Source organism: Shewanella sp. HN-41, assembly GCF_000217915.1.
Lineage (GTDB): Bacteria > Pseudomonadota > Gammaproteobacteria > Enterobacterales > Shewanellaceae > Shewanella.
The window spans coordinates 57,672-173,014 of sequence record NZ_AFOZ01000037.1 but is presented as its reverse complement, the minus strand read 5'-3'; the positions used below and the strand labels follow the sequence as shown (position 1 = coordinate 173,014).

The 115,343-nt window shown below is 45.8% G+C and carries 87 protein-coding genes, 1 tRNA gene and 4 pseudogenes (2 of these 92 cut by a window edge); 54 read left to right on the top strand and 38 right to left on the bottom strand.

The window, feature by feature from the left end; genetic code table 11:
* The 6 genes in view from pilV to SOHN41_RS14025 are tightly spaced (at most 12 nt apart) and all read left to right on the top strand, a layout consistent with a single transcriptional unit that may run on beyond the window.
* A protein-coding gene (gene pilV, locus SOHN41_RS14050) for a type IV pilus modification protein PilV (protein ID WP_083820789.1) crosses the window boundary here: on the top strand, positions 1 to 363 show its 3' portion. Its footprint begins 189 nt before the window's first position; the window shows 363 of its 552 coding nt (coding positions 190–552); the start codon falls outside the window, past its left edge; it ends in the stop codon at positions 361 to 363.
* Positions 364 to 1,359 carry a PilW family protein gene (locus tag SOHN41_RS14045; RefSeq protein ID WP_007650157.1) on the top strand — a complete coding sequence of 332 codons (996 nt, stop codon included), beginning with the start codon at positions 364 to 366 and terminating at the stop codon, positions 1,357 to 1,359. It abuts the gene before it with no gap.
* A 12-nt stretch (positions 1,360 to 1,371) separates the two neighbouring features.
* Complete coding sequence (locus tag SOHN41_RS14040; protein WP_007650156.1) at positions 1,372 to 1,806, top strand: pilus assembly PilX family protein; 435 nt, start codon at positions 1,372 to 1,374, stop codon at positions 1,804 to 1,806.
* Positions 1,807 to 1,810: 4 nt separating this feature from the next.
* Positions 1,811 to 5,362 carry a pilus assembly protein gene (locus SOHN41_RS14035; RefSeq protein WP_007650154.1) on the top strand — a complete coding sequence of 1,184 codons (3,552 nt, stop codon included), beginning with the start codon at positions 1,811 to 1,813 and terminating at the stop codon, positions 5,360 to 5,362.
* An 8-nt stretch (positions 5,363 to 5,370) separates the two neighbouring features.
* Positions 5,371 to 5,766 carry a type IV pilin protein gene (locus SOHN41_RS14030; RefSeq protein ID WP_037459224.1) on the top strand — a complete coding sequence of 132 codons (396 nt, stop codon included), beginning with the start codon at positions 5,371 to 5,373 and terminating at the stop codon, positions 5,764 to 5,766.
* Entirely contained in the window at positions 5,763 to 6,062 is a 300-nt protein-coding gene (locus SOHN41_RS14025) for a TapY2 family type IVa secretion system protein (RefSeq protein WP_007650150.1), read from the top strand. Before SOHN41_RS14030 ends, SOHN41_RS14025 begins: the two co-directional genes overlap by 4 nt.
* 332 nt (positions 6,063 to 6,394) lie before the next feature.
* On the opposite strand, the gene SOHN41_RS14020 is transcribed toward SOHN41_RS14025, so the two are convergent.
* Together SOHN41_RS14020 and SOHN41_RS14015 are read right to left on the bottom strand one after the other, a co-directional pair.
* A complete protein-coding gene (locus SOHN41_RS14020) occupies positions 6,395 to 6,877 on the bottom strand; it encodes a GspH/FimT family pseudopilin (protein ID WP_007650149.1) in 483 nt (160 codons plus the stop codon).
* Positions 6,878 to 7,054: 177 nt separating this feature from the next.
* Positions 7,055 to 7,567 carry a GspH/FimT family pseudopilin gene (locus SOHN41_RS14015; protein ID WP_007650146.1) on the bottom strand — a complete coding sequence of 171 codons (513 nt, stop codon included), beginning with the start codon at positions 7,565 to 7,567 and terminating at the stop codon, positions 7,055 to 7,057.
* A 246-nt stretch (positions 7,568 to 7,813) separates the two neighbouring features.
* Here SOHN41_RS14015 and glnB point away from each other — a divergent pair, with 246 nt between their 5' ends.
* Both glnB and SOHN41_RS14005 read left to right on the top strand, forming a co-directional pair.
* Positions 7,814 to 8,152: a nitrogen regulatory protein P-II gene (gene glnB / locus SOHN41_RS14010; RefSeq protein ID WP_007650144.1), complete on the top strand. Its 339-nt coding sequence runs from the start codon at positions 7,814 to 7,816 to the stop codon at positions 8,150 to 8,152.
* A 195-nt stretch (positions 8,153 to 8,347) separates the two neighbouring features.
* A complete protein-coding gene (locus SOHN41_RS14005) occupies positions 8,348 to 9,637 on the top strand; it encodes an NAD(P)/FAD-dependent oxidoreductase (protein ID WP_037459220.1) in 1,290 nt (429 codons plus the stop codon).
* A 67-nt stretch (positions 9,638 to 9,704) separates the two neighbouring features.
* Here SOHN41_RS14005 and SOHN41_RS14000 read toward each other — a convergent pair whose 3' ends face one another.
* On the bottom strand, positions 9,705 to 10,721 hold the full coding sequence (locus tag SOHN41_RS14000; protein WP_007650142.1) for a LacI family DNA-binding transcriptional regulator: 1,017 nt from the start codon (positions 10,719 to 10,721) through the stop codon (positions 9,705 to 9,707).
* Positions 10,722 to 11,149: 428 nt separating this feature from the next.
* Here SOHN41_RS14000 and SOHN41_RS13995 point away from each other — a divergent pair, with 428 nt between their 5' ends.
* From SOHN41_RS13995 to SOHN41_RS13980, 4 genes are all read left to right on the top strand, one after another.
* Entirely contained in the window at positions 11,150 to 13,717 is a 2,568-nt protein-coding gene (locus SOHN41_RS13995; protein ID WP_007650141.1) for a TonB-dependent receptor, read from the top strand.
* 109 nt (positions 13,718 to 13,826) lie between these two features.
* Positions 13,827 to 15,374, top strand: coding sequence for a tryptophan halogenase family protein (locus tag SOHN41_RS13990; protein WP_007650140.1), 1,548 nt, complete (start codon positions 13,827 to 13,829; stop codon positions 15,372 to 15,374).
* Positions 15,375 to 15,400: 26 nt separating this feature from the next.
* Positions 15,401 to 16,102 (top strand): SapC family protein, encoded by a 702-nt coding sequence (locus SOHN41_RS13985; protein ID WP_007650139.1) that lies wholly within the window; start codon positions 15,401 to 15,403, stop codon positions 16,100 to 16,102.
* 15 nt (positions 16,103 to 16,117) lie between these two features.
* Positions 16,118 to 17,677: a tryptophan halogenase family protein gene (locus tag SOHN41_RS13980; protein WP_007650137.1), complete on the top strand. Its 1,560-nt coding sequence runs from the start codon at positions 16,118 to 16,120 to the stop codon at positions 17,675 to 17,677.
* A 163-nt stretch (positions 17,678 to 17,840) separates the two neighbouring features.
* Here SOHN41_RS13980 and SOHN41_RS13975 read toward each other — a convergent pair.
* Positions 17,841 to 18,765: pseudogene (locus SOHN41_RS13975) on the bottom strand (sulfite exporter TauE/SafE family protein).
* Positions 18,766 to 19,259: 494 nt separating this feature from the next.
* Between SOHN41_RS13975 and SOHN41_RS13970 the strand changes: the two are divergent.
* The 8 genes from SOHN41_RS13970 (at position 19,260) to nagP (ending at position 30,813) form a co-directional block, all read left to right on the top strand.
* Positions 19,260 to 20,336: a substrate-binding periplasmic protein gene (locus tag SOHN41_RS13970; RefSeq protein WP_007650130.1), complete on the top strand. Its 1,077-nt coding sequence runs from the start codon at positions 19,260 to 19,262 to the stop codon at positions 20,334 to 20,336.
* Positions 20,336 to 21,823 (top strand): methyl-accepting chemotaxis protein, encoded by a 1,488-nt coding sequence (locus SOHN41_RS13965; protein ID WP_007650129.1) that lies wholly within the window; start codon positions 20,336 to 20,338, stop codon positions 21,821 to 21,823. The genes SOHN41_RS13970 and SOHN41_RS13965 overlap by 1 nt, the downstream gene beginning before the upstream one ends.
* Before the next feature lie 28 nt (positions 21,824 to 21,851).
* Complete coding sequence (locus SOHN41_RS13960) at positions 21,852 to 24,533, top strand: family 20 glycosylhydrolase (RefSeq protein WP_007650122.1); 2,682 nt, start codon at positions 21,852 to 21,854, stop codon at positions 24,531 to 24,533.
* A 222-nt stretch (positions 24,534 to 24,755) separates the two neighbouring features.
* On the top strand, positions 24,756 to 25,691 hold the full coding sequence (nagK, locus tag SOHN41_RS13955) for an N-acetylglucosamine kinase (RefSeq protein WP_007650120.1): 936 nt from the start codon (positions 24,756 to 24,758) through the stop codon (positions 25,689 to 25,691).
* A gap of 17 nt (positions 25,692 to 25,708) precedes the next feature.
* Positions 25,709 to 26,707: a glucosamine-6-phosphate deaminase NagB-II gene (gene nagB-II, locus SOHN41_RS13950; RefSeq protein ID WP_007650119.1), complete on the top strand. Its 999-nt coding sequence runs from the start codon at positions 25,709 to 25,711 to the stop codon at positions 26,705 to 26,707.
* 55 nt (positions 26,708 to 26,762) lie between these two features.
* A complete protein-coding gene (gene nagA / locus SOHN41_RS13945; protein ID WP_007650118.1) occupies positions 26,763 to 27,899 on the top strand; it encodes an N-acetylglucosamine-6-phosphate deacetylase in 1,137 nt (378 codons plus the stop codon).
* Positions 27,900 to 28,038: 139 nt separating this feature from the next.
* The gene (nagX, locus tag SOHN41_RS13940; RefSeq protein ID WP_007650117.1) at positions 28,039 to 29,193 is read left to right on the top strand and encodes a transmembrane glucosamine N-acetyltransferase NagX; all 1,155 of its coding nucleotides are present in this window, start codon (positions 28,039 to 28,041) and stop codon (positions 29,191 to 29,193) included.
* A gap of 321 nt (positions 29,194 to 29,514) precedes the next feature.
* Entirely contained in the window at positions 29,515 to 30,813 is a 1,299-nt protein-coding gene (gene nagP / locus SOHN41_RS13935; protein ID WP_037459218.1) for an N-acetylglucosamine MFS transporter NagP, read from the top strand.
* Positions 30,814 to 30,885: 72 nt separating this feature from the next.
* On the opposite strand, the gene SOHN41_RS13930 is transcribed toward nagP, so the two are convergent.
* The 4 genes from SOHN41_RS13930 to SOHN41_RS13915 form a co-directional block, all read right to left on the bottom strand.
* Positions 30,886 to 31,608, bottom strand: a complete 723-nt coding sequence (locus SOHN41_RS13930) for a TorF family putative porin (RefSeq protein WP_007650110.1) — start codon at positions 31,606 to 31,608, stop codon at positions 30,886 to 30,888.
* A gap of 179 nt (positions 31,609 to 31,787) precedes the next feature.
* Positions 31,788 to 32,159 (bottom strand): cupin domain-containing protein, encoded by a 372-nt coding sequence (locus SOHN41_RS13925; protein ID WP_007650106.1) that lies wholly within the window; start codon positions 32,157 to 32,159, stop codon positions 31,788 to 31,790.
* 30 nt (positions 32,160 to 32,189) lie between these two features.
* Complete coding sequence (locus SOHN41_RS13920; RefSeq protein WP_007650104.1) at positions 32,190 to 33,680, bottom strand: CoA-acylating methylmalonate-semialdehyde dehydrogenase; 1,491 nt, start codon at positions 33,678 to 33,680, stop codon at positions 32,190 to 32,192.
* A gap of 66 nt (positions 33,681 to 33,746) precedes the next feature.
* A complete protein-coding gene (locus SOHN41_RS13915; protein WP_007650103.1) occupies positions 33,747 to 35,087 on the bottom strand; it encodes an aspartate aminotransferase family protein in 1,341 nt (446 codons plus the stop codon).
* Positions 35,088 to 35,366: 279 nt separating this feature from the next.
* Here SOHN41_RS13915 and SOHN41_RS13910 point away from each other — a divergent pair, with 279 nt between their 5' ends.
* On the top strand, positions 35,367 to 36,863 hold the full coding sequence (locus SOHN41_RS13910; RefSeq protein WP_007650098.1) for an aldehyde dehydrogenase: 1,497 nt from the start codon (positions 35,367 to 35,369) through the stop codon (positions 36,861 to 36,863).
* 135 nt (positions 36,864 to 36,998) lie between these two features.
* Here the strand turns inward: SOHN41_RS13910 and SOHN41_RS20210 are convergent, their stop codons facing one another.
* The gene (locus SOHN41_RS20210; RefSeq protein ID WP_007650096.1) at positions 36,999 to 37,136 is read right to left on the bottom strand and encodes a hypothetical protein; all 138 of its coding nucleotides are present in this window, start codon (positions 37,134 to 37,136) and stop codon (positions 36,999 to 37,001) included.
* Between the two features lie 398 nt (positions 37,137 to 37,534).
* Between SOHN41_RS20210 and SOHN41_RS13900 the strand changes: the two genes are divergently transcribed.
* The 5 genes from SOHN41_RS13900 to SOHN41_RS13880 all read left to right on the top strand — a co-directional run bounded on the left by SOHN41_RS13900 (position 37,535) and on the right by SOHN41_RS13880 (position 41,776).
* Positions 37,535 to 38,404, top strand: coding sequence for a haloacid dehalogenase-like hydrolase (locus tag SOHN41_RS13900; RefSeq protein WP_007650095.1), 870 nt, complete (start codon positions 37,535 to 37,537; stop codon positions 38,402 to 38,404).
* Between the two features lie 142 nt (positions 38,405 to 38,546).
* Positions 38,547 to 39,089, top strand: a complete 543-nt coding sequence (locus SOHN41_RS13895; protein ID WP_037459192.1) for a hypothetical protein — start codon at positions 38,547 to 38,549, stop codon at positions 39,087 to 39,089.
* Between the two features lie 602 nt (positions 39,090 to 39,691).
* The gene (locus tag SOHN41_RS13890; protein ID WP_037459190.1) at positions 39,692 to 40,105 is read left to right on the top strand and encodes a septal ring lytic transglycosylase RlpA family protein; all 414 of its coding nucleotides are present in this window, start codon (positions 39,692 to 39,694) and stop codon (positions 40,103 to 40,105) included.
* A gap of 213 nt (positions 40,106 to 40,318) precedes the next feature.
* Positions 40,319 to 41,176, top strand: coding sequence for a sulfurtransferase (locus SOHN41_RS13885; RefSeq protein WP_007650091.1), 858 nt, complete (start codon positions 40,319 to 40,321; stop codon positions 41,174 to 41,176).
* A gap of 87 nt (positions 41,177 to 41,263) precedes the next feature.
* Positions 41,264 to 41,776 carry a DUF2937 family protein gene (locus SOHN41_RS13880; protein ID WP_007650089.1) on the top strand — a complete coding sequence of 171 codons (513 nt, stop codon included), beginning with the start codon at positions 41,264 to 41,266 and terminating at the stop codon, positions 41,774 to 41,776.
* A gap of 197 nt (positions 41,777 to 41,973) precedes the next feature.
* Here SOHN41_RS13880 and SOHN41_RS13875 read toward each other — a convergent pair whose 3' ends face one another.
* Positions 41,974 to 43,281, bottom strand: coding sequence for an NAD(P)/FAD-dependent oxidoreductase (locus SOHN41_RS13875; RefSeq protein ID WP_007650088.1), 1,308 nt, complete (start codon positions 43,279 to 43,281; stop codon positions 41,974 to 41,976).
* Between the two features lie 233 nt (positions 43,282 to 43,514).
* Between SOHN41_RS13875 and SOHN41_RS13870 the strand changes: the two genes are divergently transcribed.
* From SOHN41_RS13870 to gabT, 10 genes are all read left to right on the top strand, one after another.
* The gene (locus SOHN41_RS13870; protein WP_007650076.1) at positions 43,515 to 44,063 is read left to right on the top strand and encodes a cupin domain-containing protein; all 549 of its coding nucleotides are present in this window, start codon (positions 43,515 to 43,517) and stop codon (positions 44,061 to 44,063) included.
* A 574-nt stretch (positions 44,064 to 44,637) separates the two neighbouring features.
* Positions 44,638 to 45,399 carry a gamma-glutamyl-gamma-aminobutyrate hydrolase family protein gene (locus SOHN41_RS13865; RefSeq protein WP_007650074.1) on the top strand — a complete coding sequence of 254 codons (762 nt, stop codon included), beginning with the start codon at positions 44,638 to 44,640 and terminating at the stop codon, positions 45,397 to 45,399.
* Positions 45,400 to 45,401: 2 nt separating this feature from the next.
* Entirely contained in the window at positions 45,402 to 46,757 is a 1,356-nt protein-coding gene (locus SOHN41_RS13860) for a glutamine synthetase family protein (RefSeq protein ID WP_007650072.1), read from the top strand.
* A 621-nt stretch (positions 46,758 to 47,378) separates the two neighbouring features.
* Positions 47,379 to 48,479, top strand: coding sequence for a polyamine ABC transporter substrate-binding protein (locus SOHN41_RS13855; RefSeq protein WP_007650064.1), 1,101 nt, complete (start codon positions 47,379 to 47,381; stop codon positions 48,477 to 48,479).
* Positions 48,480 to 48,649: 170 nt separating this feature from the next.
* A complete protein-coding gene (potA, locus tag SOHN41_RS13850; RefSeq protein ID WP_007650060.1) occupies positions 48,650 to 49,786 on the top strand; it encodes a polyamine ABC transporter ATP-binding protein in 1,137 nt (378 codons plus the stop codon).
* Positions 49,783 to 50,688, top strand: coding sequence for an ABC transporter permease subunit (locus SOHN41_RS13845; RefSeq protein ID WP_007650058.1), 906 nt, complete (start codon positions 49,783 to 49,785; stop codon positions 50,686 to 50,688). Before potA ends, SOHN41_RS13845 begins: the two co-directional genes overlap by 4 nt.
* The gene (locus SOHN41_RS13840) at positions 50,685 to 51,500 is read left to right on the top strand and encodes an ABC transporter permease subunit (RefSeq protein WP_007650051.1); all 816 of its coding nucleotides are present in this window, start codon (positions 50,685 to 50,687) and stop codon (positions 51,498 to 51,500) included. The genes SOHN41_RS13845 and SOHN41_RS13840 overlap by 4 nt, the downstream gene beginning before the upstream one ends.
* 234 nt (positions 51,501 to 51,734) lie before the next feature.
* Positions 51,735 to 53,021 (top strand): NAD(P)/FAD-dependent oxidoreductase, encoded by a 1,287-nt coding sequence (locus tag SOHN41_RS13835; RefSeq protein WP_007650049.1) that lies wholly within the window; start codon positions 51,735 to 51,737, stop codon positions 53,019 to 53,021.
* Positions 53,022 to 53,081: 60 nt separating this feature from the next.
* The gene (gene gabD / locus SOHN41_RS13830; protein WP_007650047.1) at positions 53,082 to 54,530 is read left to right on the top strand and encodes an NADP-dependent succinate-semialdehyde dehydrogenase; all 1,449 of its coding nucleotides are present in this window, start codon (positions 53,082 to 53,084) and stop codon (positions 54,528 to 54,530) included.
* Positions 54,531 to 54,562: 32 nt separating this feature from the next.
* Entirely contained in the window at positions 54,563 to 55,840 is a 1,278-nt protein-coding gene (gene gabT / locus SOHN41_RS13825) for a 4-aminobutyrate--2-oxoglutarate transaminase (protein WP_007650044.1), read from the top strand.
* 141 nt (positions 55,841 to 55,981) lie between these two features.
* On the opposite strand, the gene SOHN41_RS13820 is transcribed toward gabT, so the two are convergent.
* From SOHN41_RS13820 to SOHN41_RS13770, 11 genes and pseudogenes are all read right to left on the bottom strand, one after another.
* A complete protein-coding gene (locus SOHN41_RS13820; protein WP_007650039.1) occupies positions 55,982 to 56,989 on the bottom strand; it encodes an LLM class flavin-dependent oxidoreductase in 1,008 nt (335 codons plus the stop codon).
* A 452-nt stretch (positions 56,990 to 57,441) separates the two neighbouring features.
* On the bottom strand, positions 57,442 to 58,995 hold the full coding sequence (locus SOHN41_RS13815) for a peptide MFS transporter (RefSeq protein WP_037459187.1): 1,554 nt from the start codon (positions 58,993 to 58,995) through the stop codon (positions 57,442 to 57,444).
* Positions 58,996 to 59,235: 240 nt separating this feature from the next.
* The gene (locus tag SOHN41_RS13810; RefSeq protein ID WP_007650036.1) at positions 59,236 to 60,024 is read right to left on the bottom strand and encodes a DUF6445 family protein; all 789 of its coding nucleotides are present in this window, start codon (positions 60,022 to 60,024) and stop codon (positions 59,236 to 59,238) included.
* 9 nt (positions 60,025 to 60,033) lie between these two features.
* A complete protein-coding gene (locus SOHN41_RS13805) occupies positions 60,034 to 61,545 on the bottom strand; it encodes a tryptophan halogenase family protein (protein WP_007650034.1) in 1,512 nt (503 codons plus the stop codon).
* Positions 61,546 to 61,565: 20 nt separating this feature from the next.
* Positions 61,566 to 62,585, bottom strand: coding sequence for a cupin-like domain-containing protein (locus SOHN41_RS13800; protein WP_007650033.1), 1,020 nt, complete (start codon positions 62,583 to 62,585; stop codon positions 61,566 to 61,568).
* Positions 62,586 to 62,598: 13 nt separating this feature from the next.
* Positions 62,599 to 63,321 (bottom strand): SapC family protein, encoded by a 723-nt coding sequence (locus SOHN41_RS13795; protein WP_007650032.1) that lies wholly within the window; start codon positions 63,319 to 63,321, stop codon positions 62,599 to 62,601.
* 58 nt (positions 63,322 to 63,379) lie between these two features.
* Positions 63,380 to 65,011, bottom strand: coding sequence for a tryptophan halogenase family protein (locus SOHN41_RS13790; protein ID WP_007650031.1), 1,632 nt, complete (start codon positions 65,009 to 65,011; stop codon positions 63,380 to 63,382).
* A 247-nt stretch (positions 65,012 to 65,258) separates the two neighbouring features.
* Positions 65,259 to 68,254 (bottom strand): annotated as a pseudogene (locus SOHN41_RS13785) (TonB-dependent receptor).
* 692 nt (positions 68,255 to 68,946) lie between these two features.
* Positions 68,947 to 69,951, bottom strand: coding sequence for a LacI family DNA-binding transcriptional regulator (locus SOHN41_RS13780; protein WP_007650027.1), 1,005 nt, complete (start codon positions 69,949 to 69,951; stop codon positions 68,947 to 68,949).
* A gap of 55 nt (positions 69,952 to 70,006) precedes the next feature.
* Positions 70,007 to 71,335, bottom strand: coding sequence for a glycoside-pentoside-hexuronide (GPH):cation symporter (locus SOHN41_RS13775; protein ID WP_007650026.1), 1,329 nt, complete (start codon positions 71,333 to 71,335; stop codon positions 70,007 to 70,009).
* A 10-nt stretch (positions 71,336 to 71,345) separates the two neighbouring features.
* Positions 71,346 to 72,701: a GH1 family beta-glucosidase gene (locus SOHN41_RS13770; RefSeq protein WP_037459185.1), complete on the bottom strand. Its 1,356-nt coding sequence runs from the start codon at positions 72,699 to 72,701 to the stop codon at positions 71,346 to 71,348.
* A 268-nt stretch (positions 72,702 to 72,969) separates the two neighbouring features.
* Between SOHN41_RS13770 and SOHN41_RS13765 the strand changes: the two genes are divergently transcribed.
* The 4 genes and pseudogenes from SOHN41_RS13765 to SOHN41_RS13750 all read left to right on the top strand — a co-directional run bounded on the left by SOHN41_RS13765 (position 72,970) and on the right by SOHN41_RS13750 (position 80,455).
* Positions 72,970 to 74,265, top strand: a complete 1,296-nt coding sequence (locus SOHN41_RS13765) for a sugar MFS transporter (RefSeq protein WP_037459182.1) — start codon at positions 72,970 to 72,972, stop codon at positions 74,263 to 74,265.
* 83 nt (positions 74,266 to 74,348) lie between these two features.
* Positions 74,349 to 77,005: pseudogene (locus tag SOHN41_RS13760) on the top strand (glycoside hydrolase family 3 protein).
* 201 nt (positions 77,006 to 77,206) lie between these two features.
* Positions 77,207 to 78,103 (top strand): fructokinase, encoded by an 897-nt coding sequence (gene mak / locus SOHN41_RS13755; protein ID WP_007650011.1) that lies wholly within the window; start codon positions 77,207 to 77,209, stop codon positions 78,101 to 78,103.
* 231 nt (positions 78,104 to 78,334) lie between these two features.
* Complete coding sequence (locus tag SOHN41_RS13750) at positions 78,335 to 80,455, top strand: methyl-accepting chemotaxis protein (RefSeq protein WP_007650010.1); 2,121 nt, start codon at positions 78,335 to 78,337, stop codon at positions 80,453 to 80,455.
* Between the two features lie 239 nt (positions 80,456 to 80,694).
* Here the strand turns inward: SOHN41_RS13750 and SOHN41_RS13745 are convergent.
* The 5 genes from SOHN41_RS13745 to rpsU form a co-directional block, all read right to left on the bottom strand.
* Positions 80,695 to 80,771, bottom strand: a tRNA-Ile gene (locus SOHN41_RS13745).
* Positions 80,772 to 81,026: 255 nt separating this feature from the next.
* Positions 81,027 to 82,871, bottom strand: coding sequence for an RNA polymerase sigma factor RpoD (gene rpoD / locus SOHN41_RS13740; RefSeq protein ID WP_007650009.1), 1,845 nt, complete (start codon positions 82,869 to 82,871; stop codon positions 81,027 to 81,029).
* Positions 82,872 to 83,008: 137 nt separating this feature from the next.
* On the bottom strand, positions 83,009 to 84,733 hold the full coding sequence (gene dnaG / locus SOHN41_RS13735) for a DNA primase (protein WP_007650008.1): 1,725 nt from the start codon (positions 84,731 to 84,733) through the stop codon (positions 83,009 to 83,011).
* An 83-nt stretch (positions 84,734 to 84,816) separates the two neighbouring features.
* On the bottom strand, positions 84,817 to 85,260 hold the full coding sequence (locus tag SOHN41_RS13730) for a GatB/YqeY domain-containing protein (protein WP_007650007.1): 444 nt from the start codon (positions 85,258 to 85,260) through the stop codon (positions 84,817 to 84,819).
* Between the two features lie 6 nt (positions 85,261 to 85,266).
* Entirely contained in the window at positions 85,267 to 85,482 is a 216-nt protein-coding gene (gene rpsU / locus SOHN41_RS13725; protein ID WP_006080725.1) for a 30S ribosomal protein S21, read from the bottom strand.
* A 215-nt stretch (positions 85,483 to 85,697) separates the two neighbouring features.
* Here rpsU and tsaD point away from each other — a divergent pair, with 215 nt between their 5' ends.
* Positions 85,698 to 86,714 carry a tRNA (adenosine(37)-N6)-threonylcarbamoyltransferase complex transferase subunit TsaD gene (gene tsaD, locus SOHN41_RS13720; RefSeq protein WP_007650006.1) on the top strand — a complete coding sequence of 339 codons (1,017 nt, stop codon included), beginning with the start codon at positions 85,698 to 85,700 and terminating at the stop codon, positions 86,712 to 86,714.
* 97 nt (positions 86,715 to 86,811) lie between these two features.
* Here the strand turns inward: tsaD and plsY are convergent, their stop codons facing one another.
* Positions 86,812 to 87,423, bottom strand: a complete 612-nt coding sequence (plsY, locus tag SOHN41_RS13715) for a glycerol-3-phosphate 1-O-acyltransferase PlsY (RefSeq protein WP_007650005.1) — start codon at positions 87,421 to 87,423, stop codon at positions 86,812 to 86,814.
* A 269-nt stretch (positions 87,424 to 87,692) separates the two neighbouring features.
* On the opposite strand from plsY, the gene folB reads away from it, so the two are divergent.
* The 4 genes from folB to SOHN41_RS13695 all read left to right on the top strand — a co-directional run bounded on the left by folB (position 87,693) and on the right by SOHN41_RS13695 (position 90,366).
* On the top strand, positions 87,693 to 88,049 hold the full coding sequence (gene folB, locus SOHN41_RS13710; RefSeq protein ID WP_007650004.1) for a dihydroneopterin aldolase: 357 nt from the start codon (positions 87,693 to 87,695) through the stop codon (positions 88,047 to 88,049).
* 50 nt (positions 88,050 to 88,099) lie between these two features.
* A complete protein-coding gene (gene folK, locus SOHN41_RS13705; protein ID WP_007650003.1) occupies positions 88,100 to 88,603 on the top strand; it encodes a 2-amino-4-hydroxy-6-hydroxymethyldihydropteridine diphosphokinase in 504 nt (167 codons plus the stop codon).
* 18 nt (positions 88,604 to 88,621) lie between these two features.
* Positions 88,622 to 89,422 carry an undecaprenyl-diphosphate phosphatase gene (locus tag SOHN41_RS13700; RefSeq protein WP_037459177.1) on the top strand — a complete coding sequence of 267 codons (801 nt, stop codon included), beginning with the start codon at positions 88,622 to 88,624 and terminating at the stop codon, positions 89,420 to 89,422.
* Positions 89,423 to 89,505: 83 nt separating this feature from the next.
* Complete coding sequence (locus SOHN41_RS13695) at positions 89,506 to 90,366, top strand: putative RNA methyltransferase (protein WP_037459175.1); 861 nt, start codon at positions 89,506 to 89,508, stop codon at positions 90,364 to 90,366.
* 612 nt (positions 90,367 to 90,978) lie between these two features.
* Here the strand turns inward: SOHN41_RS13695 and SOHN41_RS13690 are convergent.
* Together SOHN41_RS13690 and SOHN41_RS13685 are read right to left on the bottom strand one after the other, a co-directional pair.
* On the bottom strand, positions 90,979 to 91,245 hold the full coding sequence (locus tag SOHN41_RS13690; RefSeq protein WP_007650000.1) for an Lpp/OprI family alanine-zipper lipoprotein: 267 nt from the start codon (positions 91,243 to 91,245) through the stop codon (positions 90,979 to 90,981).
* A 234-nt stretch (positions 91,246 to 91,479) separates the two neighbouring features.
* Positions 91,480 to 92,730: a multifunctional CCA addition/repair protein gene (locus SOHN41_RS13685; RefSeq protein ID WP_007649999.1), complete on the bottom strand. Its 1,251-nt coding sequence runs from the start codon at positions 92,728 to 92,730 to the stop codon at positions 91,480 to 91,482.
* 172 nt (positions 92,731 to 92,902) lie between these two features.
* Here SOHN41_RS13685 and SOHN41_RS13680 point away from each other — a divergent pair, with 172 nt between their 5' ends.
* Both SOHN41_RS13680 and SOHN41_RS13675 read left to right on the top strand, forming a co-directional pair.
* Complete coding sequence (locus SOHN41_RS13680; RefSeq protein ID WP_007649998.1) at positions 92,903 to 94,585, top strand: ExeA family protein; 1,683 nt, start codon at positions 92,903 to 92,905, stop codon at positions 94,583 to 94,585.
* A complete protein-coding gene (locus SOHN41_RS13675) occupies positions 94,585 to 95,649 on the top strand; it encodes a general secretion pathway protein GspB (protein ID WP_007649996.1) in 1,065 nt (354 codons plus the stop codon). The genes SOHN41_RS13680 and SOHN41_RS13675 overlap by 1 nt, the downstream gene beginning before the upstream one ends.
* Before the next feature lie 78 nt (positions 95,650 to 95,727).
* Here the strand turns inward: SOHN41_RS13675 and nhaD are convergent, their stop codons facing one another.
* From nhaD to SOHN41_RS13650, 4 genes are all read right to left on the bottom strand, one after another.
* Entirely contained in the window at positions 95,728 to 96,975 is a 1,248-nt protein-coding gene (gene nhaD, locus SOHN41_RS13670) for a sodium:proton antiporter NhaD (RefSeq protein ID WP_007649994.1), read from the bottom strand.
* 809 nt (positions 96,976 to 97,784) lie between these two features.
* Positions 97,785 to 99,080: a glutamate-1-semialdehyde 2,1-aminomutase gene (gene hemL, locus SOHN41_RS13660; protein ID WP_007649977.1), complete on the bottom strand. Its 1,296-nt coding sequence runs from the start codon at positions 99,078 to 99,080 to the stop codon at positions 97,785 to 97,787.
* A 26-nt stretch (positions 99,081 to 99,106) separates the two neighbouring features.
* Positions 99,107 to 100,126 carry an aspartate carbamoyltransferase gene (locus SOHN41_RS13655; RefSeq protein WP_007649976.1) on the bottom strand — a complete coding sequence of 340 codons (1,020 nt, stop codon included), beginning with the start codon at positions 100,124 to 100,126 and terminating at the stop codon, positions 99,107 to 99,109.
* A gap of 190 nt (positions 100,127 to 100,316) precedes the next feature.
* Positions 100,317 to 102,041, bottom strand: coding sequence for a chloride channel protein (locus SOHN41_RS13650; protein ID WP_007649975.1), 1,725 nt, complete (start codon positions 102,039 to 102,041; stop codon positions 100,317 to 100,319).
* 73 nt (positions 102,042 to 102,114) lie between these two features.
* On the opposite strand from SOHN41_RS13650, the gene SOHN41_RS13645 reads away from it, so the two are divergent.
* On the top strand, positions 102,115 to 102,918 hold the full coding sequence (locus SOHN41_RS13645) for a DUF6776 family protein (protein ID WP_007649974.1): 804 nt from the start codon (positions 102,115 to 102,117) through the stop codon (positions 102,916 to 102,918).
* Positions 102,911 to 103,261 (top strand): iron-sulfur cluster insertion protein ErpA, encoded by a 351-nt coding sequence (erpA, locus tag SOHN41_RS13640; RefSeq protein ID WP_007649973.1) that lies wholly within the window; start codon positions 102,911 to 102,913, stop codon positions 103,259 to 103,261. Before SOHN41_RS13645 ends, erpA begins: the two co-directional genes overlap by 8 nt.
* Before the next feature lie 74 nt (positions 103,262 to 103,335).
* Here erpA and SOHN41_RS13635 read toward each other — a convergent pair whose 3' ends face one another.
* The 3 genes from SOHN41_RS13635 to aqpZ all read right to left on the bottom strand — a co-directional run bounded on the left by SOHN41_RS13635 (position 103,336) and on the right by aqpZ (position 105,050).
* Positions 103,336 to 103,785 carry a hypothetical protein gene (locus tag SOHN41_RS13635; RefSeq protein WP_007649969.1) on the bottom strand — a complete coding sequence of 150 codons (450 nt, stop codon included), beginning with the start codon at positions 103,783 to 103,785 and terminating at the stop codon, positions 103,336 to 103,338.
* Between the two features lie 25 nt (positions 103,786 to 103,810).
* On the bottom strand, positions 103,811 to 104,191 hold the full coding sequence (locus tag SOHN41_RS13630) for a DUF2750 domain-containing protein (RefSeq protein ID WP_007649967.1): 381 nt from the start codon (positions 104,189 to 104,191) through the stop codon (positions 103,811 to 103,813).
* Between the two features lie 163 nt (positions 104,192 to 104,354).
* Positions 104,355 to 105,050 (bottom strand): aquaporin Z, encoded by a 696-nt coding sequence (gene aqpZ, locus SOHN41_RS13625; protein ID WP_007649965.1) that lies wholly within the window; start codon positions 105,048 to 105,050, stop codon positions 104,355 to 104,357.
* 691 nt (positions 105,051 to 105,741) lie between these two features.
* On the opposite strand from aqpZ, the gene SOHN41_RS13620 reads away from it, so the two are divergent.
* From SOHN41_RS13620 to SOHN41_RS20415, 4 genes are all read left to right on the top strand, one after another.
* A complete protein-coding gene (locus SOHN41_RS13620) occupies positions 105,742 to 108,768 on the top strand; it encodes a TonB-dependent receptor domain-containing protein (RefSeq protein ID WP_007649964.1) in 3,027 nt (1,008 codons plus the stop codon).
* Between the two features lie 602 nt (positions 108,769 to 109,370).
* The gene (locus SOHN41_RS13615; RefSeq protein ID WP_086017355.1) at positions 109,371 to 110,459 is read left to right on the top strand and encodes a metallophosphoesterase; all 1,089 of its coding nucleotides are present in this window, start codon (positions 109,371 to 109,373) and stop codon (positions 110,457 to 110,459) included.
* A 53-nt stretch (positions 110,460 to 110,512) separates the two neighbouring features.
* A complete protein-coding gene (locus SOHN41_RS20420; RefSeq protein WP_007649961.1) occupies positions 110,513 to 111,499 on the top strand; it encodes a winged helix-turn-helix domain-containing protein in 987 nt (328 codons plus the stop codon).
* Between the two features lie 44 nt (positions 111,500 to 111,543).
* Positions 111,544 to 112,665 carry a TolB family protein gene (locus SOHN41_RS20415; protein ID WP_007649959.1) on the top strand — a complete coding sequence of 374 codons (1,122 nt, stop codon included), beginning with the start codon at positions 111,544 to 111,546 and terminating at the stop codon, positions 112,663 to 112,665.
* Between the two features lie 17 nt (positions 112,666 to 112,682).
* Here the strand turns inward: SOHN41_RS20415 and SOHN41_RS13605 are convergent, their stop codons facing one another.
* Positions 112,683 to 113,792: an anhydro-N-acetylmuramic acid kinase gene (locus SOHN41_RS13605; RefSeq protein WP_007649957.1), complete on the bottom strand. Its 1,110-nt coding sequence runs from the start codon at positions 113,790 to 113,792 to the stop codon at positions 112,683 to 112,685.
* A 21-nt stretch (positions 113,793 to 113,813) separates the two neighbouring features.
* A pseudogene (locus tag SOHN41_RS13600) lies at positions 113,814 to 115,211 on the bottom strand (peptidoglycan DD-metalloendopeptidase family protein).
* Between the two features lie 126 nt (positions 115,212 to 115,337).
* On the opposite strand from SOHN41_RS13600, the gene tyrS reads away from it, so the two are divergent.
* Positions 115,338 to 115,343 carry the start of a tyrosine--tRNA ligase gene (gene tyrS / locus SOHN41_RS13595; protein ID WP_007649952.1) on the top strand. 1,188 nt of this gene lie beyond the right edge of the window, so 6 of the gene's 1,194 nt are visible here — the first part of the coding sequence; it begins with the start codon at positions 115,338 to 115,340; its stop codon lies off the right edge, out of view.

Sequence of the window (115,343 nt, the reverse complement as noted above, 5' to 3'; positions counted from 1 at the left end):
AACCGGATGAAGCTTAATCGAACGCAGCTCGCTAGTTATGCTGGGGACTATATAGGCGCTAAAACGACTATCACACCTGCATCGCCAGCCTGTGAGGGCGGGACTCTCTGCTCTCCTGCTCAATTGGTTGCTTGGGATTTATACGAATGGCGCTCAGCCTTTTCTGGTGAAGATGAAGTCGTGGGTACTCAAAATGTGGGTGGATTGGATACACCTACAGCATGCATAAAAGTTAATGGCAATTCAGTTTCAGTTACAATGACATGGCGTGGAATTAGTGAAACGAGTGATGGTATTGGAAGCATCGAATGTGGTACATCGAATAATAGACGACGTGTTTTTACGATTCAAACGGTGATTTAGATGACCTTTAGTTTAACAAAATTTGTCGTTATGAATAGACAAACGGGGATGTCACTCGTTGAATTGATGGTTGCTATGGTTATAGGTCTATTTTTAACGACTGGCGTATTCACTATGTTTAGTATGTCGTCATCCAATGTCACTACAACCAGTCAATTTAACCAATTACAGGAAAATGGTCGTATCGCATTAGCCATTATGGAACGGGATATCAGTCAGTTAGGTTTTATGGGGGACTTAACTGGGACCGATTTTGTTGTTGGAATTAATACAAATGTTGAGGTTGCTGCCTTAACTTCTGATTGTGTTGGGGCTGGCTTAAATAACGCAACTTTACCTAACGATAAACCTGCACATTTTAGACGGCTCTGGGGGTACGAAAACACCTCCACGAGTGAGCATCTTAGTTGTTTGGATAATGGTGATGTGAAAGTTGATACTGATATTTTGCAGTTAAAACGCTTTCTTGGTCCAAGTGTATTAAAGGGCGATAACAATGCAATTTATGCCGCATCAAATTCATCACAAGTGGCATTTTTTGTTGGTGAGAACCCTGCCGCAACGATAGAAAACTCGAGGATTTGGGAGTATCAGCATCATGTGTACTTCATTGCTGATGATGCAAGTGGAATACCTATTTTGCGGCGTAAAACTTTAACCAGCACAGGTATGAGTAACGATGAGCAATTAGTTGAAGGCATAGAAAATATTCGGTTTTTGTATGGATTTGATAATGATGGTGATAGTACACCTGATAGTTTTATGCCTGCAGAAAATGTGACTGAGTTGATGTGGGATAATGAAGGTTTTCAAAGGCTTGTGGCCATTAAGGTTTTTATATTGGTTCGTTCTATTAATCAAGATAGAAGTTATACCAATGAAACTAAATATCAGCTTGGTGATAAGCAAATAACTATCCCTGTAAATGATCATTATCGTCGTAAAATTATGTCCACAACAATAGTACTGGAAAATCCAGTACTGATACGTAGTTGATTGGAGTTGTGCATGAAGAAGCAAAAAGGTGTAGTGCTGTTTTTCGCATTAATTGTTTTGATCATTATGACGGTCATTGGTGTTGCTTTAGCTGTTAATTCGACTCAATCGCTGCGGATGTCTGGTGCTGGTGCAGAAAGAATTGAAGCAAAGGCCATTGCTGATGGTGGTTTAGAGCAAGTTATTTCTGATTATTCTGGCGAACAGTTTGCCAACCTAAGTGCCGAAACCGATACGGCAGTTTTTAATAGCAGTCAAAAATTAAAACCATTACCTGATACAGGTGTACGTGATGTCGGCTGTCAAAGAACTTCAAATGCAACGGGCGCTAATTTGGTCAGTTGTAGAAGAATTGAAATTAGTAGTTCTGTGACTTTCGGCAGGGATAACCTTGGCTCGCTAACTGTTGTTTCTGGTGTCGAGCAGCAAGTGCTAACAGGAAATTAAAGCTATGTTGAAACAAATTTTTTGTGCTCTGATTGTTGCGATGGTGATTATTGCGGGGCAAATACATGCAGATGATACAGAGCTTTATCTTGTTGACTCCACCGTAAAAACTGGCAAGCGTCCACAAGTGTTATTTATATTTGATAATTCAGGGAGTATGTCCACTGAAGATCAGAATGCTGTCAGCTCTTATTGTTCAGCAGAAAATGTAGGTAAAACATGCTCATATGCGCTCGGTTTTGAGAATTATTTAGCTGATTATTCTGGCTATATTAATGAAAAAGGGATCTATTGGAATGCAGGAGGGATTGATAATACCAGTAATATGCCTACACCCGATGTGCCAAGTGATTCTCGTCGATTTTATGCAGATAATAATAATTGTCAAAAGGCTGCGGAAGCATTAGTGAGCAGGGGGCGTTACACAGGGTTACTACGCGAGTTTAAAGCCAGTGGTAATTCTGGTAGATGGACCCCTTTAGCTGAAAATGAAGGATTTAACCAAGGTCAAATTGTTGATTGTTATCAAGATATAATGGAAAGTGAACCGAAAAATCCAGGGGCTAATAAACAAGGAAACTCAACAACGTCTTATGCTCCGGGATATCCTGTGGACCAAAAAGCTATGTATACCACAGGTTCTGATAGTGCTGCGCGGGACGCAAGCCTAGCAGGTACAGATTTCGGAAAAGGCTCTCCTGTCACACTTTACACTGCTCACTATTTAGTTTGGTACAAATGGATCACCCAAACAGAAGAAGGACAAAATAGTGGTGGGACTGGCACTCGACTAGATGTTGCTAAAGATGCAATATCAACGGCATTAACGGATTTAAGTATAGATATTGACGCTGGATTGGCTATATTTAATTTAAATTATGCTGCAGAAGGAGATGCGGATGGTGGAAGAATCGTTTCGGATATCAAGGAGTTAACAAGTGCGAATCAGACAGCACTCCTGTCATTAATTAATGGGATGCCTGCACAGACAAATACCCCCCTCTGTGAAACGCTTTATGAAGCTTATCAGTATTTTAGTGGAGGACCTGTAACTTTTGGTAATAAAGATAGTAATGCCAAGGGGAAGTATACTATTAGTGGTTATGTTCCCAATAGTCCACCGAGTATTCTTAGCTCCGGTAATTACACCACACCATTTAAAAAGTGCCCTGATACTGCTTATATTATTTACATTACTGATGGTGCGCCGACCTTAGATCATTCTGCCGATCTTGCGATTCAATCATTAACCGGCTCCGCTAAAATTCAAGCTGATTACAGTGGCTTCGAATTTACTAATGATAAAGGTGTGAAGGAGACCAGTTATTTACCCGCTTTAGCCGCATACATGGCCAATAATGATTTGGTTGCTGGCGTTACTGATGCTAATGGTATTGATAACAAACAAAATGTGAGGACCTTTACTATTGGTTTTTCTGATGGTGCCGATGTTGCTGCGGCATTGTTGGAGGAAACAGCCTTTAGAGGCGGCAATTCCAGAAATGCTCAAGGAATTTCTAAGGGCTATTATGTCGCCAAAAATGGCTTAGATTTAGTACAGGCAATGGATGATGTATTAAAATCAATTTTATCAATTGACTCATCTTTTACTTCCCCCAGTATTGCAAGTAATAATTTCGATAAAACGCAGACATATAATTCGGCTTATTTTGCAATGTTTTTACCTGGAGAGGGTCCTCGGTGGAGTGGTAATCTGAAAAAGTTAAAGGTTAATTCTGCGGGTGAAATTGTGGGGCCTGGTGGTGTTACAAATGCAATCGATACTAATGGGAATATAGCTTCGAGCACTTGTACCTACTGGAATACTTGTCCTGCCAACGCCCCCGATGGCAATAAAGTCAATTCGGGAGGTGTGTTGCCAATTTTGAGAAGTACCCTTAAAAATAGACAACTCAAATCCCTTAGTGGCTCTAGCTTGACAGATATTAGTTCTACAGACTTTGTAATTAATTACTCCCAAGCTGATTTGGATTGGCTCTATGGTGTTGATGTAGATGATGATAATAATAATGAGAGTACCACAGATGCTAGGGAAGATATTATGGGGGATCCACTCCATTCAAAACCCTTGGCAATCAATTTTGGTAAAAAAGCAACTAAAGATTCAGATGGAAATGTCACTTCCGAGAACCTTGATGTTCGAGTTTTAGTCGGTACAAATCAGGGATTAGTCCATATGTTTATGGACTCTGATACAGGTAGTAGTGATTTTTCTGTTGGAAATGTGAAAGAGTCTTGGGCATTTATCCCTCCAGAGTTATGGGGAAATGTTTCTCGGTTGCGTGAAAACTCCCCAACGAGAGTGCATAGTGTGTACGGTATGGATTTATCTCCTGTTGCATATACTGAAACTAATTCTTATGGTGAGGTTAATAAAGCTTGGGTATTTTTGGGGATGCGTCGAGGGGGGGCTTCCTACTATGCTTTAGATATTACATCACCAGATTCTCCTAAATTCATGTGGAAAATTGACTCTACTGATAGTTTTCAAGAGCTAGGCCAATCGTGGTCTGAACCAGTAGTGACTTTTATTCCAGGATATGCCAAACCTGTATTAGTTTTTGGGGGAGGTATGGCCTCATCAGATGGTTCAGGATCCACAATTTATATAGTTGATGCAGAGACTGGTACATATAAATATAGTTTTACAGCCGCGGGAATGGGGAGTATTCCTAATAAGGTTGCTATATTAGATAGTAATAACGATGGATTAACTGATCGTATCTATGCAACGGATGTTGATGGCAATGTGTGGCGTATGGATTTACCTTCGGCAGTTAATTCTACTTGGTCTATTTTTAAGTTTGCATCAATTAGTTCAGATAGTTCGCCAGATAATAGAATGTTTTTCGCTGAACCAACGGTCGCGCAAACCCAATTTAATAATCTTCATTCAGAAAATGGTGTTTTATCATATCAAAGTATTCCATATGATGCTGTTACCGTTGGAACAGGAAACAGAACACATCCGCTAGACACTGCAACTAACGATATGTTCTATGTTTTTCAGGATAGGAATGTTGTGACAAAACAATATTCTGGAACAGATGTACCTGCACCACTAACCATTTCAAATTTATATGATGTCACCTCATCAGCCCCTGCATCGCAGAGCGAAAATATTGCTTTTGGTGAAAAAAGAGGCTGGTACTATGATTTTCCTACAATAGGTGAGAAGAGCCTTTCTTCATCGTTAATATTTGACGGAAAAGTTTATTTTACCTCATTTGTGCCACCAACTAATCAATTAGTGGATTTAGATGCTGGAGTTTGTGGCTTTTCAGGACAGGGTCGGCTTTATGTATTTGATTTACATAAAGGAACAAGAACATCTAACACTCTCTATTATGAAGTAGGGGAGCGAGTCCCTGATACACCTCAAATTGTGATCCCTAGACCTGAGCCGGGTGAAGAGCCGAAAGCTTATGTTATCGGAGTGGGTAAAGGAGAGTGTGATAATGGCGAATGTAAAGGTACGATCGAATTAGGCAGTGGTTTAAAGACCAATAAAATTTATTACCATATTGATGAGTGACGATGTTAATGAAAAATAATAGTTTACAGGGATTTACTTTGATTGAAGTGATGATCGCCGTTGTTATAGTTGGTATTTTAGCTGCGATTGCCTATCCATCGTATATTGACTATGTCATCAAGAGTGGACGCTCGGAAGGTGTTGCTGCGGTAATGAATGTGGCAAATTTGCAGGAGCAATATTACTTGGATAATCGTGCTTATGCGACAGATATGACAAAGCTTGGATTGGCAAACCCCTTTGTTACTGAGCATGGATATTATAGTGTTGCTTCTGCTGGTACGAGCTCGTTTACGATTACGGCAACAGCGAAAGGGAACCAAGCAAGTCGAGATTCCACTTGTGCAACTATTACTATGACATCAGCGGGTGTAAAAGGCCCGTCAGCGGAGTGTTGGAAATGAGCAGATTTCTTATTGGTTTAGTGTTAGGTCTTTTTTCTTGTGTGTCCGTTGCTGCGACGAGTGAGTCAGCACAGGACTATAAATGTCACATTACGGCATCTAAAGGGGATAAAGTGGTTTTTTATCGTTGGAAGGTAAAAGACGTTAACCTGAATATTGCCAGTTTACCAGGCAAGCAGCTAACCGCCTCTGATGGTAAAAAGTATTTTATTAAAGATGTTGTTGAGTGTGTTCCTCTAAGCCAAGAATTTACCAGTGACGAGAGCAAGCAATTAGATAAAATTACGCTTAGATAAGTATTCGTTCGCGCTGTGTTAATAAAAATCCTTTTTTAAAGGTTTATTTATTGATGGTTCATAAAATTTAATTCCACATAATGATATAGTTTTCTAAGTGTTCTGGTTTTGTATTACTAATAGTTTATTAAATTGGTTTTTGTGCTTGCATTAGCATTATATGCCAATGCAAGGCGGATGGTGACAATGAAATTAAGAGGGAAAACCTTTATCCGTGTTCTTAGACATAGCCTCATAGTTGTTTATTTTTTAGGAAAAAAGCCAAGTGTTTTTTGGATTTGAGAGCTGCGGTGATGTCAAATGCAAGTTTTAAATGCGTCTAGCGTCAATACTTAGGCACAGCTACTGCCATTAGAACCGTACGAAATGATGCCACCAGCATTTACTATAACGCCCTTCGATTCCGCCGTCTTTCCTCCAGGGCAATAAATTAATGTTCCTCCAGAAGAAAGGCCGTCAGCTGAGAATGTTAGCGAATTAATAGAACCTTTAATTTTGTCGCTCGAATGGAAGCCATCAATAACCCGCAATTCTTTATCAGTTCCGATATATACACGAATTCCTTTGCTCCAGTCTGTTGACGTCCCACAGGAGGTTGCTGTAGCAAAGGGACATACATTGACTGTGGTTCCATAACTCACTGCCTGATTGCGAGCAAAGACCATAATGTCGTGGATTTTTGTAATGTTGTTATTGACTCGCATACCTTCGTAGAGAGTGACCAGTGACGGTACTCCAACGGTTAATAAAATTGCTGCAACTGCAATAGTGACCATCAATTCAACTAAGGTAAAACCTACCATTTTGTTTTGCATACGAGCAATCCTCACTTATCTTCCATAGAGTATAAGCGAGAATGCTGTTGATTTCAGTATCTAACTAGTGCCTTTTTAATCTTATGTTTTTGATATGAAATAGCTTCCTTACGATGATATTGAGTGCGGTGCATTTTCAAGATATAAACCCTTACCCGTTTCTTAGCGCAGCTTAAGCTAAGTACAATTTATGTTGCTATCTGTTGAAATACGAGCTCTACCTGCTTGATTAATAACGATTGCTTGTGAATATGGGCTTGTCGGACTGGATGGGCAATATTTAAGCGTTCCATTGGTGCCAGAAGCTAATCCATCTGGTAAAAAACGAATTACCGCACGATTGTATGTAACAGTATCTTTTGAGTGAAACGCATTAGTGGTATAGAGCTTTCTATCACTGCTATCCAGTTGATTGTTATTATTAGTGTCAATAAAAACAGTGAGGCCAGCTTGCCAGTTTGAATCGCATTTTCCGTCGATAAGAGCGCAGACTGTTACCCTCATATTGAAGGAAATTGCTTGATTACGTGCAAACTGCAATGTTTGTTGGATCAGCCGTATGCTGCTATCGGCCCGATATCGGGTATAAAAATCTGTTAAGGGTGATACACCTATAGCCAATAGGATGGTTGATACTGATAGAGTGGTAATAAGTTCGAGAAGGCTAAAGCCTTTTGGATAAATGCTCATAACACTTCCTTGTCTGTATTGCGCTTGCATCCTGCGAGCGAATGGATCGAGAACGATGAGATTGTAAGTATAAAATCTCTGAGCCTCAGCAGGGGACTTTTCTTAGACTTTTATGTGCTAACCGCGGTTTTGTAGAAACTGTGTTTTATGAGCAAAGCAGCGTATGTGCTTCAATATTGACGTAAGCCCGTGTAAGCTAGTGTTATTCAGTTTGATTATGTTAATGCAAGTGCCGAGGAATTTTTGATGAAAAAAGTTGAAGCCATTATTAAACCTTTTAAATTAGATGATGTGCGCGAGTCACTTGCTGAGATTGGTATTACAGGGATGACAGTGCTAGAGGTAAAAGGTTTTGGACGCCAGAAGGGGCACACGGAATTATATCGTGGCGCTGAATATATGGTGGATTTTTTGCCTAAAGTAAAGATTGAGCTAGTTATCCAAGATGATCTTGTTGATCAAGCGATCGATGTTATTATCGAAACTGCTCGGACTGGTAAAATTGGTGATGGTAAGATTTTTGTGACTGATGTTGAACGTGTTATTCGCATTAGAACGGGTGAAGAAAACGAAGAAGCGGTATAAGCTATCAATGTGATTTTAAAGGGCCTTAAGGCCCTTTTTTATTGGGGCTGCCAGCGTTATTGGAATGTACTCAATATGCCTATTCTGAAATATCTTTAATGGAAAACCGCTAGCTTTACTTGACTAAAGTAGTTATCTCTTATCAGTAACATGGTATAACTTAGCCACTTAAACGTGGTTGTTGAGGTTGTTATTTTGGTTACAAAAAGAATAGTGATTGTGGGGGGCGGCGCCGCGGGTTTAGCGCTTGCATCTAAGTTGGGCCGAAAATGGGGCGGTAGTGATGTCGTCGATGTGTGCTTAATTGACAAAAGTCCTATTCATATATGGAAGCCTAAATTACACGAAGTCGCTGTTGGTGTGATTGATCAATCAATTGAGGGACTACTCTATCGTGATCATGGACTTAAAAATGGTTACCGCTATATTCGAGGTGAAATAGAACAATGCGAGCCCGATGCTAAAATTATCCAATTAGCTGCAGTTTATAGTGATGGAGGAGAACTGCTATTAGAGCCACGCCAAATAGAGTATGACTATCTTGTGCTTGCATTGGGTGGTGTCTCTAATAGTTTCAACACATTAGGTGCTGAAGAGCATTGTATATTTCTCGATAGCTTAGAGAATGCGAATCTGTTCCATCATAAATTGCTCGATGCTTTGCTACAGTTAAATGAAACTCAGGAAAGAGTGAGTATCGGTATTGTGGGTGCAGGGGCTACAGGAGTCGAATTAGCAGCAGAACTTCATCATGTGATTGAGTCAGTTAAAGAATATGGTTATCTGAACATTTCGAAGCATCATCTCGATGTGCACTTGATTGAAGCCTCTCCTAAAATACTTCCGCAGTTACCAGAACGAGTGAGTGCTCGAGCCCAAGCTGTACTAGATAAAATCGGTATACGCTTACATATTGGTGTGCAAGTAAAGGAAGTGACGCGTGATGGTTTTATCACCCAAGATGGCGATGTGATTGAGGCCGGATTAAAAGTATGGGCTGCAGGGGTTAAAGGACCTAAAGCTTTTCAAAATTTCACAAAACTCCCCATCACATCGCGCAATCAAGTTGAAGTAGATGCTTGTATGCGAGTAAAGGGCCATCAGGACATTTATGCACTAGGTGACTGCGCTTTATTAATCCTTGAATCGGGCCAAGCGGTTCCTCCAAGAGCTCAAGCCGCGGCACAAATGGCGGACACGCTATTTAGCAATATTGTTAATCGGTTACAAGGAAAATCAGAAAAGGCCTTTGAATACAAAGATTATGGTTCGCTGGTATCATTGAGCCGCTTTTCTGCAGTGGGAAATTTGATGGGGAACTTACGCTCTGGCACTTTCTTTGTCGAGGGCCATATTGCTCGAATTATGTATATTTCTTTATATCAAAGGCACTTAGCAAGTCTTTATGGTTGGTTTTCAGCGATCGTTTATCGCATTGCACAAAAACTATTAAAGTGGCAACGGCCTAAACTTAAATTACATTAAATTTAGTGGGTTGCTAAATAAAACAGAGAGCCAATGCTCTCTGTTTTATTTAGAGCATTGGCTAATATTAGTGCTTTGGTGCTGCAGATGAATCTCGGATCACAGGTTCAGGTGTAAAGGTCTTCGCATATTTTGCATCTTGCTCTCGACGCTTCGCGATAAGTAGCTCTGTTGCGACCTGTGCAATTTCTGAGTTGGGTTGATGCACCGTTGTCAATTTAGGCCAAGTTTGACGGGAGAAAGGACTATCTTCAAACCCGACAATAGAAAGATCTAAGGGGATATCTAAACCCGCTAAACGCGCTGCAAAAAGTGCCCCTGCGGCGATTTCATCGTTACATGCGACTATGGCTGTTGGGCGGTTTTTAAGCTTGATAAGATTGTTAGCACCTTCAACACCAGACTCAAATGAATACTTTCCTTCAATTATGTAATCTTCATTCAGAGCTAAATGGTTTTTTGTTAATGCTTGTTTATAACCGAGTAATCGTTCCTTGGTCGATTCATGATGCAAATCACCACTTAAAAATGCGATTTCTTTATGCCCTAAATCGATTAAATGCTGGGTGATTTCGATAGCGCCGGATTTATCGTTGACAAGGATTGTGAGCCCATCCTGATCTTTTACATTCTCGCCAGCGATGATTCGAACATAATTCGCGTCAATATCATTGAGCGCTTTAAGCACGGTTGGATCTTCAGAAAGGGGCGGGGTTAGCACTAAACCTGCAAGTCTAGAATACTTGACGAGAGCCGTTAGCTCTTCACATATTGACTCTGATTTTGCATTGCAGGGATGAATAACCAGCTCATATCCTTTGTCTTTACAAGCCGACAAAATCCCATTTTGCATATCAATGATGTAATAGGCATTGGGATTATCATAAATAAAACCAATAGCATAAGATTTTGTCCCCGCGAGATTTCTGGCCGCTAGATTAGGTTGATAATTCAGTGCTTTGATAGCCTCAGTAACTTTATCAACAGTGGCCTGCTTCACCGATGGTTCGTTATTAGTAACACGGGATACTGTCTTAATTGACACTCCAGCATATTTAGCTACGTCGTTGATAGTGACTTTCATTGATGTAAAAACTCTTTATCTAAGGTCGCGAAGGGCTGGCTGTTCCATGAACGTAAATGCTTTAACAACGATTTACAAGCTTACAATTTTGTAGCCATTTTTATATTTGTGGGACTTATAGTGCGAGCATTTAAGGTGCTTAGCAATGGCAGATTGTTACAAACTGGCATTATTTTTATTCTGTTACGGGAGCGTTGATGGTTGTAATTTTACAGCAATTTTTATAACTATATGTTTTGCAATTGAAATTTAAATTAACATTGTTTAATAATTGCGCTTTATGACATTTTTTTTCGTCTTACGTTATTTTGTTGTGGCAAGGCTGTTAATTATTGTGTAATGTTTGCTCTAGACATGACAGCGTTGTCATTCCTTGGGGAATGGTTATGAATACTAAAACGATAATAAAGTTATGGAAGGGAAACGAGATGCGACCATCAACCTTTAAGAAAAGTGTACTAGCTACAAATATTGCAATCCTACTCGGCAGTGCTGTATCTATCAGCGCTGTCGCTGCAGATGCTGCGGCAACCACCGCAGCAACAGAAAATATTGAAAAAATTGAAGTTCGCGGTATGCGGGCTTCTAACAAAGCCGCGATGAACGAGAAGCGCTTTTCAAATGCTGTGGTTGATGCAATTTCAGCAGAAGATATCGGTAAATTCCCAGATAAAAACGTTGCTGAGTCATTACAACGCGTTGCTGGTGTATCGATTAACCGCGGTTTCGTGGGTGAAGGTGCCGAAGTATCAATTCGTGGCGTCGATCCTAACTTGACTCAAGTATTGATGAATGGTCAATACGTTGCATCAACAGCTTGGTTCTCTCAAGGTTCAAATGACCGTGGTTTTAACATGGACCTCATGCCATCAGAAATGATCGCTGGCCTTGAAGTGTTTAAGTCGCCAGTTGCCTCTTTAGACGAGGGTGGGGTGGGTGGTACGGTTATTCTGCATACTCGTAAGCCTTTGGCTTTAGATTCTAATACCGTGTTTTTATCAGCTGAAGCTAACACTAACTCACTTGCAGACAGTGATTATGGTCTAGGCGGAAGTGGTTTATTTAGCTGGAAAAACGACAACGAGACCTTTGGTATCTTAGGTATGGTTTCTACCTTAGAACAAATTGGTCGTGGTCGTAAGTCTGAAAACTATTGGGAAGAGGGTTGGTCAGCATCAGGTATTGCTGGTTTCGATCAAGATCGTACTCGCGATGCATTTGATATCACAGCTCAATTCCAACCTAGTGACGACCTTGGTTTCTCGTTGCATGCATTTCGCACTCAAATTGACGCTACTAACACTAACCAAAACTTCTTAGTCATTGGTGCTGACGGCAGCACTATGACCAATACAGCAGGCGCTCGTGTTGCACCTAACGGTTTACCGTTAACAGGTACTGTCAATAATGCCGCTTGGTTGGCACAAGACACCAACACTCGTCGTGCAGAAATGACCAGTACCGTTATCGATTTAACGACTGAGTACACCGGCAACGGTTACGTGTTAAGTGGTGCTATCGGTACAACGTTTGCTGACGGTGGCAACGGTGGTAACGCTAACGGTTTATGGGGTCAGCCTATTAATGGTACCAATGGTATCACAGTAGACGTTGATATGGATTTACCTGATTCAATGAAGCTGGTACCTAACGGTGTGAGCTTGACTGATGCTAGCTGGCAGGACTTCCAAGGCGGTTCACTGACTGAAACTAAACTTGAAGATGAAGAAGTTTATGCTCAAGTTGATCTGAAACTTGATGTTGATTTTGGTGCGATTACCAGTGTTGAAACGGGTTTAAAATTCCGCTCACACGATAACACTTATAAGAGCTACGGCGCGACATTAGGTGATATCAGCGGTATTACTAATATCGATCAGTTCTCCGATGGCTTACTTGAAGATTTCGACGAAGTTGTTACTGGTGGTTCACCAACATCTTACGTAAAAATTGATGGTCTAGCGTATTGGAATGCTCTGAATGATTCTGTGACGGCATGGACAGAAGAATTAGGGAACTACAGCAAAATTGAAGAAGATATTTTCGCAGCGTATGCACAAGGTAACTTCGACGGTGAAAACTACCGTGGTAACGTGGGCATTCGTTATGTCAACACCAAAACTGATGGTAGCGCTTATAACGGTAATTTGACTGCAATCAATACCTTCTCTGGTGAATACAGCGATTTCTTGCCTAGCTTCAACTTAGCCATCGATCTCGCGGATGACGTCATTTTACGTATGTCAGCAGCGAAAGTCATGACGCGTGCTGGTTACAGCCAATTGGCACCAGGTTACAGCGGCTTACCAACAACTCCACCAGAAAGTGGTCGTTTGCAAACTCGCCGTGGTGATCCAGGTTTAGATCCATTCCGTGCGACACAAATGGATATCGGTGTTGAATGGTACTACGACGAATCATCCATGCTGTCTGCAGCGCTATTTAGCAAAGATATTGCATCTTTCATTAGCAGCAAGACCATCTCTGAAGATCTCGTAAACGTACCAGTACCAGGTACCTATGAAGTGGTTGTTCCAGATCAAGGTCGTGGCGGTAAGATTGAAGGCTTTGAAATGCAATGGCAAACCAGTTTCGACAATGGTTTAGGTGCACTAGTTAACTACACTTATGTTGATGCAAAAGGTCAAACTGACGACGGCTCAACAATTATACTTCCTGGTTCATCACGTAACTCTTACAACGTAACAGGTTACTATGAAGGCGATTACATCACTGCACGTATCGCGTATACCGCGCGTAGTGAGTTCTTCGCGGAAGGTACGGCGATTGGTGCTGGTGCTGACAGCTTTGATTCTCAGGACTTCTTAGATGCGTCAATCACTTACCATGTAACTGATTATTTAGATATTTCGTTAGAAGGTGTGAATTTAACCAATGAAATCACTTTCCAACGTCATAGTACAGGCGCTGAAACTCTGCGTGTAACAACCGACAACGGTTCTCGTTACTCACTGAAAGCGGCACTGCGTTTCTAACTAAGTGTTGATAAAAAAGGAAGGCATCTGCCTTCCTTTTTTGCATTAAAGTGATCTGTTCGCTGTTGTAGGATAAGGTAGTAATCCAGCGTACCCCGAGGTAGATGTGATGCATTCAGAGTCGATAAAATCAGTAGTCGTAGTCGGTGGCGGGACGGCCGGATGGTTAACTGCAGCGAACTTAGCGCGCGCCTTTAACAGTGCCAACCCTAATAATATTCAAGTGTGTGTCATTGAATCCCCTGATATCCCAACAATAGGCGTTGGTGAAGGAACTTGGCCGACAATGCGCGCAACCTTAGCCAAGCTGGGAATCGATGAGGCAGATTTTTTAACGCAATGTAATGCCACATTTAAACAAGGGACTAAGTTTATCAACTGGCAAACTGACGTTGAGCCTAATCAGTATCATCACCTTTTTACCTCCATTTTTGATCCCACTCAGTTCAACCTCGCGCCTTATTGGTTAAAAGGCTGCGCTGGTAATTCGTTAAGTTACGCCCAAGCTGTCAGCGCTCAAATAAAAACTGCTGAACTCGGGTTAGCGCCGAAAAAAATCACCTCCAAACCCTACGAAGGGTTGCAAAACTATGCGTATCATTTAGATGCTGGAAAGTTTGCCGATTTATTAAAACGTCACGCCATCAATAAGCTTGGCGTCAAGTTTATTGCTGCCAATGTCACAGATGTTCGTCTCGAAAGTGACGGTTATATTGCTGAAGTACAAACCGATAATAGTGGCGCAATTGCTGGCGACTTTTTTGTCGATTGCACCGGGTTTAAGAGCTTGCTTATCGGAGAAACGCTTGGCATTGGATTTACCTCAGTTGCCGACACTTTGTTAACCGATCATGCGGTTACCATTCAAGTGCCATACGATTCAGATGATGCGCCTATCAATGCCTGTACTCATTCAACAGCCCAAGATGCGGGCTGGATATGGGATATTGCTCTTACAAACCGCCGTGGCGTGGGGTATGTCTACTCGAGTAAACACGTGAGCCATGAAGAGGCTGAGGCGACATTAAGACGCTATATTGGTGATGCTGCGACAGGGCTTAGTGCACGCAAAATTAAGATTGATTTGGGCTATCGTAATAAGTTTTGGCATAAAAACTGTGTGGCGGTGGGTCTTTCTGCCGCGTTTATTGAGCCATTAGAAGCATCAGCTATTTTCTTGATTGAAGCAGCAGGCAACATGATAGCCGATCAGTTGCCATCACGGCGCCAAGGTCTTTTATTTGCCGAGCAAAAATTCAATGAATCATTTATGTTCCGCTGGCAAAAAACCATTGATTTCATCAAAATGCATTATTTGTTATCGCAGCGTTCGACGCCGTTTTGGCAGGCTAATAAATGTAAGTCAACGATCCCTGAGTCGTTGACAACCCTGCTCGGTAATTGGCAAGAGCACTGTATTAGTGCCTACGATTTTGCCCATGTCTATGAGCCGTTTCCGATGGAAAGTTATCAATATGTCCTATACGGAATGGGCTTTAAACCCCAGAGCGTTGCAGAGTATCGTTACACTGAAGACGTTAAAGCTGCGGAGCATTTTAACAAAGTGCAACAAGTGACCGAATATTTAGCAAAAGAGTTACCCGGACAACGAGCGTTGTTACAAAAAGTCGCCCAGTTTGGATTTTCATCTATTTAAATCACAACAATAACGAGAATAAAAATATGACAGCATTAGTTGCCTTAGATAGCCAAAAACATCATCAGTTAAAACTGGTTACCGATACCAGTTATCCACATGCTAAAGCGCGACATTTACTGCCAATAGCGGTACATGAGTTTGCCTTAGCGGCGACCAACTTTCCGATTGTATTTGTGAAAGACAGTGAAACTGGTCAGTTTAGAAGTTGTGTATTGACGGGCTTAAAACCTCAGCAAAATCTATTTTGCAAAAATGACACGTGGCTAGGTTCATACGTACCTGAATGTTTGCGTCATTATCCATTAGCTGCGGTAAAAGTGAATGATGCCAACGACAGTGATCGTTTCGTTATTTGTATTGATGAGTCAAGCCCGTTGGTGAGCACTCAGGATGGCGATGCGCTTTTTAATGATGCTAAAGCCAGTGAGTTTTTAAATCGTCGTGGAGAGGCTGCCGTAAATTGGGCTCAAAAAAACACAGTTACTCAATCGTTTATAAATCGAATTGTTGAATTAAAACTTATCCAACCACAAAGCCTTACCATCAACAATAAAGACGGAAAACCGTATGAGCTAACAGGATGTTACATCATGAATGAAGCCTTGTTAAACCAGCTCAGCGATGCTGAATTTATTGGCCTGAAGCAGGCTGCGTTTTTAGGTCCGATTTATGCTGCGTTAATTTCGCTGAACCAAGTAAACAACTTATTAAAGTTAGCTGATTAACTTAAGCGAGGTTTTATGGGCACCCACAGCATAGACCAAGTTGTCATTATCGGTGGTGGAACTGCGGGCTGGTTATCGGCAGCTATTCTGGCAAAAAAGCTGAACAGTCGCGATTCTGCCAGTGTGCAAATTACGCTTATTGAATCACCAACAATCCCTATTCTAGGTGTGGGTGAGGGCACATGGCCGACTATCCGCAACACACTGCAGATGATCGGGGTGGACGAAAGTGAGTTTATGCGTGAGTGCGATGCAACCTTTAAACAAGGTGCTGAGTTCGTCAATTGGCGGGAAACGCCGGCGCCAGGTACCTCTCATAGTTACTTCCATCCCCTAAGCGCGGTGTTTCACTCTGCGTATAATTTTAGTTTGGCGCCGTACTGGCTACTAGGACAGTCGAATTTACCTTATGATTTGGCTACCACAACTCAGAGCCGGATCAGTATGTTAGGTTTGGCACCCAAAAAAATTACCACCCCAAGTTATGGTGCGATTCAAAACTATTCTTATCATCTCAATGCCAATAAATTCGCTGAATTTTTAAAACGCCATTGCATCGAAAAGCTAGGCGTCAAATTTATCAGTGCAAACGTTGTCGATGTGCATTTAGGTGAGCAAGGCCATATTACTGCGGTGAGTACGGATACCGCAGGCGAAATTGTGGGAGACTTTTTTGTCGATTGCTCTGGCTTTCGAGCCTTGCTGTTGGGGCAAGCTCTGGGTGTTGGCTGGCATAAAATTGATGACATCATCTTCAATGACACTGCACTGGCGATGCAGGTGCCTTACGCTGATGCCGATGCGCCTATTGCGAGTCACACAATTGCGACGGCTCACGAAGCTGGCTGGACATGGGATATCGGTCTGCATAATCGTCGCGGGGTGGGATACGTTTATTCGAGTCGTCATACCACAGATGAACGCGCTGAGCAGGTGCTGCGTGATTATGTTGGCGAGCAAGCCAAGGGGTTAGAGGTTCGTAAAATCCCTTTAAATTTGGGTTATCGTGAGCAATTCTGGAAAGGCAACTGTGTGGCCATCGGCATGTCAGCCGCTTTTATTGAACCCCTTGAGGCGTCAGCAATCTTTTTAGTTGAAGCGGCTGCCAATATGCTTGCGGATGCCTTTCCACGAGCTAGAGCTTCGCTTGAATATACAGAACGTAAATTCAATGCGACGTTCAAGTTACGTTGGGATAAAAGTATCGACTTTATCAAGCTTCATTACTGTATTTCGGGTCGACGTGATACCCAATATTGGCGTGACAATGTCGATCCTGCATCGATTCCAGCAACGCTTAAAGAAAAGCTCGCTCAATGGCAATATCAAGCGCCGACTAAGTACGACTTTGATTATGCATTTGAGCCGTTTGTGTTAGATAGCTATTTATTTGTCTTATATGGATTAGGCTTTAATACCAGCTTAAAGGGCAATGAAAGTGCTTATGCGGAGGGAGATGTTGCTCAAGCCAAATTTGATGAAATTAATCAGCTAACTGAGCGATTAAAGCTTGAATTACCAACACATAGGCAATTGATTGATAAAGTTTATCAATATGGTTTTCAAGCGATATAGTCTAGCGTAACTCAGCTCTATTTTAACAAAGCAGCCAGTGTTTACTGGCTATTTTTTCAGCTGAGATTTGCAACCTCGTGCATAGAGATGAGTGTCACCCACATTGAAAATTCGATATGCCACTACAGCAAGATGGTATCGTTGCAAGCTGGTATCGTTTGTCTTACCACACCTTTATCAACATCGCTGCGCCGGTTAATATAATCCAGCTTGAAAAAAATAGTTTGAGCTTGATAACGGGAAGGTAAAGCGCCAGTTTACGCGCCAGCAGTCCGCCGATAATTGCGCCAGGGCCCGCAAACAAGACTAAGTAAAAGTTAGCATCGCTGCTGCTGGCTAAATGCACCGGGCTTGCCGACCAGACGGTAACAGCCGATACCACTACGCCAGTGGCTATGGCCATCTTGGCACATAAACCGCGTAGCATTAGATAGATAACGATTAACTCACCCACGCCCACCGATAACCAGGTGGTGATTATGCCGCCAAAAAAAGCTAATGGCGATAATGCTGAGGTAATCGAGCCAGTTAAGAGTAATAGTGTTAGCGGATGCCTTTTTAAGACTGCTGTAAATGATGGCCACGCCGAGCACAATCGAAAACACACTAAAGCTTTGATGCAAAGAGGTAGGGGACGGTAACGCCAGTAAATAACTGCTCCATAGCCCGCTTACCGAGCACAGGCTGGCAAGTAACACTAAGGGGGTAAAATATTGCCACTGATGGTTGTGCTTATGGTGGTTAGCGTAATACCAAGACCAAGATAGTGCGCCCGCCGTCATGCCAAAACATTGAATGGCAAAAGAAGTCGAGATGCTTTGTGATTCACTAAAGCCTAAGTGACTAAACACAGGGATAAAAATCACCCCTCCACCAGCGCCTGTGGCGTTGGCAAATATCGCTCCTGTAATACCCAGAAAAACAAAGCGTCCATATTCTTGGATAAGATCAAATGGCGAATGAAAATGGCTCGCCCAAAATAACCAAGCTCCACAAAGTAGCAATATCAAACTGAGGTTTCGGTAGTGCCGAGTTAAGCGCGGTGCCGGTTGGGTATTGCTGGGCACTAATGTGTTAAGGGGACTCATCGATAGCTACCGTGATCTTTGTCATGTTATCGCCATGTTACCAATGAAGGACAACGTTGTCACATAAGCTTGAATAAATTAATTAAATATTTTAAGCGTATGAATAATATGAATTAAGTATATATTTTCATTAAAATAGTAATAATTGTCAAAAAATGTAGAAATCCTGTTCTTTCTTGTGTACTTTAATAATGACAACGCTGTCATCTGCTTGTGTGATACGTTGTTTGTAAGGTCTGCATGAGAGGATGAGGTCTCCTTATCATGTGTTTGGCAGGAGTATTGCTGTCGGGCGGCGATACGTTTGTCTTTGATATTTTGATAGTCTCTCCCCAGAAACTAGCGTGGGCTGGGTACTGTAAGCAGTGCCCAGCCATTTTTTTAGGATGTTTTTACGGGATTACTCAACTGCCTACCTCAGCATTTGAACGTTAGCGGCATAGATAAATAAAACTCACTGGTAAAAACCAGATAATAAAAAGAGGCTGCAATTTATGGCGATTCATTTAACGGCTGCGATGCGCGTCATTGCGACGGATATGGCGAGTGTCATTCGTCATGTTTTTACACTAACGACCATACTCGTCATCACTCAACGAGCTGTTTGCTGGTCACTGTTTATCATGGCTCTGACGGGGATTTCGACGGCCTCATCCTTCAAAGTGTTTGCCGCCGATATCGCCTCAAGTCATATCGCCGCTAACTCTAATTCAAATTCAAACTCTAATTCTGGCTTCTCTGGCTCCATTAAGTCTGACGCTTCTCACACTCAGGCACCGATTTCAAAAACAATCGTCACCACCATACAGCAGACTTGGCAGCTAAATTTGCTTAAGGAAGCGCTGCGCCGCTCGGATAGCGACTATCAAGTGCAGCAAATGTCGACTCAGATGAATCAAAAGCGCAAGGTGGAAGAAGCTCTGGCAGGTACGGTCGATGTGTTTTGGAGCATGACCTCAAAAGAATTAGAAGAAACTGTGCTACCCGTGCGCATTCCATTGTTTAAAGGGCTACTCGGTAATCGACTGCTGATTATCCGCAAAGCGGATGAAACGCGATTTGCCAATGTGAGAACCGTGGCGGATTTTAGGCAGTTAAAGGCGGGGCAAAATCGTTATTGGCCCGATGCCACGATTCTAGAGACCAATGGATTACCCGTCGTCACGAGTTATCAATACACCAATTTATACCCCATGTTAGAAGGCGGGCGTTTCGATTATCTTGCCCTCGGCGCCCAGGAAATTGGCGACGAACTCGCAAGTCACCCCGATCCCGCTCTTAAGGTCGATAGCCATATTCTGTTGCAATATCGCTCGCCGGCTTATTTCTTTGTGTCCCCTAAGCGCCCCGAACTCGCGGCGGCCATTTTGGCTGGGCTGGAAAGTATGATCCGCGATGGCTCCTTCGATGAGATGTTCAATCGAGAGCTCAAAATTGAGCAACTGTACCGCGAGGCTAAGTTTGAACAACGGGTCATTATCCGTCTCGATACGCCAGATTTAAGTCCGTTAACACCAATAGAACGCAAAGAACTATGGTTAGATCTTTTTAGTATGCAAGGTGCAAAATAATGAAAACATTAGCCTTAAAAGTACAGATTGGATTAGCAGCAGCGATTTTCATGATTGTCAGCGTTTTGTTCGGCGCATCTTACTGGTTGGCGAGCGATAAGCTTACTGCCAGTGAAACTGAGTTTGAAGACAATACCGTCGCCAATTTGCAAGTCACCATGGCGCAGCCCATCTTCACCTACGATTACGAACAAATCCAAGCCGTGTTATCTGTGATGCTTAAATCTGCGCAGATTTATCATATCGTCGTGAGCGACCATCGCGGTAAAGTGTTAGCCGAGAGTCAACAGGCTCAAACGGTAGCCGATGAGCATCTGGTGAAACGTGACATTCACTTTGCTGACCAAGGTAATTCGACGGGCCAATTGGCCATTCAGTTTTCTATGTTACCAATTCGCGCTCAGTTGTCTGATTTACTCTTAGGTTATTTCTTGCAGGCGCTGTTAATTCTCGGTGGCAGTTTAATTGTTATCTTCATTATTCTTAAACGTTTAGTGATTAATCCACTGGAGAATGTGGTCCACGCCATGGAAGAAATTGCCAGTGGTGACGGCGATTTATGCCACAGATTACCCGTTGAGAGTCAGGATGAGATTGGTCAGCTTGCTAAGGCATTTAATGGTTTTGTAGAGCAAATCCATGGCACGATTTCCAGAGTGCACGAAACCTCAGGACAATTACTGGGCGATGCCAAAGCGCTGGGGTCGCTGTCGCAAACCAACAATGATCGCGTGCAAACCCAACTAAAAGAAACCGAGGCCGCAGTGACTGCGGTGACTCAGCTGAGCGCCAGTGCTAACGAAGTTGCGATTAATGCCAAACGCACCGCGGATGCGGCGAGTCAGGCCGATAAAGCGGTCGATGACAGTCAGCGGCAGTTCGATTCTGGACTAGACATTACCCGCAAGCTGGCATCTGAACTAGCCCGTTCGGCACTGTCCGTTTCACAGCTACAGCAAGAAACGCAAAAGATTGATGAAGTGGTCGTGGTGATCAACAGCATTGCCGAACAGACCAACTTACTGGCGCTTAATGCTGCTATCGAAGCGGCAAGGGCGGGTGAACAAGGGCGCGGTTTTGCCGTGGTCGCCGACGAAGTGCGCACTCTGGCGAGCCGAACCCAACAAGCCACAGGTGAGATCCAGAAAATGATCCAGCAGGTTCAGAGCCGAGTGGCCGAAACGGTCACTGTGATGCAAGCGAGCCAAGCCCTCTCGACTCAGGGCGTAAGCCGCTCGGAAGAAATTAAGTTAGTGCTCACTAAAGTGACTGATTTAGTCTCAAATATCAGTAATATGAATATCGAAGTTTCCCATGCGGCGCAGGAGCAAACCTGCGTCACCGAAGCGATTTCTCGTACGTTAAATGATCTTGCCAATGTCTCAGGTTCAGCCTCACTCGATAGCGAGCACTTAGCGCACTCGAGCGAGCGACTGTTTCACCAAGGGGAAAGACTGCGGACGTTAGTAACTTCCTTCAGATTGTAGCCATTTCTGGAGCTAGATAAGGATAATCATGAAAAAAACACTTTCAGCAAGCGCCATTTTACTGGCTTTAGGATTAACGGCCTGTTCCGAGGCGCCTGTGACGCCTTCCGCAGCGTCAGCCGATAAGGCTGTGGCTCAAACACAGCAAGTTCAGGACGCATTAACTCAAGTGCAGTTACAACAACTCGGGGATTCGTTAGTCGTAACTTACCGTGTTGTGACCAATGTGCCAGATGATAAGTGCCTAAAAGATAAAGCCGATGGTCGCTGTTTTGTCGCTCAAATTGATTTCGTGCCCGGTATGGATTTAGCCAGCCAGGATTGGGAAATTTATTTAAGCCAAATGCGCCCAGTGCAATCGGTTGAAAGCGGTGAATTGACGATAACGCACGTTAAAGGCGATTTACATCGTATTACGCCAACGGCCGCTTTTAAGGGATTTGTTAAGGGCGAGAAAAAGCAACTGACGTTCCGTGGTGAGCCGTGGCAATTGGCTGAAACCGACGCTATGCCAAACTATTACCTCACTGCAAACGGATTAGAACCCGTCATTATCGCCAGCACTCAAGTGGGTAAAGATGCTGAAACGGGTTTAGAGACGCGTCCGTATGTTGAAGGGTTTACGAATTTTAAAACCCAATATCAACGCACTGAAACGGATAAACTCGCGCCAGCCGATGCCGCACAGTTATTTATCAATAATCAAGCAGTGAGCGAAGATGCCGCCTTGGCTGTGGATACCATTATCCCAACGCCACAAAAGGTGAAGCTCCATTCAACCGATACACCAGTATCCCTTGCTGGTGGTATTAAGCTCGAATATCAGCAAGATAACCCAGAGCAAAAGAGTCAAGTTGCGGCGGCGGTGGCACGTTTAGCTCGCCTGGGTGTAGCTGAATCTGCGAGTGGCATTACGGTGAAATTTGCCAGCCAAAAAGGGGATGAGGGCAGTTATCGCTTAGATATTCAGCCAACTGAAATTGTGATCGCTGCCAACGATGCGGCGGGCCTCTCTTACGGTTTGTCATCATTAGCAAGCCTTGTGGATGTGAATTCGCTGAAAGTCAATGCCATGACCATTGAAGACAGCCCACGCTATCCGTTCCGTGGTATGCACATCGATGTAGCACGCAATTTCCACAGCAAACAATTGTTGCTGGATTTGCTCGACCAAATGGCGGCTTATAAGCTCAATAAGCTGCATTTGCACATGGCTGACGATGAAGGTTGGCGTTTAGAAATCGATGGTCTGCCTGAATTAACCGACATTGGCAGTAAACGTTGCCATGATTTAGATGAAAATACCTGCTTATTACCGCAGTTAGGCAGTGGGCCGTTTGGCGATACTAGCGTCAATGGCTATTACACCAAACAAGATTATATCGATATTCTCCAATATGCATCTGCGCGGCAAATTCAGGTGATCCCATCGATGGATATGCCGGGTCATAGCCGCGCGGCGATTAAAGCGATGGATGCGCGCTACCGTAAATTACTCACCGAAGGAAAAACCGCAGAGGCTAAGACTTATCTGCTCTCGGATGCCGACGATAAAACCGTTTATTCCTCGGTGCAGTATTACGACGACAACACGCTAAACGTCTGCATGGAATCGACCTATCAGTTTGTCGATAAAGTGATTGATGAGATTGCCAAGTTACACCAAGCCGCGGGTCAACCATTGACGCGTTACCACATTGGTGCCGATGAAACGGCGGGAGCTTGGAAACAATCACCCCAATGTTTAGCATTTGTCGCCAATAACGATAAAGGCGTTAAGTCGATAGATGACTTAGGCGCTTATTTTATTGAGCGGATTTCAAATCAGTTGGCGAATAAAGGTATTGAAGCTGCGGGGTGGAGCGATGGCATGAGCCATGTTCGCCCTGAGAATATGCCTGCTAAGGTGCAGTCCAATATTTGGGATGTGATTGCCCATAAAGGTCATGAGCGCGCTAATCAGCAGGCGAATCTTGGTTGGGAAACCGTGCTCTCTAATCCTGAGGTGTTGTACTTTGACTTCCCCTATGAGGCCGATCCTAAGGAGCATGGCTATTACTGGGCGAGTCGCGCGACCAACAGCCATAAAGTCTTTAGCTTTATGCCAGACAACTTGGCCGCCAATGCCGAGCAATGGACCGATATTCAACATCAGCCGTTCGAAGCAGATGACAGAATAAAACTCGATGGGGCGGGTAACAAAGTCTCGGGTCCAAGGGAGAAAGGTAAACCTTTTACTGGCTTGCAAGGGCAGGTTTGGAGCGAGTCGATCCGCAGTGACGATACGCTTGAATACATGGTGTTCCCGCGTTTGTTGATGTTAGCCGAGCGTGCTTGGCATCAAGCCGCGTGGGAAGTGCCCTATCAATATCAAGGCGCTGTGTATAACCAAAGTTCGGGCGCTTTTACCTTAGCCATGCGTGATGCACAGGCAAAAGATTGGCAACAACTCGCGAATACTTTAGGCCATAAAGAGTTTATCAAGCTAGATAAAGCGGGGATTGATTATCGCGTACCGACGGTCGGCGCCGAGATCCGTGACGGTAAACTGTTTGCTAATATCGCCTATCCCGGCCTTAAACTCGAATACCGTAGCCTCAATGGCCAATGGCAAGCTTATCAAGCGGGGCAGGCGGTTACTGCACCGATTGAGATCCGCGCCATTGCTGCCGATGGTATTCGTAAAGGCCGAAGTTTAATCGTTGACTAAATCGGTTTTGTATCTGGCTGTATTTTAATAATAAAATGCAGCCTTTTTGTTTTTCTGTGTCAGTGATTTCCTAAATTTGAGTTTAGATCATAAATCATTTAAAAAAGTAAATGACAACGCTGTCATTTTTGCTGTAACATTGAGTTAACTAAAATTGAGCGCTGTATTAACGGCAAATAATAAGCAACGGTAGCGCTGCATTGATAGGTGAAGAGGGGTGTCATGGGGTTAGTCCAGACAAAAGAGCAACAACTGTTTATAGGTGTCGATGGCGGCGGCAGCAAATGTCGCGCCACCATCTACTGCGCAGACGGTACCGTTTTAGGGACAGGTGTTGCTGGACGCGCAAATCCACTGCATGGTCTTGCACAAACATTTGAATCCATTGAAGCATCGACTCGCCTGGCGTTGCTGGATGCGGGCATGAACGAGAGCGATAGTCACTTGCTGGTGGCGGGTCTTGGTCTTGCTGGCGTCAATGTCCCTAGGTTATATCAAGACGTGATCAACTGGCAGCATCCTTTTGCGGCCATGTATGTCACCACAGATCTGCATACGGCTTGTATTGGTGCCCACCGCGGTGCCGATGGCGCCGTGATCATCACGGGCACTGGCTCTTGCGGTTATGCCCATGTTGGTGATACCAGCTTGAGTATTGGCGGCTATGGTTTTGCATTAGGCGATAAGGGCAGCGGTGCTTGGCTTGGATTAAAAGCCGCCGAACACGTGTTGTTAGCACTCGATGGTTTTGCCGCGCCGACCCGATTAACCGATATACTGCTTAATTACTTTAACGTCACCGATGCACTCGGGATTGTCGAAAATCTAGCAGGTAAATCATCAAGTTGCTACGCCGCATTAGCCAGAAGTGTGCTCGATTGCGCCAATGATGGTGATGCCGTTGCGACTGCCATAGTGCAAGAGGGCGCAGATTATATTAGCGACATGGCGCGTAAGTTATTTAGCCTAAATCCGGTGCGTTTTTCGATGATCGGTGGCCTTGCTGAGCCTTTACAAGCTTGGCTCGGTGCCGATGTGGTTGCCAGGATTTCAGAAACCTTAGCACCACCCGAACTCGGTGCTATGTATTTCGCCCAGCAAGAATTTAATAAGTCGTTGTCAGTGCAAATAGGCACTGAAGCCAAATCCTGTATTTGAACCTGAAGGTAAAAGACATGACAAACACTATTATGGAGCAAGAAGCTCGCACCGCACCGCAAAAAATCGCTGGTCAGTTAGAAGCTAACGTTGAAATCATGCAGCAGTTAGGTGAAAAACTGCGTGCCTTCGATCCCCGTTTCGTGATGATCGTTGGTCGAGGCTCATCGGATCATGCGGGTGTTTTCGCTAAGTACTTATTTGAAATCGAAGCGGGCATACCGACCTTTGCCGCCGCCCCTTCAGTGGCGAGTGTGTATGGTAAGACCTTGAAACTCGAAGGCGCATTAGTGATTGTGATTTCACAATCTGGCCGTAGCCCTGATATTTTGGCCCAGGCGCGGATGGCAAAAAATGCTGGCGCTTTCTGTGTTGCCTTAGTCAATGATGAAACCGCACCGATTAAAGATATCGTTGATGTTGTTGTGCCTTTACGTGCTGGCGAAGAAAAAGCGGTTGCCGCAACTAAGAGTTACCTCGCGACCTTGTCGGCGATTTTACAACTTGCCGCCGCTTGGACTCAAAGCGCATCGCTTGCTAGCGCCGTTGCTTCTTTACCCCAAGCGCTGCAAACGGCGGTGGACGCTGAGCCACAACTCACGCCTGAATCCGTTGCCGACGTGAAGAACTTAGTCGTACTCGGCCGTGGTTTAGGTTATGCGGTATCTAAGGAAATCGCGCTTAAGTTGAAAGAAGTGTGTTCAATCCATGCCGAAGCATTCAGCAGCGCCGAGTTCCTCCACGGCCCTGTGACCTTAGTTGAGAAAAAACTCACTATCGTCGATGTATGTATTGGCGATGAATCCTACGCTAGCCACATCGAACAGATTGAAAACGTGAGCCAACGCGGTGCCGATTTAGTGCATCTGAATCAAACCTCCACCGATATTCACCCCCGTGTGGCGCCGTTAGCCTTATTACAACGTTTCTATATCGACGTGGCTGCGGTTGCGATCGCCCGTGGTATCGATCCCGATCAACCGGCTGGACTTAAAAAAGTGACCCAAACGCTCTAAGCTGCCTAAATTTAAGCCTTAAGCTACCCGTGTTATTTATTGAAAGAGGTTTGCGATGAAAATCACCTTGATCGCCGAGCGTATTTTCGATGGTGAGTATTTCCATCAAGATGTGCCTGTGACTGTCGAAGACGGGCACATTCTGGCGTTTGATACCGTCTCAGGCGCGAAGGAAATCCGCCAAGTTGGAACGCTGGTGCCTGGTTTTATCGATGTGCAAGTGAACGGCGGCGGCGGGGCATTATTCAATGCCGATCCGAGTGTTAGTTGCATTGAAACTATCGGCCGTGCCCATGCGCGTTTTGGCACGACGGGATTTTTACCTACGCTTATTACCGATGATGTCAGTGTGATGGTCAATGCGGCCGATGCGGTGGCCGAGGCTTTAGTCAAAGGCAGCGCTGGCGTTTTAGGGGTACATTTTGAAGGGCCACATTTATCTGTGCCTAAAAAAGGTGTACATCCGCAGGGGTTTATTCGCGAAATCACCGAGGCTGAACTCGCGGTATTTTGTCGTCAAGATCTGGGGATTAAAGTCGTCACGCTTGCGCCTGAGAATGTGTCGCCAGAGGTGATCCGCACGCTTGTCGCCTCGGGCGTTAAGGTGTGTTTGGGTCATTCTAATGCCGATTATGACACAGTTGTTGCAGCATTAGCGGCAGGCGCGACGGGCTTTACGCACCTTTATAATGCGATGTCACCACTGGGTTCCCGTGAGCCGGGCATGGTTGGCGCGGCGATTGAGAGTGAAACCGCTTGGTGTGGTTTGATTGTCGATGGTCACCACGTGCATCCCGCTGCGGCAAAGGTTGCACTACGGGCAAAACCTAGGGGCAAGATAATGTTAGTCACGGATGCAATGCCGCCAGTTGGTATGGACGATGAGACTAGCTTCGAGCTCTTTGGTACTCGAGTGTTGAGAGTCGGTGACAGATTAAATGCCGTGACAGGTGAGCTGGCGGGCTGTGTGCTCGATATGGTGACTGCGGTCAATAATACCGTGAGCTTGTTAGGTTTACCTTTGGCGGAAGCCTTAAGAATGGCGGCACTATATCCCGCGCAGTTCCTCGGAATAGATCAGCAGGCTGGCCGTTTAGCACTGGGACATAGGGCCGATTTTGTCTTGCTCGATGCGCAAAACAAAGTGCAGGCAAACTATATTGCTGGAAATGCAGTTTATGTTCGCCCTTAGTGTGCGTTGAGTCAGTAAAGCGTTAACCTTGGCCCTTGTCGTATTTTGATGACAGGGGCTAAGTTTTTTTATTGTACAGCCTGTATTTTTACAACGAGTTTGCAAAAATCGTTGAATAACAATAATAAAGGATAATGGCATGGCTACGACAGCCCCCAATGAGACTGCAACAATTAAAGTGACTAAGCCTAGGTTGATGTCGCTGGATGCACTGCGCGGCTTCGATATGTTTTGGATCTTGGGCGGTGAGGCCCTGTTTGGTGGCTTGCTTATTTTAACGGGCTGGGCCGGTTGGCAATGGGGTGATGAACAGATGCACCATAGCCAATGGCACGGCTTTCGATTTTACGATTTGATCTTTCCGCTGTTTATTTTCCTCTCAGGTGTAGCCTTAGGTTTATCTCCCAAACGGTTAGATAAATTACCCTTGAGTGAGCGATTACCTGTGTATCGTCACGGGATTAAACGACTCTTGTTATTGCTGCTACTGGGTATTTTATACAATCACGGTTGGGGAACGGGCGCACCTGCCGATCCTGAAAAGGTTCGCTATGCCAGTGTGTTAGGTCGAATCGCCTTTGCATGGTTCTTTGCCGCGTTATTGGTGTGGCATACGAGTCTACGAACCCAAATTATCGTCGCCTTGGGCATTTTGCTCGGTTACGGCGCAATACAACTTTGGTTACCTTTTTCCGGTGGACAGGCGGGCGTGCTCTCGCCAACGGAATCCATCAATGCCTATATCGATTCGATTTTATTGCCCGGCGTGAGTTATCAGGGACGCACACTCGATCCTGAAGGTTTACTGTCGACAATCCCCGCTGTAGTCAATGCGTTAGCGGGTGTGTTTGTCGGTCACTTTATTGTTAAATCCCATCCTCAAGGTGAGTGGGCCAAAGTGGGATTACTCGCCGCTGCGGGTGGCGTCTGCTTAGCCTTGGGTTGGCTGCTAGATGGTGTCATTCCTGTCAATAAAGAGCTGTGGACCAGTTCATTTGTGCTGGTGACGTCGGGCTGGAGCATGGTACTGCTGGCGGTATTCTATGCCTTAGTCGATGTGCTTAAGTGGCAAAAAGCCGCATTTTTCTTTGTGGTGATAGGCACGAACGCCATCATTATTTACTTAGCGTCGAGCTTAGTGGATTGGAAATATATCGCCCAAAGCGTGTTTGGCGGCTTAGTGCTGGCCTTGCCAGAAAGCGCTCAAGCGTTAGCTGCGGTTGTCAGCTTGCTTGCGGTGCAATGGCTGGTCTTATATTGGTTGTATTGCCGCAATATTTTTGTACGAATTTAGCCTGTTAGGTCCATTTATCTCGGTAAGCCGCAGGCATTTTGTGTCTGCGGCTTATTATTAACTTGGATATGACTAATGCCTTATTAGGATTTTAGTTGCGAATGAAATGCCGGTGTCAGGAAAAATCGAGTAGTAAATCACAAATGACAGCGTTGTCTTTTTGTGTTATTTGTTTTAACATCACTGAAACAATGGCGCGTTTGGATGATAACATTAGCCATTGCGGACGAGTCGTGATACGGATATTCGGGAACTTAGGCATTAATTTAAACCCCGTTATCACCTAAATAATTAATTACTATAAGAAGCAGGTTTATGGAAATGACACTCGATAAAAGCCAGCAGAAAAGCAGCTTTCTCCCCATGGCCATAGTGGCCGCTCTCTTTTTCATCCTCGGATTCGCCACTTGGTTGAATGGTTCTTTGATGCCGTATTTGAAACAAATATTGCAACTCAATCCCTTTCAAGCGTCGTTGATCCTGTTTTCTTTCTATATTGCAGTGACCTTTACTGCACTGCCATCCGCTTGGCTTATTCGCAAAGTCGGTTATAAGAATGGTATGGCGATCGGCATGGGCGTAATGATGCTGGCGGGTTTACTGTTTATCCCCGCCGCGGAAACCCAAATATTTGCCTTGTTCCTATTGGCCCAATTAGTGATGGGCACAGGCCAAACCCTATTACAGACTGCGGTTAACCCCTATGTGGTGCGTTTAGGCCCTGAAGAATCCGCCGCTGCCCGTGTGAGCGTGATGGGTATTTTGAACAAAGGTGCGGGTGTGATTGCACCTATGGTGTTCTCGGCGTTGATTTTAGATAGCTTTAGAAGCCGTATTGGTACTGAACTGACTCAAGTTCAAATTGATGAAATGGCTGACGGTTTAGTCTTGCCGTATCTAGGCATGGCGATTTTTATTGGCATTTTGGCATTAGCGGTGAAAAAATCCCCATTACCAGAATTATCCAATGAAGATGAAGCGGCTGAAAATACTGAAAAAGGCCAACTTAAGGCGGCGCTGTCTCACCCTAACTTAGCTTTTGGCGTGCTGGCGCTGTTTGTGTATGTCGCGGTGGAAGTGATCGCCGGTGACACTATCGGCACTTTTGCGTTATCACTCGGGGTTGAACATTACGGCGTGATGACCTCCTATACCATGGTGTGTATGGTGCTAGGTTACACTCTGGGCATCCTATTAATTCCTCGCTTTATTTCACAACCTAAGGCCTTGATGGTATCGGCCATTCTAGGTTTGTTACTGACATGCGGGATTTTGTTCGGCGACAATAACTCCTACGCTATCGCCAATGTTGTGTTAGTACCTTTTGGTGGTGTCGCACTGCCCGACACGCTGTTAATGATTGCTTTCCTCGGTTTAGCCAATGCGATCGTATGGCCTGCAGTATGGCCGCTAGCCTTGTCTGGTATGGGTAAATTGACCAGCACAGGTTCTGCGCTTCTCATCATGGGGATTGCAGGTGGCGCCTTTGGTCCTGTGTCTTGGGGTTTAATGAGCTCGGCGACGGATATGGGCATGCAGGGGGGTTATATGGTGATGTTGCCCTGTTATCTGTTCATTCTGTTCTACGCGGTGAAAGGTCATAGGATGCGTCATTGGTAAACCAGTTGCTAAATGGCAAAAAGAAGCCCTCGGTAAACGAGGGCTTTTTATTTTGATATCAACGAAGGATGATTAGAATGCGTAACTTACACTAGCGAGAGCAGTATCTGAGTTTTTAAATACGCCATCAGAAACCTTTTGATCGCCGCTAAGATCTGTGGCTAACCAAGCAAGTGATAAACCAAAACCAGCTAACTCAGTTGATACGCCGATAGAATAATCAGAATAACTATCAAAGCCTTCACCGTCGTCCAGAGCATCGCCAACGTTGTAGCCGTAGTGCAGATCGAGACTCCAGTTCTCTATAAACTCATAGGAATAGTTGAGCTCAGCGTAGTGATAGTCTAAATCACTGCCACCGTAGTCATCGGTGTACCAATAAGCTGCGCGAAAGCCTTTATAATCCATGCCGACCGTGGCTTCAAAGTAGCCAATATCACTCTCGCCTGAGTAGTTATAACGGTTCAGGGTGAGGTCGTAGGTCAGATCTTCGTTGATCTCGCCGCCATAGGCGACATAGAAATCGTATTCGATATCAGGGCCGTTATAACCAGGCTCATCAAAATCCACGTTACTTGCCCAAGCGCCGACAGAGAAACCCGAGTCGAAGCTCCAATCGATACCGCCTTGCAGGGCAGGATCGCCAGCGGTTTGTGATACGCCGCGAAAACGATAGTCGTTAGTGAGACTAATTTCCCCTGTTACTTCGGCGGCGGCCATGCCGGAGAATAGGGTCGTGGTTAGCGCGAGTCCGACAAGCTGTACCAGCCGTTTTTTATTCAGATTGTTATACACGGTATTTCTCCCATTTTCTTTGTTGACTCGGATGTTACTGGCTGCCATGGCATATTTTATGGCGCAAGTGCATCCGTTGGTTTGCCAAACAACAGCCTAGGAAAACCCGTTGCTGTGACCTCATGGCGAGTTATTGCTAAGATAACTTAGCTGTTTTACTGGGGCTCAAATCAGCCCCTTTAGTCTTGCTTTTGCTCAAAAATGACGTAAACCTTACGGCAGGGCTCCACGACTTCCCAAGTGCCTTGAAAACCCGCGGGTATGATAAATCTGTCACCCACAGTGAACGTCTGCGATTGGCCTTGAAGATCGGTTATCACACTCCGGCCTTCGAGGATCTCGCAGTACTCGTACTCAGTGTAGTTTATTTTCCAAGCGCCTGATTCACTTTGCCAAATTCCACTGTGGAATTGATCACAAGGACTAGAATAATGATTCTCTATCCCTTGGGTTGGGTTGCCTGAGAGCAACTTTTCCGCTGGTAACTGATAGGTTTGGGCGGTTGTTTGCGCCGTAGCAAAGCGAATAATGGCGTTGATACTCACAGTCACTTGCGATCTCCTTGTTCTGCTTAAATTCGGCTATTTCATCGTTGGCATCACAAACTCGGCTTGAGTCTGTTTACCCACGGGCCAACGAGCGGTAATCGCTTTACGTTTGGTATAAAAACGCACGCCGTCGGGGCCATGCATATGCAGCGGCCCAAAGAGTGAACGCTTCCAGCCGCCAAAACTGTGGAAAGCCATTGGTACTGGGATCGGCACGTTCACCCCAACCATACCGACTTGTACATGGTGGCAAAAATGCCGTGCCGCTTCACCGCTTTGGGTAAAAATCGCCGTACCATTGCCAAATTCGTGTTGGTTAATAAGCTCAAGCGCGGTTGGGTAATCTTTCACGCGCACGATCGAGAGCACTGGGCCAAAGATTTCTTCGCGGTAGATGCTCATCTCAGGCGTGACATGGTCGAACAGACAGGCGCCGAGGAAATAGCCCTGTGGATTTTCTTCAACACTCAGTTTACGGCCATCGACTAGCAGCGTTGCGCCTTCTTGCACACCGGCTTCAACATATTGGGTTACCTTGGCAAGGTGCTGTTTTGAGATCAACGGGCCCATTTCCATCTCTGGCGTCAGGCCGTTACCGACTTTTAAGGTTTGGATTTGCGGTAGCAGTTTTTCCACTAAAGCATCGCCCACATCGCCTACCGCGAGTACGACTGAAATTGCCATACAACGCTCGCCAGCACTGCCGTAAGCGGCGCCCATTAAGGCGCTAACGGCTTGATCTAAATCCGCATCTGGCATGAGCAACATATGGTTTTTCGCGCCGCCTAAGGCTTGTACGCGTTTGCCATATTTAGAAGCTGTGCTGTAGATGTATTCGGCAATCGGAGTGGAGCCCACAAAGCTCACCGCTTGCACATCTTTATGGGTGAGTAAGGTATCGACGGCTTCTTTGTCGCCGTTAATCACGTTAAACACGCCATCGGGAAGACCCGCTTCTTTAAGTAGCTCGGCAATACGCATCACCGAGCTTGGGTCCTTTTCCGAGGGTTTCATAATAAAGGTGTTACCGCAGGCAATCGCGATTGGGAACATCCACATGGGAACCATCACGGGGAAGTTAAAGGGCGCTATGCCTGCGACAACGCCTAAAGCTTGATTGACTGACCAAGAATCGACGCCGCCACCGACTTGTTGGGTGTGCTCACCCTTAAGTAAATGCGGAATCCCACAGGCAAATTCGACCACTTCGAGACCACGGATAAGCTCGCCCTTTGCATCATCTAAGACTTTACCGTGCTCGCGGGTGATAAGCTGCGCCATCTCATCTAGGTGTTGCTCGACTAGGGCTTTGAATTTAAATAGCACTCGAGCACGATTCAGTGGTGTCACCTGTGACCAGGTTTCAAAGGCGGTTTTAGCGATAGCTATGGCATCGCTGACTTCCGCTGCGCTTGCGAGTGAAACCTGACCGTGACACTCTCCAGTGGCGGGTTCAAAAAGATCTTGAGTTCTAGTACTGGCAGGGGTGTGCTGACCATTAACAAAGTGGGTGATCTTGAGCATAGTAAACCTTTGATATTCCCCGCCGCAGCGGGGTGTTAAATATGAGTGGACGAACCGCTGGCGCTATTATCCAACGGTGTTAATGGCATCGCTTAGGCTATTGACCATTTGGTCAATTTCGCGTTTATCGACAATCAGTGGTGGTGACATGGCAATAATGTCGCCCGTGGCTCGCACTAAGGTGCCGTGGCGGAAGCAGTGTTCAAACACCCCGTAACCCCGTTTACCCGCGCCTTGGGCGTTAGGGGCTAATTGAATTCCCGCGACGAGTCCGGTGTTGCGAATATCGATCACATTCGGCAACCCTTTGAGGCTGTGCACCGCTTCTTCGAAATAGCGTTCAAGCTCAAAACTGCGCTCGAATAATTGCTCATTTTCATAAATGGATAGGGTGGCAAGTGCTGCGGCTGCGGCCACAGGGTGACCCGAATAAGTGTAGCCGTGGAAGAACTCAATCAGCTCAATAGGGCCTTGCATGCAAGTGTCGTGGATAAAATCTTGCACAAACACAGCGCCCATAGGGATAGCGCCGTTATTGATGGCTTTAGCCGTGGTGATCATATCCGGAATAACGCCCCAGCGCTGGCTCGCAAAGGCGGCACCAACGCGACCAAAGGCGGTAATGACTTCATCAAAAATCAGCAGGATACCGTGTTTTTTAGTGATTTCACGTAGACGCTTTAAGTAACCTTGAGGGGGTAATATTACCCCCGCAGAACCAGACATAGGCTCAACGATTACGGCGGCAATATTCTCGGCGCCATGCAGGGTCACTAGCTGTTCTAATACCTCGGCTTTTTCCGCGCCAAAGGGCGATAATCCTCGGGTAAATGCCGCATTTTGGATATCTAAGGTATGGGGCAAGTGATCGACGCCTTGCAATAATTGGCCGCTAAAAGCTTTACGATTATTGCTTAAGCCACCCACAGAGATGCCACCAAAGCCCACACCATGGTAGCCCATTTCGCGGCCGATAAAGCGAGTACGCGAGGCTTGACCGTTGGCTCTGTGATAGCAAAGAGCCATCTTAAGCGCGGTATCGACGGACTCAGAGCCTGAGTTAGTGAAGAAGACCTTATTGAGTCCTTCAGGACTCAGCTCGGTTAAACGTTCGGCGAGTTCAAAGGCGATCGGATGACCCATTTGGAAGGAGGGCGCGTAGTCCATCTGTTGAATTTGTTTACTGACCGCTTCACTAATTTCTTTGCGACCGTGGCCTGCGTTACAACACCATAAACCAGCGGTGGCATCTAATACCTTATTGCCATCAATATCCGTGTAATACATGCCTTCGGCCTTGGCGAGTAATCGCGGATTGGCCTTAAACTGACGGTTGGCGGTAAAGGGCATCCAGAAATGTTCTAGGGAGGACGCATTGCTGAGTGAGTTGAGCTGCAAATCGGCCATAGTGTCTACCTTGTCCTGTAGTATCGGGTCTTGTTTTAGAGTGGCTAATATTTGCTATGCTATGTTAGAAATAATGAACATGGAAGATCTGTGTGCAGTTATTTGTGGCAAAAAAGCTATTTTTGTAAAAAATATTGAATTTTATTGTTCAAACAGCGTAATCTGAAGCCCAAATTATGATTGTGATGATGTTGAGCATTTACGTTAACGTCGCCACAGGTCACTATTATTTGTTGATGAACGATAAACCACACCTATGCGAACTATTAAGAGGTCATCATGAGCACACCGAAGAAACGCAGCGAATGGGAAAGTCTTGCTGCCAGCCTGTCTATTAATGGCAAGGCGTTTATCAATGGCGAATACCAAGATGCCGTTTCGGGTAATACCTTTGACTGTATTAGCCCAATCGATGGCCGCTTGCTGGCCAAAGTGGCGAGTTGCGATCTTGCGGATGCCAATCTTGCGGTTGCCAATGGCCGCAGCGTATTCGAGTCCGGTGTTTGGTCGCAGCAGTCTCCGGTAAAACGCAAACAAGTGATGATCCGTTTCGCCGAGTTACTCGAAGCCAATGCCAATGAACTCGCGCTGTTAGAAACCCTCGACATGGGTAAACCGATACGTTTCTCCAAGGCTGTGGATGTGGTGGGTGCTGCCCGTGCGATTCGCTGGTCTGGCGAAGCGATTGATAAAATTTACGATGAACTCGCACCAACCGCCCACAATGAAATAGGCATGATCACCCGTGAACCTGTTGGGGTTGTGGCCGCGATTGTGCCGTGGAACTTCCCTATGCTGATGGCGTGTTGGAAGCTCGGGCCCGCGCTTGCCACGGGTAACAGTGTGGTGTTAAAACCCTCTGAAAAATCACCCTTAACGGCTATCCGTATGGCGCAATTAGCCATCGAAGCAGGGATCCCACAGGGTGTATTAAATGTGTTGCCAGGATTTGGCCATACCGTGGGTAAAGCCTTAGCTCTGCATATGGATGTGGATACGCTGGTATTCACAGGATCCACCAAAATTGCTAAGCAATTAATGATTTACGCAGGCGAGTCGAACATGAAACGCGTGTGGTTAGAGGCGGGAGGCAAGAGCCCCAATATCGTCTTTAATGACGCGCCAGATCTGAAAGCCGCCGCCGTTGCTGCGGCCGAAGCGATTGCCTTTAACCAAGGTGAAGTCTGCACCGCTGGTTCGCGTTTGCTGGTGGAATCCGGGGTGAAAGATGAGCTTATCGCGCTGATTGCAGAGGAGTTAACATCATGGCATCCGGGGCATCCACTCGATCCTGCCACTGTTAGCGGCGCCGTTGTCGATAAACAACAGTTAGACACAGTACTCAGTTACATCAAAGCGGGTAAAGACGAAGGTGCAACCTTAGTCCACGGTGGCTGCCAAGTGATGGCCGACACGGGCGGTGTGTATGTGCAGCCAACGGTATTTTCTAACGTAAACAACCAAATGAAAATTGCCAGCGAAGAGATCTTTGGCCCTGTGCTCTCTGTCATTGAATTTAATGGCATGGAAGAAGCGATATCAATCGCCAACGATACCATCTACGGTTTAGCCGCTGGCGTGTGGACATCGGATATCAGCAAGGCCCATAAAACCGCCAAAGCCTTGCGCGCTGGCATGGTGTGGATCAACCATTACGATGGCGGCGACATGACAGCGCCGTTCGGTGGCTATAAACAGTCAGGTAATGGCCGAGATAAATCTCTGCATTCCTTCGACAAATACACAGAACTGAAAGCGACTTGGATCGTGCTATAAGCGTTCTGTTTTTATAACCGATCTTTTTTTGTCTATATAAGAGAAGGAGCCGCTTTCGCTCAATATTAAAACCTCTTTTCATATTACATGGAAAGAGGTTTTTTATTTTTAGGGCGGTTTTGCCCCAAAGCAAGATTATTGAATCGTCAGTTGTGCTGCATTTATTGCCATTGTTTCCCCAGTGACTCGCCGTAAATATATCCCTATAGGCTCGACGGCGGCATCCATGCCGCCAACGGTCACAGTTGCAACAATGCCAATCTTAACTAACACTTCTGCTGTTCGTTTAGCTAAAAAAATATTGCCCCTTTCCGTGTTTCGGCTCGTTAGCTCAACCGAAAATTCCCACAACTGCTGCCATAGATATTCTTATCTATTTGCCTAAGTTTGGCCTTACCAGAAATCGACTAACAATGTATGAGTATACAGTAATATTTAAATTTAGGTGTTTTGGTATGATTTTCAGACAATATCAGTGCGCACTAATTCCATACACAATAAATAAAACCCCATAAAATCAGGTGAATATAGTAACTGAATTTTAGTTAATAGGTTTGGAAAACGCGCATGCGCGTTTTTCCAGATGGTGTATTCGGCTGAAAGCTGATAAGTTCTTTGCATACAGGTAGTTAACCGTGCGCGTTTTCACTGGTCTAACTAGGTAAACGCGCATGCGCACGAATAAAATGTTATATTTTTTAGAAAGTATGAGGGAACATATGAAATGTGCATTAATTTATGATTTTGATGGTACTTTAGCTGAAGGAGATTGTGCGCAACATGGTTTAATGACGTCGCTAGGCATCGATGATGTTGCAGCTTTTTGGAAGGAAGTGAAGAGTAGAGCTCAAAATGATGACGGTGATGAGATTCTTGCTTATCTTGGCTTGTTAGCCGAAAAAGCAAATCAATTAGAGTCGGATGAATTGAGTAACGATAACTTAATAAAGCATGGTAAATGCATCCCACTCTTCCCTGGTGTCGATACTTGGTTTGACAGAATTAATGAGTATGGAAAACTACATGGGTTAGATATTGAACATTACATTATTTCAAGCGGTTTAGATGCAATGATTCAGGGTACAGTAATTGGTTCAAAATTTCGTAAAATATACGCCTGTAAATATCATTATTCTATAGATGGTAAGAAAGCAATTTGGCCAGCGCAAGCAATTAATTACACTACAAAGACTCAGTTTTTGTTTCGAATAAATAAAGGGATCGACAACTCTTGGGATAATGCAGCTGTTAATAAATTTGTCGAACCAAGTGAACGAACTATACCATTTCAGAAAATGATATATTTTGGTGATGGTGATACTGACATTCCATCAATGAAAATGGTTAGATATCAAGGTGGATTCTCATTGGCTGTGTTTGACCAAAAGAAATGGAGTGATTCTAGCACTCAAATTAAAGTAGAAAAGCTCATTGCTGAGGAGCGAGCAAATTATGTTGTACCAGCTGTTTACGAAGAGGGTAGCCAACTTGATGTAACAGTAAAAGGCCTATTACAACTATTTAAGCGAAAAAAAATATAACAAACGCCTCAAGAGGGACTGTCAACGCGTGGCGTTTCCAGTCCCATTGAACCGCGGTGGTTATGGTTATTGTGTTTGAGTTTAGTGTTCTGCGTTGCCAGCCCCTTAGGCGGGCGTTAGCCTGTACAACAGAGAATTGAGCATGATAGAACGGTTGGAAAACCTGTGGTCACAATATACAACGGTCAATGTTCCTGAGCTAAAGGGTATGCGCTTACGCCTCGCATCATCTCGTAAGAATGCTAGCATTTTATTATTTCCGCCCACACAGCCAGTGGGTGAACTTCGTATTCTATCAAATATAGATGTTCACTGCGGTTGGGAATGCCCTGTAAATCTAAGGTGGGCTAAAGGCTTAAACATAGATGAGCAAAGTGAAACTTTACGAGATATTCAACTGAAAGCTTTGGAAAATGCATTAGATAATGGTCAGTATCCATATCTATGGTGGTTCTATAACGAGAAATTTCCAAAGAAAAGGGCTATTTACATCGACAGTGTTGGCGCTAGTTTTATCAAGTTAAATTGTGTGTGGCAGGTCGTATATAACTGTAGAGAGCTTGGTACATTAGTCGGGGCGCAAGGCCATAGAGGAGAGGCCGTGGACTATGAACAATTGCCTCCCAATGCATATTTTGTGGTAATGGAGAATGAGGCAGCAGCTCGTCGTCACTCTGCTAGCTAACAAAGCGTTTAAGACGGATTCTCAACGCTTGGTATTCTTGATTTGATTCAAATTTAGTGTTTACGGCACAATGGGCTAGGTTGGGTGGTCGAGTTATTCACCCCTTAACGCGGCGTTAATCCATAGAAATTCTTATCCGAAATTCACCTGATAGTGCCGACGCCCTAACTCTGACATGTCCCAAAGCGTGCTGCGTAAGACCTTTAAATCTACGGTTACGCTAAAGCCAAAACGGTGAGCCATGGTGATTAGCGAGACGACGAGCGAATGCCATGGTAAGCCTGTGTTAGTGGATACCAGCAAACGCTAAACTGTTAATAACTAAAATTACAGGTCCTCCAAAAACTAGTCTCCAACACATATCTGACTGTTTTTAAGTCAATATGTCCGCAACCTTTTGACTTGAAACCTAGGGTATTCACCTGCAAGTACGTGATTTTAGCGTGCAACTGCTGTAGCCTCGTGGAAATTTATTGTTTCTTGTTCTGATCTTTTAGGATGTAAGCTTCGTGCTTTGCTATCTAAGGTTGTTCGTTATTTCCCTGTGACTTTTGCTGAGCTAATCGCTCGTCGCAAAGTGTTTACTTATGAGAGGGTGTCATGTGAATACACTTCAAAACCTAATTAGGCCGTTCAATTTCGTCAAACTAGCTGTGCTGGCATTGTTAAGTTTTTTGGCTGGCTGTTCTTCAATGCAGACGGGTGAAAATGGTAACTGGGTGGGATTCACTGAAGCGGGTCAGGCTTCCTTTTATGGGGATAAGCACCAAAGTAGGAAGACGGCGAGCGGTGAGCTTTACCAACATAAATTAAAGACGGCGGCGCATAAAAAGTTACCTTTTGGTTCGAGCGTTAAGGTCACCAATGTCGATAACGGCAAAAGTGTGATTGTAAAAATCAATGATAGAGGGCCCTTCGTGCGTGGCCGTATTATTGATCTGTCTAAATCGGCTTTCAGTAGCATAGGTAACACTTCCTATGGCTTGATTGATGTGAAAATTGAAGTCATTAAGTAGCGGCTATATTGAAAAGGATTATTTCAAAAGGGCTGTCTCGAAAAGCTATCTTGAAACACTGCTTCGCCGCAATTTAATGATTGAGTGCATGAAATCGAGTCGACGCTTTTAAATAAAATCCCAAAGCAGACAATTTGTTAAGCCGATATTTGGGCTTTACGGCATTTGGTGAGAGACTAGCAGCAGATTTAGATAACAGTAAAAGGACCCGCTATGGAATACCCACTTGTTAGTACGCAGTGGCTCGAAGCACACCTCACCGATCCCCATTTAGTCTTGCTCGATGCCAGTATGGAAACCGTTATTGGTAAAGAACCACTGGTTTACGATGAGCCTATCTGCATTCCGCGCTCACGTCGATTCGACTTGGAAAATGTGTTTTGCGATATGACTTCAACCCAAATTCATGCCTTGCCGACGTTTGAGCAATTCATCCAAGGGATAGCGCAACTTGGGATTGAGACCGACAGTATTATCGTTGTCTATGATAATCAAGGCATTTATTCATCCCCACGGGCGTGGTGGACCTTTAAAGTCATGGGCTTTAATCGAGTTTATGTGCTTGATGGTGGCTTGCCCCAATGGATTGAAGAAGACCGCATCACCTCATCGCGTTACCAAGCCGAAGGCGTCGATTACGGCCCGGCGGATGTCGATGCTTTAGCCGATGTACTGCAATACCACCCCGAGCGGGTGATGGATGCCGAGGCCGTACTATCTCGTATCGAAGATGATGAAACCGCGATTGTCGATGCCCGTGGTGCGCCACGCTTTCTAGGCCAAGTGAGTGAGCCGCGCCCCGGTGTGCGCTCAGGGCATATTCCACGCTCGGTTAACTTACCCTTCGCTCAAGTGCTCGATGGCAATAAAATCAAAACGGCCAGCGAGTTACAGGCTATTTATCAAGGGCTAGCTGTGGACAAAACTGCACGGATATTCAGCTGCGGCTCTGGGATTACGGCGTGTATTTTGATCTTAGCTTCAGTAGCCGCAGGGCATACAAATCCCATCCTCTATGACGGCTCGTGGGCGGATTGGGGCAGTCGTACCGATCTGCCGATTGAGTGCTAATTGCGCCGTGCATTGATTGAGCCAGTGTGGATGTTAAGCTCTATATAACCGCAGTGTTGTTTGGCTAAAGTACCAAGGAGGTTATCCTTGATTGGCAGATTGCTTGATAAGCTCGTATTTGGGTTGATTCTGGTAATTGCCTTGCAATTACCACAACTGGCTGATCATTATCAGCAATTTTTAGCTGGGCTCTATGAATCAACTCGATGGCAGGTAGCAGGTTACGAGGCAACGGCTAAGGAGTTCCATTACGCCGATGCCGAGGCCATGATTGCCCGTCACCAGCAAAATGAGGAACCTAGTGTGCGTGCTGACGCCGAGCAAAAGTTGCAGACTCTGGCGCACTATAAAGCGCTAACAGAGGGCATGACGGTTTTTAATACGGGTAATTTGTTTGAGAAAACCGCCTATATATTTAATCCCGTGCGCTTTGATTATCTTGAGAAAACCATCAGTAACTTTAAACCTGGGATACCTTTAACTACGAGTGGAATTGGCTTTGGTGTTGTGGTGGCCTTAGTTGTGCATTATCTCGGGTCTATCCCTTTTATCCTGTGGGCAAGGCGTAGAAAGCGGCAAAGATTAGCGAGAGTCGATTAGCCACGACAAATCTGATTAGGCCCTAGGGCTTTGGAGCTTAGGTTTTAAGCGAAGCTTTGTGTGATTGCTGCCTTAATAGCATGCACCTAAATAACGAATGTTTAATTGACTGGAGCTTATGACAATAATGCCCATCGGCTTGTTTATCCGATGGGTATCATGTGATAAATCTTAAAATAGTTCATTAAAACAATCTGTTAAAATAAGTCTTTAAATCTATGATACAGCATGCCAGCCGCGAGCATAGGTGAGCGGAACGTCGGGCCACCGGGGAAGGTCATGTGTTTGATTTTAGCGAACACATCGAAATGTCCCGCCTGTTGGCAAATGGCCTCGGCAAGCAGTTTGGCCGCCATATGTGTGGCATTCACGCCGTGTCCTGCATAGGCTTGGGCGTAGAAAATATTATTGGCATCTGGCAGACGACCAATTTGTGGCATACGGTTAGCACCGATACCTATCATACCGCCCCATTCATAATCGATGCGTACCCCTTTTAATTGCGGAAAAACCTTCTCTAAGTTGGGCCTCAATGCCGCCTCAATATCCTTAGGATCTTTACCCGAATAAGTGCAAAGGCCACCAAACAGCAGCCGACGGTCTGAAGATAAGTGAAAGTAATCTAAGGCAATTCGCATATCGGCGAAGGCCATATTCTGCGGGATGATACTCGCGCATTGCGCTTCGCTTAAGGGCTCTGTCGCCAGCAAGTAGCTGCCAGCAGGCAAGACTTTACCTCCGAGATAAGCATTGAGTTTATGGCCTATATAGGCATTGCCCGCCAAGACTAAATATTGGCAATTGACGGCTCCTTTGGCGGTAATGACCTTAGGTCTAGCCCCTTGAATAATCTTCTCTGCGGCGCTGTATTCAAACAACTGGGTGCCAAGATTGCGGGCGACTCTGGCCTCACCGAGGGCTAAATTGAGTGGGTGCAGATGGCCACTACCCATATCAACTAGCGCACCTTGATAAAAATCTGAGCCAATCACTTCACCTAATTGTCCCTTAGTTAGCAGCTTGATTTCTTGCTGATAACCCATGGCCTTGAGTGCGCTAAATTCTTCTTCAAGCTCATCCATATGGCGAGGTTTAACCGCTAAATCGCAATATCCCATTTGCAGATCGCAATTAATTTGATGTTCTTGTATGCGATTGCGCACAATTTCCACCGCTTCAAACCCCATCTGCTGAATGGCTTTTACCCCTTCAGCGCCAATTTCATTTTGGAATTGCGCAGGGTCATGGCCTATGCCGCGAATGAGTTCACCACCATTGCGCCCCGATGCCCCCCAACCGATACGCTTGGCTTCCAATAGCACAACACTCATACCACGCTGCGTGAGTTCTATGGCGGTATTGATGCCGCTAAAGCCGCCGCCCACTATGCATACATCGGCGCTGATTTCACTTTCAAGCTGCGGGTGCGCATAAATTTCCTTCGCCGTATCTACATAATATGAGTGCGGGTATTGTTCGCTGTGCACTGGAGGTTTACTTGCCATCATGGCTCCAAAAATTGTTTTTATTGTAAATTGGACTTGTCTCAGTATACTCATCACACTTTTAACATGACGCAAAAAAGTGTTCGTTTTATTTAACACGCTTTTTATGTAGAATACAATGAAAGCTGTAAAACACACGCTTGGGGGCGAAAATGCGCTCTAGATGGTGTTTATCCTGAACAACCTGTTCGTCATCTATCGGGGGAACCCGAGCCTTTGGGGAGATGTTAAATTTGGATATTGGAGCCAGTCTCAAAACCGTTCGAAAAATGAAAGGCTTATCTCAGCGAGAGCTGGCTAAGCGTGCTGGTGTGACTAACAGTACGATTTCAATGATCGAAAAAAACAGTGTTAGCCCGTCGGTCAGTTCTTTGAAAAAAGTATTGTCGGGTATCCCTATGTCTTTAGTGGATTTTTTTTCCATTGAAGCCTCATCTGACAGTGAGCAAAAGGTTGTTTATCGCTCCGATGAGTTGTTGGATATTGGGACGGGTCCATTGGAGTTTAAGCTGATTGGTCGTGACTTTCCGAATCGTGCTATGTCAGTGATGAGCGAAACCTATCCTCCGGGCTCAGATACGGGTGAAGAGATGCTAAAACACGAAGGGGAAGAGGCCGCCATGGTGATCGAAGGTAAATTCGAGTTAACCGTGGGAGATGAGGTTTATATCTTGGAGGCGGGTGATAGTTACTACTTTAACAGCGAACTGCCCCATAGATTTCGCAACCCCTTCGATGAACCTTGCCGTCTGGTGAGCGCGACGACACCCGCAAACTTCTAACTCATTATTCCTTGTTCAATCGCAGGGTATCGCACGTAGGCACGCCTCATTTTATCTAGAGTAAGCTTCCCTGAACGCCATAGGTGGCGTAGAGGGTCCGCTTAGCGATACTCTGTTCGTCCTGTACCGCGCTCGACAATTCGGAACCGTTATTTAGCCTTATGATGCGACTCGGCTTTTACTCTGGATCAGGGAGTATGTGAGCCGAGGGGATGCCCTATCTCGATTTTGGGGCGTTTTTAGCTTCGCTCAACCTATCGACTAGTATAAATATTTTGTCATTGTGTAAATAATATTGGTCAAATTAGCCCCATGTCATCTGGACCAACCTTAGTTGCGATTTAGCATAATTTGCCCATTTCGGCCTATGCAAAGGAGGTTTATTCACACCTAATTGGCAAGTTTTTTGTATAACATAATGTTATTTATAAAAAATATCCTATCGATGTTAAATAATCTTTAACAACTGCTTAACCTCTTGCCTAGGGGGGGAATTCGGTGTACTGTGTGAAAAAATGAACGTTTGAAGTTGAAGTGTTCGTTATGCTAGTAAAATGAATTCTTAAGGTGAGTTATGTCTGTCGAGTTGCCCTTCATTGGCGTGATTGCGTGTAATCAGCAGTTAGGATCACATCCTTTTAATATAGTGGGTGAAAAATACCTACTTGGTGTAGTAAATGGCGCGAAAGGTTGGCCCTTAGTGATCCCATCTTTGGGGTCGGACCAACCCATTGAAGCCATTTTGGCACGACTCGATGGCATTTTGTTTACTGGTTCACCTTCTAATGTAGAACCCCATCACTATGCCGGCCTTCCCAGCGAGGAGGGGACGCACCATGATCCCAAACGTGACGCGACTACGCTGCCGCTTATCCATGCCGCAATTGCTGCTGGCGTGCCAGTGCTAGGGATTTGTCGCGGTTTTCAAGAGATGAATGTGGCTTTTGGGGGCAGTTTGCATCAGAAATTACATATGGTGGGTGGTTTTATTGAACACAGAGAAGATAAAAATGCCTCGTTAGAGGTGCAATATGGGCCATCCCACAGTATCACTGTGGAGCCTGGGGGGGTCATTTACGAGGCTTGGGGCCGTAGCTCTGCAGAGGTTAACTCTGTTCATACTCAAGGCGTGGAGCGTCTGGGTGTTGGGTTGCGGCCAGAAGCTTATGCTCCCGATGGATTAGTGGAGGCTTTCTCCGTAATAGGTACTAAAGAATTTGCCCTAGGTGTGCAATGGCATCCGGAATGGAAGGTGAGTGAAAACCCATTTTACCTGTCTATTTTCAATGCCTTCGGTGATGCATGCCGACGCAGGGCTACAACTCGAGTGAAATAATAATGAATAAGCTAATCGCTTTTTTAAAAGAACGAAAAATCACAGAAGTCGAATGTGTTATCAGTGATATGACCGGCATTGCCCGCGGTAAAATCGCCCCAGTAGATAAGTTTGTCGATGAGAAGGGCATGCGTTTGCCCGAAAGCGTGCTGTTGCAGACGGTCACCGGTGACTTTGTCGGTGATGATATTTATTACCGCTTACTCGATGATGCGGATATTGATTTTGTCTGTGTTCCCGATGAAAACGCCGTCTTTATGTTGCCTTGGACGATTGAAGCCACGGCGCAGGTGATCCACGATTGCTACGACAGAATGGGCAATCCTATTGAGTTATCACCACGTAACGTGTTGAAAAAAGTGCTATCTCTCTACGAAGAGAAAGGTTGGGAACCTGTTATTGCACCGGAAATGGAGTTCTATTTGACCCGCCGTAGTGATGACCATGATTTACCGCTTAAGCCGCCTATTGGCCGTTCGGGTAGACCCGAGGCGGGCCGTCAATCATTCTCTATCGATGCAGCCAACGAATATGATCCTCTGTTTGAAGATATGTATGACTGGTGTGAAATTCAGGGATTAGATATCGATACCTTGATCCATGAAGATGGCCCAGCACAAATGGAAATCAACTTCAGTCATGGTAACCCTTTATCTCTAGCCGATCAGGTATTTATCTTCAAACGTACCCTACGTGAAGCGGCTCTGAAGCACGATGTTTGTGCCACCTTTATGGCGAAGCCTGTGACCGATGAGCCAGGTAGTGCTATGCATATTCATCAGAGTGTGATTAATAAAGAAACAGGTAAAAATATTTTCACTAATGAGGATGGCACTCAAAGCGCATTATTTTTGAGTTATATCGCAGGGTTACAGAAATTTATTCCTGAGTTATTACCTCTGATGGCTCCGAATGCTAACTCGTTCCGTCGTTTCCTCCCCGGAACATCTGCCCCAGTTAACTTAGAGTGGGGTGTTGAAAATCGCACTTGCGGTCTACGTATTCCTGAATCGTCACCACAAAATCGTCGTATCGAAAACCGTATCCCAGGAGCCGATGCTAATTGCTATTTAGCGATTGCAGCGAGTTTGTTATGTGGCTATATCGGCATGGTCGAAGGACTTAAACCTTCGACGCCTGTGCAGGGTAAATCGAATGAAAGCCGTAGCAATAACCCGCATTGCTTGCCTTTAACCTTAGAAGAAGCGTTAGCGGCGATGGAGGAGAGTGATGCCTGTAAGGAATATTTAGGCGAAGCATTCACTACGGGTTTTGTGGCGGTGAAACAGGCCGAACTTGAGAACTTCCGCCGTGTGGTCAGTTCTTGGGAGCGGGAGTTCCTGCTCCTCAGTGTGTAATGAGCGTTGTTTTAATATAGAAATAGGGCTCGATATTTGCCGATGTTTGCTTAACATCTTGCCTATGTTCGAGCCGAGTTTAAAAATTTTGTGCACCACTTTAGTGCTTTTGATTAACTTTGGTGCAGAGGTGTTTTTAACTCAAAGGTTGCTATTTATCTGATTTTGGATAAATAAATTTTTGTAGACTCATTCAGTTAGGTGTTAAGCATAAGATTTTTTTTAGTATTGGTATTATGCACAAACGAGATTAAAATTTATTTTAGCTAACTGTTTGTTAGTCAAATTAAAAAGATACTTTATTTTGATGGTTTCAGCGGTTGTTTTAGGGACTTGAGGCGTTTGCCTTAATGTTGCAAGATGTAGGGTATATGTCATATCTAGTCTGTTTTTGTGAGTGTTAATGCAATCGTGAAAACAGATCACTTTGGCATGAAATCTGATACCTAACAAATTGTCGCAACCTAAATCAGAAGGCATGATTATGGTGCTGTAGAGACTGCCGATGCGGTTTTTAAGGTGTAGCATTGGTCGAAAATAACAACAATAACCGAGCTGTTGGTCGGTGACACAATTTCAGAATTGATATAGGCAATTCTGCTACCCGAGAAAGGAGAAAGCATGAAGCTATTTAATAAGATGACCACTCTGGCTTTAGTGACGGCGGGTGCACTCGCCAGCGTCGCAGCACAGGCCGAAGAAGTGGTGCGCGTGTATAACTGGTCTGATTATATCGCAGAAGATACCTTAGAAAACTTCAAGAAAGAAACGGGCATTCGGGTGATTTACGATGTGTTTGACAGCAACGAAGTACTGGAGGCTAAGTTACTCTCAGGCCGCAGTGGTTATGACATCGTTGTTCCTTCTAATCACTTCCTTGCAAAACAAATCAAAGCCGGTGCATTTAAGTCGTTAGATCGTTCTAAACTCCCCAATTTTAAGAACCTTAATGCTGAACTGATGAAACAGCTTGAAAAAGCCGATCCGGGTAACCAATATGCAGTGCCTTATTTATGGGGGACTAACGGCATTGGTTACAATATCGATAAAGTGAAAGCTGCCGTGGGTGAAGATGCGCCATTTAATTCTATGGAGCTGATTTTTAACCCTAAATATGCTGAAAAAATCTCTAAATGTGGCTTTGCTATGTTAGATTCCGCCGACGATATGGTGCCCCAAGCCATGATTTACTTAGGCTTAGATCCCAATAGCACTAAGGCTGAAGATTATGAAAAAGCGGGTGAATTACTGGAAAAAATTCGTCCCTATGTGACGTATTTCCATTCATCGCGTTATATCTCCGATCTAGCCAATGGCGATATCTGTGTGGCCTTTGGTTTCTCCGGTGACGTATTCCAAGCCGCGGCCCGTGCCGATGAAGCTGGAAACGGTAACAAGATTGGTTATTCCATTCCCAAAGAAGGTGCAAACCTCTGGTTCGATATGTTAGCCATTCCAGCCGATGCGACTAACGTTGATAATGCCCATAAGCTTATCAATTATTTGTTACGTCCTGACGTCATTGCGCCAATCTCTAACTATGTGGCTTATGCTAATCCAAACGATCCCGCTCAGCCTCTGGTTGATGAGGCAATCCGCAATGATCCCGCAATTTATCCACCTAAAGAAGTATTAGATAAGTTGTACATTGGTGAAATCCGCCCCCTAAAAGTTCAACGTGTACTCACCCGCGTGTGGACCAAAGTGAAGTCTGGCCAATAATCCATTCGGGGCAGGCTCTGCTTGCCCCTGCTTTGGTCGACTGACTTAATACATAGGTCATCCCCTCTGCATGGCTGGGGGCAACAGATTTAACCTCTATTCATTAATTTATTGTGTAAATCTCAAGTGTTGGGCGTACTGTCGTATCAATGCTTGGGTGGAGAAGTACTATGGCAAGCACCTCGGGCGTCACCAATAAACCGACAACAAAGACGCAAGAAAAAGTACTGCTCAAGATTGAGCGGGTAAGCAAACTCTTCGACGATGTCCGCGCAGTTGATGACGTGTCATTGACTATTAATAAGGGGGAGATTTTTGCTTTACTCGGTGGCTCAGGCTCCGGTAAGTCAACCCTATTGCGCATGTTAGCCGGCTTTGAGAAACCCACATCTGGCCGCATTTATCTTGATGGTGAAGATATCACCGATTTACCGCCCTACGAACGTCCCATTAATATGATGTTCCAGTCCTATGCCCTGTTTCCCCATATGACTGTTGCGGAGAATATTGCCTTCGGTTTGAAGCAAGACAAACTGCCTAAGGCTGAAATTGAGCAACGTGTACAGGATATGCTCAAGCTTGTGCATATGGAGCAATACGGTAAGCGTAAACCGCATCAATTATCCGGTGGCCAGCGCCAACGTGTTGCGCTAGCACGCTCCCTCGCTAAACGTCCTAAATTATTACTGCTCGATGAGCCTATGGGCGCATTGGACAAAAAACTGCGTACTCAGATGCAGTTAGAAGTGGTTGAAATTCTTGAGCGCGTTGGCGTGACCTGTGTGATGGTGACCCACGATCAGGAAGAAGCTATGACCATGGCGGGACGTATCTCCATCATGAGTGATGGCTGGATTGCCCAAACGGGCTCGCCAATGGACATTTACGAAAGCCCCAATAGTCGCATGATTGCCGAATTTATCGGTTCGGTGAACCTCTTTAGTGGCGAGATTGAGGTCGATGAAGTCGACCATCTGATCATCAAACCCAACGAGTTAGTCCAATCTTTTTATGTGGGTTACGGGGTGACGACCAACGTTGAAGATAAACATGTTTGGTTAGCTGTGCGCCCCGAAAAGACCATTATTAGTCGCGAACAGCCAGAGGGTGAATATAACTGGGCAAAGGGTGTCGTGCATGATATCGCCTATTTAGGGGGGATTTCGGTGTATTACATTCGTTTGGAGAATGGCCAAATTGTCCAATGCAGTATGACTAACCGTGAACGTCGTGCCGATCATGCCACTTGGGATGATGAAGTGTTTATCAGTTGGGAGGACACCAGTGGCGTGGTGTTGAGATCATGAAGATACCCTCAAAATTAAAATGGCTGAAAGGGCGCTTCTGGACCATAGGGTTCCCCTATGCCTGGTTATTGCTATTTTTTGCCTTGCCCTTTGCGATAGTGCTTAAGATCAGCTTCTCGACGGCTGCGATCGCTATTCCCCCCTATGAGGCCACGTTTCAATATAGCGACGATGTGCTAAATATTTTTTTGCATCTAGGCAACTATTTGATGTTGCTTGATGATTCGCTGTATTACACGGCTTATCTCAGTTCCTTGAAAATGGCGTTAGTCTCAACTATTGGTTGCTTAATCATTGGTTACCCGATGGCCTATGCCATTGCCCGGGCGCCAGCACGTTTGCAAACCGTGTTGTTATTATTAGTCATGCTGCCCTCTTGGACCTCATTCCTCATTCGTGTTTACGCTTGGATGGGACTGTTGAGTAACACAGGCATTATTAACAATGCCTTGATCTGGTTAGGTATCATTTCTGAGCCACTCCAGATCTTAAATACCAATTTTGCCGTCTATATCGGCATCATCTATGCCTATTTGCCCTTTATGATCCTTCCGCTTTACGCCACCTTAGTCAAGATGGATATGAGCCTTATAGAAGCGGCATCGGACTTGGGTTCTAGCCGATTAAATACTTTCTGGAAAATTACTTTTCCACTCTCCAAGAGTGGTGTGATTGCGGGTTCTATGCTGGTGTTTATTCCTGCCGTGGGGGAGTTTGTGATCCCTGAACTACTCGGCGGTCCCGATTCCCTCATGATAGGTAAGGTGCTGTGGCAGGAATTCTTCAATAACCGTGACTGGCCTGTAGCCTCATCACTGGCGATTGTAATGCTGGCACTCTTGATTATTCCTATTACTTTATTCCATCGTTATCAGGCACGTAGTTTGGAGAAAGACCTATGAAAAAGCTGAGTTTTTCTTCTGTGATGCTGTGGTTTGGACTGTTTTTTCTGTACGCACCTATGCTTATCCTAGTGATTTATTCATTCAATGAATCAAAGCTCGTGACCGTATGGGGGGGATTTTCCCCCAAATGGTACGGGGAATTATTTAAGGATCAGCAAATTTTGGATGCGGTTTGGACCAGTTTGCGAATTGCATTTTACAGTTCCACCATGGCGGTGATCATTGGCACTATGGCAGCATTTGTGATGACGCGTTTTAAGCGCTCATGGGCAAAGCTAACCCTATCAAATATGATTACAGCACCACTGGTTATGCCTGAAGTGATCACGGGGCTGTCATTGCTGCTGTTGTTTGTGCATATGGCGGATCTTTTAGGTTGGCCAAAGGAGCGCGGTATGGTGACAGTGTGGATTGCCCACTCAACCTTCTGCGCCGCCTATGTGGCCGTGGTCGTGTCCTCAAGATTGCGTGAGCTGGATATGTCAATCGAAGAGGCGGCAATGGATTTAGGGGCTACACCATTAAAGACCTTCTTCCTGATCACTGTGCCTATGATTTCCCCTGCTCTGGTGGCGGGTTGGCTGTTATCTTTCAGCTTATCCTTAGACGACTTAGTGATCGCCAGTTTTGCCTCGGGCCCTGGGGCAACCACTTTGCCTATGGTGGTGTTTTCTTCGGTGCGTTTAGGTATATCTCCTAAGATCAACGCCCTAGCAACATTGATCATTCTGTGTGTGTCTTTAATCGCCTTCCTCTCTTGGTATATGGCAAGGCGCGCCGAACAGCGTGAGCGCATGCCACTTAATTAATAATAAATGCAGCATAGCCCTTAGGGCTATGCTGCTCATTTTTAATAAGACCCTCTCCAGCCATTTTCTTAAGCCGCATTACACTTTAGCCATACTGAGTTCAGGGCATTCGCCTGTTTGAAATATCAAACAAAACGTAAAATATTATGCTTTTGTGGCTAGTCATTCGATTTTTGAAGGTGTAGGATGTGATGGCTGTTTAAAATAATGAACAAAAGAATTCAAAGGAACATCATGTCTGCCATACCCCACACTGGATCATATTACGCCGCATCGGCTAACGATAAAGTCGAACGTCCGCGCCTACAGGAATCGATAGATGCCGATGTTTGTGTGATTGGCGCGGGCTATACGGGTCTTTCTGCCGCGCTGCACTTATTAGAATCAGGTATGAGTGTTGTCGTGCTTGAGGCCGCTCGCATTGGTTGGGGAGCCTCGGGCCGTAACGGTGGCCAAATCGTCAATAGTTATAGCCGTGATATTGATACTATTGAAAAAACCGTCGGCAAGGAACAGGCAAAACTCTTTGGTCAAATGGCCTTCGAGGGCGGGCAAATTATCCGCGACCGCATCGCTAAGTACCATATTCAATGCGATCTTAAAGATGGCGGTGTGTTTGCGGCGATGAACGAAAAACAGATGGGTCATCTGCGCCATCAAAAGCAACTGTGGGAAAGCCACGGCCATGTTAATCAGCTTGAACTCCTCGATGCCAAAGCTATTCGCTCTGTGGTTAATACTGAGCGTTATGTCGGTGGCATGTTAGATAAAAGCGGCGGCCATATTCACCCGCTTAATTTAGCACTAGGGGAAGCGCGCGCGGTTGAATCCCTCGGCGGTAAGATTTATGAAGACTCGGCCGTGCTGCGTGTCGATGAAGGCGATAGTCCCGTGGTGCATACGGCGCAGGGCAGTGTGAAAGCCAAGTTTGTGGTCGTGGCGGGTAACGCTTATCTAGGTAAGTTAATGCCAGAGTTGCAGGCGAAATCTATGCCCTGCGGTACGCAAGTGATCACCACTGAGCCTTTGAGTGAGGAGCTGGCGGCGAGCCTATTACCGCAGGATTACTGCGTCGAAGACTGTAACTATCTGCTCGATTATTTCCGTCTATCCGGCGACAAGCGGATGATTTACGGTGGCGGCGTAGTCTATGGTGCCCGCGATCCGGCGGATATTAAATCGATCATTATTCCGAATATGCTCAAAACCTTCCCGCAATTAAAGGATGTGAAGATCGATTATGCGTGGACGGGAAACTTTCTACTGACACTATCGCGCCTGCCACAGGTTGGTCGTATCGGTAAGAATATCTATTATTCACAGGGTTGCAGTGGCCACGGTGTCACTTATACCCATCTGGCGGGCAAGTTACTGGCCGAGATGCTCAACGGCCAAGCCACGCGCTTCGATGCCTTTGCGGCACTGCCACATTATCCTTTCCCCGGTGGCCACGCACTACGCGTCCCTTTTAGTGCCATAGGGGCTTGGTATTACACCTTGAGAGACAAGCTAGGTATCTAGTCTGTTACATTTATTTTTATTCGAGGCAAGCGATTGCCCCACTAATGCGAGGACGTCCTTGTGTTGCTAAAAGATCCGAGTTTGCTGCGTCAACACTGTTATATCAATGGTCAGTGGTGTGAGGCTGAGTCTAAAGAAACTGTCGCGATTGCTAACCCGGCAACGGGTGCCGTGATTGCGAGTGTCCCTGTGATGGGACAAGTCGAGACCCTAGCTGCAATTAAGGCGGCTGAAGCTGCACTGCCAGCTTGGCGAGCGCTAACGGCAAAAGAGCGTGGTGCCAAACTGCGTCGCTGGTTTGAATTACTCAATGAAAACAGTGATGACCTCGCGTTATTGATGACCACAGAACAGGGCAAACCGCTGGCGGAAGCCAAGGGTGAAGTGACCTATGCGGCGTCTTTTATCGAATGGTTCGCCGAAGAAGCGAAACGTATCTATGGCGATACCATTCCTGGGCATCAAGGGGATAAACGCTTGCTGGTGATCAAGCAGCCGGTAGGTGTGACAGCGGCGATAACGCCGTGGAACTTCCCAGCGGCGATGATCACCCGCAAAGCGGCACCGGCTTTAGCTGCGGGTTGTACTATGGTGGTTAAACCTGCGCCGCAAACACCGTTTACCGCATTAGCATTGGCCGAACTTGCCGAGCGTGCGGGTATTCCGGCAGGGGTGTTCAGTGTCGTTACGGGCGATGCCATCGCGATTGGTAATGAAATGTGCAGCAATCCGATTGTGCGTAAGCTGTCTTTTACTGGCTCGACCAATGTCGGCATTAAGTTGATGGAGCAGTGCGCGCCAACACTTAAAAAATTATCTTTAGAATTAGGTGGTAATGCGCCATTTATCGTGTTTAACGATGCCAATATCGATGCCGCTGTCGAAGGCGCCATGATTGCTAAATATCGTAATGCCGGCCAAACCTGCGTCTGCGCTAACCGCATTTATGTGCAAGACGGTGTATACGACGAGTTTGCCTTAAAACTCAGCACCGCAGTGGGTAAGCTTAAAGTTGGAGAGGGCATCAAGGAGGGCGTCACTACGGGTCCACTGATCAATGCTGCCGCGGTCGAGAAAGTACAAAGCCACCTTATCGACGCCATCGCCAAAGGCGCATCTGTGCTCGCGGGCGGCAGAGTCCACGATCTTGGCGGTAATTTCTTTGAGCCAACTGTGCTTACTAATGTCGATAAAAGCATGCGCGTCGCCCGTGAAGAGACCTTTGGTCCACTGGCGCCGCTGTTTAAATTCAGCGATGTCGACGATGTGATTAAGCAAGCCAACGATACTGAATTTGGCCTCGCCGCCTATTTTTATGGCCGTGATATTTCGTTGGTGTGGAAAGTCGCCGAAGCCTTGGAATACGGCATGGTTGGGGTCAATACTGGCTTGATTTCGACTGAGGTCGCCCCCTTTGGCGGGATGAAATCCTCAGGACTGGGCCGCGAAGGTTCTAAGTTCGGTATCGAAGAATATTTAGAAATGAAGTACATCTGTATGTCCGTTTAATACGGTCCGATTTGGCGTGTGAGGAACACTAAATGACAACAACCAATGATTCATTGATGGCTCGTCGCCAAGCCGCAGTTGCGGGTGGTGTCGGGCAAATTCACCCCATTTTTACCGCGCGCGCCGAAAATGCGACCGTGTGGGACGTTGAAGGCCGCGAGTTTATCGATTTCGCAGGTGGCATTGCCGTGCTCAATACTGGCCATCTTCACCCTAAAGTGAAAGCGGCGGTTGCGGCTCAACTGGATAATTTTTCCCATACCTGTTTTATGGTGCTCGGTTATGAGAGCTATATCCAAGTGTGTGAAAAACTTAATCAATTGGTGCCAGGGGATTTTGCCAAGAAGACGGCACTATTTACCAGTGGTTCAGAAGCGGTTGAAAACGCAGTTAAAGTGGCGCGAGCCTATACCAAGCGTGCCGGCGTGATTGCCTTTACGTCTGGCTACCATGGTCGCACTATCGCGGCCTTGGCACTGACCGGAAAAGTCGCGCCCTACAGTAAAGGTATGGGACTGATGTCGGCGAATGTGTTTCGCGCCGAGTTTCCCTGCCAGATGCACGGCGTGTCCGATGATGATGCTATGGCATCGATTGAACGTATCTTTAAAAATGATGCCGAGCCAAGTGATATCGCCGCCATTATTTTAGAGCCTGTGCAGGGTGAGGGCGGTTTCTACGCCGCATCACCCGCCTTTATGCAACGTTTACGCGCACTGTGCGACCGTGAAGGCATAATGCTTATCGCCGATGAAGTGCAAACAGGTGCTGGCCGCACTGGCACTTTCTTCGCCATGGAGCAAATGGGTGTTGCTGCCGATATCACCACTTTTGCCAAATCGATTGCGGGTGGTTTCCCACTCTCTGGCATTACTGGCCGCGCACAAGTCATGGATGCGGTGGGTCCCGGTGGTCTTGGCGGTACTTATGGCGGCAATCCGTTAGCCTGCGCCGCTGCGCTTGCTGTCATTGAAGTGTTTGAAGAAGAAAAGCTGTTAGACAGGGCCAATGCGATTGGAGAGCGCATTAAGTCAGCACTGAATTTGATGCAGGTCGAACATGGGCAAATCGCCGATGTGCGTGGTTTAGGTGCGATGATTGCCATCGAATTGATGGAAGAGGGCAAACCAGCGCCGCACTATTGCGCGCAAGTATTGGCCGAAGCCCGTAACCGTGGTTTGATTCTTTTATCCTGTGGAACTTACGGTAATGTGCTGCGTATTTTGGTGCCATTAACGGCGCCGGATGCTCAAATCGATGCTGGCCTTGGTATTCTTAACGCCAGCTTCAATGCCGTACTGAAAAGCTAATCGCTTTGATATAAACCTGTTTTAGATGACAGTGTTACATAATAAAAAATCCCGCTTAGGCGGGATTTTTTTATGGGTGTGGTGATTATTTTGGCATTGGCCGTTTTGACCGCCAATGACCTTCAGTACTCGACTGAAGCACTACTGTTTAATCTCCATTAGGATCTGTAATGCTCTTTGGCGTTTATCAAGATCGTACAAGTCATTGGTAAAGATGAACTCATTTACGCCGAGTTCTTTGACGATCATTTCTAAGCGATGCTTAATTGTCGCAGGGCCGCCAGTGACAGATAAACCTAAGAAATTATCGACATAGGTTTCTTCTTGCGCACTCCATAAGCCATCCATAGTGTCTACCGGAGGTTTTAACCATAACTCGTGACCACGGATAAGTGCCAGCACGCGCTGTTTCGAGGTCGTGCCCAAAAATTGCGCCTCTTCATCCGTGTCGGCGGCCACTAGTGGCAAACCTAACATCACATAGGGCTTATCAAGCACTTGGGAAGGTTTAAAGTCGCGGCGATAGATTTCAATCGCATCGTAGAGAAAACGTGGCGCAAAGTGGCCCGCAAACACATAGGGTAAACCGCGCTGCGCCGCTAACTGTGCGCTAAAGAGACTCGAACCCAATAACCAAATCGGCACCTTGGTGCCTTCTCCAGGAATCGCTCGCACCGCATGGCGACCATTATAAGGGCCGAGTAAGGTTTGTAGCTCGCTGACTTCTTCAGGGAATTGTTCGGCCCGACTGGGATCACGGTTCAGTGCTCGGCTGGTAATTTGATCGCTGCCGGGTGCGCGTCCCAGCCCTAAATCGATACGCCCGGGATAGAGGCTTTCAAGGGTGCCAAACTGTTCGGCGACCACTAACGGCGCATGGTTTGGCAGCATAATGCCACCCGCGCCGACGCGAATGTGCTGCGTATTGCCAGCAATATAACCAATTAATACCGAGGTCGCCGCGCTGGCGATACCGGGCATATTGTGGTGTTCGGCAAACCAAAAACGATTAAAGCCGAGGCGTTCGGCTGCCTTGGCATACTGCAAACTATTGTGCAGTGTTTCACCCACAGTCGAACCTTGGCGCATGGGCGCGAGTTCCAATAGCGAGAAGGGAATATCGGCCAATATTGATGTCTGTTGTGACATAGTGTCTCCAAGTGACTGTCGTTTGCTAGTGGCATTGTGAGTCGCATAGCTAAGAATAAGCGTTAACGGCTCAGTCTTGATGAGTAACAGGTATTCAGTGTTATTGATATGGGGTTCACGACACGGCTTCTCAAGCTTGAACGGCTAACGCTTTCCCCTTAACTGTTGGCATTTGAGCTGTCTTATTGATCCGAAAGCATCCCCACTTTGTAACAAATCGAGGGGGCGAAGTCATCTGAATGTGAGGGGCGATAATGTGGAACTGAAGATCTTATTCCCAGCAACTCAGCGCTAAGCCCGTCACACTGGGATTGCATACGGTCGCTAAAGCTCATTTGGTTATGAGTTGCAACACAAGGGTATAACTAAGTGAAGTGATAAAAAACTGCCGATAGTAGGACTATCGGCAGTTGGCGTTATGCAATAGATAACTCGCTATTCTCAACTGAGCATTACTGTTCGGCTTTCACATCCCGTAGTGATGCTGCGGCACTATCATTCTCAGCATTATTATGTGAATGGTGAGTCTCAGTCAGGCGACGCATTAGCGGTAATACCGCAAGGGCGATAAAGGTACAGACCACAGCCGCGATACCCAATTTATTAAATAGGCTGGTATATACGGGCAAGGTTTGCAATGGGTCGACCAAATCCTGTGGCACACTGGCAAAGTTAGCCACAACACCACCGAGGTACTGGGAAATACCTGAGGCCACGAAATAGGCGCCCATCATAAAGCCGCCCATACGCGCTGGCACGTAGCGAGCGATCATCGCAAGACCTAGACCACTCACAAGCAATTCACCGAGGGAGTATGAGGCATAACCCCAGATCATGATCCAAGATGAGGTTTTACCATTGACGGCAAATTGGCCTGCAAAGCCATAGATAAAGAAACCTATCGCCACAACCGCAAAACCTAAGGCAAACTTAGCTGCAATCGAAAAGTCTTTATTATTGCGTCCAGCCCATGAGTAGCTCCAAGCCAGCACTGGACTTAATACCATGATCCATAAAGGGTTAAGCGCTTGGAATTGAGCGGGTGACCAAGTCCATAAGTGGGTACCAAACACTTGGAAATCCCAATCCACATTGCGCAATGCAAACAGGGCAAGTGAGGTAGACATTTGTTGATAGAAAATAAAGAAAAATACCGTTTGCACCGTCAAGATCAGTGCTGCAATTAAACCCGCACGTTCAGTGGTTTCACTGGTGCGGATCAAATGAACGAAAATACCTAATACGGCGATACCGGCAGCATAGACGAACACTCGGGCAACGTCTTCATACTCAAGGATAATGGCCGAAGCTACAACGGAAAGTGCCGCTAATACTAAGACAATCGCAAGGTTCTTCTTATTGACTGGGCGAGTATCGGGCTCTGAACCATAGTTGGCGAGGCTCTTATACATCAGGGCATAGTTACCTAAACCGACTAGTAAGCCCACGCAACACACGGCAAAGGCGGCATGCCAACCGTATTCATTGCCATATTGGGCGTTAACGTAATCCTTAATCCATGGTGTGAGTAACATAGAGAAGGTTGAACCTACGTTGACCGCCATGTAGTAGATAGTAAACGCACTGTCGATTTTTGAGTCGTCGCCTTCGTAGATCTTACGGACTAAGTTCCCCGCATTGGGTTTAAATAAACCGTTACCGACTACAATCACACCGAGGGCTGAAAACATAAACCAAGTGTTTTCAGTGGGAACTGTCATCAGTGCGTAACCTACAGACAAAATCCCCGCACCGAGCAGCATAGTGCGTTTGGTGCCGAGGATTTTATCCCCAACCCAACCGCCGATGGCCGGTGATACATAGATGAGCGCCGCACAGGCACTCCAGACTAAATTTGCGCGTGAGTCATCAAAGCCAAGGCGCTGCACCATAAAGTACACAATCAGCGCTTGCATGCCGTAATAACCAAAGCGTTCCCATAATTCGATAAGTGACACAGTCATAAATGAATGTGTTTTACTTACCGGAGCAGTCCCAATCGTCATATCGCTTGCTTCCAACATTGTTGTTTTAATATTTGAACTCAAAAGTATAAGGCGATAACCAAAGCAAACCAATGGCAGAGGCTGGCAAAAACAGACTTTGTTACAAATGAACTGATGAATTTTAAGCTGAGTTTAAGGCGTTGGGCGATATTAACTTCGATTTTTGGGGCACCAATAAACCCAGCTCAAACTAAAGTGTCAGCGTCAGTCACAGTGACATAAGGCTTTGTGCATCGCTAGTTAGCGGACTGAGGGTTTGAACTCGAAAAAAATATTGCTCGTTAGCCGGCCTGTTCTTGGGTTGGCATCAATATCGGTTTGTGGGTTCACTAAGGTGGAATGCAGCAAATTACCGGGATAAATCACTAAACGATTCGGGCGATATTCGACTTGATGATAAATCTCATAGTGGCTATCGCTTTCAACACAATAGCCCGAAGGATGACGAGTAATGTCATCGACCAGAGGTTGAGCCGACTTAAAGTAGTCTGGCATACGTTCTTCATTTATCCGCTCAAAGCCCGTCGCAATATGGCGGAAAAACGCCGTATTGCCATGGGGGCCGTCGTTTAAATAGTGCAACAGTGCGAAATAGTGCGGTGAGGGAGTATCAAAATGCGGCAGGCATTGCAGCGGCTTAAGCTCACTCGCGGGGGTGCTGATCAGCGAGAAATACAACGCCTGTAATTTGATGCTTAAGCTCGAAGGGATTTGATACACATCATAAATCAACTGGTACACAAGATTGAGCACATCGGTGACATAGGCCTGCGGCAAAGGAGCACGCACGCCGGGGTAAAAAGACCCTTTATCGGCAGAAAAGTGCGCTTGGGTGTAAGCGCACTGACGTATTGGTAATAGATCCGCCGCGAAATTATCAATAATAATCAAGGGTGTCTTTTCATTGCCAAGATAGACTAGCTGAGGCGTGAGCTTGACTGGCTGTTGCTTAGTTGCCTGTTGCTTAGTTGCCTGTAGCTTAGTTGCCTGTAGCTTAGCCGTATTCGCGTTGCGATCTATGGTTTGCATCCTTGTCCCTCACATTGCCATAGGTTCAGTGTTGGCTAAAACCTCAGCTGGGCAATAGTGCTGAATAAAATCGATGTGTATGGGTAGGCTTTCTACCTTGCGCTTAACGGTCGATTTTATATTGTTTAAGAAGGCTTCGAGTTCAGGTTCTTCCATCACATCGACTATGGGGTGATAGTGTTTTGGCATTATACCTTGACCCATCATCACTTGGATCCATGAGCTTTCGCCAAAGAGTTCACTACCGTATTTATAGACCTTACCGCTGTCGGCAAACATTTCGATACGATGTTTGAGTGACGCTGGAATATCCATATTTTTGCAATAACGCCAGAAACGGCTGTCTTCGCGTTCCGTGGCCTTGTAATGCAAGATGATAAAGTCGCGGATATTGTCCATTTCGAGTTTAGTTTGTTGATTAAACTCATCAATATCGGATTGCACTATGCCCGCCGACGGGAATAATTGCATTAACCTGATGATGCTACGTTGGATCAAATGAATGCTGGTAGATTCGAGTGGCTCTAAAAAGCCGCCGGACAGCCCGACGGCAACACAGTTTTTATGCCAATGCAGGCGACGGGTGCCGGTTTTAAACTTGATAACCCTAGGCTTATTCAACGGTTCCCCTTCGAGATTAGCGAGGAGCAACTCAGTGGCATCCTCATCGGAGATAAATTTGCTGCAATAGACGAGGCCGTTGCCCGTGCGATTTTGCAGTGGAATACGCCACTGCCAACCCGACTCGCGAGCAATCGAGCGAGTATAAGGAATAGGGGCTCCCACGGACTGGGTTTGCACCGCAATCGCACTGTCGCAGGGCAGATAATGGCTCCAATCCTCAAAGCCAGTATTAAGCGTTTGTTCTATCAGCAGTGCGCGAAAGCCGGTGCAATCGATAAACAAATCTCCTTCAATTGTTTCGTCATTCTCTAGGACGAGGGCTTTGATATTGCCGCTATCATGATGCTGTAATACCTGTTTTATTTTACCTTCAATACGGTGGATGCCGTGTTGCTCGGCCATTTTTCGTAGGTACTTGGCATAGAGACTGGCGTCCATGTGGTAAGCATGGTTGTAATCTTGGTTTGGCAGTACGGCAAAGCGTCCTTGGCGGGCGGCGAGGTGTTCGGCGCAGTAGTCGCCAATGTCACTCACCATGCCGAGCTGTTTACCTTTCAGCCAAAAATGTTGAAAACCACAGGCCCAGCAATCTTTGCCTAAGAAACCGAAGGAATGCAGGTAGTTTTTATTGATGTCCTGCCAATTTTCAAAGGAGATCCCGAGTTTAAAGGTCGCATTCGTCGCAGCCATGACCTCTTGTTCTTTGAGGCCGAGTAATCGATGGAAAATGTGTAATGTGGGGATCGTCGCTTCGCCCACGCCGACCGTACCAATTTCATCGGATTCGACCAGCACTATATCCAAGTGTTTGCCCATCAATTTAGTGAGCGCAGCAGCGGCCATCCATCCGGCAGTTCCGCCACCCGCAATCACGACTCTTTTTATGGCTGTTGTCATCGTTTATATCCTCAACTGGGCTAACGTTTGAGCTTATTGGTTAAATCTGCCCGCAGTTTTCGGGCGTTGATTTCATCGAGTGGGGTGGTCAGCATGCCTTGGGCTGCACTAGGAATATGCTCTAGATCGCCATCTTCATGGTCAAAAATATAGTGTTCGAACAGGGCTTTCCACGCCTGACGCTGCGCCTTGGGTAAGGAGCGCAAACTTAACATCGCATGCAGTAAGGCATTATTGGGGCGACCAAGATAACCGGGCGTATCCCGCCACCAATGGGTAATGAGGACATTAAAGTCATCCATTCCGCGCACATGGTGCCACCACATACTGGGGATAAATAACACATCACCGGGTTCCAGTGCGGCGACCTGCGCCGCTTCCATCGCCTTGGCAAATTTAGGAAAGCGGTCAAAATCGGGATTATCTATATCGACTAAGCTAATGTCTTGGCCGCCCGGGGCAAACTCCATTGGGCCAATATACAGATTGCTGACTTGCTCCGGTGGAAACAGGGTAAAAGTGCGTCTACCGACGACATTACAGGCTAAGTTATGGGGAAAGTCGAAATGGGCGGCGATACGAGTTTGATTGCCAAGCCAGATATTAGTGAGCGGTGACAAAGGTGCAAGATTGAAACTATTGTCATCGCCAAGTCCCGGTAAACACTGATTAATATCGGTTGAGCCCATATAAATACTGGCATCTTGTGGCGCAGATAGCTGCGTGAAGATTTGCCGCAGATCTAACTTACTGGCCTGATAGTTAAACCCATCTAAGGTGTCGTTATAAAACACACGGCCTCGATGTTCTGGCGCTAAATAATAGGCTGTGATTGGCATACCGCGGTAAAACTGGGCCAGATATCTCATCGCGCTATCACTGGACTCAAGCCCTGCTTTCACTAAAGGCCAGTTTGCGCAAAGTCCTTTAAATACTAAAGGTTGCTCAGCGTCTTTAATCAGCGCGAGCATCTCCTCGGTTGAGCAGTTCTCAAGGTGTTTGACGACATTGGCTTTAGGTTCCATCAGATCAAGACTCATGGCTGCGACCTAGTTATCCTTGGGCATTTTTAAGGTTAAGCAAGTCACGCACCCTTGCCTGTGAGGCCAAGGTCATGTAAATCGCCTGTAGATAACCCTTAGCATGCAGCTGCGCGAGGACTTCTGTCGAGAGGGCCGCTAGCGTTTCTTCATTAATGGTATAGAACCCCATCATTTGATGCTGGTGGCCATTGTCGAGCTTGATATCTAAGGTAAAAGATTCCAGCAACTTATGTTCGATAAGCAAATCGATAAAGTGCTTACTGTCGATAAGCCCGTGGTGGATACCTTCTAACATATCCCCTATGTCATCCAGATATTGCGTATTGCCGCCATAGGGATGGAACAAAGCTTCGCCTTCGGTTGTGCTTATTTTTGGACTCGCCATATCGATATGTATGACCCTTTGTTTCAGCTCCACGCCGTCTTCGTACACGCTTTGCTGACCAATAAGAAACGGCTGACGACGTAGGGTGAGAGGGATATAAGAAGCCTGCCAAGTACCGTTATTTAAAAACAGATTCTCATTATTTTGAAAGCCATAAAGTGCCACCGCAAAGAACTGGCCTGTGGTCTGATCCTTTTGGAAAAAAATCGGGTAATGCGCCTGTACGCTGCGAAACTCCGCCGGAAAGGTGACACTGAACCAGACATTATCGCCGTACTTAGCACTACGCTCAGTGATAATTTTAATATCTTTATGGTCTACGCTGTTAAGTAATACGTGTTGGCTCATAGGGTTACCTTTGTCCTTTGTTGATTCTCACTGCCGCGAGTTATTCTTGTTATTTGTGCTAAATCTTAGGAAAACCAAATTGCCTGACCTTGTTTAATAGGTCGCGATTGCTCGGAAGGCTCTGGCTCAATGCATTAATCTTTTGTTGATTCTCACTAAAAAGTCTTTGGGCAACTTGCTGTTGCGACGGCTTGATATGGGTGGGTAGGGCAGTATTAAAGCCCATACCATAAAGCACATATTGGAAGCTCGCCGCCGGAAATAAGGGCTCTTTGTAGCTAATATCGTGGCCGCTTGGCGCTTGATAACGCCATAGGTCGAGTTGCTGCTGTAATCTTTCTGGGATGGATGCGCTGTCCCTGTGATCGCGCCAGTAGTCATCCACTTCACGTCGACTAACGACATAATGCAGTTTCAAGAAATCGATGATTTGCTGCCAGTGGCGCTCGTAGCGTTCATTCACTCGCTGGGCAATCGTGTCCATCACACCGCGATGTGCTGGCAGCTGCGCGGCTAAGGCATTCGCCGTCCATTCCACTAAAGCCAATGCCGATGCTTCTAAAGGTTCAATAAAGCCTGCCGCCATGCCGATGGCAATACAGTTGTTTTGCCAGCATTTTGCATGGTAGCCGGGGTTGATATTCAGCTTTCGATATTCTTGTTTACGACTATCAAGCGCGTTGCTGGATGCGTAGTGAGGGTTGGTTGATTTGTCATTCGTTAAATAGGCTCTCAGGGTTTGCTCTGCCTCGTCATCGCTACAATGGGCCGAGGAATAGACATAACCCACGCCTTTGCGAGTCGGTAAACCTATATCCCAGATCCAGCCATTGGGCTGCGCCGTCGAGAGTGTGCATGAGGCGATAGGGCTATTTTCTTCGGCATAGGGGACTTGAATTGCTAAGGCGCTATCGTTAAACAGCACAGCTTTTTGGCACAGGAAGGGCACGTTAAAATGCTCGCCCAGCAGCAATGATTTAGTGCCGGAGCAATCGACAAACATATCGCCTAAGATCACGCCATGCTCTTTGGTTGCAAGGCCTTCGATATCCCCATTGGCAAGACTGCGAACCTGAGTGACATGATCACGAATGTACTTGACCCCCAGTTTTTCGGTGCAATGCTGCATTAACAGTTGGCTAAATTTTCCCGCATCTAAGTGATAGCCGTAGTTGTTTTGAAAATGATATTCCGGCGTCGCAATAGTTTTAGGCGCCAGCCCTAACTGAGTCAGTGCATCTTGGTTGGATACCGCATGGGCAAAACTGACCTTGTCACTGTGAGGCAACCAAAAGGGACACAAATCTAACTCTTGATGGCCATGGGGCAGGCTAAAGGGATGTAAATATTGGTTAGAACCGAATGGTTTAGTAGGTTCCGTATTGTCGTGCTGCCAGTGAATGAAGCGTGAGCCTTGCTTGAAACTCGCGTCGCATTGGCGGATAAATTCGGTTTCGCTGATGCCGATTTTATCTAAGGTGTTACGCATCGAAGGCCAAGTCCCTTCGCCGACGCCGATAGTGGCCACATCGGGGGACTCTATTAATGTGATATTGAGTTTAGGTGAGTGCGCAAGCTGGCCTTTATCGACATTATGCTCGGCGGCCAAAAGAGCTGCGGTTATCCAACCAGCTGTGCCACCACCGACAATGACAATGTTATTAATGGCTGTATGAGTTGCTTGCTGCATATCGAATGCCTAATTTTTATTGTTGTTTATGAAAGGCTTTTATGTTTTTTCGTTACCACTAACGCGGTGAACTCTTGCGCTAGCATTGAATAGTTTTACTGTGATTTCCAGTGTTTATTTTGCTCATATTGACTAAAAAGAGCGGCTACATCCGTGTAGCCTGCAATCATCCTGATAAAAATGAGGTATCTATGACATACCTCATACGACCTTAGGGTAAAGATCTGTTGCTCTTTAATCGGTACGACTAGAAAGTGTAACGTGCACCTATACTGTAACGCGCACCCGTCTGGGTGTAGTTAAGGACTTGTTCCGTCGCACGACCATGTACACGGGTGGCTTCATTGGTGATGTTTAAGCCTTCGATGAAGATGGTTAAACCTTCAACCGCTTCAACGTCGTAGCCTATGTTAAAGTCTACCTGCGAATAAGCTTCGGTGTATTTAGGGTTAGATCCAGTATCTTGACCTGTTGAGTTTAAGAACTCATCACGCCAGTTGTAGGCGATACGGGCCGAGAAACCATAGTTTTCATAGATACCGACTAAGTTTGCGGTATCGCTGATGCCTAAAATCACGTTCTGGGTCGCATCACCTGGGCGACCTAAGTTAGTGTTATCATAGCTGTCCCCCGCATCCACCATAGTGTAGTTGGCTTGGAGACCAAATCCTGACTCACCAAAGAAGTGCTGGATAGAAAACTCCCAACCATCGATCACATTACTTAAATCACTGTTAGTTGGGTTAGTAATGAGAAAGTTTAATGATGGATCACCTGGGTTACCGGTAATCTCGATATTGCCGTTATCGGGATTGATCGTCACATTCGGATCGGTTGCACCGTATTTGTCATAAATCCATTGGCGTTGTTGAATCGCAGTGGTGGCGCCTGCCGCAATGGCTTCATCGACATATTTACCGTGTGCTGGATCCGGAATGTTGTAAATATCTGAGTTTTCAGGGTTACTACTGATAAAGTTAGTCACATCTTTACGGAAATAACCGATTGAGACATAACTGGCATCGTTGTAATACCATTCTGTCGATAGGTCGTAGTTTGTTGACTCGAGCGGTAACAGACTTGGATTACCCGCAGAGCCGCTACCACCGTTGCGATAGGCAAGCGTTCCTACTGTGGTGCCACCTTGAATAGAGGTGTAATCAGGACGACCAATCGTTTGGCTAAAGGCGGCACGGACAAACACATCTTCCAGCATTTCAATATTAAAATTGAAGCTGGGTAGCAAGTAATCGTAATCACCTTTTTGAGTCTGATAAACACGATTGTTATCTACCGAGCTCGTTAGGGCGATTTCAGATTCTGCAATCCAAGTAGCTGTATCATAAGAAGAAACAACCGAAGTCGATTCAACATCTGTTTTTTCATAGCGTAGGCCAAAATGCACGTCATAGGGCATATTGGCAATTTCGCTGGCGAAATTATATTGGATATAGGCTGATTGGGATTTTTCTTCAGTGAAACGGTCTGTGCCTTTGGAGTAATCGGTAGAAGGGCAGAAGCCATTACCACAATCACCGACTATGCTCGTAGCATAGAGTTCGGCTGCGCGGGCACGAACCGCAGCAAAATCCCAAAGGAACATAGTGTTTAACGGCTCTGTCGAGGCACTACCGTTATAACCTGCGAAATTGCCTTGTGAACCATCGAATTTATCAATAACTGAACTGGTTGGGAACCAAGCTGCATCTAAATCGCCCGCCGCACCAACGCCACCCCAGTCGTTACGTTGAATATCAACCTGTTGTGAGTGGTTATTCACGTCTGACAGCGCAATACCAAAATCGATACTGCCTGCCTCGGCTAAGTCATATTTGCCCGACATTTGCAGCTGTTCGATTTCGGAGCGATTGACGGCATTGGTAAAGGTTGAACCGGTCACTCGCATATCTTCTGGGCGAACCGCATTTCCACCACCGACGGCGAGTACTGGGACATCACCGCTAAAATCGGTTGCGGCGCTGGTACGAATAAAGGCGGCGGTACTGAGGTTGCTCGAACTGCCATTGACATTGTTAGGTGTACGTTCGGCGTAGGAGTTATGGTAATCCAAGTTTAAGGTCAGATTATCACTGGCTTCCCAAGCTAAGTTAAAACCCAGTGAGCCACTTTGGTCGCGGGTACCGTAATCACCAGCGGCCATGGAAAGATCGGCCGGTGCATCGTAGGTTTCGGAATACACGAGTGGTGATGAGACTGGGCCATCACTCCAGATACTTTCTTGGGTTGGCACAAAGTTAAACCATGCCGAGATGTCGTGCGACTGAGTATCGATGTCGTTACGCATATAAGTGTAATCAAGCGTTGCGCGCAGCGAGTCAATCGGCTCGTATTGCAGCACTAATTGACCGTTGGTGCGCTTGCGTTGCTGCTCTTCAAAACGGTAAATCGTAGTTTGTGGCACGCTATAGACGTCATCATCGCCAGGGCGATTGACTTGATTGTCATTTTTGGGAACGCCGCCCCATTCTGCGTTGCTACCGCTGTAATCTTGGTCAACGATACCTGGAAAGCTGCGCCAACCGGTACCGACTTGGGCTTGTTGATTACCACTTTCTCTTTCTTGATAGCTACCAGAGATAGAAATCCCAAATTTATCATCGGCAAAGGTATTTGAGTACAAGCCAGAAAGCTCTGGTGTGGTAGAGCCTTTATCCGTGGATGAGTCATCAACGGCCTTTGCACCGAAAGTCGCCTTCATGCCTGGCGAGCTTAGCGGTCTATGGGTTAGCACATTGATCGTTGCACCAATACCGCCGGTTGGATTTTCCGCCTTAGCGGTTTTCTCCACTTCCACCGCACTGATGGCTTCTGACGCTATGTTGGCAAAGTCGAATGAGCGAGAGCCAGTGGTGACGGGCATCTGACGTCCGTTCAATAACACTAAGTTTTGATCGGCACCAAAACCACGGACCGACACTCGGCTACCTTCACCGTTTTGGCGGTCGATTGATACGCCAGAAATACGCTGTAGTGATTCAGCTAAGTTACTGTCGGGGAATTTACCGATATCTTCGGCGTTAATGGCATCAACAATGCCTTCTGAGCCGCGTTTTACATCCATCGAACGGACTAAGCTACCGCGGATCCCTGTGACTTGAATAACTTCAATATTTTCTTCTTTTTGTCAGTATCGGCGGCATAGGCTGGCATGATAGCGCCAACGCCTAAGACTAGCGAAAGGCTAGTGGCCAATCTGGTTTTTCTAAATGTTCTAAGTTCCATCTACATCTCCCCGTTGAGTAGATATTCAGGCTACAACTCTCTGATTTGTGGTGTGGGTTGAACAAATCATGTACAACACAGACATTTTTTTGTTCTTGTTAAGGTTTATGTAAGCGCTTACATAAAGCTAATTTAAATAATCAACAGAGTCAACGGCAAGTTACTTTATTGTTGCAAAATAATGCTATTCCGTTTGTGCGTACATTCTAACTCATTGTTTTAAAATGAAACTAATTTTATATTTTGTTACACAATTATGATGCTATTAGTGAGAAATGGGAGGCTAAACCCGCTTAATGAAATGTGAAATGGTATTTTACGCTTAGGGTGAATGCTCAAATTTGAGGGAGTTTTTGTACTAGCGAGGATGATTGACCATTTTGTCAGTGGTTTTCTCGCCTAAAAGGGAGTGATTAGGGTGCCGTTGGGGCTGAAAGTGGGGCGACGATATATGCGTGTTTTAAAGATGCGAAAAGCATCGTTAACATTCGTTAAAGCCCCTTTAAAAAGTCCCTTTAAAAAGTCCACGCCGAGTGAGTTTTATGGGTTTGCAGGCCATTTTTTGTTCCGTTTTTGAGCCCGGCTTGTTCACTTGTGCCGTGAAATCTAACGAGAAGGCGCAGTGCATTGCTCCCAGGGTAGCAGCTCAAAGATATGGCCAGGCTAGGGCAGTACTAGTCTTCACTCTTTAGCTATTCTATTAGCTTACCTGCTGAATCTCTTACAAATAATGAGGGCGTAAAATGACTTACAATTTCCACATCCGGTTTATTGTAAACGTGTTTTAATACCCAGAACGCCGCCATCTTACCCATTTCATGGATGGGGTTACTGACTGAGGTGAGCTTAGGGGAAATATACTGGGGAAACGGGATGTTATCATAACCTATGAAGGATAAATCTTCAGGCACCCTAAGCCCATGTTCAAGGCAGGTTGAAATCGCCCCCGATGCCATTTGGTCATTGGCGCAAATCACCGCAGTAAACGGCCGTTGTAAGCTGAGTAAATGTCGCATGCCATCGCAACCGCTCGATTCTTTAAACGTCCCTTCATAGAACAGTTCGCTTTCATAGGGAATGGCCGATTCAGCGAGCGCCTTTTTATGGCCCATCAGGCGTTGCCTAGCATCTAATTTGAATAAAGGTCCTGATATATAAGCAATATGTTTATGCCCTAACGACAACATATGTTGAGTCGCGAGATAACCACCAAGCTCATTATCGAGATAAATACAACGTTCACGTATGGCGGCAACGTAGCGGTTAATCAGCACTATTGGCGTGCTCTGTTTACAGAGATCGATAAGATAGTCATCTGAAACCGCTTCCATGTCGATAATCAATGCATCACAGCCGCGATCCAGTAAAAACTGCACCGCATCCTTTTCTAGGGATTCATTGCTTTTACCCGCGGCAATAATGACATGTTTACCCGCATTACGCAGTGCATCTTCAATTTCAGTCATCATAGGCCCATAAAATGGACCATCCAATTGTGATACTAGGACGCCCACACTATTTGAGCAATTGGACGCTAATGATTGGGCTATCGCATTGGGGCGATAGCCCAACTGAGCCATAGCGTCTAATACCTTTTGTTTGGTTTTCTCACTGACATTGGTATTTTTATTCATCACCCGTGACACAGTCGCAAGTGAAACGCCCGCAAGTACTGAAACGTCGTAAATAGTGGCCATATCGTCTCAAATTAGAGGTACTAAAAAGTACAATGCCTTGAAGATTAGCATAATTTTATTGGGTGGCTCTATTTAATTCCAGATGAATTTCATCCACTTTTTGGTTATTTAGCGTATAACGACGCATGATAAATGCGACTAAAATTGAGCCGATAGCGGGATAGAGGGTAAATGAAATTAAGATGCCATTGAGCGTCGTTTCACTCTGAGCTGCATCGGCTTGATAACCATAACTTGCCAGTAACCATCCTGCGGCCGCCCCACCAATAGCGACTCCAAGCTTGATAAAGAAAATCACCGAGGAGTAAATCATACCTGTGATACGCACGCCCGTTTTGTATTGACCATAATCGACCGTATCCGCCATTTTAGCCCAGAGTAATGGGGTGGCCATATTGAAGGTAAATCCCCAGATAATGTAAAGAGTGAAGGCGAGAACAACTTGATCCTTAGGGACAAAAAAGTGCAGTACACACAGGGTTGCGGCGAGGAGTTGTAGCACAATATAGGCTTTGACCTTACAAACTCGCTTGGCTAATGGTTCTGCGAGAATACAGCCGAAAATATTGCCGACCATGCCTAAGGTGATGAAAAGAGTGATCATATCCGGCAGGTTAAGGAAATATTTTACGTAGTAAATGGCTAGGCTAGTGCGTAATACCATGCCGGATAATAGACAAACAGCGGCGGCTGATAACACTCGCCATTGGTCATTTTGTAATAGGTATTTAACATCCTGTTTAAAGCTGGAATTTTGATCCACTGGCGGATGTAAGCGCTCTTTTGTGCCCCAGAAACAGGCCAAAAACATGGCGACACCTAAGATGCTCATGGCGAGGATCGTGAGCTGGTACCCTTTGGCTTGGTCGCCTTTACCGAGAAATTCGACGAGTGGCAGCGTGAGTCCTGAGACCAGTAAGCCACCGAGCATAGCGAACACAAACCGATAGGATTGCACCGAAACCCGCTCTTTGGGATCGGCCGTCAGTACCCCGCCTAAGGCGCAATAGGGAATATTGATGGCGGTATATACCATCATCAATGCCGTGTAAGTTACGAAGGCATAAATCATTTTCCCATTTTCAGATAAATCAGGGGTCGTAAATGTCAATACACTGATAAGCCCAAAGGGCAGGGCAAACCAAAGTAAGTAAGGCCTGAATTTCCCCCAGCGCGTATTCGTGCGGTCAGCTAATGCCCCCATTAAAGGATCGGTGACAGCATCAATTAACCGAACGAGTAGAAACATAGTGCCGACAAAGGCAGGTGAAATGCCAAAAATGTCGGTGTAAAAAAAGGTAAGGAACAGCATAACGGTTTGAAAAACGATGTTGCTGGCAGTGTCGCCAAGCCCATAGGCTATTTTTTCTTTTATGCTAATCATGGCGTTCGTCTTATTTGTTATTGTTATTAGTTAAGTGAGCCCTTGAGCGAATCAAGTCGCTGTAGGCTTGACCACTGGCTTTTATTGTTCGGGTTTGGCTCGCATAATCCACATAGACTATACCAAAACGTTTTAAGTAGCCTTCGGCCCACTCAAAATTATCCATCAAGCTCCAGGCAAAGTAACCCTGAATGTTAACGCCTTGTACTATGGCATTGTCTACAGCGGTTAAATGGTGCTGGTAATAGCTGAGTCTATCGAAGTCATCGATACGCCCATCAATACATTTATCGTCCATGGCGGCGCCATTTTCTGTGATGAAAACAGGTGGTAAATCATAGGTTTGATCTAAAGAAACCAGTAACTCGGTAAAGGCTTGCGGATAGATCTCCCAGCCTATGTCGGTCTTAGGTACCCCAGATAAATCAACTTGTACAAATCCTTGTTCTGCATCGGCCTGATAAACAGCGCGGGTATAAAAGTTAACCCCTAAAAAATCAATTGGTTGACTGATAAGTTCAAGATCACCGTCGTGAATTTCCGGTCTGTCTTCTGGCGCTAATGCTGTGAGAAGGTCTGGGTAAGCGGCATCGAAAATGGGCTTGATATACCACTGGTTAAAGTAATCATCGGCTTGTTTTGCGGCCTGAATATCGGCGGCACTTTCTGTTAATGCGTAGCAAGGTGTGAAGTTAAGCACTATGCCATTCATGCTGTTAGGGCTGTTCTTTTGCAGTACTTGCATCGCTAAACCGTGGGCGAGCAATAGGTGGTGAGCCGATTGGCGGCCATAGGCTTTTTTCATTAAACCGGGGGCGTGAATGCCTGCTTCATAGCCTAAATATGAGCTGCAAAAGGGTTCATTTAAGGTGGCGTAGGAATAGACTCTGTCGCCGAAGGCTTGGCTTATTTTGTCGGCATAATCTTTGAAAAGGTAAGCTGTATCTCGGTTTAACCAGCCGCCTTGGTCCTCAATATGTTGAGGCAGATCCCAATGGTAAAGCGTGACAAATGCTTTGATATTTCTACGTTTTAGCTCGTCTAGAATCCCAATGTAGAAATTAACTCCCTGCTGATTAATGCTGCCATCTTGATTTAAGACCCGTCCCCATGCGATTGAAAAACGGTAGGCATCAACCCCGAGTGACGCGATCAAGGCGATATCTTCTTTCCATAGATTCAAGTGGTTGCAGGCAACATTGCCATTGGAGGCATCACGGATTTTATCCGGTGTTGCACAGAAGGTATCCCAAATACAGGGTTGGCGAGAGTCCACGCCACCTTCGATTTGAAATGAAGAGGTCGCAACACCAAAAGTAAATGCTTCACTTTGGAGTATCGAGTTCTTTGGTAAGGATATGTTCATATATTCAGTCACTTAATTATATTTTTGAATTTATGCCTGCGATTTAAAACACAGAGTTCAAGATAAAAAGAGTAAAGATGCTTGCCGACAGTCACTAAAAATATTGACTTTGGTTATCGACATGTTAACAATGAAAGCGCTTACATCGAGGTTAGTGACTAATCATAAAAAGGTCAATATGTGATTCGGATAAATTAATCACGCCATATTGACCGAGAAAATTAAACGGTTTTTATCTAGGTAATCGGTTGGGGAGAATAGGGCAAATATGGCGATAGTAAATGAAACTGAGGCGAGTGCGGTGAGTGAGGCAGCAACGAGTGTGCACCAGAGTGGCAACTTTAAGTTCGCTTTAGTGGCATTAACATCGTTGTTTTTCATGTGGGGATTTATCACTTGTCTTAACGATATCTTAATACCTTATTTAAAAAATATGTTTGAGCTGAACTACGCTCAAGCCATGCTGGTGCAGTTTTGTTTTTTTGGGGCTTATTTCATTGTCTCAATCCCTGCGGGTGCACTTGTGGGCAAGATTGGTTATCAAAAAGGCATAGTCACCGGGCTTGGTATAGCTTGCTTAGGCTGCTTATTGTTCTATCCTTCGGCGAGTTTCGCTTCCTATTGGATGTTCCTTGGCGCTTTCTTCGTTTTAGCCTCTGGCATTACGATTCTACAAGTGGCGGCTAATCCCTACGTTAGCGTGCTGGGACCCGCGAAAACTGCCTCATCAAGACTCACTCTGACCCAAGCGTTTAATTCCTTTGGCACCACAGTCGCCCCGTTTTTTGGCAGTTGGTTGATTTTATCGACTTCACATCAAATGACGGGAGAGGTCGCACCCGATGTTGTGGCCAGCACTGCGGCTCAAGCGAGCACGGTACAAGTTCCTTATTTGATTTTAGCGGCCAGTTTATTTGTGCTGGCGGTGATTTTCATGCTGTTAAAGTTGCCATTTTTAGGGCAAAAACTGCCAGCGAGCAGTGCTAAGGTGCTGGGCAGTGCATGGCGATATCCACATCTTGTTCTCGGTAGCGTGGGGATTTTTGTGTATGTGGGGGCCGAAGTCGCCATTGGTAGTTTTCTGATTAGCTTTTTAGTTCAGCCCGATATTGGCGGTTACACCCACGCCGAAGCCGCCCATTACATTGCCTACTATTTTGGTGGCGCTATGGTTGGGCGTTTTATGGGCGCGGCCGTAATGCAAAAAATCAAGGCTGGCAAAGTGTTAGCCTTTAATGCAATTTGTGCTTGCCTGTTGGTGGCCTTAGCCATGTTCAGTACTGGGGCGATGGCGATGTGGGCCTTACTGTTAGTTGGGCTATGTAACTCTATTATGTTCCCGACGATTTTCAGCTTGGCATTGCAAGATCTTGAGCAACACACCAGTCAAGGCTCAGGCATTTTATGTTTGGCGATTGTGGGCGGTGCGATTGTGCCCTTATTTCAAGGTGTCTTAGCCGATCATTTTGGTATCCAATTGGCCTTTATTTTACCGCTGCTTTGTTATGGTTTTATCGCCTATTACGGCGCCAAGGGTTGTGATGCCCCAAGACCAAGATTTTAAATCCATTAAAACACGACGATTAACCACATGGATGCGCACACGGCGTGTGTATTAAGACATTGTATTTTTTAAGGGTGAGAATTATGAGCGTTATCGCATTGATACCCAAAGCGTTTAGCTTGAGTTTATTGGCTGTGCTGATCAGCGCCAGCTTAAGTGGATGCAGTAAAACAGAACAGGAAACAGAGCCTAGTCAGTCTGTAACACCGAATGATGTGGTCGCATCTAGCTTACCCAATAGTCCGAATGGCTACAGTATCGCTGGCAAGTCTACCGATATTAATATTTGGCCGCAGTTAACTATCCCCCATAAAAATCAGCCGGATGTTGAAAAGCGAGTCGCAGATTTACTTGCAAAAATGACGCTAGAGCAGAAAGTCGCACAGATGATCCAACCTGAGATCCGCGATATCACGGTCGAAGATATGCGCAAATATGGCTTTGGTTCCTATTTGAATGGTGGAGGTTCTTACCCGAACCAAGATAAACATGCGACACCAGCAGATTGGATTGCCTTAGCCGACGCTATGTTTCAAGCCTCTGTGGATGATTCGCTCGATGGCATCAATATCCCAACCATGTGGGGGACGGATGCGGTTCATGGTCACAACAATGTGATTGGCGCAACCCTGTTCCCACATAACATAGGATTAGGCGCGGCCCATCACCCAGAGCTTATTCAGCAAATTGCTGCGATCACCGCCAAAGAAGTGATGGTGACTGGGATCGATTGGGTATTTGCGCCGACTGTCGCCGTAGTGCGTGATGACCGCTGGGGACGAACCTATGAGGGTTACTCTGAAGATCCTGTCATCGTTAAGTCCTATTCCCACGCGATTGTCGAGGGATTACAAGGTGGCAATGATAAAGACTTCTTATCGGATCAGCATGTTATCGCCACGGTAAAACATTTCTTAGGGGATGGTGGTACCGAAGCGGGAGATGATCAGGGCGATAATCTCGCATCCGAACAAGCCTTGTTTGATATTCATGCCCAAGGTTATGTCGGCGGGTTAACCGCGGGCGCGCAAACTGTTATGGCCTCATTCAATAGTTGGCACGGCGCTAAAAATCACGGTAATCCTTATTTATTGACCGATGTGCTTAAGACCCGCATGGGCTTTGATGGTTTTGTCGTTGGCGATTGGAATGGCCATGGGCAGGTTGAAGGTTGCAGCAATGAATCCTGTCCCCAGGCCGTAAATGCAGGCTTAGACGTCTTTATGGTGCCTACAGCCGCATGGAAGCCCTTATATGAAAACACTATCGCGCAAGTTAAGTCGGGCTTGATCAGTCAAGCGCGGATTGACGATGCAGTGAGCCGTATCCTACGGGTGAAAATTCGGGCGGGATTATTTGAAAAGCCCAGTCCTGCTAAGCGCCCTTTATCGGGTAAAACTGAGTTAATTGGCCAAGCGAGCCACAGGGACGTTGCGCGCCAAGCGGTGCGTGAATCATTGGTTTTATTAAAAACAATCAGCATTTACTGCCGTTATCGCCCAAGGCTAAGGTGCTCGTTGCAGGCGATGCCGCCGATAATATTGGCAAGCAATCGGGTGGTTGGTCTATTACTTGGCAGGGTACAGATAATCAAAATGCCGATTTCCCCGGCGCGACATCGATTTATGCCGGTATAGCAAAGGTGGTTTCTGCCAGCGGCGGTAGCGCAGTGCTGAGTGTTGATGGCCAATTCGATGCTGCGAATAAACCCGATGTGGCGATTGTGGTATTTGGTGAAGAGCCCTATGCCGAAGGCAATGGAGATATCGATAATCTTGAGTATCAAAGGGGGAATAAGCGTGACTTAGCTTTATTGCACAAGCTTAAAGCCGCTGGGGTTCCTGTGGTCTCTGTGTTTATCAGCGGTCGACCTTTGTGGGTCAATCCTGAGTTAAATGCCTCCGACGCTTTTGTCGCCGCTTGGTTACCTGGCTCCGAAGGCTCTGGGATTGCCGAAGTGTTATTCACTCAGGCTAATGGCGATGTGCAGTATGACTTTAATGGCAAATTGTCTTTCTCATGGCCGTCGACACCACAGCAAACTCAAGTGAATGTTCACGACAGTGATTATTCGCCACTCTTACCCTATGGCTATGGTCTAAGCTATGCGGATAAGGCTGATAGTACTGCACCTGCGTTATTATCGAATCGCCTGTCCGAAGATAACTTCAGTGAGCAAGTGCAACTCAGCCAGAAGCCGTTATTCGAGCGTGCCGTAAAGGCGCCTTGGAAAATGTTGATTGGCAGTGTTCAAGGTGACAAGGTTTCGATGGAACCTATCGCGAGCAGCACGCAGTCGAATGATGTTGTCACGATCAAAACTCTTGATAAACAAGTACAAGAAGATGCCCGCCATGTCAGCTTCAACGGTAAAGCGCTTGGTTTTGTGAGCCTGCAGGGGAACTTCCCTGAAGACTTACGAGCTTATCTGGCGAGTAAGTCAGTGCTCAGTATGCAAGTCAAAGTAGGTTCATCGATTACTGCGCCAGTTAATGTCGGTATGACCTGTGAAGGCGATTGTCGAGCCCATGTGGATATCAGCCCTCGGCTAAGCGCATTAAACCTTGATACTTGGAGTGAGCTAAATATAGATCTCACTTGTTATCAGGGGCAGGGGATTGATTTTGGTAAAATTATCTCTCCATTCACATTATCTTCATCGGGCGTTGTGGATATCAGTTTTAGCGATATCATCTTAAAGCCAAAGACGATGAATATGGCATCGGTCGAGTGCCCATAATATAAAACCCCGAGGCGCAGTGAGTCGTTCAAATGACGACTGCGCCTTCATTGCTTGCTGTAATAAACAGTCTTTCCTTTGACAGGGGCTAATGTTGTTTTTGGCCTGAGTTAGTTTTCAATTACAGTGTATGGCATCAGGCAGTAGAGCCGAGCTTTACAGAGCCGCTTTGCGTTAAATATATTGAGATGGAGTAAGTTGATGTTACGAATAGGTATCGATCTTGGTGGCACAAAAATCGAGTTAGTCGCATTAGACGACGCTGGTAAAGAAGTGTTTCGTAAACGCATCCCAACACCGAGAGAATATGTTGCGACAGTCGATGCGTTAGTCGCACTCGTGACAGAAGTTGAAGAAAGCTTGCAGCAAACAGCCACGATAGGCATAGGTATTCCTGGGGTGATTTCCCCTTTTACTGGCCTAGTTAAAAATGCCAATTCAACGTGGATCAATGGTCATCCCCTCGATGTGGATCTGGGCGCTCGATTAAACCGTAAGGTAAAGATCGCCAATGATGCGAACTGTTTTGCCGTATCAGAAGCGGTCGATGGCGCCGCTGCTGGCAAGTCAGTGGTCTTTGGCGCCATTATTGGTACTGGATGTGGTGCAGGTATCGCCATCAAAGGGCAAGTGCATGATGGTGGTAATGGTATCGGTGGCGAGTGGGGTCATAATCCTTTGCCTTGGATGAAAGCCGATGAATTTAATACCACGACGTGTTTTTGCGGTAACAGAGACTGCATCGAGACTTTTATATCAGGGACGGGCTTTGTACGCGATTTTCGCGCCGCAGGTGGTGTTGCTGACAGCGGTATTGAAATTGCCCAAATGATGCAAGCGGGCGATCCGCTGGCGACTCAGGCATTTGATCGCTTTATTGATCGTTTAGCTCGCTCATTGGCCCATGTGATCAATATGATAGATCCTGATGTTATCGTCCTAGGCGGCGGTGTGTCTAACATCGATGCTATTTACACTGAATTGCCAAAAGTCTTACCGTTATATGTAGTTGGCCGTGAGTGCCACACACCGGTTGTTAAAAACTGTTATGGCGCTTCATCGGGCGTGCGTGGTGCCGCTTGGTTGTGGGGACGCTAATTTTAGGCTCAATCTGAAATAGTGTTTGATATTTAAGACCGAGTTCATTTATTTGAATTTGGTCTTTTTTATTTTATCACCCAAAAGTTTTACTTGTTAGTAACAATTCTTTATCTTTGGCACTGGTAATCCCTATTCTGAGTGCTATTTTTTAAACTGAGAAGCAAAAATAAAAATGAACTAGATCAAAATATTTAGGCTCTTGACCTTCTATCCTTTGGAGTTTACTCGATGAAGCATTTGTCCATCAGTACTAAGTTGTTGTGGATCACTTCCGCCTTGTTCCTATCGATAGTCGCAATTTTATCAATCAGCCTCTGGTGGATGCTATCGGATCAAAACGCTCAGTTATCCGAGCAAGTACAAAATAGCTTACAAAACGAAACCCGCGATAAGCTCGAAGCTCGCGCCGGCGAGTATGGTGAAATGGTCGCTGGATTTATTAATGAAGCTTACCGGATCCCCTTTTCTTTCGCTGGCATGCTTGAAAGTACCGCAGAAGAATTACCCTTAAAGCGTGATCGCTTAGAACTTACAGTGGCGGCAGTGCTCAGGAAGAATGCGCAGGTCTCTTCTATGTATGCCCAGTTTGAACCTAATGGTTACGATGGTCTCGATAGCGAGTTTCTGAATGTTCAGGTGAGCCATAGTGTGACCTCGTCGGGCGCCCTAGAGGTTTATTACACTCGCAATGATGATGGTAGCGTTGAACATCAACAGGTTGATGATTCGGCAGAAAAGTACCTCAGCAGTTTGAATGAGTTTGGGATCAGAGATGCTGAATGGTATTTGTGTGCTAAAGAGACTCTCAAACCCTGTCTGATGGAACCTTATTTATACGAAATTACCCCTGGTAATACCGCGTTAATGACGTCGTTGACTGTGGCTGTACTTAAGCATAAACAATTTATTGGTGTGGTAGGGGTGGATGTCAATTTGCCAGTATTTCAGTCCCTGATTGATACGCTGTCAAAGAGTCTCTATGACGGTCAGGCCAAAGTGACCCTTTTAAGTACCCGAGGTCTAGTGGTTGCGGCCAGCCATTACAGTAAAAAAGCTCGGCCCTTATCCGAATCGGTCGATCCTCAATTGGCTTCGCAAATCATCTCGTTACACAAGAATGGCAAGTACATGATGAATGACGATGAGATTATCGTTGCTTATCCGATCAAAATTCCCCTCGCCAATGCCGAGTGGTCATTAGCTATCCAAGTCCCTAAGGTGCAGGCCTATAAGAGTTCGATCGCACTCCACGATAAAATGGATGAAATGGCGGCCTCATTAGGCAGCCTATTATTGATTGTGGGTTTAGTCGTCTCAGTTCTTGCCGTGGTGACTATTAGTCTCGTTATCCGCAGTATCATCTCTCCTCTTAAGATGATCCAAGGTCGTGTTGAGCATTTAGCCAGTGCAGAGGGCGATCTCACTCAATCGATAGAAGTGGATGCCCATGCGGAATTGATTGCCCTTGGAAAAGGGTTTAATTCCTTCATCTATAAGTTAAAGAACTTAATTGCAGAGCTAAAAACCTTAGCGGGTCGTACCCAAGAGGAAAGCCAATCCTCGGCAAAAATTGCCCAACTAACCCGTGACAGTGTGCATCGGCAGTATGGTGAAATTGAAAGTGTGGTCACAGCCGTAAATCAAATGAGCGCGACGGCTCTCGAAGTCGCTAAAGCCTCGGAACAAACAGCCTCAGAGACAGAGGCCATGTCTCGTAATATTCGCCACAGTGAAGAAAGCCTAACCAAGGCGATGGACTTTGTGGCGACCATGTCCCAAGAATCGATGCAGGCAAAAATTGCCGTCAGTAAAGTCGCTGAAAGTAGCACAAATATCAGCCGCATCCTTGAGGTGATTAGCTCCATTGCCGCGCAAACTAACTTGCTCGCTTTAAACGCAGCCATTGAAGCGGCTAGGGCGGGAGAGCAAGGTCGTGGTTTTGCGGTTGTCGCCGATGAGGTGAGGGCGCTCGCCTCTAAAACCCAAAGTTCAACCGATGATATCAGCGTGCTTATCGATGCATTGCAAAAAGAGGTGCACAGTGCTTCTGGGATTATTGATAAAGGGGCCGAGCGCGCGCAAATGGCAGTTTCGCAAACCGAACAAGCACTGATATCCCTTAACTCTATGGTCAGTCAGATAGAAGAGATCTCGGCCCAAGTAACCCATATTGCCGCCGCTGCAGAAGAGCAGAGCGCGGTGACTGAAGAAGTTAATCGCAATATTACCGGTATTTCTGATTCGGCCTCTGAACTTGCTCGCCTTGCGGGCGAGGCGCAGCAAAGCAGTGTGGTATTGGCTAACTTAGTGAAGCAGCAGCATGAGCAGTTAGGTAAGTTAAAAACCTAGCGCGCAGATATTTACTGAATTGGCTCATTGATTTTAAATAGGCTCTTTGATTGTGTTGCTGATTAAGCACTTATCAAAGGGCCTATTTTTATGGTGATGGTAATTAACAGCTCACAAGCTGAAGCTATAAAACAGTCAATCAGTTAGGGAGTCGGCTGTATATACATGGCGAATCGGTGGGGAAAATATTTTAGATACAAAAAAGCCCATTTTACAATGGGCTTTTTCGTTGAATCGGGTGGTGGCCCCTCACGGACTTGAACCGTGGACCTAACGATTATGAGTCGTGTGCTCTAACCAACTGAGCTAAGGGGCCGACTAGAGGCAATCGTCATTACCTAAAGCGGGAGGAAGTATACTAAGCTTGTTTGCGCTTGTCACCCGTGTTTTGGTTTGAAATTCACACAACTGATTCAATTGGTTATCTGTTAATCAACTTAAATGCCATCGTCGCCTAAATTTAATGCTTCCATACCGTGCTTATACGGATATTGGCGTGGGAAAGGCAATAAAAAGCCCTGCATAGGCAGGGCTTCAAATATTACTTAGCTTATTTTAGGCTTGTAACTGTCTATTCATCTAGGAATGACTTTAAGATTTCTGAGCGTGAAGGGTGGCGCAGTTTACGCAGTGCTTTTGCTTCAATCTGACGGATACGTTCACGGGTTACGTCAAATTGTTTACCCACTTCTTCCAGTGTGTGGTCGGTATTCATATCGATACCAAAACGCATACGCAGCACTTTTGCTTCGCGGGCAGTTAGGCCTGCTAATACCTCATGGGTCGCGCTCTTGAGACTTTCGCTAGTGGCGCTGTCCAGTGGTAACTCGAGGGTGGTATCCTCGATAAAATCGCCTAAATGCGAATCTTCATCGTCACCGATTGGGGTTTCCATGGAGATAGGTTCTTTAGCGATTTTCAGTACCTTACGGATCTTGTCTTCCGGCATCATCATACGCTCTGCCAACTCTTCAGGGGAGGGTTCACGGCCCATTTCCTGTAGCATTTGGCGAGAAATACGGTTCAGCTTGTTGATCGTTTCGATCATATGCACTGGAATACGGATGGTGCGAGCTTGGTCGGCGATTGAACGGGTAATCGCCTGACGGATCCACCAAGTGGCATAGGTTGAAAACTTATAACCACGGCGGTATTCGAACTTATCTACCGCTTTCATCAGACCTATGTTGCCTTCTTGGATCAAATCCAAGAATTGTAGACCACGGTTGGTGTATTTCTTGGCGATAGAAATCACTAGACGTAAGTTGGCCTCAACCATTTCTTTTTTCGCACGACGGGCCTTAGCCTCACCGATGGACATGCGGCGGTTGATATCTTTGATTGCCGCAATGGCTAAGCCTGTTTCTTCTTCAACGGCGGCAAGTTTGCTACGACAGCGCAGCACATCTTCCTCAACCATTCTTAAGCCTTCGGCATAAGGTTTGTTTGAGGCCTTTTCGGCATGGAACCAGTCCAGATTGGTTTCGTTACCGGTGAAGAATTTAACAAAATTTTTCTTCGGCATTTTGGCTTGCTCAACGCAAAGCTTCATCACCAAACGTTCTTGCACGCGCACACGGTCCATCATAGAACGCATGCTTTTCACTAAACGGTCAAATTGCTTAGGGACTAGACGGAATTCTTTGAAGATTTCGCCGATTTCGAATAGGGCTTTGACCGATTCTGGGTGTTCACGACCTTTAGCTTCAATGATTTTGAGCGCATTTTCATAGGCGGTTCTTAATTGGCTAAAGCGTTCACGTGCTTCTTCAGGATCAGGGCCTTTATTGCCGTCATCATCGTCATCGCCGCTTTCTTCATCGTCCTCATCTTCGTCATCTTCATCGTCAAGATCTTCATCCGACAGTTCTGAGCCGATGTGAGTGGCTGTTGGCGCGACATCTTCTTCATCTGGGTTGACAAATCCAGAGATAATATCAGACAGACGCAGTTCATCGGCCTCAAATTGGTCGAACTGTTCAAGGATCATGGCGATCGCTTGTGGATATTCGGCGACTGAGCTTTGAACTGTGTTGATGCCTTCTTCGATGCGTTTGGCGATAACAATTTCGCCTTCACGGGTCAGAAGCTCGACGGTTCCCATTTCACGCATGTACATGCGCACGGGATCCGTCGTGCGACCAAGCTCACTCTCTACTGTGGCTAGGGCCGCCGCAGCTTCTTCTGCTGCATCTTCGTCGGTGTTGTCTTCCGACATCATCATGTCATCGGCATCAGGGGCCTCTTCGAACACCCGAATACCCATGTCATTTATCATCTGGATAATATCTTCGATCTGGTCAGAATCGACCATGTCTGCAGGTAAGTGATCGTTCACTTCTGCATAGGTTAAGTAACCTTGCTCTTTACCTTTGGCAAGCAACAGCTTGAGTTGCGACTGCGGAGTATGATCCATAGATATCATCCAAGTTGGGAAACTGTTACAACGACGGACAGTTAACTTTAAGCTAAGTGCCGCGCAAATCGTCAATTATAGCCGTGTGCACATATCTGTGCTAGTCACTGGGATAGTGAATGAGGACATTTTTTGCCTCAGTTCAATCCTTTCATGACTGAGATCAGCTTCTGTAGCTGTATCTTCTCTTCTTTAGTATGAGTCTGTTTGAGACTCAATTCCTGGTATCGCTGCTCAATATATTGATTGTTCAACCAAACTAGGGTCTGTTTAAACTTTTCAGCTAAGTTTTCATCCGCCACTTGATGGTCCCATTGGGCCAATTTATGGAGTGTGCCGCTATGTGGGCTATCTCTGAATTGTTCAAGTAGTTGTGCGCTGTTTAACTTATGCTCTCGAGTTAAATTGAGCAGCAGTGGCAGCAAATCTATGCCGGGCATCTGCAGGTGGTTAAGTGCGGGCTGTGGGGGTAAACCCATTCCCAGCTGAGGATGCTGTACTAACAGTGCGATGGCGAGTCGCAAAGGGGTACCGCGTCCTTTGAGTCCTGCTGAAGCGGTAGGCTTAGTTTGTTTGACACTAAATCCTAGCTTTTTCTTCATATCATCTGAACTATTCATTCCGAGCTTGTGAGCTAAGTTCTCAAGCAGCAAATTTTGTAGCACAGTATCTTGAATTTTTTCAATTAGGATAAAGGCTTGCTTGGCTAAGTTACCTTTATCCGTACCGTATTTTGTCGCTAGGGTATCGAAGAGAAACTCGGGTAGCGATATGGCGCTATTCATCAGAGTTTCGAAGGCTTCTTTACCTATTTTTCGTACCATAGAGTCCGGATCTTCTGCCTGGGGCAGAAACATAAATCGCACTTGATCACCGGGCTTTAAGAGCGGCAACGCCGTTTCTAAGGCTCGCCACGCTGCCTCTGTGCCTGCACGATCTCCGTCGTAACAGCAAACGACTTCCTTGGCACTACGAAGTAACAATTGAAACTGTTCCGCCGTAGTGGATGTCCCTAGGGAGGCCACAGCATAGTCGACACCGTATTGTGCAAGGGCAACTACGTCCATATAACCCTCGACAATCAGCACCTTGTCAGGATCGCGATGACGTTGCTTTAGCTCGTATAGACCATAAAGCTCATTACCCTTATGAAATATAGGCGTTTCTGGTGAATTCAAGTACTTGGGGGTGCCATCTCCCAATACTCTGCCACCAAATCCAATCACACGGCCACGACGGTCGCGGATAGGAAACATAAGCCGGTCACGGAATCTGTCGTATCTTTTACCGCTGTCATTGCTGATCAGCATGCCGGCGGTAAGCAGTTTGTCCTGTGCGTCTTGGTTTTGACGGTAGCGGCCCAATAAACCGTCCCAACCATCGGGCGCAAACCCAATACCAAAATGTTCCACTATATCATCGGATAAGCCGCGATAGGCGAGGTAGTCGACGACCTTTTGTTTATCTTGGTGTTGTCTAAGCTGGGTCTGAAAGTAGCGGCTCGCTTCTTCCATTAATTGGTATAAGTCGCGGCTTAAGCCATCATCATGGCGTTTGCCTACACCTTGCTCTCTGGGAACTTCTAACCCAAGTTGTCCTGCCAGATCTTCTATTGCATCAACAAAGTCGAGTCGGTCATATTCCATCACAAAATCGATGGCGTTGCCGTGGGCACCGCAGCCAAAACAATGATAAAACTGCTTATCACGGCTAACGGTAAACGAAGGTGATTTTTCGCTATGAAAAGGACAACAGGCCGAGTAGTTTTTACCCGCCTTTTTCAAGGGCACCTTACGATCGATTAACTCGACAATGTCGGTGCGAGCGATTAGCTCATTGATAAAATCACGAGGTATTGCCATTGAGTGCTTAAAATCTCGCCTAGAGCGAATTTAAACAAACAAGCCGCGCATAGGCACGGCTTGTTCATACATTGAAACGCTAATTATTGCAATTTTGCGCGGATCATAGCGCCGATAGCGCCCATGTCTGCACGTCCTTGAACTTTAGGTTTTAATGCTCCCATTACTTTGCCCATATCCGCCATGGAGGATGCACCTATTTCGACAATAGCTGCATCGATGAACGCTGCGATTTCCGCCTCAGTGAGGGGAGTCGGCAGGAAAGCTTCAATGACTTGAATCTCTGCTGCTTCCGCTTCGGCCAACTCGTTACGACCCGCTGCTTCAAATTGAGCAATCGAATCACGACGTTGTTTCACCATTTTGGTTAAGACAGCTATAACCTGCTCATCAGTCAGAGTTTCGCGGGTATCCACTTCAATCTGTTTAATGGCGGCTAATGCCATACGAATAGTCCCCAATCTCGCCTTCTCTTTGGCGATCATGGCCTGTTTCATATGGTCTTTTAGCTGATCAATTAGGCTCATAAGAGATTAGTATAAACGTACGCGACGTGCGTTTTCGCGAGAAAGCTTTTTAGCTAAACGTTTAACTGCAGCTGCTTTTGCGCGCTTACGTGCAGTAGTTGGCTTCTCGTAGAATTCACGAGCACGCACGTCGGCTAAAATACCAGCTTTTTCACAAGAGCGCTTGAAACGACGCAGAGCTACGTCGAATGGTTCGTTTTCACGTACTTTAATAATTGGCATACGCCATCACCCCTTAGGTGTAGGTTGTGTGGTTCAATTGCTCGAACCAAGTCTATTTAAAATGGTGCGGAATTTTATACCGAGACAACTAGGCTTGTAAAGCCCTAATACAGGACTGTGTTTGCGGACGGGGAGAATATAGGGCTATGTAACTGGAGTAATTGTTTGCATGCAGGTAGAATTGACGCCCTTTTATTATTTTCTGATGAGGCACCATGCGGGTTTTAGGTATTGAGACATCCTGTGACGAGACAGGCATTGCCGTCTACGACGATGGGCTGGGATTACTCTCCCATGCTTTATATAGTCAAGTGAAATTGCATGCAGATTACGGTGGTGTGGTGCCTGAATTAGCTTCCCGCGATCATGTGCGTAAGATAGTGCCACTTATTCGTCAGGCACTTAAAGATGCGAATACTGATATTGCTGATCTCGATGGGATTGCCTATACCAAGGGGCCAGGGTTGATTGGCGCCCTATTAGTCGGTGCCTGCGTTGGACGTTCGCTGGCGTTTGCATGGAATAAGCCCGCGATTGGGGTGCATCATATGGAAGGGCATTTACTCGCGCCCATGCTGGAAGATGATGCACCAGAGTTTCCGTTTGTGGCGCTGTTAGTGTCTGGTGGTCATTCGATGTTGGTCAAAGTCGATGGCATAGGTCTTTATGAAGTGCTCGGTGAATCAGTTGACGATGCTGCTGGTGAAGCTTTTGATAAAACAGCAAAATTAATGGGTTTGGATTACCCTGGTGGCCCTCGTTTGGCGAAACTTGCCGCCAAAGGCGTGCCTGCGGGTTATCAATTTCCCCGTCCTATGACGGATAGACCTGGGCTAGATTTTAGTTTCTCAGGGCTAAAGACCTTTACCGCCAATACCATTGCCGCAGAGCCCGATGATGAGCAGACTCGTGCTAATATTGCTAGGGCCTTTGAAGAGGCCGTGGTTGATACTTTGGCGATAAAATGCCGCCGCGCATTAAAACAAACGGGCTATAACCGTTTAGTAATAGCCGGTGGAGTGAGTGCCAACACTCGTCTACGGGAAACCCTGGCCGAGATGATGGCTTCGATCGGTGGTCGAGTTTATTATCCCCGCGGGGAATTTTGTACCGATAATGGCGCTATGATTGCCTTTGCCGGATTGCAACGCTTAAGGGCAGGGCAATGCGAAGATTTAGCGGTAAAAGGTCAACCCCGATGGTCACTCGATACCTTACCTCCCGTCGCTTGAGTCATCCCGAATAAAATAAGCAAAATAAAAACAGCGCATCATGCGCTGTTTTTATTGGCCTCTCGATTTGGTTTTTCGCGCCATCTCTCAGGCCTTCTTAAGGTGTTTTGGGACGTCTTTTACGTGACACTTTCGATTCTTCGCCTTTGAGAAGCCGCTGAATGTTTTCCTTATGGCGTATGATGATCAGTGTCGATAACATGGCGACGGGGATGGTAAATCTATCGTCCAGCCACCAGGTATAAAGTGGGGCGAGTAGGGCGGTAATTATCGCAGCAAGGGAAGAGTAGCGGCTAATGAGCAGTAATACGACCCAAGAAGCCATAAGGCAAATGGCAAGATCATCACCAATAGGAGCCATGGCACCGAAAGCGGTTGCCACCCCTTTGCCACCTTTAAAGCCAAAGAAAATAGGGTAGATATGCCCCAAGCAAGCCGCGATGGCGATAAGTCCAAGGGAGATGGCATCGATCCCCATTAAATAGGCAAGATAAGTCGGTAAGGCGCCTTTGAGCATATCAAAAAATAGCACCATAGCCGCCGAGCTTGCCCCTCCGATTCGCAACACATTCGTTGCTCCTGGGTTACCAGAGCCTTGGGATCTTGGATCCGGCAGACCTCTCATCCTACATACCAGCACAGCACTTGAGACTGAGCCTGCCAAATAGGCGCTCACAATCATCAAAAGTGTCAGTGTTAATGGACTCACATTGGTTTCCTTACGCGTCTTAAGGTATTATCGCGCCACAATTTAAAAGGCCTGTTTGGCGTGTGTATTCGGTCATAGGTTAATGCGATAACGCTATTATTAAAAACAGAGATAATTTCTGAACGAACAAATCCCTTTAGGGCCTTATCCTACTTTGGATTAGCGCGAGTAGAAAGTAAATTAGTCGTCTGTTGGAACACGGTGGATTATACAGACTCTATCGTGTTTAGCTTATCAGACCTCATAGTAATGAGTAAGTTGGAGATTGTATGGATAAGGTACTTATACGGCAATTACGTGTTGATACTGTGATAGGTGTCTATGACTGGGAAAAGAAAATCCAGCAGAGCTTATTTCTAGATTTAGATATGGCTTGGGACAATAAGCCTGCGGCAATGAGTGATGACTATCAATTCGCACTTTGCTATGAAACGGTTTCTAAACGGATCACCCAATTGATTACCGAGCAACCCATTGAACTTATTGAAACTGTTGCTGAACGTGTTGCCGAATGTTTGTTGAGTGAATTTAACGTCGCTTGGGTTAAGGTGGTTGTGATGAAGCCAGGCGCCGTTGCGACTGCCGCCTCAGTTGGGGTTGAAATTGAGCGCTCACAACAGGCATAACATATTAGTAGTGAATTATTGTCGTTTTTAAAGACTGTTCGGACATCTGCATGGCACTTATTTACATTAGTTTAGGCAGTAATATTGAACCCAGTCGCTATTTACAGGCGGGATTGCGGTCATTAAGAGAATGCTTTGGTCCACTAAAACTTTCTTCTATGTATGAAAGTGAGGCCGTGGGATTTAGCGGGACAAATTTTTTAAATATGGTGGCAAGCGCCGAAACCGATTTGAATATTGCCGAGGTAGTTGCGCTGTTTAAGCAAATCGAGCAGAATCACGGCCGGCTTGTGGGCGCTAAGAAATTTAGCCCAAGGACATTGGATTTAGACTTACTGCTTTTTGATGATCTTGTGTGCCAAACCCCAGTGGTGTTGCCCAGAGCCGAAATAGTCAATAACGCTTTTGTGTTGTGGCCTTTATCTGAACTTGCTCCGGAATTAATCCACCCTGTGCTCCATAAGAGCTATGCAACACTCTGGGATGAGTATGATAAAGATTCACAGCGACTTTGGCCTGTGACGTTTGAGTGGCCTGTAGGGCTGACGTTTTAATTTATTGATAGGGTTGTCATGGATACGTTTCAGGTAATTATTTTAGCGTTGATTCAAGGGTTAACAGAGTTTCTTCCTATTTCCAGTTCGGCTCATCTTATTCTCCCTGCCCAGCTTTTAGGTTGGGAAGACCAAGGATTATCCTTCGATGTTGCGGTTAACACGGGTTCATTATTTGCGGTCGTGATTTATTTCAGACACGAGCTGTGGGCCATGTTTAATGCTTGGATTGCCAGTATTTTTAAGGGCAAGCATTCAGATGATAGTAAACTCGCTTGGTGGATCATCTTAGCAACATTACCCGCAGTATTTTTTGGGTTTATGGCAAAGGATTTTATCGAAACCCATTTACGCAGTGCCGGTGTTATTGCTATTACTACCGTCGTTTTTGGTTTGTTTTTGTGGTGGGCAGATAAGATGTCACGCCATGATTTAACTGTATATCAAACAGGCTGGCGTAAGGCATTGTTGATTGGTTTTGCACAGGCACTGGCATTAATTCCTGGAACATCAAGATCGGGTGCCACTATGACTGCCGCACTTATGCTAGGTTTAAGCCGAGATGCCGCCGCTCGTTTCTCATTTCTTATGTCGGTGCCTGTCAGTTTAGGTGCGGCTATTTTAGTCGGGAAAGACTTAGCTGAAAGCCCTCTTCCGATTGATTATCAAGCACTCACATTAGGCACTGTGATCTCGTTTGTCGCGGCTTATCTTTGTATCCACTATTTCTTAAAAATAATCAGCCGTATGGGAATGACTCCCTTTGTGATATATCGCCTTGCGCTGGGCGCAGTCCTGTGTGGGTTTATCTTCCTATAATAGTCATAGTGGCGTTTTTCTAAGAATCGGGTCTAGCACCCGATTTTTTCGTTCTGGAGCGGAGTTAATTTTTGGAGCCGATCATGAGATTCGAATTTCAATGCCCGACGTGTGGGTTGTTATTGCAGCAGCATCAAGCTTCACAGGGGTTTTACTGTGCTAATAAACACCACTTCGATAGAAGTGAGCAAGGCTATTGGGTTTTTACTCAGCCCCAAAGGCAAAAACCGACTGGGGATTCCCGTCAGCAAGTGAGAGCAAAGCGTTTTCTATTAGAATCGGGTATTTTTTCACCTCTGATCGATAGGATGGCGATGATGATCTTGAGCTTACAGAAGGAAGAGCTCAGCCTGTTAGATTATGAGTGTGCAGAGGGCTTCTACCTGCGTGCTTTGTCTTCTAAGCTTGCAGAGCTTGCCAATGGAGTGAATGTCCATTACAGCGGCGTTGCGGACGCAGAAAATGCCATTTTTGCAGCAGCTAAAGTACAAACGCCTGGTATTTTATGTTTAAGCACCTCAAAAGTCTTACCTTTTGCCGATAACAGCATAGATTTAGTGACTGTGATTGATAAGCCTCTCAAGGGGAAAGAATCTGTTCGGGTCCTTAAAGAGCAAGGGGTGATGTTGTTAGTCTTACCAGGCCCTCGGCATTTATGGCAATTAAAGGAATATATTTATCCCGATTTGACGGAAAAATCGGTGCAAATTAATTTACCTTCAGGTTTGTCGATCAAAGAAACACAAACCCTGAGTTTCAATCTGACCGTATCAGGTGAACAGGCATTAACCTTATTAAATATGACGCCCTATGCGTGGCGGGCAACGGATAAAATGAAACACGATATCCAAGCAAAGCACTTTGAATCGCTCGAAGTGGATTTTGTATTAGTGTTGGCGCAAAAATGTTCCTATGAGCCTAAGTTCCTTAAAAACAATGATTGAATAGATTGTTTTTTAGTCTATTCATGGGCTTAGATATTTTGTTTTGAGATGCAAAATAGCCTTTTATTATGCAAGTCTATGATAGATATTGACGTTTTTATGTTGTTTTTATGTAAAGACAATCAAGGGCGGCGTTATTGTTAACTTTAGGCTTATTTGTTTTGCGATAAATATAACGTTCGTCTTGCCTTTGTTTCCCTTGGTGGCTCAATTTTTGTGATTGAGCTTTCTTTAAAATGCCTTCATTCTTCGTCTATAAAAATAACTTTTTAAGAAAACGGCGAACACTGCTTAAGGGATCTTAAAAGGATAAGTTTGGCGGAAAACTTAAAAAGCCGAAGGTTATTAAAACGGGCTAATGGTTTACTGAAGCAAAGATTTTATACAGTAGTATACAAAGGTTAATTTTAAGGCCAACAGGTTAATCGTTAGGGTCATCCTCGTGTTAATTGGATGGGCTTTGGTATTTTCTAGCTGAAGTTAATTAATTAATAGAAGGGAGTTTCTTAAATTGAAGGCAATAAAAAAAGGCTTGGATAGATGCACTGTTTGTTGTCATCTCTCACAAGCCTTTTAGCTTAACCTACTGAATTGTAGGCTAATTACTTATCATTACTTCTTGTAACGAGAAGCAACGTTGTCTAGACGGTCGTTAGCACGCTTAGCTTCTGCTTGTGCGTCCATAGCTGCTGCTTTAGCATCTTTAACGTCTGCAGACAGTTTGCTTTGCTCAGATTTCAGAGAGCCGACATCAGCTGACAATTGATCAACTTTGTTGCCCAGAGTAGCAACGCTTTCTTCCAGAGCAGTAGTGTTTGCACAACCACCTAGTAGGGCAGTCATTGCTAAACCAGCAATCATCAGTACTTTTTTGTTCATTGTAAAAAATCCCTTAAAATAGGTTGGATTTGAATGTTTCGCCACTTTGTAATCGAAACTGCCTAATTATGACATAGCTATTTTAATTTGCTACGAATATTAATGCGTTTAACCACTATAGACATATAAATTTTTTTTAAAAGCATTTTTTAGCGGTTATATCGACGATTTTCATCAAAAAATGGCACTGTATTTACCATAAAGTGATGGTAATTTTACAATTCCATTACAATCTTATCGAGTGCAATGTTCTGCATCATTTTGCTTTTTGAGTTTTAGTTTGTCGACGGCTTCGATTCGCTTCAAATTGAGCGCTTGTTTTATCTCTGCTCCTTGGAAACCTTCGGCAATAATCGCACTGATATTGACGTTGTTGGCGGCTAAAAAACACTCAGCAAGATACTCTCCTTGGGGATATCCATGCGTTTCAAATCCTGTTCGTCCACGCATGTCGGCAATGCAGCTTAAAATTACTTGATTGAGCCGCTCAGGTTTGCGCCAAAAGTCGGCTTTATCGAACATTTTGACGATCGTTTCGGCTCTGAGTTCGAATGCCTGATGGATGTTCTGATGTTGGTCACTGACCAGTAACGCTAGATCGCGCATCTCATTCGGCACGCGTAAGCGTGTGCAAAGGGCTTTAATCAGGGGTAATCCTTTTTGGCCATGACCATGATGTTTAGGTAAATGTTCCTTAGGGCTCAATGCTTTGCCTAAATCATGGACGAGTGCGGCAAAACGAACGCTTTTATCCTGCGTGAGTTGGGCTGCTTGGGCTAGCACCATTAATGTATGCACGCCCGTATCTATCTCGGGGTGCCATTTCTCTGGCTGAGGAATACCGAATAAGGCAAATATTTCGGGGAAGAGTATTTCGAGAGCACCACATTGATGCAGTACCTCAAAAAAGATCTCAGGGTTAGGACCTCCCAAACTCTTATCGACTTCCTGCCAAACCCGCTCCGCTGTTAATGCACTGAGTTCATCGCTCGCACTGATATGGCGCATCAGCGCAAAGGTTTCGCTGGCGATACTAAAACCCAGTGCATGGAATCTTGCGGCAAATCGGGCAACACGTAGTACTCGCAGGGGATCTTCGATAAAAGCATCAGAAACATGGCGTAATTGGCGCGCTTCAATATCTTTAATGCCATCGAAGGGATCGTACAAATTGCCTGCTTCATCTTGAGCTATGGCATTGATGGTCAAATCGCGGCGTAGCAAGTCTTGTTCTAAGGTTACATCGGGGCTGGCATAGCAGCTGAACCCACCATAACCTAACCCTACTTTACGCTCTGTTCTTGCGAGAGCATATTCCTGCTGTGTTGTCGGATGGAGGAATACTGGAAAGTCTTTACCTACTTGACGATAACCCAGTTGCAGCATTTGCTCGGGGGTCGCGCCAACGACCATATAGTCTTTATCTTTAATGGGGAGATTGAGCAGGCTGTCACGTACAGCACCACCGACTAAGTATATTTCCATTGGAATGATTCGGCTAATCTGTCATAGGGATAGCTTAACATGATGATAAGATTCCCTGTGCAACCTAGGCGCAGATATTTATTTAATGTCACATCGATGTTGCGGATGCTTTGACAATAACAGTGTGACGCTTTAACGTGAGCGTTATTTTTAGCTAAGGATGATTGGTGGTATGTACAAGGCCTTTTATGGACTCAGTGATAACCCTTTTTCAATTGCACCCAATCCCCATTATTTATTTTTAAGTGACAGACACAGGGAAGCCTTGGCTCATCTGACCTACGGGTTAGGTGAAACGGGTGGCTTTGTGTTGCTAACTGGGGAAGTCGGTACAGGTAAAACGACAGTCTCACGCTGTTTACTTGGGCAATTACCCGATAATACTGATACTGCATTTATCCTCAATCCCTCGCTCACCGAGTTGGAATTACTTGCCACTCTCTGTGATGAGCTTAAGATCCGTTATGGGGAAAATCCTAGCCTCAAGCAGTTAACCGATCATCTGAGCCGATTTTTATTGGCAAATCATGAAAAAGGCCGTAACACAGTACTCATCATCGATGAGGCTCAGCATCTGCGCGCAGAAGTGTTAGAGCAACTCAGATTGCTCACTAACCTCGAAACGGACACTAAAAAGCTGCTTCAGGTGATATTGATTGGGCAACCAGAACTGCAGTTACTCCTTAAACGGCAAGAACTCAGACAGCTTGCCCAGCGGATCACTGCGCGTTATCACCTATTACCACTCAATGAAGACGAAATTGCCCTCTATGTGTTGCACCGCTTACAAGTAGCGGGACGGTTTGAGCCTTTGTTCACCCGAAAGGCCGTTAAGGTTTTGCAGAAATATAGTGATGGCATCCCTCGATTAATTAATCTTTTATGTGAACGCTCGCTGATGGCGGGCTATGCGCAATCGCGCGTGCCCATAGATCATCACATGGTGAGACAAGCTGCGGCAGAAGTATTAGGTGAAGAGGAGCCGACTCAGAATAGGTATCTTTGGCCGACAGCGACCGCTGCGGCGTTATTGGTTGCTTTTGGCGTTTCCTATTGGCTATTTACCGATAAACCTGTCAGCGCGGCGTCAGCGTCCAATATGGTCGTTGAGTCTGCACCAACCAATGTGACGGCATCAAACACTCAAGCTTTGAGCGCGGCCGAAGAAACGAGTAAGTTAGTTCCTCCTGCTGATCAGCCAAGCAGCCAGGCGACTCAGGCGTCGATGCCTGATCCCAATCAACGCTTGCTAAATGATGTGATTAATCAGAGTCGTGATATCAATACCGCCTTTGCTGGGCTCTTCAGTGTTTGGGGAAAAGTACCCTATAAGGGATTGACGGCCTGCCAATCTGCTGTTGAGCACGGGCTTGCCTGTTATCAGCAACAGGGAAACTGGATGTCGCTCACGCGATTAAACTACCCGGCAGTTGTCTACTTAGTTGATGATAATCAACAGGATTTTTATGGCGCTGTGATTGCGGTAGATGACGAGCAATTATTGATGCAACTGGGAGAGCAACAACTGTGGGTAGACAGATCTTGGTTTAATCAACACTTTAGCGGGACGTTTGAAATCCTGTGGCAGGCGCCAAGTTTACCTATGATGGAAATCAGTGAGAAGTCGAGCCCAGGACAATTACAATGGTTGGAAAATGCACTTGCCCATGTGACCCATCGCAATGCAAGAAGAGTCTCCCAATTCGATCTTAAATTAGAAAATGATCTTAAGGCGTTCCAAAGCCAGCATGGATTAAAAGCCGATGGGATTGCAGGTAATCAAACATTAGTGAGACTGAATTTGTATTTAAGTGAACAAGGGCCGCGTTTAACCGATAATGGAGCGCAGAGTTAATGTCCATTTTACTCGATGCGGTCACACGCAATAAACAGCAGCAGTCGTCGCCCTTACCCGATGCGGTGTTAACGCCAAGGGCCAATTATCCTCAGTCCCGCCAGACTGGCGTTCCCGTTGCTAAACTTTCGGTATTGGCATTCGCCATTGCTGTGGGCGTGGGCGTTGCATGGAGTGTGACGATGTTTCGACAGACTGATAAGCCCTCAGTAGGCGTCTCAGCGATGAACGTCGAAACGGCGGCCATTGCGCAAACAGCAGTTCAAAAGGTCGCTCAGGGGGCTATGACAAACTCTGAACGGGCAACGACTGCACAGATATCTGCCGCAGACGATGGCAATACGGGGATTCGCCTTGCGGGAAAAGTTGCTCTGCCTAGGGCGCAGGAGTTAAATGGCGGCGCATCAGTGGTACAAGCGCCATCGAATGCCAATAGCTATGGCGGTGTTAGCAGTATTCCACAAAATATCGATCCAAGTTATGAAGATTACCTGACCACGTCTGCTGCTGTGGATGCGACAACGCAGGGCTCAAATCAGTCCTCGGTAATCGGTGCAAATGATATAGACCCTGCAACATTAGAGCAAATGCCTGCGAGCCAACAACCGATTATGCTAGGTGCTAATCACCAAGGTTTAGAACAGTTGGAAGCGTTGCGTCAACAGGTTAGTGCCGCTGCCGCAGATGTGGGCTTAGAAACCAACCAGAGTCGTAAAGACGATCAATTGGTTGCCACATTTCAAGATGCATTAAAGGATGTGGAATACGTTAAGGCGGCTAAAACCCCCGTCACAGAGCCTCAGTTAGATCCCATCCCCAAGCCCGCTGGGGATGATATTCCTAAATACGGCCAATTACCTGCCGGACTGCAGTTGCAAGTACCGGAATTTAATATAGTGGCCCATGTGTATTCCACGGATGCGAGCCAGCGTTGGTTGAATGTCGACGGCGCAGAGTTACAGGAGGGGGATATGATAGGTGGCAAGTTGAAGATCATCTCTATTCGCCCAAGGGATGTTGTCTTGGATATTCAAGGGACACAATTTAAAGTCCCCGCTATTTAAGTGACCATAGTTTAAATGCTTGATACAACTAAAATAAAAGGCGCCAAGAGGCGCCCTTTATTTATAACCATATCCGAATTAGGCGAATAAATTATAAGCAAGAAACAGTGTTAGACCATAGCCGACGCTATAGCATAGGAACAGGGCTGGGACATATTTGAGGTAACTTACGAAAGTCAATTCCTTCACTTTGCTCATGGCGACAATGCCAGCAGCGGAACCAATAATCAGTAACGAACCACCCACGCCTACACTGTAGGTTAAGCCTAACCATTCTGGGGTGTTAAGTACTGGCTCTGCTTTAAGCAGCGCTGCAGTCAATGGCACGTTATCGATCAATGCAGATCCCATACCCGTGACGAAGTTAGAGATGTTTGGGTTGAACATGGCATAAGCTTCGGTCAGCATATCTAATGTGCCGATTTCTTTAAGCATGCCGACGAGTAGTAAAATCCCTAAGAAGAACAACAAAGTGTCATATTCTACTTGGCGAATATATTCGAGGATCTTGATTTCTTCTTTATCGCTGCGCGTGGTATGCCCAATCAGGAACATGATGGACAGACCCGTCAAGAAGGTCAGTACCGGCGGGATCCCAAACAAGATGTTGAGCAACATGGTCATTAAAATGGTGCAGAAGAAGACGAGGGCAATCAAGACATCAACGGTTTGATAAGTATGTTTGATTGGCGTCGTACTCACAACGCCTTCGGCCTTGAGTGAGAACAGGGTTGCCAGCAAAATGACGCTCAAGGCCGATGGAATAAATAGTACCAGTAGCTCTGACATATGCACATGGCCACCTAAGAAGATCATCAGTGTCGTTACATCACCGGTGATCAGCGCCACACCGCCTGAGTTTACCGCGAAGATAATCAACACCGCCATTCTGCGGCGCATTTGTTTGTCAAGTTTAAAGGTGGTTAACAAGCCTAGAGACACTAATGTCGCGGTGACGTTATCACAAAATGCCGACAGCACGAGCGCGAACAGTGCCACTTGGATCATCAGCATGCGCACCGACACTTTCTGCGGGAACAGCTTTTGCACCATGATTTGGATCATGCCCTTAGCGTTGAGGTAAGCAACGAAGGTCATGGTAGACATCAAAAATAGCCAAAGTGTGGCAATTTCGAGCAAGTTTTCATTGAGTTGATGAGCAATGAGTTTCTCGTGGGAGGGATCTCCTGCAGCCATAAATAGCGCTACCCAGGATATACAGCCAAAGAATAAGGTTGTTTTTGCTTTATTAAGGTGGGTCACTTCTTCGAAAATAATACTGAGCAATGCGAGCACGGCCAGTATGATGAGAAAGGTATATAACATAACTGCAATTCCAACTGCTGTTTTAATGTCGTCGCTGGCCTAGGGCGAGCTATGGATGGCATTTTCAAGGCAAAATTAAGCTTGCCGTGTTAACGCGTGCGGATCAGAACATAATGGGGGAAAGAACGCAACTGTTAGCTGTAACTCAGTTTTATTTGGCTTTGTGATGCTGATCTCATATGTTTTGTTGTTTTTGTAGATGAAAATTCTACCTATTGATAATTCTATGGATTATTTCACTGTATTACTTTGGGGGATTATGGTCTGTAAAGTAAGATCTACGATTAAAGTCTAAGCAGTTGCTTTACCGATCCTGCAATTAATTTTTCTTTATATGGGTTATTTTTAGCTGTCTGTGTATCTCCCTTTGTTTATTATTCAGCACTGTATGTGGTTAAACGATTTATATTGATGATCAAATACCTCTTGGTATCACAGAAGTGTCTAATACCTAAGCCAAGATCTTGACTGTGGATAAAGTGAGCATTATTTTGTGGATCTTTTGCTGTAAAGATACTAGATGTTGTGTGTTAGGGGGCATTTAAAATGGCATTTGTACTCCGGAGTCTATTATTGCTGGGCTCCTTAGTGTGGTTGGTTTATAGCGGTAAACAATTGATAGCATTGGGGATATTTCATAACCCTAGTCTAATGATCGACCATATCACGTTAACCCTACAAGTGGTTGTTGCGGTTATTATAATTAAGTCTGCACTCGGCTCAAAAAAATCCGATTATTATTAATAAATTGCATCCATTCAGGGTAATAAAAAGGACGCTAATGCGTCCTTTTTTATTACGTATTGAAATTACTTAGTTTGTGCTTTCATGCTCGCTAATACACGGTCAGCCGCTTCTAAGGTCAAGCGTAGTTCTTCCTCGCCATGGGCCATAGACAGGAAACCCGCTTCATAGGCACTCGGTGCTAAGTAAACACCTTCATCTAGCATGCCGTGGTAGAAAGTACGGAACTGCTCGATATTGCATTGGGTCACTTGGTCGAAACGGGTGATTTCCGGTTGTTCTGTGAAGAAGAAACCGAACATACCACCAACATAGTTGATCGCCATTGGAATGCCGTGTTTATCGGCCGCGGCTTTAAAGCCTTCGGCGATACGTTTAGTTTTCGCGCTCAGCTCTTCGTACAAACCTTCTTCACACAGGGCTTCCATTTGTGCCAGACCAGCTGACATCGCAATTGGGTTACCTGACAGTGTACCCGCTTGGTACACAGGGCCGGTAGGTGCGATAAACTGCATCACATCTTTACGGCCACCGAATGCACCCACTGGCATACCACCACCGATCACTTTACCGAGAGTGGTTAAATCGGGAGTGACGCCGTAATAACCTTGAGCGCCACTTTGGGATACGCGAAAACCTGTCATCACTTCGTCGATGATCATTAAGGCGCCGAACTCATCACAAATATCACGCAGACCTTGAAGGAAACCCGGGATAGGCGGGATGCAGTTCATGTTGCCAGCAACGGGCTCGATGATGATGCAAGAAATTTCAGTAGGATACTGCTCGAACAGGGTACGCACAGAATCTAAATCGTTATACACAGCCGTTAAGGTGTGCTTGGCAAAATCCTCCGGAATACCCGGTGAACTTGGTTGACCTAAGGTCAATGCGCCAGAGCCTGCTTTGACTAATAGACAATCGGCATGGCCGTGGTAGCAGCCTTCAAACTTTAAAATCTTGTCACGACTCGTAAAACCACGTGCTAAACGAATGGCGCTCATAGTCGCTTCGGTGCCTGAGCTCACCATACGAACTTGCTCGATAGAAGGCACCATAGAGATGACTTTCTCGGCCATTTGCACTTCAAGTTCAGTTGGCGCACCAAAAGACAAACCATTCTCCACCGCCGCTAATACCGCTGCACGGATTTTAGGGTGGTTGTGGCCGAGGATCATCGGGCCCCAAGAACCGACATAGTCGATATAAGCTTTGCCATCGGCATCGTAAATATAAGCGCCGTTTGCTTTTTCAATAAACAGGGGCGAACCGCCTACACCATTAAATGCACGAACCGGGGAGTTAACACCGCCGGGGATGGTTTTTTTAGCCTGTTCAAATAGCGCTTCGGAACGGGTCATGTTTAGTCCTTAAAGTCTGTAGCCAATTAGCGATCGGCTTTACGTGAATACCAATTAACCGGACACTCATATTTCTCGAGTTGATGATCAACGCCGAGTGTCAATGCAAACAAAGCCATGCGAATTAACAGCCCATTGTCCGCCTGTCTGAAGATAGCGAGGTTAGGGTGACTGTTCAAATCATTATCTAACTCATTGGCTTGCGCGCGTGAATCCCTTGGAAGCGGATGCATAATGACAGTGTTAGATTTGCAATGCTGAGTGTAAATACTGCGATTTAAGCGGAACTTGCCGCGATACTTATTCGCTTCTTCCTGTGAAGGGAAGCGCTCTTCCTGAATGCGAGTGAGATATAGAATATCTGCTTTATCTAAATGGCCTTCAAGCTGGTCGGTTATTTTGATGCTATGGCCAGCATTTTCAATGTCAGAGATCACATAATCAGGCATCGCTAATTCAGCAGGTGAAATCAGTGTGAAACTGATGTTCTTATACATGCAGAGTAAGCGTGATAGTGAATGTACAGTACGGCCAAATTTTAAGTCGCCAACCATAGCGATGTGCATGCCATCGATACCGCGGCCGGCACATTTGAGTTCTTTTTGGATAGTGTATAAATCGAGTAGAGCTTGGGTCGGATGTTCGTTCGAACCATCGCCACCGTTGATCACGGGGACGCGGCTGCCTTCGGCAAACTCTTTCACTGAATAAGAGTCAGGATGGCGCATGGCAATCACATCGGAATAAGTGGATAACACGCGCGCCGTATCGTACAGGGACTCACCCTTAGATAAAGACGATGAAGCCATACCTGTGGTTTCACGCACATGGCCGCCAAGTAAGTTAAAGGCACAGCCAAAACTCACGCGGGTACGGGTACTGGGTTCGAAAAACAGGTTACCTAAAATGGCGCCTTCGAGCACTTTGGTGCGCTTCTCTCGAAGTGCATAGGGCATCATGCGGCTAGCGACATTAAAAATAGTTTGGATTGAGTCAAGATCTAACTGGTTTACGGAGAGGATATGGGATCCTTCGAACTGATTCATCAGCCTGTTTTCCAATTGCTAGGGGGCATTTTAAGCAACTTTACGCGCTTATCTGCCCTGATGTTATGTAGGGTGGCTGAGGCGCGATTGTAGCAGAAGCACTAAGGCAACGAAATAGCGGTAGAGCCACAGCGTTAGATATTTACGATAAAGCCATCGCTTTTGTGACCCGAGTTCAGCAGTTTTTTGATTATGCTTGGCCAGCTCGGATTTCCTGCTGTAGGTTCGACCAACTGATCACCCCGACCACGTTATCGGGCGAGTCTTGGTAGATAAAGACTTCACCACTGCGCTTGGGCGACAGTAATAAATAGACTTCATCGAGGGTTTTGGTATCGCTCAGTCCCTGCATGGGGTGACGCGAAAGGGTGATATTATCGTCATAGGACTGCATCTCAAGGCTAAGCATTTCGATAACACCATCGGCATTACGTACTAACACGGGTCGACCTTCGGCCCGTTTGAGCACTTCGAGCAATAATTCATCGTTGTTATTGACGATAACGAAGCGCTTATCCATCAAGGCTCGCACGCCTTTTTTCTGCAGCGCTAAATTTACTGGTGCAACTTTATAACCCAGCCCCATAATTTCTAATTGTTTAAAGAAGATAGAGTCAGTTTTAAAGCCTTGATAGGCAATCAAAAATGCCGGAATAGTCACAAACATAGCAGGCAAAATAATACTGGCATCATTGGTCATTTCCAGCAGGGCGACTAACGCCGCCAGTGGTGCACTAAGACATACCCCCATCATGGCCGTCATGCCAATCACAGTATAAAGCCCAACATAGGGGGCAATCGATGGGAACATGACCGCGCTCACTAGGGCTAAAATGGCTCCAATTAGGGCTCCTATGCCGTAGAGTGGCCCAATTAACCCTCCTGGAATGCCAAGGCCTATCGCCGCGACAGTTGCGATGATCTTCGCGGCCAGCAGGGCGATTAAGAGTAATAAACTCGGGTGTTCACTGATGGCTTCGCTGATGGCTAAATCACCCGTCCCCAGTGCCTGAGGTAAGACTAAACCGATCAAAGTGGTAATACTTCCCGCGAGAAACAGACGGTAAATTAACGGCCAGTTTTGACTCGACGCTGTAACCTTAAGGAGTGAGTAATTGAACAATGCTGCCGTACACCCTAACACGACTCCCCCGATGGCAAGAATGGGATAGTGATCGAGGGGAATGTGAAACACCTGAATACGGTCAAACTCGTGCACATTACCAAACACCAGTTGGCTTGACACTGCGCCGCAAATTGCGGAGAGCATAATGGGGAAAAAGTAATGGATTTTATACTCTCGTACTATCACTTCAAGCACAAAAATCACCGCCGCCAAGGGCGCATTAAAGGTGGCTGCAATCCCTGCGGCAATGCCACTGGCACACATGATGCGCACACTGTTGTCGGGAAGATTGAATTTCTCCGCCAACACACTGGCACTCACTGCACCTAAGTGAATGGCTGGCCCCTCTCGTCCAACGGAAAAGTTTGTGCCTAGGGCGAAGAGTGCTTGAAAAAATTGTCCTGGCGCTGATTGCAGGGGAATTTTGCCATAGTGCAATTTAACCCTATGTAGCACATAGGCTATGCCCATGCGTTTATAGCGTTTAGAGCCGAGTTTGGCTACAAGCCAAATTAATATTGCCCCTAAAAGTGGCAACAGTGCTCGCCAGTCGGCGACGTTCCCCGTAAAATCCAGCTTTTCTATTTGGGTAAAATGATTCGCCCATACGAGCAAGAGTCGAAACAGCAGGATCACGCAGGAGGCAAAGATGGCAAAAAGTAACGCCAGTATGCACAGCTGTGCACTGATCTTGGCCTGGGATAAATGATCTCGTAGCTCATTAGCTAAATACTTCTTGGCTGTGGCTATGGCATGTTGAATGGCGACTTTATTGATCGTTAATTGCACTGCATTGGCCTGAGTTGTATTGTATCGAACTCTTCTTGAGTTGATTGTATTTTATATAAGGGGCTGTTACCTAATGCCAAATTATCATCGTTGGCTAGATCGGCTGCAAGTGATGGATCTCAAATATCGTCCATCTTCAGTATATTTATCACTTTTAGTGTTAGTGGCTTTTCTTTTAGGTGCTTGGGTAAGTTTTATCCTATTGAGCAGTGATGAGCCCGTGGTGAAACACATTAGCAGTAAATCCCAGCGATTAACCGCCGAATTAGAGGTGCAAACCCAATTACTGGCAACTCGCAATTTAGAGCTGTCAGTTGAACGGGAAGCTAATACCCAGATGCAGGAGATGTTTGGCGAGCAGCTCAAAAAGCAACAGGAATTGCAGCGTGAATTGGCATTCTACCGTAGCATTATGGCTCCGGATGATAATGCTGAAGGCGTTGCCATTCATGGGTTTGAAATGACACCGGGTGCCCTTGCGGATGAATATCAGTTCAAACTGATTTTGACTCAGTTACAAAAGCGTAAACAAGCCATTCAAGGTCGAGCCGAATTGACCTTAATTGGGCTGCAGGATGGCAAATCCGTTGAACTAAGTGTGAACAAACTCACGGGGTCGAAGCTGGAATTTGATTTTCGCTATTTTCAGGTCATAGATACCAAAGTCGCTGTGCCAGTTGGCTTTAATTTACTGAAGGTGAAAGTTAAAGTTGTTGTGCCATCGAGCCGCTGGACTAAGAATTCGCAAACAGAACATGTCTATAGTGTCCCTGAATTATTGCAGGGTGAAAAAGAACCGCGGGTAATACTTGAACAAAATAGTCAGGTAACGGATAATTTGCCCCAGAAAACTGATGTAAGAGGTAGTAATGACTGATCAAGCTGATGCTGCAATGCCTATCAAATTTACCGATGCGGCAGCCGCTAAGGTAAAGGGCTTGTTGGAAGAAGAGCAAAATCCTGCACTTAAACTACGAGTCTATGTGACAGGTGGTGGTTGTTCTGGATTTCAGTACGGCTTTACCTTTGATGAAAAGGTCAATGACGGCGATTTCACCGTAGAAAAACAAGGCGTTCAATTGGTCGTCGATCCTATGAGCCTGCAGTATTTAGTGGGTGGTGAGGTGGATTACACTTCGGGTCTCGAAGGTTCACGCTTCTTTGTTAAAAACCCGAATGCAACGACAACCTGTGGTTGTGGAGCAAGCTTCTCGGTATAAGTTGCCACATTTAGATGAGAAAAAAGCCGTCAAAATGACGGCTTTTTTGTTAGTAAAATCCACCCCACACAGGCTTAATTCATAATATTGAGATTGAGTTTAGGCTTAAACCAAATTTTGACTTTTTTATCGAAAGCGACCCAAACCTGTAATAAGGATAAGATAATCAAGACGATAAAAATGACATAATCGGGGAATTTCCCCTGCCATTCACCTAAATGCACTGTGGTTGGGCCAACCACTAAATTATCAGGATCGTATAGGATGACTGGCAGCATACTGACTAAGGCTAATTGTACAAGCGTGTAGCCGCGCAGCATAATGAGCCCCGCTTTTTGGCGCCCTAAAATGCCTAACACCATAAACAGTGTGAGTAGGCAAAATAACACCCCTTGTTTGGCAATTAAGCCACTCACAGATGCGGCAACATAGAGTAGCAGCAACACAATGAGGCGTTTAGGTAGACGAGGGGGAGTCGCAGATGTCACTGCGGGCGTTGGCAGAGAGGATTCTTGCTCACTCATCGACATTCTCGCTTTGCGGTTGTACTTAGTGGCTTTGCTTAGTGATGAGTCGTTGATCTAACTCATAGGGGGGGATCACGACCCCTAAGTCATCCTGAACTGGAAATACTGCCACGAACAGATCGTCATCTTCCATACCAGGGACCCATCTTTCATGCCATTCATCGTATGGAATGGCTAAGGTCTGGCAATCACTCCATTCATCGACGGCCCAAGATTCCGCAGCATCCTCGGTTGGCCACATAGGAATGCAATCTTCCTCTTCGGTCGTTAGCATTACACAACCGTCTTGATCCTGCAGGGTCCAAAGCGTTTTATGTTCTTTGACTTGTTCAACGAGGTAATCGTAACGGCCTTCCGGCGTCATTGCTGCTGTCTCAGCGAGGGTTTTAACAGTCTTGCTCATGAAAAATATCTCTTTGGCTTGGATAGGGCGAAGCCTGTTGCGTCCCTAATGTAAAACCTAGGGCACAGCAAAGTTCACCAGTTGGCTAAATGGTAACATTAGAGTGGGATTAGAAAAAGAACAACAGCGCCGAGAAAGCGCTGTTGTGTTGGATCTTTGGTGTTTATTCTGCTGCGCGGAAGTAGCGATAGATAAAGCCCGCCAAAATGGCGCCGACAATCGGTGCGACCCAGAATAACCAGAGCTGCGATACCGCCCAGTCACCGACAAAGAGCGCAGGACCTGTACTACGAGCAGGATTTACCGAAGTATTAGACACTGGAATACTGATAAGGTGGATCAAGGTTAAGCCTAACCCTATGGCAATCGGGGCAAACCCTTTGGGGGCACGTTCATCGGTGGCTCCTAAAATAATGATTAAGAAGAACAGTGTCATAACGATTTCACAGATCATGACCGACAGCATGCTGTAACCACCTGGCGAATGCTCTCCAAACCCATTAGAGGCAAATCCGCCGACGAGAGAAAATCCTTCCTGCCCTGAAGCGATAAGGTACAAGATGCCTGCGCCTGCAATCCCACCGGCGACTTGGGCTATGATATAGGGCAATAATTCTGCCGCTGGAAAACGTCCGCCAGCCCAGAGGCCGAAAGATACTGCAGGATTTAGATGACAACCCGAGACATGGCCAATCGCAAAGGCCATAGTTAATACCGTTAAACCAAATGCGAGTGCAACACCGAGTAAACCTATACCGACCTCAGGAAATGCTGCAGCCAGCACTGCACTGCCGCAACCACCAAGAACTAACCAAAGTGTTCCGAGAAATTCCGCCGCCATTTTTTGTGACATATTCATTAATTGATTTCCTATTCAGTGGATTTATGTTTTCACCGATACTGACAGTTATTACATAAATCATTGTTTATCAAGCTGATTAAATAGAGCTAGATAAATAACAGTTCCCTTAATTTGAGTTTTGCGCACCGTAATGTCTGCATTAGCCGATATTGGACGTTGCTGTTAGTAAACAGACTAGTTACTGCTTACTTAACAATGACTTTAGCCAGTTTGCATGACACTACTGTGATTAATCATAGACACATTTTCCACTAGAGGTTATTTATAAAAAATCTGTTCAAGTACCCTTTGTTGTATTCCGTGCATCCATCTCTGGGTTGTGGTTCGTATCGTTAGGTCACTCCTTTCCCATTTTTTAGATCAAATGCTTATCTTTTTACGATTATTTAGTCGTCTTACTTTTTTAAAATCTTACATAAGTAATTGAAAATAAATAAATAGATATTCAATAGATGTAAAACGGGTAAAGAAACGAGCCCGGTATGATTGCTGCTCCCCATCCTGCCAAGTACAAACGATTGGTTGCCAAAATGTTAATCATATATCCCGGTGTTAATGATTGCATAGGTAGCGCCCCTAAGATGGCTCGACAATAAAAACGACTTACTGAAGAGCTTCGGGAAATGAAGTTAACGATCCGAATAACAACAAAAACTGCGCGCTATGCAGGAAAGTAAAGGTGGGAAGGATGAAGAAAAAACTATTAACCTTGGCAATACAAGCATCGATGTTTGGTATTGTCCCAGCGGTGGCATTTGCCGCCGATCCTATCGAGGTCAGCAGTGTTACCGAGAGTGCCAATAAAGTTAAGGTCGCAGTAGACAACAATGATGATGTCATTGAAAAAGTGGTCGTCACGGGCTCCCGTATTAAGCGTGATAGTTTTTCGCTCAGTACACCTTTACAGGGGCTTGATGCTAAAGATATTGCCGATAGCGGCATAGGTTCATTGGCAGATATTCTGGTCGACCAAATTCCTGCTCTGGCTGAAGGTGTGAGCAGTACTAATAGTCAGTCGAGTGTTCAAAATACCGGGCTTTCAACCATTGATTTACGTAATCTGGGCACAGATCGTACTTTAACGCTGATTGATGGACGTCGAGTTGTGTCCAACAGTTACAGTGGCAACTATGTCAGTTTAAGTACTATTCCTACCGCTATGGTAGATAAAGTCGAAATTATCACTGGTGGCGCATCGGCCGTTTATGGCTCGGATGCGATTGCTGGGGTGGTGAATATTATCACTCAACAAAATAAGACGGGTTTTGAGATTAATGCTCGTGGTGGTGAAACGACCGAGGGTGGTGGCCGTGAAACCACAGTAGATATTGGCTATGGTACTGATTTTAATGCTGATAAAGGTTACATCTTCGCCAGCGCCACTTACGATAAGCAACATGGGTTATTTGCCACCGACAGGGAAAGAGCCCTGTATGAGTCAAGTTTTGCCTACGATGAAAAGCAAATGTGTAATGCCATGAATACGGTCGATGGCGATCAGTGTATGCGTGATATTACGAGGAATGACTGGCGTGAGCGCAGTAATGACGTCGTCGGTGGACGTTTTAAATCCGATGACTGGTGGTTCGACGGCACTGAGCTTAAAACCGACTTTAAAGAAGAACGTGACGGTTATAATGGTTATGAAACTGGGTTGTTGAAGGTACCAGAGGATACGCTGGCCGCAGCGATCAAAATGAACTACGACCTGAGCGACGATGTTCGCGCCAATGTGCAAGTGCAATTCAGCCGTAATACTGCGTTTCGCCGCACCGATGCCGAGGGTCAAGATTATAATGATGCAGAACTTTATATCGATCCGCTAACGGGTTTACCGGGTCGGATTGCTGCTGGCTCAATTTCCCCTAACAATCCCTATGTGCCCGAAGAAATCGCCGCCACTGCGGGTAAAAGCATTAGTTGGGATCGCCGTTTCCAAGAAGTGGGTCCCGTTGAAAGTAACAACGAACGGACAACTTTGCGTACTTGGGCTGGATTGCAAGGGAGTTTGTTCGATACGTGGACTTGGGATGCTTCTGTTGGCTACGGTAAGTTTGAACAGCGTCAACGCCGTAGCAATGAAATTAGTATTCGCCGCCTGAAATATGCCCTAGATGCCGAATATGCCGCCGATGATGGTGTAACGATCCAATGCGCGAGTGAAGAAGCCAGAGCCGAGGGCTGCGTTCCCGTTAACCTTTTTGGTGAGGGCTCTATCAGTAAAGAAGGGGCCGACTATATTCGCGCTAATCCCTATATCAACACCGATATCACCCAATTCAATGCCCTAGGATTTATCTCCGGTGAATTATTTGAGTTACCCGCAGGTGGCGTGCAATCCGCCTTTGGACTCGAATATCGCCGTGATACCCAAGCGGTGGATACCGATAAAGCCATGCGCGCCGATGCCATTACTTTTAATGATGTTCCCCCCTTCGAAGGTGATGTGACCGTTTGGGAAGCCTTTGGTGAAGCGAATCTGCCGCTGTTGAGGGATGTGGGTTTTGCCCATAGGCTCGATCTAGATGTTTCCTTACGTCTTGCGGATTATAGCCAGAAAAACATCGACTTAATGTCGAGCTATCGTACTGGTGTGCTGTGGGAACCGATCGCCAACTATGCGCTGCGTGCCAACTATTCCCGCTCGCAACGTGCGCCGAATATTACTGAGCTGATTTCTCCACCCCGTGGCGATTACGACAGTATTCGTGATATTTGCGATGGTGTGACTGCAACCTCAACGGATGCTGGGCATGATAGTTGTCGTCTCGATCCGGGGATTGCCGCCGCGATTGCGACTAGTGGTAAATTCGAGGATGAGGGCGGTTCTAAATATTCACCCAATGCAGGTAATGAAAACCTCACCGAAGAAACGGCCGATACCTATACCCTTGGCTTTACCATGGCGCCCGCTTTCCTCGAAGGTTTCAACTTAGCGGTCGATTACTACGATATTAGCGTCACCGATGCGATAGGTTCTTTAAGTAATGAGGATATTTTGGGCGAGTGCTATAACTCGAGCAATCCCTATGGCCCAGAGAATGAATACTGCCAAGTCATTAGTCGTGATACTGAAGGCCAGATCACTCAAGTTATCCAGCAGGAGCTTAACCTGAATGATATCGTCACTCGCGGTGTCGATATTGCGATGGCCTATGAGTGGGAATTGGACGGTTATGGTGAGTTCAGCTTAAAAACCAACTGGACCCATGTATTGGAATTTAGCTCAAGCTATTATGGTGCTGACGGTCTCGTTGAAGATGATTATGTCGGCGAGCTTGATAGTGGCATCTTTGAAGACCGTGGCACAATTTCACTCACCTGGAACAATGATGATTGGCGTGTACGTTGGAGCACGAAGTATAAGAGTGCCATGGTCGATAGCCATGATCGGGTAGAGGAGTGGAATGTACTGAAAGCCGAAAATCAGGCAAAGCTGAACGATGGTGATGCTAGCGCGGTGGCTAACCCTGAAACACCCGCCTTCCTGTTTTATGGCTCTTATATCACCCATGATTTTTCAGTGTCATACACTATGGATGTAAGTGATGCCGAGTTACGTTTGTATGGTGGGGTGCGCAATATATTCGATAACCAAGGTCCTTGGATTGCGGACACGGGCGATCTGGTCGAAACGGGCAACGGTAACTACAGTAGTGCTTATGGTGGCGGTGTCGGACGTTATGCCTACTTAGGGGCGGAGCTCAAGTTCTAAGTATTAACGTTTAAGGTACAGCAGTTAAAGTCACCAAACCGCATGTGCCTTCTTGCATGCGGTTTCTTTATCACTCATATAGCGCTGATCAGATGCTTAACTGAATGCAAACGGCATTGTGTGACAAATAGATGTCAGCATGAGAGCACAGTAAAAATCTGTTAAAAAACAAATGTTGTGGCAATCATTTACGATTAAAACAGTCGTTGGTGAGTTGGAATGTATTTTCTGAAATCTCCATTTGTTTGAACGTTATACGCTATTTGAATGATTGGTTAAGCCCTAGGTCGAATCGTTTATAAATCAGCAATGACATACTGAACATGGTGACCTTACTCCAAGGGTTAAATGGCTTAATGATTTTGGGTTAGTAGCTGTGGCTTCTTCTATCTAGTTTGAAGATGGGTTAACCAATAAATGCCGTTGGATAATAACGGGTTAACTTTTGCCTACTTATGTGACATCACATTTATCATAAATGCTAATTAATCCATTGATGTCGAGAATTAATAAAATAAGGGTTTCAAATGCTTATCCTCTTTAGTTACTTTTTTTGCACTGCGTGTCATCAATTTAAAAATGCATTTTTAAGTGTGAAATCTATGATAACGCTCATCTCGATGGGGATGTTAGCGTCGTTTTTAGCGCTATTTTCAACCCCCACCTTTGCAGTTGATAATGCCGCTTTGTCTGCTATCAGTGTTACCGATGGGCCGTATGTGTTTTTGCGTAATGGAGATGAAAACACCGCCTATTGGATCTGTCAAAGTCAGCTTAAGCAAACAACCATTGTCGAGAATAGTTTGACTCGTCCAAGTGATTGTGGTGATTTACCTCAACCCAAGTTGCATGCTAAAGCCGCGACGCCAGATCTGGACACTTTTACTCATGTCGGCAAAATAGTTGCATTAAGTGATGTGCATGGTCAGTTTGATGTAATGATTAACTTACTCAAAGCACATAAAATTATTGATGAAAATAATCACTGGAACTTCGGTGATGGGCACATGGTGATGACCGGTGATATGTTTGATCGTGGGCATCAGGTCAATGAAGTGCTGTGGTTTTTATATACTCTAGATAAGGAAGCGCAAGCTGCGGGTGGTCGCTTACATCTGTTAATGGGTAACCACGAGCAGATGGTCTTTCGCGGTGACCTGCGCTATGTTAATGATCGTTATCAGCTTTCGTCCAATTTACTACATCGCAGCTACAGCTCACTTTATAATAAAGATACCGAGATAGGTCATTGGTTACGCAGTAAAAATACAATAGTTAAAATCAATAATCTGTTATTTATGCATGGTGGGATCAGCCCAGAATGGGTTGAACGTAAACTCGACATTAGCAGTGTTAATCAATTGCTGCGCCAACATTTGGATGATACAAAGGAAGAGTTAAAAAATAACGATTTGCTTAATTTTTTGTTCTTTTCCAATGGTCCCACTTGGTATCGTGGTTACTTTGAGGATGCGCTGCAAGCATCCGATGTTGATAGTATTCTGCGCTATTTTAATGTAGAACATGTCATCGTTGGTCATACATCTCAAGAGCAAGTGCTTGGTTTATATGATAATAAAATTATTGCGATTGATAGCAGTATCAAAAATGGTCAATCAGGTGAATTGTTACTGATAGATGTCGGTACGTTTACCCGTGGTTTATATCATGGGGAACGAGTGCCATTGTAGTCATCTAGTCTTGGGGTGTTTTTAAAATTTAACGATTAGGTAGTAACCAAAACATGAAGGATAAGAGTCAATTGGTTTTTTGCTTAGAAAACTGCCGTGTTGACCCTTCCGATAACTCCATTTCATTTCAAACACAGGGAGATGAACTCTCCCTAAATGAACCCACTAAGTTTTCACTGCAACCTAAGTTTATTGAAGTGCTTAGCTATCTTGCCGAGCGTTATCCTAATGTGGTTACCCGTGATGAATTGATCGCGAAGGTGTGGGAAGGAAACGTCTATGTGGGCACAAAGGCTCTCACAAATGCTATTTGGCATTTAAGGCAGCAATTATCACCGCTCGCGCAAGATGGTGCCGTGATTGAGACTGTGCGTAAAACTGGGTATCGATTACTGCTCCCACCAGTATTCGATCCCCTCGATGACACCGAAGAAGATTTGCTGCAGGCCACAGCTGCCAAGTTGCAGCGTACGACCAAGCGCATGCGATTTATGATGGTGGCGATGGGAGTTTTAATTCTCATCAGTGGGTTATTTATCGGCATGCATCTGTATCAAGATAAACTGCGCATGACGGATACCCAAGTCACGGTATTAACAAGGGATCCAGGCTCTGAACGCTATCCCATGCTATCCCGTGATAGGCGTTGGTTGGTGTACGGTGCCAGTCGGCCGGGTGTGACTTCTAGCCTCTATCTTAAAGATTTTAAACGTGATGATTTACCCGCCCGCCAGTTAACACCTTCCTCATCCTCTGAGTTACGTGCCGTTTGGAGTTTTGATGACAGCAAGCTGTACTTCGCTTCGTGCAACAAGGCGACGGACAAGTGTGCGATTACGCAACTAACGCTCGCCACGAATGAGATGGTTGCTTTAGCGCCATGTAGCTCGGATATGACCGCTATCGATATTTCGCCCGATGGACAATATTTATCTTATGTCTCCTCCCATGAAGTGGGTAAAACCGGCGGTATCTATCGTTTATCTCTGGTACAAAAAGACGCCACCGCCGAGAGGCAATCCTGTGAAAGCCTTTTGTAAATTATGAAGATAGAGATCTAGCTTACAGTCCAGACGGACGCTGGATGGCGATAGCGAGGCGCTACAGCAATATCTCGGAGGATATTTTTATTCGAGACCTAGCAACTGGCTATGAAAACCGCTTAACTCAAGGACTTGAAGATATCCGTGGCTTAAGTTGGACTCCCGATAGCCAACGTTTAGTGTTTGCGACAGAAGACTCTGGCAGTCGTAATGGTTTTATTATCGATATTGAAACCGCACAAATCCGTACTCTTGAGGTGGCGGGAATGAGTTATCCAAGCAGTGTTTCCGATAAAGGGGAACTGGTTTACCACCAATATCGTCGTCAATTTCAGATGGCTTACTTTTCCCTTGATGATCAAGTGCCGGGTAGTTTGTTTCCGCTGTTATATTCGGGAGTGAGTCACCGCAATCCAGATTACTCTCCCCAAGCTACACGGTTAGTGTTTGTTTCCAGTAATACCGGGTTTAACGAGATTTGGACCTCGGATATTAACGGTCAAAAACTGGAGCAACACACTCAGCTTAAATCACGAGTCGCCTATCCGCGCTGGTCCCCCGATGGTTCAAAAATTGCCTTTATTGCACCCGATGATAGCCACGAAGGTAACCGAATTTTTATTTTAGATTTAACCAATAAGAATATTACCGCCTTGGCTTCGGGTTATCACAATCATGGCCGCCCGAGTTGGAGTTGGCAGGGTAATTCAATACTGGCTTCAACAAGTGATGGTATCACTGAGTTTTATTTCGACAATCGCGCCCCTAAAGTGATTAGCCCCTTGAGTATGGGGGTTGGGTTTGCAAAATCTGCGACTGAGTTAGTGTTTACTCGCTATGGTGTGAATGGACTCTGGCAGATTAATTTAGACCAACCGGAGCAAGTTGAATTAGTTATTCCGGGCAACGTGTTTCGAGCGGGGAATAATTGGGTGCTAACGAGAGACGGGGTTTACTTTAAATCGAGTAACCTCAATGAGCAGAAGCTCAATTTTTGGGATGCGAGTACACAGCAAGTGAGCTCGTTGCTAAGGGTGCCGCGCTCAAGCCTAAGCGGATTTGGCTCAATGACTTATATTCCTGAGTCAAACCGCTTAGTGATGACGCTTGATGGATTCCCGCAGCGGGATATCATGCTACTTAAGCACAAATTGCTAAAGTGATCTGTGCTTTATGGTCGTTACTTAGCGCTAAATCGCCCACCTAATACGGCTTCTCTTGAGGCACCTGTCACGGCGGGGAGATTTGCGGGTAATCCCAAGTGATGGCGCATGGCCAGCCACGCAAAGGCGATGCCTTCGGCCCATTTAGGGTCGACGCCAAGGGCTGAGGTTGTATTCAAGGTATAACCCGGTAATAGGGCTGCAAGGCGTTGCATCAGTTGATCATTAAACGCGCCGCCGCCACAGACAAATAACTCCCCTTCATTGGATAACTTTATAATATCCTTGGCGATACTGTGGCAGGTCAAATCCAATAATGTCGATTGGATATCTTCTTCATCTAATTGGTTAAATGGCGACAATTGTTGCTCTAACCAAGCTTGATTGAATAATTCGCGGCCCGTGCTCTTAGGGTAAGCAAGGGCGAAATAAGGGTGCGACAGCAGTTGAGCCAATAGGCCTGAATCGGTTTTACCGGACGCTGCCCATTCGCCATCGCTATCGAAGGGTTCATTTTTAACTTGCTGGATCCAAGCATCGATTAGGGTGTTGCCTGGGCCAGTATCGAACCCCAGCACTTCTTCACTATTCCCTGGCAGATAGGTGATATTGGCAATCCCACCGATATTGAGGATCACACGTTTTTTACCAACCTCAGCAAACGTTTGCTGGTGGAAGGCGGGAACTAAGGGGGCGCCTTGGCCACCTAAGGCAATATCTTTACGGCGAAAATCGGCAATCACATCAATACCCGTTTCAGTCGCTATGGTATTGGGATCGCCAATTTGCAGGGTAAAGCCGACTTCGAGGTTTGGCATATGGCGCACGGTTTGGCCGTGGCTACCAATGGCAATAATCTCTTCTTTGGCAATATTGGTTTTGGCCAGCAGATTATTTACCGCTAGCGCAAATAACTTACCGACACTGCGATCTAAGCGTCCAAGACGATTAATTTCATCGGCGCCGGGTAAACACAAACGCTGTAAGCCTTTTAGTAAATGGCTCGGAATGGCTTCGGTATGGCTGGCGATAAGCTGTGGCCGCGGACCAGAAAAGTCAACGAGTACCGCATCGACGCCATCCATGCTGGTGCCTGACATCAGTCCAATATAATAAGCATTTTTCATTGGGAGAGGGCCGTCCTGTCGTTATTGCATTGCCAATTGCGTTTGTTTGTTTTGCGACATGGTCGCCATTAATTGCTTGCTGAGCGCGTCGAATTGGTTTTTTCTTTTCGAGCAATCGATTCTGCTTTAGGTAAAGTTATCGTTCTTGGATTACGGTGTACACCATTGACGATGAATTCATAGTGTAAATGCGCACCTGTGACGCGGCCCGTTTTACCTAAAGTGCCTATTATTTGGCCTTGTTTAACGCTGGCGCCTTTACTGACATTACGTTTTGTGAGATGCAAATATTTAGTAGTATAGGTATCGTTGTGTTTAATAAACACATAGTTACCGTTGAATTGATTATAGCCAGCCTCAATCACACGTCCGCTGCCCGCCGCTTTAATCGGCGTGCCAATCGCAGCAACATAATCCACCCCGCGGTGGGCTTTTACTTGCCCTGTGACGGGGTGCAAACGCTTAGGGTTAAAGTTCGAACTGACATATTTAAAATCCACGGGTGAGCGTAGGAAGGCTTTGCGCATACTCGTGCCATTTTCTGAGTAGTAGTTCCCATCGGTATAGCGAATGGCGGTATAGCGCTCGTCTTGGTTGACGAATTCTGCGGCTAAGATATTGCCATTACGTAGGAATTCTCCTTCGGCATATTCCTGCTCATAGATAATGGCAAAACTGTCGCCTTCACGCAGATCTAAGGCAAAGTCGATATCCCAGCCAAACACCGTCGATAACTGCATGATTTGGTTGGCTGTCATTCCCGCATCGACGGCTGCATTCCAAAAATTGCTTTTAATTTTAGCGCTGGTGAAATGGGTTCGGATCTCCACATCTTTCTCGGAGATTTTTTTCAAAATATTGCTCTTGGTTCTTTGTGATAACCAACGTTGAAATCGCATTGATGCGGTAGCGCACCTCGGTGAGATCACCTTTGGCATCCTTGGAAATGACAATTTCTTCACCGGGCATGATCTTGAGTAAATTTTGCTTGGCTAAGGGGAGTTGGGTGATTTCATAAACATCCTTACTCGTTAGGCCCGCCCGGTCAAAAACAGCGGCTAAGGTATCGCCATTTTTTACGTTGAAATGCTCAACATCCCTATGGTGGGCACTCTCTAAGGATTCTGCAGATCCCTTGCCTGCAGCGAGATCCTCACTTGACGACATAGGAACTGCATTGGTGGGGGCATTGTCCGATACTTCTTCCATCGATTCCGGGCGCTGCGGTGAGCGAAAGGCTAAGGGAACATCGTAGCGGGTGTTGATTTGGGCCTGTTCATCTATAGCCGTAGTTTGTCTCGAAGCTTGCGCTTCTTCAGAGGGTAAGAGCATGGTTATCATAGTGATAACAGAAAGAATGCTGAGGAGAATTTGATGCTTTTTAGGCAACAATTTAAATAACGTTATAACCTTTCCCATTGACGCCGATACCGATAACCTGAGGCTTGAATAATCCCGTTAGTGTACACACTTTCAATTGTGCTGGCTAACAAGTAACATAAGTCTCCTCTTTTTATGATCATGGCCTTAGGAGTCCCCGCCGAGATGGCT

Bases quoted from the DNA above. Each gene is read 5' to 3' on its own strand.
- SOHN41_RS14045 (WP_007650157.1), top strand. From the start codon at position 364: ATGACCTTTAGTTTAACAAAATTTGTCGTTATGAATAGACAAACGGGG.
- SOHN41_RS14040 (WP_007650156.1), top strand. From the start codon at position 1,372: ATGAAGAAGCAAAAAGGTGTAGTGCTGTTTTTCGCATTAATTGTTTTG.
- SOHN41_RS14035 (WP_007650154.1), top strand. From the start codon at position 1,811: ATGTTGAAACAAATTTTTTGTGCTCTGATTGTTGCGATGGTGATTATT.
- SOHN41_RS14030 (WP_037459224.1), top strand. From the start codon at position 5,371: ATGAAAAATAATAGTTTACAGGGATTTACTTTGATTGAAGTGATGATC.
- SOHN41_RS14025 (WP_007650150.1), top strand. From the start codon at position 5,763: ATGAGCAGATTTCTTATTGGTTTAGTGTTAGGTCTTTTTTCTTGTGTG.
- SOHN41_RS14020 (WP_007650149.1), bottom strand. From the start codon at position 6,877: ATGCAAAACAAAATGGTAGGTTTTACCTTAGTTGAATTGATGGTCACT.
- SOHN41_RS14015 (WP_007650146.1), bottom strand. From the start codon at position 7,567: ATGAGCATTTATCCAAAAGGCTTTAGCCTTCTCGAACTTATTACCACT.
- glnB (WP_007650144.1), top strand. From the start codon at position 7,814: ATGAAAAAAGTTGAAGCCATTATTAAACCTTTTAAATTAGATGATGTG.
- SOHN41_RS14000 (WP_007650142.1), bottom strand. From the start codon at position 10,721: ATGAAAGTCACTATCAACGACGTAGCTAAATATGCTGGAGTGTCAATT.
- SOHN41_RS13995 (WP_007650141.1), top strand. From the start codon at position 11,150: ATGCGACCATCAACCTTTAAGAAAAGTGTACTAGCTACAAATATTGCA.
- SOHN41_RS13990 (WP_007650140.1), top strand. From the start codon at position 13,827: ATGCATTCAGAGTCGATAAAATCAGTAGTCGTAGTCGGTGGCGGGACG.
- SOHN41_RS13985 (WP_007650139.1), top strand. From the start codon at position 15,401: ATGACAGCATTAGTTGCCTTAGATAGCCAAAAACATCATCAGTTAAAA.
- SOHN41_RS13980 (WP_007650137.1), top strand. From the start codon at position 16,118: ATGGGCACCCACAGCATAGACCAAGTTGTCATTATCGGTGGTGGAACT.
- SOHN41_RS13970 (WP_007650130.1), top strand. From the start codon at position 19,260: ATGGCGATTCATTTAACGGCTGCGATGCGCGTCATTGCGACGGATATG.
- SOHN41_RS13965 (WP_007650129.1), top strand. From the start codon at position 20,336: ATGAAAACATTAGCCTTAAAAGTACAGATTGGATTAGCAGCAGCGATT.
- SOHN41_RS13960 (WP_007650122.1), top strand. From the start codon at position 21,852: ATGAAAAAAACACTTTCAGCAAGCGCCATTTTACTGGCTTTAGGATTA.
- nagK (WP_007650120.1), top strand. From the start codon at position 24,756: ATGGGGTTAGTCCAGACAAAAGAGCAACAACTGTTTATAGGTGTCGAT.
- nagB-II (WP_007650119.1), top strand. From the start codon at position 25,709: ATGACAAACACTATTATGGAGCAAGAAGCTCGCACCGCACCGCAAAAA.
- nagA (WP_007650118.1), top strand. From the start codon at position 26,763: ATGAAAATCACCTTGATCGCCGAGCGTATTTTCGATGGTGAGTATTTC.
- nagX (WP_007650117.1), top strand. From the start codon at position 28,039: ATGGCTACGACAGCCCCCAATGAGACTGCAACAATTAAAGTGACTAAG.
- nagP (WP_037459218.1), top strand. From the start codon at position 29,515: ATGACACTCGATAAAAGCCAGCAGAAAAGCAGCTTTCTCCCCATGGCC.
- SOHN41_RS13920 (WP_007650104.1), bottom strand. From the start codon at position 33,680: ATGCTCAAGATCACCCACTTTGTTAATGGTCAGCACACCCCTGCCAGT.
- SOHN41_RS13915 (WP_007650103.1), bottom strand. From the start codon at position 35,087: ATGGCCGATTTGCAGCTCAACTCACTCAGCAATGCGTCCTCCCTAGAA.
- SOHN41_RS13910 (WP_007650098.1), top strand. From the start codon at position 35,367: ATGAGCACACCGAAGAAACGCAGCGAATGGGAAAGTCTTGCTGCCAGC.
- SOHN41_RS13900 (WP_007650095.1), top strand. From the start codon at position 37,535: ATGCGCACGAATAAAATGTTATATTTTTTAGAAAGTATGAGGGAACAT.
- SOHN41_RS13895 (WP_037459192.1), top strand. From the start codon at position 38,547: ATGATAGAACGGTTGGAAAACCTGTGGTCACAATATACAACGGTCAAT.
- SOHN41_RS13885 (WP_007650091.1), top strand. From the start codon at position 40,319: ATGGAATACCCACTTGTTAGTACGCAGTGGCTCGAAGCACACCTCACC.
- SOHN41_RS13875 (WP_007650088.1), bottom strand. From the start codon at position 43,281: ATGGCAAGTAAACCTCCAGTGCACAGCGAACAATACCCGCACTCATAT.
- SOHN41_RS13865 (WP_007650074.1), top strand. From the start codon at position 44,638: ATGTCTGTCGAGTTGCCCTTCATTGGCGTGATTGCGTGTAATCAGCAG.
- SOHN41_RS13860 (WP_007650072.1), top strand. From the start codon at position 45,402: ATGAATAAGCTAATCGCTTTTTTAAAAGAACGAAAAATCACAGAAGTC.
- SOHN41_RS13855 (WP_007650064.1), top strand. From the start codon at position 47,379: ATGAAGCTATTTAATAAGATGACCACTCTGGCTTTAGTGACGGCGGGT.
- potA (WP_007650060.1), top strand. From the start codon at position 48,650: ATGGCAAGCACCTCGGGCGTCACCAATAAACCGACAACAAAGACGCAA.
- SOHN41_RS13845 (WP_007650058.1), top strand. From the start codon at position 49,783: ATGAAGATACCCTCAAAATTAAAATGGCTGAAAGGGCGCTTCTGGACC.
- SOHN41_RS13840 (WP_007650051.1), top strand. From the start codon at position 50,685: ATGAAAAAGCTGAGTTTTTCTTCTGTGATGCTGTGGTTTGGACTGTTT.
- SOHN41_RS13835 (WP_007650049.1), top strand. From the start codon at position 51,735: ATGTCTGCCATACCCCACACTGGATCATATTACGCCGCATCGGCTAAC.
- gabT (WP_007650044.1), top strand. From the start codon at position 54,563: ATGACAACAACCAATGATTCATTGATGGCTCGTCGCCAAGCCGCAGTT.
- SOHN41_RS13820 (WP_007650039.1), bottom strand. From the start codon at position 56,989: ATGTCACAACAGACATCAATATTGGCCGATATTCCCTTCTCGCTATTG.
- SOHN41_RS13815 (WP_037459187.1), bottom strand. From the start codon at position 58,995: ATGACGATTGGGACTGCTCCGGTAAGTAAAACACATTCATTTATGACT.
- SOHN41_RS13810 (WP_007650036.1), bottom strand. From the start codon at position 60,024: ATGCAAACCATAGATCGCAACGCGAATACGGCTAAGCTACAGGCAACT.
- SOHN41_RS13805 (WP_007650034.1), bottom strand. From the start codon at position 61,545: ATGACAACAGCCATAAAAAGAGTCGTGATTGCGGGTGGCGGAACTGCC.
- SOHN41_RS13800 (WP_007650033.1), bottom strand. From the start codon at position 62,585: ATGAGTCTTGATCTGATGGAACCTAAAGCCAATGTCGTCAAACACCTT.
- SOHN41_RS13795 (WP_007650032.1), bottom strand. From the start codon at position 63,321: ATGAGCCAACACGTATTACTTAACAGCGTAGACCATAAAGATATTAAA.
- SOHN41_RS13790 (WP_007650031.1), bottom strand. From the start codon at position 65,011: ATGCAGCAAGCAACTCATACAGCCATTAATAACATTGTCATTGTCGGT.
- SOHN41_RS13780 (WP_007650027.1), bottom strand. From the start codon at position 69,951: ATGGCCACTATTTACGACGTTTCAGTACTTGCGGGCGTTTCACTTGCG.
- SOHN41_RS13775 (WP_007650026.1), bottom strand. From the start codon at position 71,335: ATGATTAGCATAAAAGAAAAAATAGCCTATGGGCTTGGCGACACTGCC.
- SOHN41_RS13770 (WP_037459185.1), bottom strand. From the start codon at position 72,701: ATGAACATATCCTTACCAAAGAACTCGATACTCCAAAGTGAAGCATTT.
- SOHN41_RS13765 (WP_037459182.1), top strand. From the start codon at position 72,970: ATGGCGATAGTAAATGAAACTGAGGCGAGTGCGGTGAGTGAGGCAGCA.
- mak (WP_007650011.1), top strand. From the start codon at position 77,207: ATGTTACGAATAGGTATCGATCTTGGTGGCACAAAAATCGAGTTAGTC.
- SOHN41_RS13750 (WP_007650010.1), top strand. From the start codon at position 78,335: ATGAAGCATTTGTCCATCAGTACTAAGTTGTTGTGGATCACTTCCGCC.
- rpoD (WP_007650009.1), bottom strand. From the start codon at position 82,871: ATGGATCATACTCCGCAGTCGCAACTCAAGCTGTTGCTTGCCAAAGGT.
- dnaG (WP_007650008.1), bottom strand. From the start codon at position 84,733: ATGGCAATACCTCGTGATTTTATCAATGAGCTAATCGCTCGCACCGAC.
- SOHN41_RS13730 (WP_007650007.1), bottom strand. From the start codon at position 85,260: ATGAGCCTAATTGATCAGCTAAAAGACCATATGAAACAGGCCATGATC.
- rpsU (WP_006080725.1), bottom strand. From the start codon at position 85,482: ATGCCAATTATTAAAGTACGTGAAAACGAACCATTCGACGTAGCTCTG.
- tsaD (WP_007650006.1), top strand. From the start codon at position 85,698: ATGCGGGTTTTAGGTATTGAGACATCCTGTGACGAGACAGGCATTGCC.
- folB (WP_007650004.1), top strand. From the start codon at position 87,693: ATGGATAAGGTACTTATACGGCAATTACGTGTTGATACTGTGATAGGT.
- folK (WP_007650003.1), top strand. From the start codon at position 88,100: ATGGCACTTATTTACATTAGTTTAGGCAGTAATATTGAACCCAGTCGC.
- SOHN41_RS13700 (WP_037459177.1), top strand. From the start codon at position 88,622: ATGGATACGTTTCAGGTAATTATTTTAGCGTTGATTCAAGGGTTAACA.
- SOHN41_RS13695 (WP_037459175.1), top strand. From the start codon at position 89,506: ATGAGATTCGAATTTCAATGCCCGACGTGTGGGTTGTTATTGCAGCAG.
- SOHN41_RS13690 (WP_007650000.1), bottom strand. From the start codon at position 91,245: ATGAACAAAAAAGTACTGATGATTGCTGGTTTAGCAATGACTGCCCTA.
- SOHN41_RS13685 (WP_007649999.1), bottom strand. From the start codon at position 92,730: ATGGAAATATACTTAGTCGGTGGTGCTGTACGTGACAGCCTGCTCAAT.
- SOHN41_RS13680 (WP_007649998.1), top strand. From the start codon at position 92,903: ATGTACAAGGCCTTTTATGGACTCAGTGATAACCCTTTTTCAATTGCA.
- SOHN41_RS13675 (WP_007649996.1), top strand. From the start codon at position 94,585: ATGTCCATTTTACTCGATGCGGTCACACGCAATAAACAGCAGCAGTCG.
- nhaD (WP_007649994.1), bottom strand. From the start codon at position 96,975: ATGTTATATACCTTTCTCATCATACTGGCCGTGCTCGCATTGCTCAGT.
- hemL (WP_007649977.1), bottom strand. From the start codon at position 99,080: ATGACCCGTTCCGAAGCGCTATTTGAACAGGCTAAAAAAACCATCCCC.
- SOHN41_RS13655 (WP_007649976.1), bottom strand. From the start codon at position 100,126: ATGAATCAGTTCGAAGGATCCCATATCCTCTCCGTAAACCAGTTAGAT.
- SOHN41_RS13645 (WP_007649974.1), top strand. From the start codon at position 102,115: ATGCCAAATTATCATCGTTGGCTAGATCGGCTGCAAGTGATGGATCTC.
- erpA (WP_007649973.1), top strand. From the start codon at position 102,911: ATGACTGATCAAGCTGATGCTGCAATGCCTATCAAATTTACCGATGCG.
- SOHN41_RS13635 (WP_007649969.1), bottom strand. From the start codon at position 103,785: ATGAGTGAGCAAGAATCCTCTCTGCCAACGCCCGCAGTGACATCTGCG.
- SOHN41_RS13630 (WP_007649967.1), bottom strand. From the start codon at position 104,191: ATGAGCAAGACTGTTAAAACCCTCGCTGAGACAGCAGCAATGACGCCG.
- aqpZ (WP_007649965.1), bottom strand. From the start codon at position 105,050: ATGAATATGTCACAAAAAATGGCGGCGGAATTTCTCGGAACACTTTGG.
- SOHN41_RS13620 (WP_007649964.1), top strand. From the start codon at position 105,742: ATGAAGAAAAAACTATTAACCTTGGCAATACAAGCATCGATGTTTGGT.
- SOHN41_RS13615 (WP_086017355.1), top strand. From the start codon at position 109,371: ATGATAACGCTCATCTCGATGGGGATGTTAGCGTCGTTTTTAGCGCTA.
- SOHN41_RS20420 (WP_007649961.1), top strand. From the start codon at position 110,513: ATGAAGGATAAGAGTCAATTGGTTTTTTGCTTAGAAAACTGCCGTGTT.
- SOHN41_RS20415 (WP_007649959.1), top strand. From the start codon at position 111,544: ATGGCGATAGCGAGGCGCTACAGCAATATCTCGGAGGATATTTTTATT.
- SOHN41_RS13605 (WP_007649957.1), bottom strand. From the start codon at position 113,792: ATGAAAAATGCTTATTATATTGGACTGATGTCAGGCACCAGCATGGAT.